The organism is Acidovorax sp. GW821-FHT10E04 (assembly GCF_059415185.1).
The window spans coordinates 277228-390600 of sequence record NZ_JBWKMT010000003.1 but is presented as its reverse complement, the minus strand read 5'-3'; the positions used below and the strand labels follow the sequence as shown (position 1 = coordinate 390600).

Annotated in this window: 101 protein-coding genes and 1 riboswitch (1 of these 102 only partly in view); of the genes, 67 read left to right on the top strand and 34 right to left on the bottom strand. The window is 69.1% G+C overall.

Going from position 1 to position 113373, the window contains the following annotated elements:
• Positions 1-134: 134 nt before the first annotated feature.
• Positions 135-1253: a DNA polymerase III subunit beta gene (dnaN, locus tag AC07OC_RS11145; protein WP_218296337.1), complete on the bottom strand. Its 1119-nt coding sequence runs from the start codon at positions 1251-1253 to the stop codon at positions 135-137.
• A gap of 130 nt (positions 1254-1383) precedes the next feature.
• Positions 1384-2808, bottom strand: coding sequence for a chromosomal replication initiator protein DnaA (dnaA, locus tag AC07OC_RS11140; RefSeq protein ID WP_218339355.1), 1425 nt, complete (start codon positions 2806-2808; stop codon positions 1384-1386).
• A gap of 420 nt (positions 2809-3228) precedes the next feature.
• Between dnaA and rpmH the strand changes: the two genes are divergently transcribed.
• The 7 genes from rpmH to AC07OC_RS11105 all read left to right on the top strand — a co-directional run bounded on the left by rpmH (position 3229) and on the right by AC07OC_RS11105 (position 9123).
• A complete protein-coding gene (gene rpmH / locus AC07OC_RS11135; RefSeq protein ID WP_005798102.1) occupies positions 3229-3363 on the top strand; it encodes a 50S ribosomal protein L34 in 135 nt (44 codons plus the stop codon).
• 73 nt (positions 3364-3436) lie between these two features.
• Positions 3437-3949 carry a ribonuclease P protein component gene (locus AC07OC_RS11130; protein ID WP_218339356.1) on the top strand — a complete coding sequence of 171 codons (513 nt, stop codon included), beginning with the start codon at positions 3437-3439 and terminating at the stop codon, positions 3947-3949.
• Positions 3949-4242, top strand: coding sequence for a membrane protein insertion efficiency factor YidD (gene yidD, locus AC07OC_RS11125; protein WP_218296334.1), 294 nt, complete (start codon positions 3949-3951; stop codon positions 4240-4242). The genes AC07OC_RS11130 and yidD overlap by 1 nt, the downstream gene beginning before the upstream one ends.
• The gene (yidC, locus tag AC07OC_RS11120) at positions 4239-5945 is read left to right on the top strand and encodes a membrane protein insertase YidC (protein WP_218296333.1); all 1707 of its coding nucleotides are present in this window, start codon (positions 4239-4241) and stop codon (positions 5943-5945) included. Before yidD ends, yidC begins: the two co-directional genes overlap by 4 nt.
• A 95-nt stretch (positions 5946-6040) precedes the next feature.
• Positions 6041-7471, top strand: coding sequence for a tRNA uridine-5-carboxymethylaminomethyl(34) synthesis GTPase MnmE (gene mnmE / locus AC07OC_RS11115; RefSeq protein WP_218339357.1), 1431 nt, complete (start codon positions 6041-6043; stop codon positions 7469-7471).
• Positions 7472-7594: 123 nt separating this feature from the next.
• Positions 7595-8086 carry a Crp/Fnr family transcriptional regulator gene (locus AC07OC_RS11110; protein WP_218296331.1) on the top strand — a complete coding sequence of 164 codons (492 nt, stop codon included), beginning with the start codon at positions 7595-7597 and terminating at the stop codon, positions 8084-8086.
• 110 nt (positions 8087-8196) lie between these two features.
• A complete protein-coding gene (locus AC07OC_RS11105) occupies positions 8197-9123 on the top strand; it encodes a hypothetical protein (RefSeq protein ID WP_494601156.1) in 927 nt (308 codons plus the stop codon).
• A 123-nt stretch (positions 9124-9246) separates the two neighbouring features.
• On the opposite strand, the gene AC07OC_RS11100 is transcribed toward AC07OC_RS11105, so the two are convergent.
• Positions 9247-9801: an adenine phosphoribosyltransferase gene (locus AC07OC_RS11100; protein ID WP_218297014.1), complete on the bottom strand. Its 555-nt coding sequence runs from the start codon at positions 9799-9801 to the stop codon at positions 9247-9249.
• Positions 9802-9978: 177 nt separating this feature from the next.
• Between AC07OC_RS11100 and AC07OC_RS11095 the strand changes: the two genes are divergently transcribed.
• Entirely contained in the window at positions 9979-13032 is a 3054-nt protein-coding gene (locus AC07OC_RS11095) for an EAL domain-containing protein (RefSeq protein WP_218339358.1), read from the top strand.
• Between the two features lie 209 nt (positions 13033-13241).
• Here the strand turns inward: AC07OC_RS11095 and AC07OC_RS11090 are convergent, their stop codons facing one another.
• Positions 13242-15227: a monovalent cation:proton antiporter family protein gene (locus AC07OC_RS11090; RefSeq protein ID WP_218297016.1), complete on the bottom strand. Its 1986-nt coding sequence runs from the start codon at positions 15225-15227 to the stop codon at positions 13242-13244.
• Positions 15228-15351: 124 nt separating this feature from the next.
• Between AC07OC_RS11090 and AC07OC_RS11085 the strand changes: the two genes are divergently transcribed.
• The 4 genes from AC07OC_RS11085 (at position 15352) to AC07OC_RS11070 (ending at position 18451) form a co-directional block, all read left to right on the top strand.
• Entirely contained in the window at positions 15352-16353 is a 1002-nt protein-coding gene (locus AC07OC_RS11085) for a KpsF/GutQ family sugar-phosphate isomerase (protein WP_218297017.1), read from the top strand.
• Positions 16353-16940 carry a KdsC family phosphatase gene (locus AC07OC_RS11080; RefSeq protein WP_255590959.1) on the top strand — a complete coding sequence of 196 codons (588 nt, stop codon included), beginning with the start codon at positions 16353-16355 and terminating at the stop codon, positions 16938-16940. Before AC07OC_RS11085 ends, AC07OC_RS11080 begins: the two co-directional genes overlap by 1 nt.
• Positions 16941-17004: 64 nt before the next feature.
• Positions 17005-17631 (top strand): LPS export ABC transporter periplasmic protein LptC, encoded by a 627-nt coding sequence (gene lptC, locus AC07OC_RS11075; protein WP_218297018.1) that lies wholly within the window; start codon positions 17005-17007, stop codon positions 17629-17631.
• A gap of 37 nt (positions 17632-17668) precedes the next feature.
• A complete protein-coding gene (locus AC07OC_RS11070) occupies positions 17669-18451 on the top strand; it encodes an SDR family oxidoreductase (RefSeq protein WP_218339359.1) in 783 nt (260 codons plus the stop codon).
• A gap of 121 nt (positions 18452-18572) precedes the next feature.
• On the opposite strand, the gene rbp (AC07OC_RS11065) is transcribed toward AC07OC_RS11070, so the two are convergent.
• Positions 18573-19109: an RNA-binding regulator gene (gene rbp, locus AC07OC_RS11065; RefSeq protein ID WP_218339360.1), complete on the bottom strand. Its 537-nt coding sequence runs from the start codon at positions 19107-19109 to the stop codon at positions 18573-18575.
• Between the two features lie 271 nt (positions 19110-19380).
• Entirely contained in the window at positions 19381-19773 is a 393-nt protein-coding gene (gene rbp, locus AC07OC_RS11060; protein WP_218297021.1) for an RNA-binding regulator, read from the bottom strand.
• Positions 19774-20069: 296 nt separating this feature from the next.
• A riboswitch (yybP-ykoY riboswitch) is annotated at positions 20070-20243 on the top strand.
• A 23-nt stretch (positions 20244-20266) separates the two neighbouring features.
• Between rbp (AC07OC_RS11060) and AC07OC_RS11055 the strand changes: the two genes are divergently transcribed.
• From AC07OC_RS11055 to AC07OC_RS11040, 4 genes are all read left to right on the top strand, one after another.
• The gene (locus AC07OC_RS11055) at positions 20267-20833 is read left to right on the top strand and encodes a TMEM165/GDT1 family protein (RefSeq protein WP_218297022.1); all 567 of its coding nucleotides are present in this window, start codon (positions 20267-20269) and stop codon (positions 20831-20833) included.
• A 251-nt stretch (positions 20834-21084) separates the two neighbouring features.
• Positions 21085-22215: a homoserine O-succinyltransferase MetX gene (gene metX, locus AC07OC_RS11050; protein ID WP_218297023.1), complete on the top strand. Its 1131-nt coding sequence runs from the start codon at positions 21085-21087 to the stop codon at positions 22213-22215.
• Positions 22212-22796, top strand: coding sequence for a methionine biosynthesis protein MetW (metW, locus tag AC07OC_RS11045; protein ID WP_010464865.1), 585 nt, complete (start codon positions 22212-22214; stop codon positions 22794-22796). Before metX ends, metW begins: the two co-directional genes overlap by 4 nt.
• Before the next feature lie 83 nt (positions 22797-22879).
• Entirely contained in the window at positions 22880-24010 is a 1131-nt protein-coding gene (locus AC07OC_RS11040) for a glycerophosphodiester phosphodiesterase (RefSeq protein WP_218297024.1), read from the top strand.
• A gap of 52 nt (positions 24011-24062) precedes the next feature.
• Here AC07OC_RS11040 and AC07OC_RS11035 read toward each other — a convergent pair whose 3' ends face one another.
• Positions 24063-25397 carry an aminotransferase-like domain-containing protein gene (locus AC07OC_RS11035; RefSeq protein WP_494601152.1) on the bottom strand — a complete coding sequence of 445 codons (1335 nt, stop codon included), beginning with the start codon at positions 25395-25397 and terminating at the stop codon, positions 24063-24065.
• Between the two features lie 117 nt (positions 25398-25514).
• Between AC07OC_RS11035 and AC07OC_RS11030 the strand changes: the two genes are divergently transcribed.
• Positions 25515-26120, top strand: a complete 606-nt coding sequence (locus AC07OC_RS11030; protein WP_218297026.1) for a DJ-1/PfpI family protein — start codon at positions 25515-25517, stop codon at positions 26118-26120.
• A gap of 15 nt (positions 26121-26135) precedes the next feature.
• On the opposite strand, the gene AC07OC_RS11025 is transcribed toward AC07OC_RS11030, so the two are convergent.
• Together AC07OC_RS11025 and AC07OC_RS11020 are read right to left on the bottom strand one after the other, a co-directional pair.
• Positions 26136-26771, bottom strand: coding sequence for an NAD(P)H-dependent oxidoreductase (locus AC07OC_RS11025; protein ID WP_218297027.1), 636 nt, complete (start codon positions 26769-26771; stop codon positions 26136-26138).
• Between the two features lie 76 nt (positions 26772-26847).
• Positions 26848-27312: a MerR family transcriptional regulator gene (locus AC07OC_RS11020; protein WP_218297028.1), complete on the bottom strand. Its 465-nt coding sequence runs from the start codon at positions 27310-27312 to the stop codon at positions 26848-26850.
• Between the two features lie 165 nt (positions 27313-27477).
• Between AC07OC_RS11020 and otnI the strand changes: the two genes are divergently transcribed.
• The 5 genes from otnI to AC07OC_RS10995 all read left to right on the top strand — a co-directional run bounded on the left by otnI (position 27478) and on the right by AC07OC_RS10995 (position 34586).
• Entirely contained in the window at positions 27478-28290 is an 813-nt protein-coding gene (otnI, locus tag AC07OC_RS11015) for a 2-oxo-tetronate isomerase (RefSeq protein ID WP_218297029.1), read from the top strand.
• A gap of 218 nt (positions 28291-28508) precedes the next feature.
• Positions 28509-30509, top strand: coding sequence for a methyl-accepting chemotaxis protein (locus AC07OC_RS11010; protein WP_218339362.1), 2001 nt, complete (start codon positions 28509-28511; stop codon positions 30507-30509).
• Between the two features lie 130 nt (positions 30510-30639).
• Positions 30640-31884, top strand: a complete 1245-nt coding sequence (locus tag AC07OC_RS11005; protein ID WP_218339498.1) for a GGDEF domain-containing protein — start codon at positions 30640-30642, stop codon at positions 31882-31884.
• A 179-nt stretch (positions 31885-32063) separates the two neighbouring features.
• On the top strand, positions 32064-33551 hold the full coding sequence (locus AC07OC_RS11000) for a M20 family metallopeptidase (RefSeq protein WP_218339363.1): 1488 nt from the start codon (positions 32064-32066) through the stop codon (positions 33549-33551).
• A gap of 153 nt (positions 33552-33704) precedes the next feature.
• Complete coding sequence (locus AC07OC_RS10995; RefSeq protein WP_218297032.1) at positions 33705-34586, top strand: alpha/beta hydrolase; 882 nt, start codon at positions 33705-33707, stop codon at positions 34584-34586.
• Positions 34587-34651: 65 nt separating this feature from the next.
• On the opposite strand, the gene AC07OC_RS10990 is transcribed toward AC07OC_RS10995, so the two are convergent.
• Together AC07OC_RS10990 and AC07OC_RS10985 are read right to left on the bottom strand one after the other, a co-directional pair.
• A complete protein-coding gene (locus AC07OC_RS10990) occupies positions 34652-35137 on the bottom strand; it encodes a YidB family protein (protein WP_218297033.1) in 486 nt (161 codons plus the stop codon).
• Positions 35138-35361: 224 nt separating this feature from the next.
• Complete coding sequence (locus AC07OC_RS10985; RefSeq protein WP_218297034.1) at positions 35362-36720, bottom strand: M20/M25/M40 family metallo-hydrolase; 1359 nt, start codon at positions 36718-36720, stop codon at positions 35362-35364.
• Between the two features lie 168 nt (positions 36721-36888).
• Between AC07OC_RS10985 and AC07OC_RS10980 the strand changes: the two genes are divergently transcribed.
• A complete protein-coding gene (locus AC07OC_RS10980) occupies positions 36889-37812 on the top strand; it encodes a LysR family transcriptional regulator (RefSeq protein WP_218297035.1) in 924 nt (307 codons plus the stop codon).
• Here the strand turns inward: AC07OC_RS10980 and AC07OC_RS10975 are convergent.
• Positions 37809-38984 (bottom strand): MFS transporter, encoded by a 1176-nt coding sequence (locus AC07OC_RS10975; protein WP_218297036.1) that lies wholly within the window; start codon positions 38982-38984, stop codon positions 37809-37811. The genes AC07OC_RS10980 and AC07OC_RS10975 overlap by 4 nt on opposite strands.
• A 196-nt stretch (positions 38985-39180) precedes the next feature.
• On the opposite strand from AC07OC_RS10975, the gene ubiU reads away from it, so the two are divergent.
• The 7 genes from ubiU (at position 39181) to ubiD (ending at position 45086) form a co-directional block, all read left to right on the top strand.
• Positions 39181-40215: a ubiquinone anaerobic biosynthesis protein UbiU gene (ubiU, locus tag AC07OC_RS10970; RefSeq protein ID WP_218339364.1), complete on the top strand. Its 1035-nt coding sequence runs from the start codon at positions 39181-39183 to the stop codon at positions 40213-40215.
• Positions 40216-40408: 193 nt separating this feature from the next.
• Positions 40409-41338 (top strand): U32 family peptidase, encoded by a 930-nt coding sequence (locus AC07OC_RS10965; RefSeq protein ID WP_218339365.1) that lies wholly within the window; start codon positions 40409-40411, stop codon positions 41336-41338.
• A gap of 18 nt (positions 41339-41356) precedes the next feature.
• Positions 41357-41977 (top strand): PAQR family membrane homeostasis protein TrhA, encoded by a 621-nt coding sequence (trhA, locus tag AC07OC_RS10960; RefSeq protein ID WP_218339366.1) that lies wholly within the window; start codon positions 41357-41359, stop codon positions 41975-41977.
• An 18-nt stretch (positions 41978-41995) separates the two neighbouring features.
• Positions 41996-42523: a ubiquinone anaerobic biosynthesis accessory factor UbiT gene (gene ubiT / locus AC07OC_RS10955; protein ID WP_369640892.1), complete on the top strand. Its 528-nt coding sequence runs from the start codon at positions 41996-41998 to the stop codon at positions 42521-42523.
• 3 nt (positions 42524-42526) lie between these two features.
• A complete protein-coding gene (locus AC07OC_RS10950) occupies positions 42527-42937 on the top strand; it encodes a putative zinc-binding protein (protein WP_218339368.1) in 411 nt (136 codons plus the stop codon).
• Complete coding sequence (locus AC07OC_RS10945; RefSeq protein WP_218339369.1) at positions 42930-43526, top strand: UbiX family flavin prenyltransferase; 597 nt, start codon at positions 42930-42932, stop codon at positions 43524-43526. Before AC07OC_RS10950 ends, AC07OC_RS10945 begins: the two co-directional genes overlap by 8 nt.
• Before the next feature lie 72 nt (positions 43527-43598).
• Complete coding sequence (gene ubiD, locus AC07OC_RS10940) at positions 43599-45086, top strand: 4-hydroxy-3-polyprenylbenzoate decarboxylase (protein WP_218339370.1); 1488 nt, start codon at positions 43599-43601, stop codon at positions 45084-45086.
• A 33-nt stretch (positions 45087-45119) separates the two neighbouring features.
• On the opposite strand, the gene AC07OC_RS10935 is transcribed toward ubiD, so the two are convergent.
• Together AC07OC_RS10935 and AC07OC_RS10930 are read right to left on the bottom strand one after the other, a co-directional pair.
• Positions 45120-45926: a VOC family protein gene (locus tag AC07OC_RS10935; RefSeq protein ID WP_218339371.1), complete on the bottom strand. Its 807-nt coding sequence runs from the start codon at positions 45924-45926 to the stop codon at positions 45120-45122.
• A 34-nt stretch (positions 45927-45960) separates the two neighbouring features.
• Complete coding sequence (locus AC07OC_RS10930; protein ID WP_218339372.1) at positions 45961-46560, bottom strand: OsmC family protein; 600 nt, start codon at positions 46558-46560, stop codon at positions 45961-45963.
• A gap of 300 nt (positions 46561-46860) precedes the next feature.
• On the opposite strand from AC07OC_RS10930, the gene AC07OC_RS10925 reads away from it, so the two are divergent.
• The 8 genes from AC07OC_RS10925 to AC07OC_RS10890 all read left to right on the top strand — a co-directional run bounded on the left by AC07OC_RS10925 (position 46861) and on the right by AC07OC_RS10890 (position 55815).
• Positions 46861-48570: a TIGR04028 family ABC transporter substrate-binding protein gene (locus AC07OC_RS10925; RefSeq protein ID WP_255590963.1), complete on the top strand. Its 1710-nt coding sequence runs from the start codon at positions 46861-46863 to the stop codon at positions 48568-48570.
• A gap of 156 nt (positions 48571-48726) precedes the next feature.
• Positions 48727-49665: an ABC transporter permease gene (locus AC07OC_RS10920; RefSeq protein WP_218339374.1), complete on the top strand. Its 939-nt coding sequence runs from the start codon at positions 48727-48729 to the stop codon at positions 49663-49665.
• Between the two features lie 11 nt (positions 49666-49676).
• Positions 49677-50657 (top strand): ABC transporter permease, encoded by a 981-nt coding sequence (locus tag AC07OC_RS10915; RefSeq protein WP_218339375.1) that lies wholly within the window; start codon positions 49677-49679, stop codon positions 50655-50657.
• Positions 50654-52363, top strand: a complete 1710-nt coding sequence (locus AC07OC_RS10910) for a dipeptide ABC transporter ATP-binding protein (RefSeq protein WP_218339376.1) — start codon at positions 50654-50656, stop codon at positions 52361-52363. The genes AC07OC_RS10915 and AC07OC_RS10910 overlap by 4 nt, the downstream gene beginning before the upstream one ends.
• On the top strand, positions 52305-53438 hold the full coding sequence (locus tag AC07OC_RS10905) for a putative FMN-dependent luciferase-like monooxygenase (RefSeq protein WP_255590964.1): 1134 nt from the start codon (positions 52305-52307) through the stop codon (positions 53436-53438). Before AC07OC_RS10910 ends, AC07OC_RS10905 begins: the two co-directional genes overlap by 59 nt.
• Positions 53435-54133, top strand: coding sequence for a CMD domain protein (locus AC07OC_RS10900; protein ID WP_218339377.1), 699 nt, complete (start codon positions 53435-53437; stop codon positions 54131-54133). Before AC07OC_RS10905 ends, AC07OC_RS10900 begins: the two co-directional genes overlap by 4 nt.
• Complete coding sequence (locus tag AC07OC_RS10895; protein ID WP_218339378.1) at positions 54130-54741, top strand: alkylhydroperoxidase domain protein; 612 nt, start codon at positions 54130-54132, stop codon at positions 54739-54741. Before AC07OC_RS10900 ends, AC07OC_RS10895 begins: the two co-directional genes overlap by 4 nt.
• A gap of 300 nt (positions 54742-55041) precedes the next feature.
• Complete coding sequence (locus tag AC07OC_RS10890) at positions 55042-55815, top strand: right-handed parallel beta-helix repeat-containing protein (protein WP_218339379.1); 774 nt, start codon at positions 55042-55044, stop codon at positions 55813-55815.
• 203 nt (positions 55816-56018) lie between these two features.
• Here AC07OC_RS10890 and AC07OC_RS10885 read toward each other — a convergent pair whose 3' ends face one another.
• Positions 56019-56759, bottom strand: coding sequence for an SOS response-associated peptidase (locus AC07OC_RS10885; protein WP_218339380.1), 741 nt, complete (start codon positions 56757-56759; stop codon positions 56019-56021).
• A 196-nt stretch (positions 56760-56955) separates the two neighbouring features.
• On the opposite strand from AC07OC_RS10885, the gene AC07OC_RS10880 reads away from it, so the two are divergent.
• Entirely contained in the window at positions 56956-58257 is a 1302-nt protein-coding gene (locus tag AC07OC_RS10880) for an acyl-CoA dehydrogenase family protein (protein WP_218339381.1), read from the top strand.
• Positions 58258-58340: 83 nt separating this feature from the next.
• Here the strand turns inward: AC07OC_RS10880 and AC07OC_RS10875 are convergent, their stop codons facing one another.
• The 3 genes from AC07OC_RS10875 to AC07OC_RS10865 all read right to left on the bottom strand — a co-directional run bounded on the left by AC07OC_RS10875 (position 58341) and on the right by AC07OC_RS10865 (position 61623).
• The gene (locus tag AC07OC_RS10875) at positions 58341-59495 is read right to left on the bottom strand and encodes a diguanylate cyclase (RefSeq protein WP_255590965.1); all 1155 of its coding nucleotides are present in this window, start codon (positions 59493-59495) and stop codon (positions 58341-58343) included.
• Positions 59496-59626: 131 nt separating this feature from the next.
• The gene (locus AC07OC_RS10870) at positions 59627-60388 is read right to left on the bottom strand and encodes a 16S rRNA (uracil(1498)-N(3))-methyltransferase (protein WP_218339382.1); all 762 of its coding nucleotides are present in this window, start codon (positions 60386-60388) and stop codon (positions 59627-59629) included.
• A gap of 92 nt (positions 60389-60480) precedes the next feature.
• A complete protein-coding gene (locus AC07OC_RS10865; protein WP_370627750.1) occupies positions 60481-61623 on the bottom strand; it encodes an aminoglycoside phosphotransferase family protein in 1143 nt (380 codons plus the stop codon).
• 106 nt (positions 61624-61729) lie between these two features.
• Here AC07OC_RS10865 and AC07OC_RS10860 point away from each other — a divergent pair, with 106 nt between their 5' ends.
• The 3 genes from AC07OC_RS10860 (at position 61730) to rsmA (ending at position 66562) form a co-directional block, all read left to right on the top strand.
• The gene (locus AC07OC_RS10860) at positions 61730-64165 is read left to right on the top strand and encodes an LPS-assembly protein LptD (RefSeq protein ID WP_370627751.1); all 2436 of its coding nucleotides are present in this window, start codon (positions 61730-61732) and stop codon (positions 64163-64165) included.
• An 11-nt stretch (positions 64166-64176) separates the two neighbouring features.
• A complete protein-coding gene (locus tag AC07OC_RS10855; protein WP_218339383.1) occupies positions 64177-65595 on the top strand; it encodes a peptidylprolyl isomerase in 1419 nt (472 codons plus the stop codon).
• Between the two features lie 187 nt (positions 65596-65782).
• Entirely contained in the window at positions 65783-66562 is a 780-nt protein-coding gene (gene rsmA, locus AC07OC_RS10850) for a 16S rRNA (adenine(1518)-N(6)/adenine(1519)-N(6))-dimethyltransferase RsmA (RefSeq protein WP_218339384.1), read from the top strand.
• Between the two features lie 377 nt (positions 66563-66939).
• Here rsmA and AC07OC_RS10845 read toward each other — a convergent pair whose 3' ends face one another.
• The 5 genes from AC07OC_RS10845 to aptA all read right to left on the bottom strand — a co-directional run bounded on the left by AC07OC_RS10845 (position 66940) and on the right by aptA (position 73620).
• Positions 66940-67365: a barstar family protein gene (locus AC07OC_RS10845; protein WP_010464776.1), complete on the bottom strand. Its 426-nt coding sequence runs from the start codon at positions 67363-67365 to the stop codon at positions 66940-66942.
• A gap of 140 nt (positions 67366-67505) precedes the next feature.
• Positions 67506-67913, bottom strand: a complete 408-nt coding sequence (locus AC07OC_RS10840) for a guanyl-specific ribonuclease (RefSeq protein WP_218297058.1) — start codon at positions 67911-67913, stop codon at positions 67506-67508.
• Positions 67914-68067: 154 nt separating this feature from the next.
• On the bottom strand, positions 68068-70413 hold the full coding sequence (locus AC07OC_RS10835) for an NADP-dependent malic enzyme (protein WP_218297059.1): 2346 nt from the start codon (positions 70411-70413) through the stop codon (positions 68068-68070).
• Positions 70414-70648: 235 nt separating this feature from the next.
• On the bottom strand, positions 70649-72169 hold the full coding sequence (locus AC07OC_RS10830) for a CoA-acylating methylmalonate-semialdehyde dehydrogenase (RefSeq protein ID WP_218297060.1): 1521 nt from the start codon (positions 72167-72169) through the stop codon (positions 70649-70651).
• An 86-nt stretch (positions 72170-72255) separates the two neighbouring features.
• Positions 72256-73620, bottom strand: a complete 1365-nt coding sequence (aptA, locus tag AC07OC_RS10825; protein ID WP_218297061.1) for an omega-aminotransferase AptA — start codon at positions 73618-73620, stop codon at positions 72256-72258.
• Positions 73621-73829: 209 nt separating this feature from the next.
• On the opposite strand from aptA, the gene AC07OC_RS10820 reads away from it, so the two are divergent.
• On the top strand, positions 73830-74732 hold the full coding sequence (locus AC07OC_RS10820) for a LysR family transcriptional regulator (RefSeq protein ID WP_218297210.1): 903 nt from the start codon (positions 73830-73832) through the stop codon (positions 74730-74732).
• Between the two features lie 78 nt (positions 74733-74810).
• Positions 74811-75116 carry a flagellar basal body protein gene (locus AC07OC_RS10815; RefSeq protein WP_218297062.1) on the top strand — a complete coding sequence of 102 codons (306 nt, stop codon included), beginning with the start codon at positions 74811-74813 and terminating at the stop codon, positions 75114-75116.
• A gap of 201 nt (positions 75117-75317) precedes the next feature.
• Here the strand turns inward: AC07OC_RS10815 and AC07OC_RS10810 are convergent, their stop codons facing one another.
• Positions 75318-75587 carry a DUF2061 domain-containing protein gene (locus AC07OC_RS10810; protein WP_494601141.1) on the bottom strand — a complete coding sequence of 90 codons (270 nt, stop codon included), beginning with the start codon at positions 75585-75587 and terminating at the stop codon, positions 75318-75320.
• Positions 75588-75852: 265 nt separating this feature from the next.
• On the opposite strand from AC07OC_RS10810, the gene AC07OC_RS10805 reads away from it, so the two are divergent.
• The 6 genes from AC07OC_RS10805 (at position 75853) to AC07OC_RS10780 (ending at position 82797) form a co-directional block, all read left to right on the top strand.
• Positions 75853-76908, top strand: a complete 1056-nt coding sequence (locus AC07OC_RS10805; RefSeq protein ID WP_218297064.1) for an SPFH domain-containing protein — start codon at positions 75853-75855, stop codon at positions 76906-76908.
• Positions 76909-77013: 105 nt separating this feature from the next.
• Positions 77014-78525 carry a DUF4178 domain-containing protein gene (locus AC07OC_RS10800; RefSeq protein WP_218339389.1) on the top strand — a complete coding sequence of 504 codons (1512 nt, stop codon included), beginning with the start codon at positions 77014-77016 and terminating at the stop codon, positions 78523-78525.
• A gap of 96 nt (positions 78526-78621) precedes the next feature.
• Positions 78622-78843 carry a DUF350 domain-containing protein gene (locus AC07OC_RS10795; protein WP_370627755.1) on the top strand — a complete coding sequence of 74 codons (222 nt, stop codon included), beginning with the start codon at positions 78622-78624 and terminating at the stop codon, positions 78841-78843.
• Between the two features lie 91 nt (positions 78844-78934).
• Entirely contained in the window at positions 78935-80455 is a 1521-nt protein-coding gene (locus AC07OC_RS10790; protein ID WP_218297212.1) for a polyamine aminopropyltransferase, read from the top strand.
• A 144-nt stretch (positions 80456-80599) separates the two neighbouring features.
• A complete protein-coding gene (locus AC07OC_RS10785; protein WP_218339390.1) occupies positions 80600-82294 on the top strand; it encodes an NAD(P)-binding protein in 1695 nt (564 codons plus the stop codon).
• Positions 82295-82299: 5 nt separating this feature from the next.
• A complete protein-coding gene (locus tag AC07OC_RS10780; RefSeq protein ID WP_218297067.1) occupies positions 82300-82797 on the top strand; it encodes a L,D-transpeptidase in 498 nt (165 codons plus the stop codon).
• Between the two features lie 61 nt (positions 82798-82858).
• Here AC07OC_RS10780 and AC07OC_RS10775 read toward each other — a convergent pair whose 3' ends face one another.
• Together AC07OC_RS10775 and AC07OC_RS10770 are read right to left on the bottom strand one after the other, a co-directional pair.
• Complete coding sequence (locus AC07OC_RS10775) at positions 82859-83410, bottom strand: GNAT family N-acetyltransferase (RefSeq protein WP_218297068.1); 552 nt, start codon at positions 83408-83410, stop codon at positions 82859-82861.
• Positions 83411-83444: 34 nt separating this feature from the next.
• Entirely contained in the window at positions 83445-84044 is a 600-nt protein-coding gene (locus tag AC07OC_RS10770) for a helix-turn-helix domain-containing protein (RefSeq protein ID WP_218339391.1), read from the bottom strand.
• Between the two features lie 187 nt (positions 84045-84231).
• On the opposite strand from AC07OC_RS10770, the gene AC07OC_RS10765 reads away from it, so the two are divergent.
• Positions 84232-85587: an esterase-like activity of phytase family protein gene (locus tag AC07OC_RS10765; protein WP_218339392.1), complete on the top strand. Its 1356-nt coding sequence runs from the start codon at positions 84232-84234 to the stop codon at positions 85585-85587.
• A gap of 226 nt (positions 85588-85813) precedes the next feature.
• Here AC07OC_RS10765 and ggt read toward each other — a convergent pair whose 3' ends face one another.
• On the bottom strand, positions 85814-87445 hold the full coding sequence (ggt, locus tag AC07OC_RS10760) for a gamma-glutamyltransferase (RefSeq protein WP_218339393.1): 1632 nt from the start codon (positions 87443-87445) through the stop codon (positions 85814-85816).
• Between the two features lie 81 nt (positions 87446-87526).
• Entirely contained in the window at positions 87527-88477 is a 951-nt protein-coding gene (locus tag AC07OC_RS10755) for a Bug family tripartite tricarboxylate transporter substrate binding protein (protein WP_218297213.1), read from the bottom strand.
• 139 nt (positions 88478-88616) lie between these two features.
• Between AC07OC_RS10755 and AC07OC_RS10750 the strand changes: the two genes are divergently transcribed.
• The 3 genes from AC07OC_RS10750 (at position 88617) to AC07OC_RS10740 (ending at position 90917) form a co-directional block, all read left to right on the top strand.
• Positions 88617-89573, top strand: coding sequence for a LysR family transcriptional regulator (locus AC07OC_RS10750; protein WP_218297072.1), 957 nt, complete (start codon positions 88617-88619; stop codon positions 89571-89573).
• Between the two features lie 88 nt (positions 89574-89661).
• Positions 89662-90366, top strand: a complete 705-nt coding sequence (locus AC07OC_RS10745; RefSeq protein WP_218297073.1) for a riboflavin synthase subunit alpha — start codon at positions 89662-89664, stop codon at positions 90364-90366.
• A gap of 47 nt (positions 90367-90413) precedes the next feature.
• On the top strand, positions 90414-90917 hold the full coding sequence (locus AC07OC_RS10740) for a GNAT family N-acetyltransferase (protein ID WP_218339394.1): 504 nt from the start codon (positions 90414-90416) through the stop codon (positions 90915-90917).
• Here AC07OC_RS10740 and gcvA read toward each other — a convergent pair.
• Positions 90890-91792: a transcriptional regulator GcvA gene (gene gcvA / locus AC07OC_RS10735; protein ID WP_218339395.1), complete on the bottom strand. Its 903-nt coding sequence runs from the start codon at positions 91790-91792 to the stop codon at positions 90890-90892. The two genes, AC07OC_RS10740 and gcvA, sit on opposite strands and share 28 nt — an antisense overlap.
• 80 nt (positions 91793-91872) lie before the next feature.
• Between gcvA and AC07OC_RS10730 the strand changes: the two genes are divergently transcribed.
• Positions 91873-92772: a DMT family transporter gene (locus AC07OC_RS10730; protein WP_218297075.1), complete on the top strand. Its 900-nt coding sequence runs from the start codon at positions 91873-91875 to the stop codon at positions 92770-92772.
• 74 nt (positions 92773-92846) lie between these two features.
• On the top strand, positions 92847-93344 hold the full coding sequence (locus AC07OC_RS10725; RefSeq protein WP_218339396.1) for an NUDIX hydrolase: 498 nt from the start codon (positions 92847-92849) through the stop codon (positions 93342-93344).
• Positions 93345-93425: 81 nt separating this feature from the next.
• On the opposite strand, the gene AC07OC_RS10720 is transcribed toward AC07OC_RS10725, so the two are convergent.
• The 5 genes from AC07OC_RS10720 to AC07OC_RS10700 form a co-directional block, all read right to left on the bottom strand.
• Positions 93426-94403: a Bug family tripartite tricarboxylate transporter substrate binding protein gene (locus AC07OC_RS10720; protein ID WP_218339397.1), complete on the bottom strand. Its 978-nt coding sequence runs from the start codon at positions 94401-94403 to the stop codon at positions 93426-93428.
• Positions 94404-94441: 38 nt separating this feature from the next.
• Entirely contained in the window at positions 94442-95623 is a 1182-nt protein-coding gene (gene tcuB, locus AC07OC_RS10715) for a tricarballylate utilization 4Fe-4S protein TcuB (RefSeq protein ID WP_494596976.1), read from the bottom strand.
• Positions 95610-97076: an FAD-dependent tricarballylate dehydrogenase TcuA gene (gene tcuA / locus AC07OC_RS10710; RefSeq protein ID WP_218339399.1), complete on the bottom strand. Its 1467-nt coding sequence runs from the start codon at positions 97074-97076 to the stop codon at positions 95610-95612. The genes tcuB and tcuA overlap by 14 nt, the downstream gene beginning before the upstream one ends.
• Before the next feature lie 192 nt (positions 97077-97268).
• Complete coding sequence (locus AC07OC_RS10705; RefSeq protein ID WP_218297080.1) at positions 97269-98252, bottom strand: LysR family transcriptional regulator; 984 nt, start codon at positions 98250-98252, stop codon at positions 97269-97271.
• Between the two features lie 152 nt (positions 98253-98404).
• Complete coding sequence (locus tag AC07OC_RS10700) at positions 98405-99220, bottom strand: IclR family transcriptional regulator (protein WP_218297081.1); 816 nt, start codon at positions 99218-99220, stop codon at positions 98405-98407.
• A gap of 101 nt (positions 99221-99321) precedes the next feature.
• Here AC07OC_RS10700 and AC07OC_RS10695 point away from each other — a divergent pair, with 101 nt between their 5' ends.
• The 11 genes from AC07OC_RS10695 to AC07OC_RS10645 form a co-directional block, all read left to right on the top strand.
• Positions 99322-100344 (top strand): tripartite tricarboxylate transporter substrate binding protein, encoded by a 1023-nt coding sequence (locus AC07OC_RS10695; protein ID WP_218339400.1) that lies wholly within the window; start codon positions 99322-99324, stop codon positions 100342-100344.
• A 34-nt stretch (positions 100345-100378) separates the two neighbouring features.
• Complete coding sequence (locus AC07OC_RS10690; RefSeq protein ID WP_218339401.1) at positions 100379-101866, top strand: class I adenylate-forming enzyme family protein; 1488 nt, start codon at positions 100379-100381, stop codon at positions 101864-101866.
• Between the two features lie 13 nt (positions 101867-101879).
• Complete coding sequence (locus AC07OC_RS10685; RefSeq protein ID WP_218339402.1) at positions 101880-102671, top strand: citryl-CoA lyase; 792 nt, start codon at positions 101880-101882, stop codon at positions 102669-102671.
• On the top strand, positions 102668-103498 hold the full coding sequence (locus tag AC07OC_RS10680) for an SDR family NAD(P)-dependent oxidoreductase (RefSeq protein WP_218339403.1): 831 nt from the start codon (positions 102668-102670) through the stop codon (positions 103496-103498). The genes AC07OC_RS10685 and AC07OC_RS10680 overlap by 4 nt, the downstream gene beginning before the upstream one ends.
• 102 nt (positions 103499-103600) lie before the next feature.
• On the top strand, positions 103601-104722 hold the full coding sequence (gene mnmA, locus AC07OC_RS10675) for a tRNA 2-thiouridine(34) synthase MnmA (RefSeq protein WP_218339404.1): 1122 nt from the start codon (positions 103601-103603) through the stop codon (positions 104720-104722).
• 326 nt (positions 104723-105048) lie between these two features.
• Positions 105049-105525, top strand: a complete 477-nt coding sequence (gene bcsD, locus AC07OC_RS10670) for a cellulose biosynthesis protein BcsD (RefSeq protein ID WP_255590973.1) — start codon at positions 105049-105051, stop codon at positions 105523-105525.
• A gap of 46 nt (positions 105526-105571) precedes the next feature.
• The gene (gene bcsP / locus AC07OC_RS10665; protein ID WP_218339405.1) at positions 105572-106126 is read left to right on the top strand and encodes a cellulose biosynthesis protein BcsP; all 555 of its coding nucleotides are present in this window, start codon (positions 105572-105574) and stop codon (positions 106124-106126) included.
• Positions 106123-106905 carry a cellulose biosynthesis protein BcsQ gene (gene bcsQ / locus AC07OC_RS10660; protein ID WP_218297088.1) on the top strand — a complete coding sequence of 261 codons (783 nt, stop codon included), beginning with the start codon at positions 106123-106125 and terminating at the stop codon, positions 106903-106905. Before bcsP ends, bcsQ begins: the two co-directional genes overlap by 4 nt.
• Entirely contained in the window at positions 106902-109088 is a 2187-nt protein-coding gene (bcsA, locus tag AC07OC_RS10655; RefSeq protein ID WP_218297089.1) for a UDP-forming cellulose synthase catalytic subunit, read from the top strand. The genes bcsQ and bcsA overlap by 4 nt, the downstream gene beginning before the upstream one ends.
• Before the next feature lie 49 nt (positions 109089-109137).
• Positions 109138-111459 (top strand): cellulose biosynthesis cyclic di-GMP-binding regulatory protein BcsB, encoded by a 2322-nt coding sequence (gene bcsB / locus AC07OC_RS10650; RefSeq protein ID WP_218339406.1) that lies wholly within the window; start codon positions 109138-109140, stop codon positions 111457-111459.
• Positions 111460-111549: 90 nt separating this feature from the next.
• Positions 111550-113373 carry the 5' end (the start) of a cellulose biosynthesis protein BcsC gene (locus tag AC07OC_RS10645; RefSeq protein ID WP_255590974.1) on the top strand. The gene runs 2502 nt beyond the window's last position, so 1824 of the gene's 4326 nt are visible here — the first part of the coding sequence; it begins with the start codon at positions 111550-111552; the stop codon falls past the right edge of the window.

Genomic DNA, 113373 nt, shown 5'->3' with positions numbered 1-113373 from the left:
TCAATGGTCAAACTGGGCTCTAGCGCTTATTCAATAAGCGCTGGCAGCTATCAAAAATGTAGCTTTTTCGGTGGGCTGCTTGGGGCGGGGGGCGGGGCATCGCAACCTCACGCCCACCGGTGGCGGGCGCAGGGCTAGATGCGCATCGGCATCACCACATACTTGAAGCTGTCGTTCTCGGGGATGGTCATCAGCGCGGAGCTGTTGCCGTCCGAGAGCTCCACCTTCACCATGTCCTGGCCCATGTTGGCCAGGGCGTCGATGAGGTAGGTCACGTTGAAGCCGATCTCGATGGTGTCGCCACCGTAGTCGATGTCGAGTTCGTCCACGGCCTCTTCCTGTTCGGCGTTGTTCGACGCCACGCGCAGGGTGCCGGGCTCCAGGTTCAGGCGCACGCCCTTGAACTTGTCGCTGGTCATGATGGCGGTGCGCTGCAGGCTGGCCAGCAGCGGCGCGCGGCCCAGGGTGATGCTGTTCTTGTGGTTCTTGGGGATCACGCGGTTGTAGTCGGGGAACTTGCCCTCGACCAGCTTGGTGACGAACTCCATGCCGCCAAAGGTGAACTTGGCCTGGTTGTTGGCGAACTGCATCTCGATGTGGGGCTGGTTCTCGCCACCCGCGTCACTCAGCAGGCGCTGCAGCTCGATCACGGTCTTGCGCGGCAGGATGACTTCCTGCTTGGGCACTTCCACATCCAGCGTCGCGCTGGCGAACGCCAGGCGGTGGCCGTCGGTGGCCACCAGGGACAGCTGCTTGCCCTCGGCCACGAACAGGATGCCGTTGAGGTAGTAGCGGATGTCCTGCACCGCCATGGCAAACGACACCTGGCCCAGCAGGTCTTTCAGCGTCTTTTGCGGCACGGCGAACACGGGGCCGAAGGCGGCGGATTCCTGCACCAGCGGGAAGTCCTCGGCCGGCAGGCTCTGGAGCGTGAAGCGGCTCTTGCCGCCCTTGAGGATGAGCTTGGACTGGGCCGACTCCAGGCTCACCGTCTGGTCGCCGGGCATGGTGCGCAGGATGTCGATGAGCTTGCGCGCGCCCACCGTGGTGGTGAAGTCGCCGGTGTCGCCGCCCAGTTCTGCCGTGGTGCGGATCTGGATTTCGAGGTCGCTGGTCGTCAGCTGCAGGGCGTTGCCCGTCTTGCGGATCAGCACGTTGGCCAGGATGGGCAGGGTGTGCCGGCGCTCGACGATGCCAGCCACGGACTGCAGTACCGCGAGAACCTTGTCTTGTGTTGCCTTCAGGACGATCATGTCATCAACCTCTTGTGGTTTTTGGAACGGAGCTTGGACAGCGGCACGGGTCGTGCCTCCCCCTGCTGCACAACCCGTCATTTTGCCCCTTAACGGAGCCGTTTCTCTGGGGGGCCTCGATCACGCCTTTTTAGCCTTTCAGCGTCTGCTCCAGCACGTGCAATTGCTGGTTCAGTTCCGTGAGCTGCTGGCGCTCTCCGGAAATCTTGCGCACGGCGTGCAAAACCGTGGTGTGGTCGCGCCCGCCAAACAATTCTCCGATCTCGGGAAGACTCTTTTGCGTCAGTTCCTTGGCCAGGTACATCGCGATCTGGCGCGGCCGGGCAATGCTGGCCGGGCGCTTCTTGCTGTACATGTCGGCGACCTTGATCTTGTAGTAGTCGGCCACCGTCTTCTGGATGTTTTCCACACTGATCTGCCGGTTCTGGATCGACAGCAGGTCGCGCAGCGCCTCGCGGGCCAGCTGGATGGAGATTTCCTTCTGGTTGAAGCGCGAGTACGCGAGGATCTTGCGCAGCGCGCCTTCGAGCTCGCGCACGTTGGAGCGCACGTTCTTGGCCACGAAGAAGGCGACTTCCTCGGGCATCTCGGTGCCTTCGACGCGGGCCTTGTTGATCAGGATGGCCACGCGCATCTCGAGCTCGGGCGGCTCGATGGCGACCGTGAGGCCCGAGTCGAAGCGCGAGACCAGCCGCTCGTGGATGTTGGCCAGGCCCTTCGGATACGTGTCCGAGGTCATCACGATGTGCGACTTCTTGGCCAGCAGGGCCTCGAACGCGTTGAAGAATTCTTCCTGCGTTCGGTCCTTGTTGGCGAAGAACTGCACGTCATCGATGAGCAGCAGGTCGAGCGAGTGGTAGCGCTCCTTGAACTCGTCGAACGTGCGCCGCTGGTACGCCTTAACCACATCCGACACGAACTGCTCGGCATGGATGTAGAGAACTTTGGCGTCGGGCTTGTCCTGCAGCAGGCGGTTACCCACAGCGTGCACTAGGTGGGTCTTGCCCAGGCCGACGCCGCCGTAGATGAACAGCGGGTTGTACAGATGGCCCGGCATGCCGGCCACGTGCATGGCCGCTGAGCGCGCCATGCGGTTGGCCGTGCCCTCCACCAGGGTCTCGAACGTCAGGGCGGCATTGAGCCGGTTGCGGAACGCGCCGGCCGAGGCGTCATCGCTGCTGCTGGCCGGTGATTCAGCGGGGGCGGCGGTGTTCGATGGCTCCGATGCCGCAGGGCGCACATAAGTACGGGCAACGGATTCGCGCTGAGCAAGCGCTAACTCCAGGGTGACGGGCTGGCCGTACAGGCCCTCGAGCAGGGCGGCGATGCGGCCCGCATACTGGGCACGGATCCAGTCGAGCTTGAAGCGGTTGCCCACCAGCACGGTCACCTTGGAGAAGTCCTCGGCCACCTGGGCCACCAGGGGCTTGATCCAGGTGTTGAACTGTTGTTCGGGCAGGTCTTGCGCCAGTTGCTCTACGCAGGCTTGCCACAGGCCCTGGCCGGCGTCTGCGCCGGGTGATGGAAGGGGGCTGCGGGAGGGTTCCTCGGTCATTTCAGGGAGATTCTTGTTGTGGATAGGAGGAACGGTACTGGGCGGGGGATTGTAGCTTGTCAAGGAGTTATCCACAATTTGGCGGGCACCGCATCCGGGTGTTTCCTGGGGTTGAATTTCTGCCCGGGCTGTGGTGCGCGCTGGCTGCGGATGGCTGCCGCGCGGCACAGGCGGGCCGCCGCGCGCAGGGCTGTTGCGGGGCCTGCTGGAAAGGCCGCCAGCCAAAAGGCATTGCCAGCAGCGGCCAAGCCTGCGATAATTTTGGGTTTCCCTGAATGTGTTCAGGGTGATTTGACCCGGCGCGCCGTTATTTCTGCCCCCGTGGGTCTGCCTCCAGAGTGCTGTTTCATATGGCGCGGGTTGCAGGCCGCAGGGGGTTCAAGAGCAGCAGTCCGGAACTGAACCTCAAGGAATAGCATCATGAAACGTACTTACCAGCCCTCCAAGACCCGCCGCGCGCGCACCCACGGTTTCCTCGTCCGCATGAAGACCCGCGGCGGCCGTGCCGTTATCAACGCACGCCGCGCCAAGGGCCGCAAGCGCCTGGCCGTCTAAGGCCGCTACGGTCTACGGCCTGCTCCCCGCCTGTTCCCGGCTTGTACCGCCAGGTTCCAAACGGGGCGCTTGCATGCACAGGCTGAAAACCCGTCCGCAGTTCCAGGCCGCGATGGCGGGGGGCACTGTCTCCCGCACGGCGCATTTTGCGCTGCACCGCCTGGTGCTGGACGCCGCTGGCAGCAACCCTGCCAGCGGGGCCGCCAGTGCTGCCGCACCCACAGGGCCCGGTTCCTTGCCGCCAACGCAAGGGCCGCAGGCCCTGTTTGCCGTGCAGGGCGTCTGGCTGGGTGCCATGGTGCCCAAGCGCTGGGCGCGCCGCGCCGTGACGCGCAATACCATCAAGCGACAGATCTACACGGTGGGCGCCACGTTCGAGGTGCGGCTTCCGCAGGCGGCCCATGTGGTGCGTCTGCGCACCGCGTTTGACCGCAAGCAGTTCGTGAGCGCCACGTCCGACCAGCTCAAGCAGGCGGTGCGTGCAGAGTTGCTGCAGCTGTTTGGCCATGCCGCCCGGCGGTCGGGCGGTGCTGCGGCGGCCTCGGCCCCCGCTTCGCCCGTGGTGGCAGAGGTGGTTGCGCCATGATGATGCAGCGCCTGCTGATGGGCGTGGTCAAGGGCTATCGGCTGTTCCTCAGCCCCTGGCTGGGGTCTGCCTGCCGCTTCGAGCCCACCTGTTCGGCCTATTCGCTGCAGGCGCTGGAACGGCACGGCGCCGCGGCAGGCAGCTATCTCACGGTGCGCAGGCTGGTACGCTGCCACCCCTGGTGTGACGGGGGCCATGACCCGGTCCCGCAACAATTGCCGCGCAGCATGCGGCTGTTCTCGCGGCTTTCTGATTCCAACACCCAACCATCCTCACCAAAGAAGTCTTCATGAACGACATTCGCCGCACCATCCTGTGGGTGATTTTTGGCTTTTCCATGGTTCTGCTGTGGGACAAGTGGCAGCTGCACAACGGCAACAAGGCCACCTTTTTCCCCTCCACGCCGACGGTGACGGCGCCTGCCGCCCAGGGCGCCGCGTCCAGCGCCACCGGCGCGGCCAGCGTCCCCGCCTCCAGCGCGCCGGTGGCGGCTGCGGCGCAGGGTGCCTCGGCGGTGCCTGGCCAGCTGGCGCCCGCGGCTGCTCCGGCCGCGCGCGAACGCGTGGAGGTCAAGACCGACCTGTACCGGCTGACGTTTGACAGCGAGGGCGGATCGCTCACGCATGCCGAGCTGCTGCAGCACGCGGACATGGCGGACAAGACCCGCAATTTCCTGTTGCTGGACGAGAGCGCGCAGCGTGTCTACGTGGCGCAGACGGGCCTGATCGGCGGCACCTTCCCCACCCACAAGACCGCGATGACCGTGGTGCCCGGCCCCCGCGAGCTCAAGGACGGCGAAGACGAAATCAGCATCCGCTTCGAATCGCCCGTGCAAGGTGGCGTGAAGCTGGCCAAGACCTGGACCATCAAGCGCGGCGCCTACGACATTGCCGTCAAGCACGAGGTCGTGAACACCGGCAGCGCCGCCGTGTCGCCCCAGCTGTACCTGCAACTGGTGCGCGACGGCAACAAGCCGCCCGGAGAGTCTTCGTTCTACTCCACCTTCACCGGCCCCGCGGTCTTCACCGAGGCCAAGAAGTACCAGAAGATCGAGTTCAAGGACATCGAGAACGGCAAGGTCGACATCCCCAAGGATGCGCCCAACGGCTACGTCGCCATGGTGCAGCATTACTTCGCCACGGCCTGGCTGCTGGCCGACGGCGTGCAGCGCGAGCCCTTCACCCGCAAGGTGGACACCAACCTGTACTCCGTGGGCATGCTCACCTCGCTGGGCGCCATCGAGCCGGGCGCGAGCAAGACCGTGGACGCGCGCCTGTTCGCCGGCCCGCAGGTGGAGACCATGATGGAAAAGCTCTACCCCGGGCTGGAGCTGGTCAAGGACTACGGCTGGCTCACCATCCTGTCCAAGCCGCTGTACTGGCTGCTCGACCAGCTGCACAAGCTCCTGAACAACTGGGGCTGGTCCATCGTGGCCCTGGTGCTGCTGCTCAAGATCGCGTTCTACTGGCTCAACGCCAAGGCCTACGCCAGCATGGCCAAGATGAAGGCCATCAACCCCAAGATCATGGAGATGCGCGAGCGCCTGAAGGACAAGCCGCAGCAGATGCAGCAGGAGATGATGCGCATCTACCGCGAGGAAAAGGTCAACCCCATGGGCGGCTGCTTCCCCATCATGATCCAGATCCCCGTGTTCATCGCGCTGTACTGGGTGCTGCTGTCCAGCGTGGAAATGCGCAACGCGCCCTGGATCGGCTGGATCCGCGACCTGTCCACGCCCGACCCGTTCTTCATCCTGCCCCTGCTGATGACGGCCAGCTCGCTGCTGCAGACGGCCCTGAACCCCGCGCCACCCGACCCGATGCAGGCCAAGATGATGTGGTTCATGCCGCTGATCTTCAGCGTGATGTTCTTCTTCTTCCCGGCCGGCCTGGTGCTGTACTGGCTGACCAACAACATCTTGTCGATTGCGCAGCAGTGGCTCATCAACACCCGCATGGGCGTGCCACCGCAGTTCAACCTTCCCAGTTTCAAGTGATGCCACAGCGGCAACGCTGACATCCATGAACTGACCCCCCGAAAGGCCGCGCAAGCGGCCTTTTTCTTGTCCATCAACCTTGTACAGTCGCCGCCATGCTTGCCCGCCACCATGACCCCATCGTCGCCATCGCCACCGCTCCGGGGCGCGGGGCCGTCGGCATCGTGCGGGTGTCCGGCCGCGCCATCGGCGCGCTGGTGCAGGCGCTGTGCGGCCGGGCGCTGAAAGCCCGCGAGGCCACCTACCTGCCCTTCCGGGATGTGCAGGGGCAGGCCATCGACCAGGGGCTGGCGCTGTATTTCCCTGGCCCGCACAGCTACACCGGCGAAGACGTGCTGGAACTGCAGGCCCACGGCGGCCCCGTGGTGCTGCAGCTGCTGCTGGCGCGCTGCCTGGAGGCGGGGGCGGCCACCGACCCGGCCACGGGCCAGCCCTGCCTGCCCGGCCTGCGCGTGGCGCAGCCGGGCGAGTTCACCGAACGCGCGTTCCTGAACGACAAGATCGACCTCGCCCAGGCCGAGGCGATCGCCGACCTGATCGACGCCAGCACCGAGGCCGCCGCGCGCAGCGCCAGCCGCTCGCTCACGGGCGCGTTCTCGGCCGAGATCCACGCCTTGCGCGATGCGCTCATCCACCTGCGCATGCTGGTGGAGGCCACGCTCGATTTTCCTGAAGAAGAAATCGACTTCCTGCGCAAGGCGGATGCGCACGGGCAGCTATCGAAATTGCAGCAAACGCTGGCCTCCGTGATGCAGCGCGCGCGCCAGGGCGCGCTGCTGCGCGAGGGCATCAAGGTCGTCATCGCGGGCCAGCCCAACGCGGGCAAGAGCTCGCTGCTCAACGCGCTGGCCGGGGCCGAGCTGGCGATCGTCACGCCCATTGCGGGCACCACGCGCGACAAGGTGCAGCAGACCATCCAGATCGAAGGCGTGCCACTGCACATCATCGACACCGCGGGCCTGCGGGACAGCAGCGACGAGGTGGAGCGCATCGGCATCGCGCGCGCCTGGGACGAGATCGCGGGGGCCGACGCGGTGCTGTTCCTGCACGACCTGGAGCGCGCGGATGCTATTGATTACATAGCTGCCGACGCAGGTATAGAAAGCGCACTGGCCCAGAAACTGCCTGGAAGCATCCCCGTCATCGATGTCTGGAACAAGCTGGACCGGGCTCCCCGGGGCGTGCCCGGGGCTCCTGCGGGAGCGGGCGCCCGGCCGGGGGTGCGCCTGTCGGCCCGCACGGGCGAGGGGCTCGACAGCCTGCGGCGCCTGCTGCTGGAGGTGGCGGGGTGGCAGTCCGCACCGGAGGGCATCTACATCGCCCGGGCCCGGCACGTGCAGGCGTTGCAGGCCGTGGGGGCCCATCTGCAGGAGGCGGCCGACCAGCTGCAGGCACAGGGCCCGGCGCTGGACCTGCTGGCCGAGGAGCTGCGCCTGGCCCAGAACGCCCTGAGCGCCATCACGGGCGAATTCAGTTCGGACGACCTGCTGGGCGTCATCTTTTCCAGCTTCTGCATCGGCAAATGAAGGGGCGCGAGGCGGCCGGCGGCATCCGGCCAAGGAGCCCACGCCGCCGCTTGTCGCGAATGTTGTAAACGGACGTTAACAACGCTTGTGTCCCATCTGTAACAAGGGTACTTTCGGCGCACCATGAATGTTCCCACGCCGGTTGTTTCCAAGGTGGACCTGCAAGGTCTGATCGATGCCATTGCACAGGCCAGTGCAGACGACAGCATGACCAACCCGCTGACCCCCGCGCAGTGGGATGTGCTGTCGTCGTACCTCCTGCCCGTGGTCATGCCCGCCGGGCAGGTGCTGTTCACCCAGGGCGCCACGGACCGCACCCTGTACCTGGTGGAAAGCGGCAGCCTGAGCGTGCACTACCAGGACGAGAAGGAACGTTTGCGCCTGGCCATCGTGGGCGCGGGCTCGGTGGTCGGCGAAGGCGCGTTCTTTTCGCACCGCGCCCGCAGCGCCACCGTGCAGGCCAGCGCGCCCTGCAAGCTGTGGAGCCTGCCGGCGATCCGTTTCACCGAATTGTCGATCCGCCAGCCCGCCATCGCGCTGGGCCTGGTGATGGCCGCGGGGGCCGTGCTGGCCAAGCGGCTGGGCAACCGCCGCCGCCGCGTTGCGGCCACCTGACAGCCCCCCCGGACTGTCAGCTCCTGCGGGCTTTCGTGGGGCGCGAATGGGTGTACAGCAAGTTACACTCGATTTGGATTTTTCTGGCGCCGTCCCGTAGAAAGCAAGCCATGTCCCTGTTCAGTTGGTTTAGCCGCAAACCCGCCCCCCCCAAGCCCCGGTCCATGGCCGAACCGTCGGGCTTGCTGAATGCCGATGCCACGGTGCCACTCTCGCCAGGCCGACAGGGCAAGCCCCTGGTGGAGCCGCTGCCGCCCGAACACGCCGCCAACCGCAAGAACGAGCGCATGGAGCGCCGCGAACTGCTCTACACCGTGGTGCGCGATGCGATGGTGCGTGCCGGCGTGCTGTCGGCCAGCTACAAGTTCAAGGTGCTCTCGCTGGACCAGCGCGGCCGCCAGTTCCTGGTGATGATGGACCTGGCCCGCGAATACGGCGGCGAGACCGTGCGCCTGTCCGAGATCGAGGCACTGATCGCACAGACCGCCAAGACCCGCTACGACATCCTGGTGACGGCCGTCTACTGGCGCATCAACGACCATGTGGCGGTGGGGATTCCCCAGAAGGGCGTGGCGCCCCAGGGCGCGTCCCTGCAGGCGGCGCCCCCCCTGGCCCGGCGGCCGTTGCCGGCTGCGGCGGCACCCGCCCCCGTGGGGGCTGCGCCGGTGCGCCCGGCGGCGCCTGTCGTGCCCCCGGCTGGCGCCGCCGCGGCCCCGGCGGCCGCAGCACTGCGCCCTGCGGCGGCGGCTCCGCAGGTGCCGCCACCGGCCGTTGCGGCGGCCGCGGCGCCCCGCCCCGCTCCGCGCTACGAGCCCATCGAGGCGGACGAAGTGGCGGCGTTCAAACGCGCCCTGGCCACGGCGGCCGGGGCTTCCGCCGTGGCCGTGCCCGCCGCGGCCGCCAAGCCCGGCGTGCCGGTGCGCTCGGGGCCGCTGCTGCCCCCTGCCCAGCCCACGGGCTTTGAAGACACGGAAATGCCGGGTGCCGACAGCCCCGCACCCGACCTGAGCAGCACCCAGTACGGCGAGCTGAACTGAACACCCCCGGGGCAGGACCCGAAGGTGCTGCATTCCCCCGGGTCGTCGAAAGGGGGGCCGAAGGTGGTGCCGTGGCGCAGGGCGGCGCTGGCGTTGCCGCGCCGCCGCCTTGCCGCCTCCGCCTCAATGGCCCTCGAAGTCCACCAGCGTGTACAGCGGCAGCCCGGACTCGCGCAGGCGCCGTGAACCGCCCAGTTCCGGCAGGTCCACGATGGCGGCGCCCTCGGTCACCGTGGCGCCCAGCTTCTCCAGCAGTTTCCTGCCCGCCATCATCGTGCCGCCCGTGGCGATGAGGTCATCGATGAGCAGCACGCGGTCCCCGGCCTTCACGGCGTCGGTGTGCAGCTCCACGGTGGCGCTGCCGTATTCGAGCTCGTAGGTTTCCTCGACCGTGGTGAAGGGCAGCTTGCCCTTCTTGCGGATGGGCACGAAGCCCACGTTCAGTTCATAGGCCACCACGGCGCCCAGGATGAATCCGCGCGCATCCAGCCCGGCGACCACATCCGGGCGCAGCGCCTTGTCCATGTAGCGGTGCACGAAGGCATCGATCAGCACCCGGAACACCTTGGGGTCCTGCAGCAGCGGGGTGATGTCCCGGAACTGCACACCGGGCGCCGGCCAGTCGGGCACGGTGCGGATGTGTTGGCGGAGGTATTCGTTGACGCTGAGTGGCTGCATGGCTGCGGGGGGGAAATGAAGGATTGCGCGGGGCGCCCGAAGGCGAAAGGCGTGGCAAGTGTATCCAGCAGGGTTGATCGGGACCGCGCCCTGCGCCGCGAACCCTCATAATGTTTCAGCGCTGTTACATCCGCTGTACCGCCACGCTGGAACCCCCCTTCACACCGCAGATCGGCCATGCCCATCTCCATCCTGCTGATCGAAAGCGATCACCACCATGCACAGGCGGTGGTCGACGCGCTCGCGGACCCGTGGTCCGGCTGGCGGGTGGACGTGGCCGCGTCGCTGGCGGATGCGCGGGAACATCTGGGGCACAGCAGGCCGGACATCGTATTGGCGGCGCAGCGCACGGTCGATGGCTCGGCCTTCGACCTGCTGCGGCTGCTCGACGGCGTGCCGGCCATGATCGTCGTGCGCATGGGGGCGGAAACCCATGCGGCCCAGGCCATGCGCCATGGCTTCGACGACTTCGCGGTGCAGGACCCCGCGCTGGACTATCTGCTGACGCTGCCCGCGCAGATCGACTCGGTGCTCGAGCGCAATTCCAGCGCCCGCGCGCGGCTGGCGGCCGAGGCCATGCTGGCCCGCCAGCACCGCTTGCTGCAGGCCATCTCCCTCGCCCAGGCGATGTTCATCGCCAGTTCGGGACCCCGGGCCGCCTTCGAGGCGCTGCTCAAGGAGCTGATGTCGCTCACGCAGAGCGCCTTCGGCCTCGTGGGCCAGGTGCAGCGCGCCGAGGATGGGCACCCCTACCTGCGCGTGCACGCCATGACCGACATCAGCTGGGACGAGGCCTCCAGGGCCCGCTATGCCCAGCATTCCGAGGAAGGCATGGTGTTCGACAACCTGCACTCCCTGGTCGGGGCGGCGCTGGTGTCCGGCGAGCCGGTGCTCTCCAACGACGCCAGCCACGACACGCGCGGCGTGGGCACGCCCCGGGGCCACCCGCCGCTGCGCACCTACCTGGGGCTTCCCATCCACGCGGCGGGGGAACTGGTGGCCATGGTCGGCCTGGCAAACCGGCCCGAGGGCTATTCGGCGTCGGACGTGCAGTTCCTCCAGCCCCTGCTGAACACGGTGGGCCAGCTGGAGATGGCCCGCCGCGCCGAGCTGGCGCGCAGCGCGGTCGAGGCGGAGCTCGAACGCACCAGCGCCCTCCTGGCCGACAAGACACGAGCCCTGGAAGGCACGCTCGCCAGCGTGTCGCAGGGCATCACCAACGTGGATGCCGAAGGGCGGATCCGCGTCTACAACCGGCGCTATCTGGAGCTGCTGGATCTGCCGGAAGCACTGCTGGCCACGCAGCCCAAGGTCGAGGAAGTGGTGCGTTTCCAGACCGAGCGGGGGGATTTCGGCGCGGAATTCCAGCTCATAGAGCCCGCGGCGCGCAACTACGTGGCGTCCGAGTATTCCTCCCACGGTGGCCGGCTCACCATGCCCGACGCCTACGTGCGGCGCACCCGCGGCGGCCGCTACATCGAGGTGCGCACGCGCGCCCTGGAGCAGGGCGGCCGCGTGCGCACGTTCACGGACGTCACCGACTACCTGAGCACCCTGGAAGCCCTGCGCCTGAGCGAGTCCCGCTGGCGCAGCCTCACGCACCTGTCCTCCGACTGGTACTGGGAGCAGGACGCGCAGTTCCGCTTCGTGCGGCTGGACGGCAACCCTTACCACGAGGCCGGCGTGCCCAACGAGATGCACTACGGCCTCACGCGCTGGGAGCTGCCCAACACCTTCGTGGGCGATGGTCAGTGGCGCGAGCACCGCAGGCAGCTGGAGGCGCACGAGGTCTTTCACGACTTCGAGATGCAGCGCCTGACCGAAGACGGAAAACCCGTCTGGGTATCGATCAGCGGCGAGCCCATCTTCGATGAAGAGGGCCAGTTCACGGGCTACCGCGGCGTGGCCCGCGACATCACCGAGCGCAAGCTGGCCGAGGCGGAGATCCAGCGCCTGGCGTTCTACGACGAGCTCACGGGTCTGCCCAACCGGCGGCTGCTGATGGACCGGCTGGAGCGCGCGGTGAACATGTGCGCCCGCGAGGGCAGCCATGGGGCCTTGCTGTTCCTGGATCTGGACAACTTCAAGGGCGTCAACGACACCATGGGCCACGAGTGGGGCGACCGGCTGCTGGTGCAGGTGGGCGGCCGCGTCAGCGCCAGCGTGCGGGCCACGGACACCGTGGCGCGCCTGGGGGGCGACGAGTTCGTGGTGGTGGTCCAGGGCCTGGATGCCGAGACGCAGGCGGCTGCGGCCGAAGCGGAAGCCGTGGCCCAGAAGGTGCTGGCCGCGCTGAACCAGCCCTATGTGGTGCATGGCAGCGAAGTGCACAGCACGCCCAGCATTGGCATTGCCCTGTTCCGCGATGTGCAGCTGCCCGTGCAGGAGCTGCTCAAGCGCGCCGATCTGGCCATGTACCAGGCCAAGGCGCAGGGCCGCAACACGCTGTGTTTTTTTGATCCGGCCATGCAGGCGGCGGCCTCCGCGCGGTCGGCGCTGGAGGGCGATCTGCGGCAGGGGCTCGCGCGCAACGAGTTCCTGCTGCACTACCAGCCGGTGGTGGACGAGACGGGCCGGGTGCTGGGCGCCGAGGCGCTGGTGCGCTGGAACCATCCGCTGCGCGGCATGGTGCCGCCCGGGGACTTCATCCCCCTGGCGGAGCAGACCGGCCTCATCCTGCCCCTGGGGCGCCAGGTGCTGGCCATGGCGTGCCGCCAGCTGGCGCGGTGGACCGCGGCGTCCGGGACCGCGGGCTGGAGCGTGGCCGTGAATGTGAGCGCGCAGGAGTTCCGGCAGCCCGACTTCGCGGAGGAAGTCCTCAGCGTGCTGCGCGACTGCGGGGCCGACCCCGCGCGCCTCAAGCTGGAGCTCACGGAAAGCCTGCTGCTGCAGGACGTGGAGGAGAGCATCCACAAGATGCAGGCGCTGCGCACCCAGGGCGTGGGGTTCTCGCTGGACGATTTCGGCACGGGCTACTCGTCGCTCTCCTACCTCAAGCGCCTGCCGCTGGACCAGCTCAAGATCGACCAGAGCTTTGTGCGCGACGTGCTCACCGACCCCAACGATGCCACCATCGCCTGCACCATCATCGCGCTGGCCCACAGCCTCGGGCTGGACGTGGTGGCCGAAGGGGTGGAGACCGAGGGGCAGCGCGACTTCCTGCTGCGCAACGGCTGCAAGCGCTTCCAGGGCTACCTGTTCGGGAGGCCCGGGCCCGCCGAGCTTTTGTAGTTTGCTATTAAATATATAGCTATTGGCGCTTGATGGATAAGCGCCAGAGCCATATTTAATTCAAATTTTGGCGTCAGCCTCAGCCACTGGCACGCATCGGGCGAGAGATGCCAGGCAAGGGCCGCCCCGCAGCGAGGGCATCGTCCCCCTTCCCGGAGCGCGTAGAGAAAAGGGGGAAGGCACGCAGTGCCTCAGGGGGATGTACCCTGCTACCCGCGCAGCAGCTTGTCCTCGGCCAGCATCAGCGCCGCCGGGTGACCCGAGAGCACCAGCGTGTCGCCCGCCGCCAGCAGCGCATCGTCCACCGCCGAGCTCATGTGGCCGCTGCCGCGGCGCAGGTTCACCACCCGCACCCCCATGGCCGACAGCGCGAGCTGGCCCAGGCTCTTGCCCAGCGCGGTGGAGCCGGGGGGCAGGTTCACGGTGGACAGGCGTTCCTGGTCGCGCTCATTGACGGTGTCGTCGTCCGCGCCGTGGAAGTAGCCGCGCAGCAGGTTGTAGCGCGCGTCGCGCTGGTCCTGCACCAGGCGCAGCACGCGGCGCATGGGCACGCCCACCAGCGCCAGCGCATGGCTGGCCAGCATCAGCGAGCCCTCGATGGCCTCGGGCACCACCTCGGTGGCGCCGGCGGCCTGCAGCTTGTCCAGGTAGAGATCGTCCTGCGTGCGCACCACCACCGGCACCTGCGGCGCGTGGGAGCGCGCGTTGGCCAGCACCTTCAGCGCGGCGGGCACGTCGATGTAGGTGATGGCCACGGCACTCGCGCGCACCAGGCCCGCGGCCATCAGCGCCTGCAGGCGGGTGGCGTCGCCGTACACCACCGAATCACCGGCGGCGGCGGCTTGCCGCACGCGGTCCGGGTCCAGGTCGAGCGCCATGTAGGGGATGCCCTCATGCTCCAGCATGCGCGCCAGGTTCTGTCCGCAGCGGCCGTAGCCGCAGATGATCACGTGCTTGCTGCTGTTGATGGACTTGCGCGCGATGGACGTCATCTGCAGCGACTGCTGCAGCCAGTCGCTGGCCACCAGCTTCATCACGATGCGGTTGCTGTACATGATGAGGAACGGCGTGGCCAGCATCGACAGCACCATGGCCGCCAGGATGGGGTTCATCAGCGCCGGCTGCACCAGCCCGTTGGCCTGCGTGAGCGACAGCAGCACGAAGCCGAATTCGCCCGCCTGGGCCAGGTACAGCCCGGTGCGCAGGGCCACGCCGGTCGTGGCGCCCATGCCCCGCGCGAGCACCAGGATGATCACCAGCTTGAGGAGCAGGGGCACCGTGAGCAGCGCCAGCACCAGGGCCCAGCGGTCCACCAGGATGTGCCAGTCCAGCATCATGCCGATGGTGATGAAGAACAGGCCGAGCAGCACGTCGTGGAAAGGCCGGATGTCCGTGCCCACCTGGTGGCGGTACTCGGTTTCCGACACCAGCACGCCCGCGATGAAGGCCCCGAGGGCCAGGCTCAGCCCCGCCAGCTCCGTGAGCCAGGCCAGGCCCAGGGTGATCAGCAGCAGGTTGAGCATGAACAGCTCGTCGCTCTTGCGCCGCGCCACCAGGGTCAGCCACCAGCGCATCAGCCGCTGCCCGCCCGTGAGCAGGATGCCCACCAGCACCGTGGCCTTGACCAGGGCCCACGCCAGCGCGGTCAGGAGCTGGTCCGGGGACGAGCTCAGCGCGGGAATCAGCACCAGCAGCGGCACCACGGCCAGGTCCTGGAAGAGCAGGATGCCCATCACCCTGCGGCCGTGCTCGCTTTCCAGCTCCGCCCGTTCGGCCATGAGCTTGACCACGATGGCCGTGCTGCTCATGGCCATCACGCCCGAGAGCGCCAGCGCGGTCTGCCAGCCCATCTCCCAGACGCCGCCCGCCACGCGCGCGAGCAGCAGCGCCGCGCCCGACACCACGGCCATCGTCAGCACCACCTGCATCAGGCCCAGGCCGAACACCTGGCGGCGCATGGCGCGCAGCTTGGGCAGGCTGAACTCCAGCCCGATGGCGAACATCAGGAACACCACGCCGAATTCGCCCAGGTGGCGCACCCCTTCCGAGTTCTGCGCCAGCGCCAGCGCATGCGGCCCGATCAGCACGCCCGCCGCCAGGTAGCCCAGCATGGGGGGCAGCTTGAGGCTGCGGCAGGCCACCACGCCCAGCACCGCGGCCAGCAGGTAGAGCAAGGTGAGGGCGAGAGAGGACATGGTTCGATGCTATCCGAGGCCAGCAGCCTGTTCACGATCTTCTTGTCCGAAGCACGGGGCGTGCCAGAGGGGGACAATAAATCCAGGGCCCGCCCAGGGCCTGCCCGGTCGATAGAATCCCGGGATGACTCCCGCACCTGCCGCACTGCCCCCCTTTGATGCTGATCAGGCCCTGCGTCTGGCACGTGAGACTTTTGACATCGAGGCTGCGGCCGTCCTGGGGCTGAAGACCCGTGTTGGCGCGTCGTTCACGCAGGCCGTGCAGGCGATCCTCACTGTGCGCGGGCGGGTGGTGGTGATGGGCATCGGCAAGAGTGGGCATGTCGGGCGCAAGATTGCCGCCACGCTCGCCTCCACCGGGACACCCGCCATGTTCGTGCACCCGGCCGAAGCCAGTCACGGCGACCTTGGCATGATCAAGTCCATCGACATCGTGCTGGCGCTCTCCAATAGCGGGGAGGTGGATGAAGTCACCACCCTGCTGCCCGTGATCAAACGCCTGGGAGCCATGTTGATTGCGATGACAGGGCGGCCACAATCCACCCTGGCCAAACATGCGGACATCGTGCTCGACAGCGGCGTGGAACGAGAAGCCTGCCCGTTGCAGCTCGCCCCCACCGCCAGCACCACCGCCCAGCTGGCCATGGGCGACGCCCTGGCCGTGGCGCTGCTCGATGCCCGGGGCTTCCGCCCCGAAGACTTTGCCCGTTCGCACCCTGGCGGTGCGCTGGGGCGCAAGCTGCTCACCCATGTGAGCGACGTCATGCGGACAGGGGCGGAAATCCCGAAAGTGGCGCCCGGCGCCGCCTTCAGCGACCTCATGCGCGAGATGAGCGCCAAGGGGCTGGGCGCCTCGGCCATCGTGGACGCGGCCGGGCAGGTGCTGGGCATCTTCACCGACGGCGACCTGCGCCGCCGCATCGAGGCGGGGGCCGATCTGCGCACCGCCACGGCCGAGCAGGTGATGCACCCCAGCCCGCGCCGCATCGCGCCGGATGCGCTGGCGGTGGATGCCGCGGAAATGATGGAGGCCCATGCCATCACCAGCGTGCTGGTGGTGGATGCCGCGGGCGTGCTCACCGGGGTCGTGCACATCGGCGACCTCATGCGCGCCAAGGTGATCTGATGGTGGCGGGCCCCTCTTCCTCCTCCTCCTTCCTGCCCGATGCCGCGCCCGCGCTGCAGATCGATCCCGAGCTGCTGCTGCGGGCCCAGGGCGTGCGCGTCGCCTTCTTCGATGTCGACGGCGTGCTGACCGACGGCGGCCTGTACATCAGCGAATCGGGCGAGACCCTCAAGCGCTTCAACACCCTGGATGGGCACGGGCTCAAGCTGCTGCAAAAGGCGGGCATCACCCCCGTGGTGATCACGGGGCGCGACTCCCTGCCCCTGCGCGTGCGCCTGAAGGCCCTGGGCGTGGAGCACGCCGTCTTCGGCACCGAGGACAAACGCCCGGCCGCCGAGCAGATCCTGGCCACCCTGGGGCTGGGCTGGTCCGACGCCGCCGCGATGGGGGACGACTGGCCAGACCTGCCCGTCATGCGCCGCAGCGCCTTTGCGTGCGCGCCGGCCAATGCCCAGGCCGAAGTGCGCCAGGCGGCCCATTTCGTGACCCAGGCCCGGGGAGGCGACGGCGCCGCGCGGGAGCTGTGCGACCTGCTGCTGGTGGCCACGGGCCGCTACGCCGCACTGCTGGCGGAATACACCGCATGACCCGGCCCGCCCCGCACCCATGGACCACGGGCCAGGCTGGCGCCCCCGGCCCGGAGGCGGCCCCATGACGCGCAACGTGATCCGCCAGGGCTGGGACCAGTTCTCGCTGTACCTGCCCGTCGTGCTCATGGGCCTGCTGGCGCTGGGCACCTGGTGGCTGGTGCGCAACGCGCCCATGCCCCTGCTGCCCGCCGCCGAACGCCAGCAGGGGCACCAGCCAGACTACTTCATGAAATCCTTCTCGGTGAAGAGCTTTGACGCCGCGGGGCGGCTGCAGAGCGAGGTGCAGGGCGCGGAGGCGCGGCACTACCCCGACACCGACACGCTGGAGATCGACAAGGCGCGCATGCGCTCGGTCACGCCCGCCGGGCGCCTCACCGTGGCCACGGCGGACCGCGCCCTGACCAACGCCGATGGTTCGGAGGTCCAGCTGTTCGGCAACGCCATCGTCACGCGCGAGCCCCTGGCCGCCAGGCCGGGGACGCCGGCGCAGCCGCGGCTCGAGTTCCGCAGCGAATTCCTGCACGCCTATACCAGCACGGAGCGTGTGCGTTCGGACAAGCCCGTCACCCTCACGCGCGGCAACGATCGCTTCACCGCCGACGGCATGGACTACGACAACCTCGACCAGGTGCTGCAACTGCGCGGGCGCGTGCGCGGCGTGCTCCAGCCCGGCACGGCCAAGCCCTAGCCGCCGAGCCCACCCCTGTCCCTGCCCGGAGCCCCCCATGACCACTCCCCTTGTCTTCATCACCGGAGCGTCCAGCGGCATCGGGCAGGCGCTGGCCCTGCGTTTCCATCGCTCGGGCTACCGCCTGGCGCTGGCGGCGCGCCGGACATCCGAGGTGAAAACATGGGCTGACGCACAAGGGATAAGCGCGGATAGCTACGAAATTTATAGCGCAGACGTGGCGGTCACCGACAGCATCGTTGCGGCGGGCCGCGACTGTGTCGCGCGCCAGGGAGTACCGGACGTGGTCATCGCCAATGCCGGCATCAGCGTGGGCATGGACACGGCCGTGCGTGATGACCTCGAAGTGATGGCGCGCACCTTTGCCACCAACAATATCGGCGTGGCGGCCACGTTCCACCCCTTTGTCGATGCCATGGCGCAGCGGGGCAGCGGCACGCTGGTGGGCATCGGCAGCGTGGCGGGCATCCGGGGCCTGCCCGGCCACGGCGCCTACTGCGCCAGCAAGGCCGCCGTCATCAGCTATTGCGAAAGCCTGCGCGGGGAAATGCGCCCGCACGGCGTGCGCGTGGTCACCATTTCGCCGGGCTACATCGACACGCCGCTCACGCGCCAGAACCGCTACAGCATGCCGTTTCTGATGCAGGCCGGTGATTTCGCGGACCATGCCTACCGGGCCATCACCCAGGGCGTGAGTTACCGGGTCATCCCGTGGCAGATGGGGGTGGTCGCCAAGGTGCTGCGGCTCCTGCCGAACGCGCTTTTCGACAAGCTGCTGTCAGGCCGCCCCCGCAAGCGGCGCCAGGACGAGCAGACATAGCGCGCCGGCCCCGCGCCGGGGCGCTGCCGCCGCCCGCCCGCCGGCTGGGGCGGCCGCCCATGAAAAAAGCCCCCGAAGGGGCTTTGGCCTTGCCAGGAAAACTCCCCGGCAGGGTGCTTCTTCAGTAGCTGCTGCCGCCGCCACCGCCATAGCCGCCACCGCCGCCGTTGCGGCCACCACCGCCACCGCCGCCGTTGCGGGAACCGGAGCCGTAGGGGCTGCGGAATCCACCTTCGCTGCGGCCGCCACCGCCGTAACCACCGCCGCCGCCACCCTCGCGGCCGCCGCCATAGCCACCACCGCCGCCTTCACGGCCACCGCCGTAGCCGCCACCACCACCGCTGCGGCCACCACCGCCGCCGTAGCCGCCGCCACCGCCGCCAAATCCACCGCTGCGGGGTGGGCGGGGCTCCATGGGGCGTGCTTCATTCACGACGATGCTGCGGCCGCCCAGGGGCTGGCCATTCATGCCGTTGATCGCGGCCTGGGCTTCTGCGTCGCTGCCCATTTCCACGAAGCCAAAGCCCTTGGATCGACCCGTGTCGCGCTCCATCATGACCTTGGCGCTGGTCACTGCGCCGAATTGGCCGAAGGCCTGTTCCAGATCGCTGTCGCGCACCGAGTACGGCAGGTTGCCGACGTACAGTTTGTTGCCCATCGAGGGACTCCTCAAAAACACATGGATAAAGCGATGGAGTCCCGAAAACGCAGCCAGCTAATCTCAATGACGCTCTCAGCGCGAAACTGACGGATCACCGCAAACTTGGAAACGGGTTGCACCCGCCAACCCATTATGCGCCACACTTTTGCCGAAAAAGCAAGCGGTGATGCCGACTGTGGTGGCGATACCGCGCGGCCATGAAAAAAGGAGCCCTGAGGCTCCTTTGTCTTGCCTTCGGCAGGCCGCGAGGTCTGCCGATGAGGTCTTTTTAGTAGCTGCTACGGCCACCGCCGTAACCACCACCACCGCCGCCGCCGCTACGGCCACCGCCGTAACCGCCGCCGCCACCACCGCCGTAGCCGCCGCCACCACCGTTGCCGCCGCCGAAGCCGCCGCTACGGGGAGCACGGGGCTCCATGGGGCGGGCTTCATTGACCACGAGGTCACGGCCGCCGAAGTTTTGGCCATGCACGCCTTGGATGGCGGCTTGGGCTTCTGCATCGCTGCCCATTTCGACAAAGCCGAAACCCTTGGAGCGGCCAGTGTCGCGCTCCATCATGACCTTGGCGCTGCCAACCGAGCCGTACTGGCTGAAGGTCTGCTGCAGATCTTCGTCGCGGAAAGAGTAGGGCAGGTTGCCCACGTAAAGTTTGTTGCCCATGAAGGACTCCTGAAAAAACATGAAAACGCGATGGAGCCCGACGCAATCAACAAACCTGTGACGACTTCAAAGACGCGAAACTGACCATTCACCGCTAAGCTAACTGCTCTCCTGCAAGCAGAAAAGCGAACCCATTATTAATCACTTTATGTGGCGCGTGGGGTTTTATTTCTGGGGAAAGCCGCCCGTCGTGCACAAATCAGGGGTTTTCACGCGTGCGTGGAAGGGTTTTCCCGAGGAAAAAAGACAGGCGGTCATGGCCGGGGCACCCCCGCCAGGCTGGCGCAGGGTAAAATACGCGGGTCTTTGGGGAGTAGCCCGCCCGGTGCGCAATGCGCCGGGGGCATGCGTCAACAAACTTGGGTCCGGTGGACCTATGGCGTATGCGGTTTTCTAGCTGGGCGAGACCATTGACTGCATGCCGATCCAAATGGCCGGAGTCGGGGTGCAGTCAATGCGTTTCGAACAACATCCGGCCGGACAGGACCCCCACATGGAACCGTTTTTCATCTCCACCGCCATCGTCGCGCTCGCCGAAATGGGCGACAAGACGCAGCTTCTGGCGCTCGTGCTCGCCGCACGCTTTCGCAAACCCTGGCCCATCGTCCTCGGTATCCTGGTGGCCACGCTGGTCAACCATGGCCTGGCCGGCGCAGTGGGCTCGTGGGTGACGACGTTCGTGGGGCCGCAGATCCTGCGCTGGATCCTGGGGGCATCGTTCATCGCGATGGCCATCTGGATGCTGATCCCCGACAAGCTTGACGAAGGCGAGGCCGACGGCTCGCCGCGCTGGGGGGTGTTCGGCACCACGCTGATCGCGTTCTTCCTGGCCGAGATGGGCGACAAGACGCAGATCGCCACCGTCATGCTGGCCGCGCAGTACAACGCCTACCTGTGGGTGGTGGCAGGCACCACGCTGGGCATGATGATCGCCAACGCGCCCGTGGTGTGGCTGGGCGAGCGCATCACCCGCCGGGTGCCGATCCGCGCGGTGCACATCGTGTCTGCCGTGATCTTCCTGGTGCTGGGGCTGCTGGCCATCTTCACGCCGGTCGGCTGAGGGAGGCTGCGAAAAGCAGGAGCCATCCGCAGGCGCTTTTGGTATATTTGCCAGACGCGCCGATTTGCCACAGCTTGCGGGCGCTTTATAAATCCTGCTAAAGACCCGTCCGACCTATGTACCCGGCCTCGTTTTTAGCGACGCCGGGTTTTTTTTGTCCTGGGGCGGCGCTCCAGGCCAGGGCGGCTTCCTTGTTTGTGGAGCAGCGGCGCGCGCAAGCGGTGGAACATGAGGGCTCACCAGTTCCAACTATGTCGTTCATCGCAACACCTCAGACCATGCACTTTGCGGAGGTGCTGCCGCTGCAAAGCGGTGCGTCCATCCGCGACTACCACCTGGCCTATGAGACCTACGGCACGCTCAACGCCGACCGCTCCAATGCCGTGCTCGTGTGCCACGCGCTCAACGCCTCGCACCACGTGGCCGGCGTCTACGCGGGGCAGGACAAGAGCGAAGGCTGGTGGGACAACATGATCGGCCCGGGCAAGCCCGTGGACACCGACCGCTTCTTCGTCATCGGCGTGAACAACCTGGGCTCGTGCTTCGGCTCCACCGGCCCCATGCACAACCACCCCGACACGGGCGAGGTCTACGGCGCGGATTTCCCGGTGGTCACGGTGGAGGACTGGGTCAACGCCCAGGCCCGCCTGCTCGACCGCCTGGGCATCCAGCAGCTCGCCGCCGTGCTGGGCGGCAGCCTGGGCGGCATGCAGGCGCTCTCCTGGACACTGCAGTACCCCGAGCGCATGCGCCACGCGGTGGTGGTGGCCAGCGCGCCCAACCTCACGGCCGAGAACATCGCCTTCAACGAGGTGGCCCGCCGCGCCATCGTGACCGACCCGGACTTTCACGGCGGCCACTTCTACCGGCACGGCGTGATTCCGAAACGCGGCCTGCGCATCGCCCGCATGATCGGCCACATCACGTACCTGAGCGACGACGTGATGAACGAGAAGTTCGGGCGGCAGCTGCGCGAGGGCCTGGAACTCAAGTACAGCACGCAGGACATCGAATTCCAGATCGAGAGCTACCTGCGCTACCAGGGCGACAAGTTCAGCGACTACTTCGATGCCAACACCTACCTGCTGATCACGCGCGCGCTGGACTACTTCGACCCCGCGCGCACCCAGGGCGGCAACCTCACGCGGGCGCTGGCGCGGGCCACGGCGCGCTTCCTGCTGGTGAGCTTCACCACCGACTGGCGCTTTTCACCCAAGCGCAGCCGCGAGATCGTCAAGGCGCTGCTCGACAACCGCCGCAGCGTGAGCTACGCCGAGATCGACGCGCCCCACGGGCATGATGCCTTTTTGCTCGATGACGCCCGCTACATGGGCGTGATGCGCTCTTACTTCGATAGCATTGCAAAGGAGCTGCAGCCATGACCGAAAAAGCGGCGATGCAAGCCCTGGCACGCCTGGTGCCCCCCGGCTCGCGCGTGCTCGACCTGGGCTGCGGCAACGGTGCCATGCTCGACTACCTGCAGCGCGAGCGCGGCTGCAGCGGCTACGGCGTGGAGATCGACGATGCCAACGTGCTCGCCTGCGTGCAGCGCGGCGTCGATGTGATCCAGCTCAACCTCGACGAGGGCCTGGCCATGTTCGGCGACAACTCGTTCGACGTGGTGCTGCAGCTCGATACGCTGCAGCACCTGCGCAATGCCGAAACCATGCTGCGCGAGACGGCGCGCGTGGGCCGCACGGGCGTGGTGGCCTTCCCCAACTTTGCGCACTGGCCCAACCGCCTGTCCATCCTGCGCGGTCGCATGCCCGTCACGCGGCGCCTGCCCTACCAGTGGTACGACACGCCCAACATCCGCGTGGGCACCTACAAGGACTTCGAGGTGCTGGCCACCAAGAACAGCCTGCGCATCCTGGATGCCTTCGGCCTGCAGGATGGGCAGGAGGTGCGCTGGCTGCCGAATGCGCGCGCGGGCACGGCGGTCTTCCACTTCGAACACGCGTAGCGCTTGTGGGTGTGTGCGCCCCGGCGACACGCCGCTGTCAAGCGCATCGGCTAAGGTGCGGGCTCTGTTTGTAGGAGACCCGCATGAAACGCATTGCACTGCGCGCCACGACTGCTGCCGCGTTGCTCGCCACCTGGGCGCTGGGCGCCATGGCCCAGGCCTGGCCGCCCACTCCCACCGTGATCGCCCACCGGGGCGCTTCGGCGCTGCGGCCCGAGCACACGCTGGCGGCGTACCAGCAGGCCATTGACGATGGCGCGGACATCATCGAGCCCGACCTGGTCATCACCAAGGACGGCGTGCTGGTGGCCCGGCACGAGAACGCCATTGCCATCCTGGGCGCCGATGGCTCGGTGAAGGAAGCCACCACCGACGTGGTGGACCGCCCCGAGTTCGCGGGCCGCAAGGCCACCAAGACCATCGACGGCCAGTCCATCACCGGCTGGTTCACCGAGGACTTCACGCTGGCCGAGCTGAAAACCCTGCGCGCCCGCGAGCGCATCCCCGCGCAACGCCCCGCCAACGTGGCCTACAACGGCCAGTTCGAGGTGCCCACGCTGCAGGAGGTGATCGACCTGGCCAAGGCGGCGAGCGCCAAAACCGGCCGCGTGGTCGGCATCTACCCCGAGACCAAGCACCCCACCTATTTCCAGTCCATTGGCCAGCCGCTGGAGGCGCCGCTGCTCGCCGTGCTGGAGAAGAACGGCTGGAACCACAAGGACGCCCCCGTGTTCGTGCAGTCGTTCGAGGTGGCCAACCTGCAGGCGATCCGCAGGCTCAGCAGCGTGCGCCTGGTGCAGCTGGTGGCTCCCTCGGGCCGGCCGTATGACTTTGTGGCCCAGGGCGCGGCCAATGCGCGCGGTTATGCCGACCTGATCACGCCCGAAGGCCTGAAGCAGGTGGCCACGTATGCCAATGCCATCGGCCCTTTCAAGACCCTGGTCGTGCCGGTGAAGGACGGCCTGCCCGGCGAACCCACGCCGCTGGTCGCGCGTGCCCGCGCCGAAGGCCTGGCCGTGCACATCTGGACGCTGCGGCCCGAGAACGCCTTCCTGCCCGCCGGCCTGAAGAAGGCTCCGGCGGCGGATGGCACGGCGCGCGGCGACAGCGCGGCCGAGATCACGGCGTATCTGCGCGCGGGCATCGACGGCTTCTTTACCGATGACCCCGCCGTGGGCCGCGCCGCGGTGCGGGCGTTCGCCGGCAAGCAGTGAAGCCGGGCGGCTGCCCCGGAAGGCGCGGCGTGTCGCGGCGCGGCCATGCCGCTCAGGAAGAGTCGCTTTCCACGACCGCCTTCACGGCGGCCAGGGCCCGTGGCAGGTCCTCGCAGGGGATGGAGCCCAGCGCCAGGCGCAGCGCATGCGGCACGTGTGCCGTGGTGGCAAACCCTTCGGCGGTGGACACCGCAACGCCGCGCTGCGCGAGCGCCCCGGCCACGCGGTCCGCACGCTGGTCGTCGCCCAGCGGCAGCCAGGCAAAGTACGAATGCGGGTGCCGCACCAGCGGCAGCCCGGCCAGGGCCTCGCTGGCGATGGCCTGGCGGCGGGCCGCGTCGGTGCGCTTTTCGGCCTCCAGGCGCGCCACGGTGCCGTCCTCGATCCAGCCGCAGGCGATGGCAGTGATCACGCCCGCCGTGTTCCAGGAGGTGGCACGCACGGCGCGCTCGATGGGGGCGATCAGCGCCGGCGCGGCCGCGACAAAACCAAAGCGCAGGCCCGTGGCCACGTTCTTCGACAGGCTCGACAGGTAGACCGTGCGCTCGGGCGCCAGCGCGGCCACGGGCGGCGGCGCGTCGGCCGCCAGGTAGGCGTAGGGGGCGTCCTCCAGCACCAGCAGGTCGTGGGCGCGCGCCAACGCCACCAGGCGCTTGCGGGCCCCCGCATCCATCACGCAGCCCAGCGGGTTGTGCAGCGTGGGCATGGTGTAGATGGCGCGCACGGGCCGGGCCTGGCACAGGCGCTGCAGGGCGTCCAGGTCCGTGCCGCCCGGCCCGACGGGCACGGGCGCCAGGTCCAGCCGCATGCGCTCGGTCAGCACGCGAAAACCGGGGTAGGTGAGGGCATCCACCGCCACCACGTCGCCGGGGCTGAGCAGCCCCAGCGCCGCCACCGCCATGCCGTGCTGCGCGCCGTTGACGATGAGCACCTGCTCGCCGGTCACCCACAGCTGGCGGGTGGCCAGGTGCCGGGCGACGATGGCGCGCTCGTGCGGCCGCCCGCCGTAGGGGTGGTAGTGCAGCAGGGATTCCAGGTCGCCCGATGCCGCCAGCCTGCGCAGCGCGTCGCGCAGCAGGTCCGCCTGCCCCGGCACGCCGGGGCTGTTGAACGACAAGTCCGCCGAGCCGGGTGCGGGTGTGGCCAGGTCGGCGCCCAGGCCGCGCGGGCAGGAGCCATCGCGCACGAAGGTGCCGCGCCCGGTTTCGCCCACCACCAGGCCAATGGCCTCCAGCTCGGCGTACACGCGGCTGGCGGTGGCCAGCGCCAGGCCGTGGCGCTGCGCCAGGGCGCGGTGCGTGGGCAGGCGGGTGCCGGGCCGCAGCCGGCCCGCGCGGATGTCGGTGGCCAGCGCATCCACCACCTGCTTGTACCGGACCTGGCCCATGGCGCCTCCGCAGTGTATTCATGACAATTTTTTGATTGTATTGAACACCGCCGATACCATGGGTTCCACTGTTCATCCACCGCCGGCGGGGGCCGTTTTCCCGCCAGGAGAAGCGCCATGCGCATTGCCATACTGACGTTCGAAGGTTTTAACGAGCTGGACTCGCTCATCGCCCTGGGTGTTCTCAACCGGGTGAAGAAGCCGGGCTGGCAGGTGTGCCTGGCCTGCCCCGCGCCCCGGGTGCGGTCCATGAACGGCGTGGTGGTGGAGGCGCAGGCGCCGCTGTCCTGGGCCCGCACGGCCGATGCCGTGCTGGTGGGCAGCGGCATGCAGACGCGCGAGGTGGTGAACGACGCATCCCTGATGGCGCAGATGGACTTCGACCCCGCCCGCCAGTTGCTGGGCGCCCAGTGTTCGGGCACGCTGGTGCTGGCCCGCCTGGGCCTGCTCGGCGGCGTGCCCGCCTGCACCGACCTGACCACGAGGCCCTGGGTGCAAGAGGCCGGGGTCACGGTGCTGAACCAGCCCCTGGTCGCGCACGGCAACATCGCCACGGCCGGTGGCTGCCTGGCCGCGCCGTACCTGGCCGCGTGGGTGATCGCCCGGCTGGAAGGCGTGGAGGCCGCGGAAAGCGCGCTTCACTACGTGGCCCCGGTTGGCGAGAAGGAGGCGTACGTGGCCCGCGCCATGGGCCACCTTGAAAAGTACCTGGCCCTGGCCTGAACGGGCGCCGCGGCGTCAGGGCGATGCGGGGGCCTGCGGCGCGGGGCTGGCGCTCGCGGTGCCGGGTTTCGCGCCCCTGCGCCGCCCCAGGTCCCGCGCGTGCGCCACCCAGCCCGCCAACCGCTCCTTGCTGGCGGTGCGCACCGGCCCGAAGCTGTGCACCCGCACGGGCCGGATGCCGCAATACTCCAGGATGGCCTTCTTCATCTGGTGATGCCCCGGCATGCGCGTGACCCAGCGGAAGTACCAGGGCGGTGAATCCATGGTCACCAGCAGTTCGCCCGAGCGCCCTGCCAGCAGCCTGTCCCACAGCGGCGAGCCGGCGCGGTACTTGAACGCGTAGCCGGGCAGGAAGGTGCGGTCGATGAAACCCTTGAGCAGCGCGGGCATCGCGCCCCACCAGATGGGGTAGACCCACACGAGGTGTCCGGCCCAGCGGATGTCGGCCTGTGCGGCGGCCAGATCGGGCTCCAGGGGCTGCGCGGCGCCGTAGCCCAGGAACAGCGGATCGAACGCCAGCTGCCCCACGTCCAGGAACCGCACCTCGGCGCCCGCGTCCAGCGCCCCTTCGGCATAGGCGCGGGCCATGCCCGCGCACAGGCTGGCGGGCGCCGGGTGGCCCAGGATGACCAGAATGCGTTGTTGTGCCACAGAACCTCCATCACACACGTTGTTGTCGATGGCGCCATGGTCACCTTGCCCCACGGGGCAGAGTCAAGCAGCTGGATCAAGCCGGCGCGCGATGCGGCGCGCCCCGCGCCACCGGGGCGGTGAATTGCCGGGCGTCGCGGGCCGCGGGCGGAACCGGCGCGGCCACGGCGCAGGCCTGCGCCGTGGCGGGCACGGCCATGCCGTCGCAGGCATGCAGTTGCGCCTGCAGCTGCGCCAGTTCGGCATCGAGCGCCTGCAGCCGCAGCAGCTCCTGCGCCACCGCCACCCGCCGGGCCGCCACCCGCTGCGCCATGCGGTCCCCGCCCTCGGCGGTGTGCATCTGGTCCAGGCCGTCGAGTTCCGACAGCCGAAAACCCAGGGCCTGGGCCTGGCGGATCAGCCGCACCTGGGCCACATCGGCCTCGCCGTACTGGCGGTAGCTGCCGTTGCGCGCCACGGTGCCCAGCAGGCCTCGCCCCTCGTACAGGCGGATGGCCTTGGGGGTGGTGCCGGTGCGTCGGGCGAGTTCTCCAATGCGCATGCGTGTGTCCTTGGTGTACCGTCAGGCTGCTATTGAATATATAGCTGTTCGCGCTTGTCCATGTAGCGCCAGGGGCTGTTTTGAGCCTATTGCTTCGCAGCGGTGCGCCCAGGCCCCCATGCCGCGCGATAAGCTGCCGGGTCCCGACGCCCTCCACCGCCTGCCATGCCACAGTTTGCCGCCAACCTGAGCCTGATGTACACCGAGCTGCCGTTCCTGCAGCGCTTCGAGGCCGCCGCGCGCGACCGGTTCACCGCCGTGGAGTTCCAGTTTCCGTACGCGTTCGCGCCCGCCGAGGTGGCCGCGCGGCTGCAGGACAGCGGCCTGCAGCTAGTGCTGTTCAACGCCCCGGCGGGCGGTACCGACCGCGCCGGCATGGCCGCCGCCTGGGAACACGGCGCACGCGGCACGGCCGCGCTGCCGGGGCGCGAGGCAGAGTTCCGCGCGGGAGTCGAGGAAGCCCTGCGTCATGCCGAGGTGCTGGGCTGCCCGCGCATCCATGTGCTCTCGGGCACCGTGCCGCCGGGCGTCGAGCGCGAATCGCTCAAGGACCTGTGCGCGGGCAACCTGCGCTGGGCGGCAGCGCAGGCCGCGCGGGCCGGGCGCGAGATCCTCATCGAGCCCATCAACCTGCGCGACATGCCGCGCTACTTCCTGAACCGGCAGGACCATGCCCACGAGCTGCTGGATGCGGTGCAGGCCGACAACCTCAAGGTGCAGATGGACCTGTACCACTGCCAGATCGTGGAAGGGGACCTGGCCGCCAAGCTGCGGCGCTACCTGCCCACGGGCCGCGTCTCGCACATCCAGATCGCCGGCGTGCCCGGCCGCCACGAGCCCGACACCGGCGAGCTGAATTACCCCTACCTCTTCGACACCATCGATGCCCTGGGCTACCGCGGCTGGGTCGGCTGCGAATACCGGCCGGCGGCCGGCACCTCGCAAGGCCTGGGCTGGATGAAGGGGAAGACCCCCTGATCCGCGTTGGGCCATCCCCCCGGGGGGCGCCCCGTTTCGCACGCTATGGTCCATGCACGGGCCGCGTCGAGGTACGCAGCTTTGCGTAAGGGAATGCGTGAATAAATGTAACAAGCCTCCGGACTTAGAGTGAAGCAGCGTGTTCTCAGGCGTTTGAGAACCCTTTCTGAGACCGGCCCAGCCGGCTTTGGGCTTTCAATCTCCAGGAGACATACCGCATGGCCGCTTCCCTTGCCAACAACCGTTCCGTCGCCCGGCAGGTCACGCTGGCGGCCATTGCGCTGGTGGCCCTGGTGCTCGTGTTCGTGGGGCTGGCCATCGCCGTGCTGACCGAGCGCAGCACGCGCGCCCAGGTGGTGGCCAGCGTGGGCGACACGGCGCAGAGCGTGGCCCAGTCGCTGGACGCGGCCGACAACACCAACCGCGAACTGGTGCAGCTCACCATGCGGGGCTTTCAGCGCTACTTCGAGGGCGTGATGCACCTGGACGAGGCCACGGGCGAGCTGCGCAGCTACGGCGCGCTGGTCAACGAGGACTACGGCTCGGTCGACAAGTTCGCCAGCGAGACGGGCGGCATCGCCACGGTGTTCGCGCGCAAGGGCGAGGACTTCATGCGCGTGACCACGTCGGTCAAGAACGACAAGGGCGAGCGCCAGCAGGGCACGCCCCTGTCCCGCGACGACCCGGCCTACGCCACGGTGGCCAGGGGCGAGCCCTACACCGGCGTCACCGTGGTGGGGGGCAAACCCTACATGGGCCACTACCTGCCGTCCAAGGACGCCTCGGGCAAGGTGATCGCGCTGCTCTTTATCGGCAACGACATCAGCGTGTTCCACGCCATGCTGCAAAAGCAGGTGGCGCAGACAAAATTCTTCGAGCACGGCGGCACCTATGTGGTCAACCCCGGCGCCTCGCTCGACAAGGCCGTGTTCGTGTACCACCCCACGGCGCGCGGCAAGCGCGTGCTGGAGGCCTACCCCGAGGCGCGCCCCTTCTTCGAGGCGCTGGCCGCCTCCGGCGACGGCTTCGTGCGCGAGGCCGCGCCCGTGCTGGGCGCGGGCGCCACCGACCCCTGGGCGCTGGTGCGCAAGACGGGCGGGGGCTGGTGGGTGGTGGCCGAGGTGGCCGACGGCGAAGCCATGGCCAGCCAGCGCCGCGTCACGCTGGCGGTGTGGGGCCTGATGGCCCTGGCCGTGGTGCTGCTGGCCATCGGCCTGTTCCTCATGCTGCGCCGGGGCGTGAGCCGCCCGCTGCAGGACCTCACGCAGGCCATCACGCTGGTGGCGCAGGGCGACCTCACCGAGGAATTCCGCACCACGCGGCGCGACGAGATCGGCGCGCTGGTGCAGGAGGTCGAAGGCATGCGCCAGCGCTACACGCAGATGCTGCAGCAGGTGCGCACGGCGGTGGACAGCATCACCACGGCCAGCGCCGAGATCGCCAGCGGCAACCAGGACCTGTCGGCCCGCACCGAGGCCACGGCCAGCAGCCTGGCCCAGACGGCGCAGAGCATGGAGCAGCTCACGTCCACGGTGCGCCAGTCGGCCGATGCCGCGCGCCAGGCCAACCAGCTGGCCAGCACCGCCGCCGCCGTGGCCGCGCGCGGCGGCCAGGTGGTGGGCGAGGTCGTCACCACCATGGGCGACATCAACCAGAGCTCGCGCAAGATCGCCGACATCATCAGCGTGATCGACTCCATCGCCTTCCAGACCAACATCCTCGCGCTCAACGCGGCGGTGGAGGCGGCGCGCGCGGGCGAACAGGGCCGGGGCTTCGCGGTGGTGGCCAGCGAGGTGCGGTCGCTGGCGGGGCGCAGCGCCGAGGCGGCGCGCGAGATCAAGGCGCTCATCGGCGCCTCGGTGGAGCGCGTGGAGTCGGGCGCGCGCCTGGTGCAGAACGCGGGCAGCACCATGGACGAGATCGTGGGCTCTGTCCAACGCGTGGGCGACATCATTGGCGAGATCACGGCGGCCTCGGGCGAGCAGTCCGACGGCATCGGCCAGGTGAACACGGCGGTGAACCAGCTCGACCAGATGACCCAGCAGAACGCCGCGCTGGTGGAGCAGTCCGCCGCCGCCGCCCAGAGCCTGCGCGACCAGGCGCAGCGGCTGGCCGGGGCGGTGCAGGTCTTCAAGCTCTCGCGCGGCCCCGGCGGCGAGCCTGCGCCCGCGGACCGGCCGGCCTTGGCAGCGTCCCCCGCCCCCGCCCGGCTGCGCTGACGGGCCCGGGCCTGCGGGGGCCGGCGGCGGGCCCGGCGCGGGCGGCTTGGCAATTGATCGGTTCTCGCGCCCGATTCCATGGTTTATGCTGGGCTGAACTTCCTTGTCCGCACAACCCCACCTGCCCGCCATGGCCGCCCATGTTCCCACCATGCTGGCAATGATCATTGTCAGCTCGCTGATGATGGCGGCCTCCATGGCCGTGGTGGGCTGGGGGCGCCGGCGCGACGGCCTGGGGCGGTGGGCCGCCGCCCTGCTGGTCAATGCCATGGGGCACCTGCTGATCATGCTGCGCGGGCAGGTGCCGGACGCGCTGTCCGTGGTGATGGGCAACCTGCTGCTGTCCTGCGTCTTCGTGGGGATGATCGCGGCGATCTACCAGTTCCAGGGCCGTCCGGTGCGGTGGCTGCTCTTGCTCACGCCGTCCGCGCTGGTCACGGGGTTCGTCATCGCATTCATCGACAACTTTCCGGCGCGCGTGAGCTTCGTGGGCCTGGCCATCGGCCTGCAGGCCGTATGGGCCCTGGCCGCGGCGCTGGAGCGCCGCCATGCCACCGTGGGGCGCGGCCAATGGCTGCTGGTGGCGGGGCTCGGGCTGGAGGCGCTGGTCCTGGGCGGCCGCGCGCTGCTGGCCCTCAGCGCCAGCGAGGCGGCCACCGGCATCCTGCAGGGCAGCGCCCTGCAGACCCTGACCTTCATGGGCACCGTGTCGGTGGTGCTCATCAGCTCCATGGGCTTCGTGTTCATGTCGCGCGACCGCGCGGACGAAAACAACCGCATCATGGCGGCGCTCGATCCGCTCACGGGCGTGGCCAACCGCCGCGCGCTGATCGCCGCGCTGGACCGCGACGTGGCGCGCGCCGTGCGCACGCGCGAGTCCATCGCGCTGATGATGGTGGACATCGACCATTTCAAGCGCGTGAATGACCGCCACGGCCACCCCGCGGGCGACCAGGTGCTGTGCAGCGTGGTCAGCGTGCTGAAGGAGCGCGTGCGGGCGCAGGACCTCGTGGGCCGCTACGGCGGCGAGGAATTCATGGTGGTGCTGCCCGACACCACCCTGCTGGGGGCCGAGCAGCTGGCGCGCGAGCTGTGCAAGGCGGTGGAGGAATCGCGCTGCCGCGTTCGCCCCGCCGGCGCCGCCGATGCCGATGCGGGCGTGGGCATCGCCGTCACCGCGAGCATCGGCGTCTTCGGCGGCCGGCTGGAACCCGGCGACAGCTGGGACATGCTGATCGCCGCCGCCGACCGCGCGCTCTACCAGGCCAAGGAGAACGGGCGCAACCGCGTCGAGGTGGCCACGGCCCTGCGGCGCCCCGCCTCCCAGATGGCGGCGCGGGACAACCCCGAGACCCACCCGGCTTCCAGGTATTGAAATGCCTCCCCGCGCCGCCCTCCCTCAGGGGGCGGCGCCCGCTGCGCGGGGGCTGGGGCGCGTGCGGCGTCCGCGCCCGCCGTGAAGGTCTCTGCGCGCCCACCGTGGCGTCCGCGCGGGGGTTGTGTTGGAATGCTGTTTTTGGTCCCCCAGAGACTTTTTTTTTCAGGAGAGCCCCCATGAATGCCCGTGTCCCCCACCAGATCCTGCAACCTGCACTCGCGCTCGAGCGGGTGAGCCAGGCGTGGGACGACGATATCGTGCGCCAGCTCACAGACTACATCGCCATCCCCGCCAAGTCGCCCATGTTCTCGCCCGACTGGGCCGAGCAGGGCCTGCTCGACACCGTGGTGCGCAACGCCGCCGCGTGGGTCGAATCGCAGAAAGTCGAAGGCCTCACGCTCGACGTCGTGCGCCTGGAAGGCCGCACCCCCGTGCTGTTCTTCGAGATCGCATCCACGCAGCCCGGCGCGACGGACACCGTGCTCATGTACGGCCACCTCGACAAGCAGCCCGAGTTCTCGGGCTGGCGCGGCGACCTGGGCCCCTGGACGCCCAAGTACGAGGACGGCAAGCTCTATGGCCGGGGCGGCGCCGACGACGGCTACGCGGTCTATGCCAGCATCGCGGCCGTGCAGGAATTGAAGCGCCAGAACGTGCCCCACCCGCGCATCGTGGGCCTGATCGAGACCTGCGAGGAAAGCGGCTCGCGCGACCTGCTGCCCTACATCGATGCCCTGAAGCCCCGCATGGGCAACGTGGCGCTGGTGGTGTGCCTGGATTCGGGCGCGGGCAACTACGACCAGCTGTGGCTCACCACCAGCCTGCGCGGCATGGCCACCGGCACGCTCAAGGTCGAGATCCTGACCGAAGGCATCCACTCGGGCGACGCTTCGGGCCTGGTGCCCTCGTCGTTCCGCATCATGCGCCAGGTGCTCGACCGGCTGGAAGACAGTGCCACCGGCCGCCTGCTGCCCCAGAGCTTCCACTGCGAGGTGCCCGCCGACCGCCTGGCCCAGGCCCGCGCCACGGCCGCCATCCTGGGCGAAGAGGTGTACAAGCGCTTCCCCTGGGCCCACTACGACTGCGGCGGCGCCACCACCTTCGCCCTGCCCACCACCACCGACCCGGTGCAGGCCCTGCTCAAGCGCACCTGGGAGCCCACGCTCAGCGTCACCGGCGCCGAGGGCTTCCCGGCGCTGCAGGACGCCGGCAACGTGCTGCGCCCCTACACCGCGTTCAAGCTCAGCCTGCGCCTGCCGCCCCTGGTGGATGCCGGCCAGGCCGTGCAGGAGCTCAAGGCCCTGCTCGAAGACAACGCGCCCTACCAGGCCAAGGTCACCTTCCAGGGCACGAGCGGCGCCACGGGCTGGAACGCGCCCAGCGCCACGCCCTGGTTCGAGCAGGCGCTCAACGAGGCCTCGCAGGCCCACTTCGGCGCGCCGTGCGGCCATATCGGACAGGGCGGCACCATCCCGCTCATGAACATGCTCAGCGAAGGCTTTCCCACCGCGCAGATGATGGTCTGCGGCGTGCTGGGCCCCAAGAGCAACGCGCACGGCCCCAACGAGTTCCTGCACGTGCCCTACGCCAAGAAGCTCACCGCCGCCGTGGCGCAGGTGATCGCGGCCATGGCGGCGCAGCAGGCCACCGCCGTGGCGGCCTGAACCCCACCGCGCGCATCGCCGCCCCCGCGCATGTGCCCTGGCGCTGCCTCCTCCCCCGGTGTGTGGATGCAGCCGCCGCCCTTCCCCCGCACCGCAACGCGCGCCGCCAGGGCGCTGGCCCGGCCGGCCGCGTTGCCTTGAGCCCGTTCCACCATGTCCTCTGACTCCATTGCGTCCACCCTGAGCACCTTGACCACCTTCACCGCGGGGGATGGGGAAAACCTGGCGGTGCAGGACTGGCCCCTGGTGGGGCGCGGCGTGCCGGCACGGGGCACCGTGCTGCTGGTGCACGGCCTGGGCGAACACGTGGGCCGCTACGACGCCCTGGCGCGGCGCCTGAATGCCTGGGGATTCGCCGCGCGCGGCTACGACCAGTACGGCCACGGCGAGTCGAGCGGCCCGCGCGGCGGCCTCACCTCGGACATGCGGCTGCTGGACGACCTGGCCGACATGGTGGACGCCACCCGTGCCCGCATGCCGGCCGGCCAGCCCCTGGTGCTGCTGGGCCACAGCATGGGCGGGCTGGTCGCCTCGCGTTTTGTGTCCCTGAACCTGCGGCCGGTGGATGCGCTGGTGCTGTCATCCCCCGCGCTCGACGCGGGCCTGGGCGCCGTGCAAAAACTGCTGCTGGCCACGCTGCCGCGCATCGCACCGAACCTGCGCGTGGGCAACGGGCTGGATGCGCAGTACCTCTCCCACGACCCGGCCGTGCCCGCGGCCTACCTGGCCGACCCGCTGTGCCACGACCGCATCAGCGCGCGCCTGGCGCGCTTCATCGCCACGGGCGGCCCCGCCACGGTGGCCCGCGCCGCGCACTGGAGCGTGCCCACGCTGCTCCTGTGGGCGGGCAGCGACAAGCTGGTCAATCCCGCCGGCAGCCGTGCCTTCGCGGCCGCCGCGCCCCGGGCGCTGGTGCAGTCGCACGGCTTCGAGCCCTTGTTCCACGAGTTGTTCAATGAAAGCCCCGAACTGGCCGCGCCGGTGTTCGACATGCTGCGGCAGTGGCTGGAGCGGCGCTGCCCGGCGGCGGGGTGAGCGCCGCCGCAGCGGTTTCGGGCCAGAATGGCCGGTAGCGCTTGTCCATCAAGCGCTGAAAGCTACTATTTTTGTAGCAAACCGCCCAGCATTCCAAACAGGTCGCTGGACGTTCCAAACCCGCCCTGCGGCGCCTCGCCGCGCGGGCTGAGCTGGTCGATCAGGCCCGGCAGCACCTGGGCCAGCTGGCCTGCCGCCGCGCCGGAGCCCACGCCCAGCTGCGCGGCGATCTGCGACAGCGGGCCGCTGCCCAGCACGTCCGAAAGCTGCTCGCCCGAGATGGCCTGGTTGGGCCCCGCGCTGAGCCAGGAGGCGATCACGTTGCCCAGCCCGGCCTGCTGGAACCGGGCCATCAGGCCCGGCAGCCCGCCCACCGGGCCGTCGTTGCTGATGAGGGACATCACGGCCTGCACCAGCTGGGGGTTCTGCGCGGCCAGGCTCAGCAGGCCACCCAGCCCGCCTGCGGCACCGCCGCCGCCGGCGGAGCCCTGGGGGCCGCCCTGTGATGCGCTATTGATGACGGCACCCAATACGGAATCGAGCAAACCCATGGTGATCTCCTGCAGAAGGGGGTAAAAAACGGCCGAGCGCCGGCCCGGGGCCGCTCACGGCCCTGGGCCCGGTACCAGCGATGGTACGCATCCGCGCCCTGGCCCCAGTGTCAACAATCGTGAATTCCCCTACCGCCCGTGCGTGGGCGACGGGCTGGGCCGGCAAGGCTGGCAGGTGCCGGGCCGCCGGCCAGGGCGTGGCGGGAGGGCCCGCCGCCCGCCGTTCACTGGCTGCGCGCCGGGCGTTTCTCCAGCAGGGGTTCGCTCACGCCCTGCACCCCCACCAGGCCCAGCACCGTGACCAGCGAGGTCTGCGCCCCCTGCCAGGCATCGGTCAGGTCGATCCACTCCGACAGCGCATGGAAACCACCGGTCTTGCCCCCGCCCCCGATCACGATGGCCGGGATGCCCAGCGACATGGGCACGTTGGCATCGGTGCTCGCGCCACCCAGCACCGTCTTGCGGCCGAACGCGGTGTTGGCGCGCACGGCGGCTTCCACGATCAGCGAGTCCGCCGCCGTGCGGCCGCCGGGGCGGTCGCCGATGAGCCTGGTGGAGGCGGAGAGCGTGTTCACATTCCAGCGTGCGTTCTCCTCGGCCACGGCGGTATCGATGGCCGAGAGCACCTGCTTTTCGGTGGCCAGCAGCGGGGCCATCTCGTCGGAGCGGATGTCCACCGCCATGCGCGCATCGGGCGCGATGGTGTTCACCGAGGTGCCGCCGCCCACCGTGCCCACGGTGAAGGTGGTCTTGGGGGTGGCGGGCGTGCGGATCTCGGCGATCCTGGCGATCGCGCGGCCCATGCCGTGGATCGCGCTGGGCACCTGGCCGAAGGCCGCGTAGCTGTGGCCGCCCGGGCCCTTGAAGGTCACCTCGTGGCGGTGGCTGCCCGTGCCCAGCACCAGCACCGTGCCGTCGGGCGCGGGCTCCAGCGCCACCAGGCCGTCAATGTCCAGGTGCTCCTTGAACAGGTGCTTCATGCCGCGCAGGTTGCCCAGCTCTTCCTCGCCCACATTGCCCACGAACACCAGGTCGCCCACCGTGGCGATCTGCTGGTCGTTGAGCACCTTGAGCCACGACAGCAGCACGGCCAGGCCGCGCGTGTTGTCCGAGATGCCGGGCGCGTAGAGCTTGCCGTCGCGCTCCTTCACCTTCACGTCGGTGCCGGCGGGGAAGACGGTGTCCAGGTGGGCCGAGATCACGAGCTTGGGCCCGCTGCCCGTGCCCTTGCGGATGCCGACCACGTTGCCTTCGGCGTCGATGGCGGCGCTGGCCAGGCCCAGGGCCTTCAGGCGTGCGAGGAAGGCCTCGGCGCGCCTTTGCTCCTTGAACGGTGGCGCCTCGATCTCGGTGAGCATGCGGAGGTCTTGCGCCGCGCGGTCGTGGTCGGCCTTCACCGCGTCGAGCAGCTTCAGGATCTGGGGCGCCGCCATGAGCTGCGTGTAGGCCTGGTCCACGGCCGGGCGCAGCGTGGTGGGCGTGGCGGCGACGGCGCCTTGCGCGTGGGCGGCAGGGCCCAGCAGCGCGGCGGCCAGCGCCACGGCGCCGGGAGTGAAGCGGAAGATGGAGGCAGGGTTCTTCATGGTCGGGATGATGGAGAGGGCGGAGTTGCGAAGGAAGGGGGGCCCGGCCAGACGCGGGCCGCGGCATCCGGTGCGCGCGGCGCCTGGCACGCAAGCGCCCTGCAATTGTTGGACCGATTGGCGGGGCGCGGTTCTGCTTTAATCTGCCGGGCCGACAGTTTTTCTTACATGCGCCAGCACATTCCCAGCACCCGCGCCCTGCTCGTTTTCGATGCCGTGGCGCGCCACCACGGCGTGAGCAAGGCCGCCGAAGAGCTGTGCCTCACGCACAGCGCCGTGAGCCAGCAGCTGCGCCTGCTCGAAGGCCAGCTGGGCCTGCAGCTCGTGCAGCGCGGCGCGCGCGGCTCCACGCTCACCGAGGCGGGCCGCCGCTACCACGCGCAGGTGGTGGGCGACCTGCTGCGCCTGCAGAACCACACGCTCGAAGCCATGGCCCAGCGGCCCGACGGCGCGCGGCTGCTGGTGGGCTGCGTGCCCGTGTTCGCCGAGCGCTGGCTGCTGCCGCGCCTGCCCGCCTTCCTGGCCACGCACAAGGGCTGCAGCCTGCACCTGCAGGTGTACCCCACGCACACCTACATGCAGGAGATCCCTTTCGACGTGGCCGTGCAGTACAACGACGCCGCCTGGCCCGGGGTGCAGCCCGTGCCGCTGATGAGCGAGGTGTGCGTGGCCGTGTGCGCTCCCGGCTCGCGCCACCGGCGTGCGATGGAGCGCGGCGACTTCCGCGCGGTGCCGCTGCTGCAGCTGAGCTCGCGGCTGGGCGCGTGGGATGCGTGGTTCACCCGCGCGGGCATCACGCGCGTGCCGGCGCACAGCCTGGGCGGCCACCGGTTCGACCTGTTTTCCATGCTGGTCGAGGCGGTGCGCGCGGACCTGGGCATCGGCCTGGTGCCGCACTACTTCGTGGAGCGCGAGCTGCTGTCCGGCGAACTGGCGCTGGCGCATCCCCACCATGACAGCGGCCTGCGTGGCTACAGTCTCTTCGTGGCGCAGGGGCGGCAGGAAGACCCCGCCGTGGCCGCGTTTGCCCGGTGGCTCGCCCACGCGGTCGCGGTGCCGGGCGGTGCCGGCACCGGAGCCACGCGGGCCTAGACGGCGCGCCGCCGCCGGGCCGCGAGCCAGGCGAGCGCCAGGCCCGTGACCACGATGGGCACCAGGGACCCGGCATTGAGCAGCGTCCAGCCCTGCGTGGTGACCAGCACGCCGGACGAGAACGAGCTGAGCGCCAGCGTGGCGAACACGCAGAAGTTGATGGCGGCCTGGGCGCGGTCCTTTTCCTCGGGGCGGTAGGCGGTCATGGACAGCGTGGTGGCCCCCGTGAACAGGAAGTTCCAGCCCACGCCGAGCATGAACAGCGCGATGCCGAAGTGGTGCAGCTCCACGCCCATGAGCGCCACGGCCACGCAGGCCAGGTTCAGCAGCACGCCGGCGCCCATGATGGACAGCACGCCAAAGCGCTTGATGAGGTGGCCGGTGACGAAGCCGGGCGCGAACATGCCGATCACGTGCCACTCCAGCACCAGCGCGGCCGCATCGAAGTTGAAGCCGCACACCTGCATCGCCAGCGGCGTGGCGGCCATCAGCAGGTTCATCACGCCATAGCCCAGCGCGGCGCCCAGGATGGCCACCACGAACGCGGGCTGGCGCATCAGCTCGGACAGGGGGCGGCCCGCGACGGGCTGCCCCGCGGCGTCGCGCCGCGCGGGCTGCGCCTCGAAGCGGATCGCCGCCATGCACAGCATGGACAGCAGGGCCACGCCCATGAGCACCACGTAGGCGCCCGCGAAAGGCACCGGAAACAGCGTGCGCGTGGCGCTGGCCAGGTTCGGCCCGGCCACGGCGCCCAGCAGGCCGCCCGCCAGCACCAGCGACACGGCCTTTTCGCGGTAGGCCGCGGGGGCCAGCTCGGCGGCGGCAAAGCGGTAGAGCTGGCCATTGGCGCTGTAGTAGCCCGCCACCACGGTGGCGGCGCACAGCAGCCAGAAACTGGCGCTGAAGGCCGCCCACGCGCACAGGCCGCACGACGCGATCGCCACGGCCAGCCCGATCTGGAACGACACCTTGCGGCCCCACCGGGCCTGGCTGCGGGCCACGAGCGCGGTGGACAGGGCCCCGCCCACCACATAGCCCATCACGGGCAGCGTGGCCATCCAGCCAAAGGGGGCGAGCTGCAGGCCTACCAGGCCGTTGATGGCGATGAAAACCACGTTGTTGGTCAGGAAAAGGCCCTGGCACAGGGCCAGCAGCCACAGGTTCTTGTTCACGGCGAAGGGTGTTGTTGGAATGGGGAAGGAAAGGGTCGAGGCGGGCATGGGCGGCCGGGCCGCGTCAAAGTCCGACTGCATTGCTCTGGCATTGTGCACTCCGGTTGATGAAGATCAGCCGGCGCGCGCAGCGGCCTCGGTATGGTGCCACCCAGTGCTTGGGCTCCCACCGGGGGCCTGCGTTTGAACCAGAGCCATGGAACCCCACAACCCTGCAGAGGCCGCGCCCGCCCTCGAACTCGTCTGCCCCGCCGGCAGCCTGCCCGCGCTCAAGGCGGCGGTGGACCATGGCGCCAGCTGCGTCTACCTGGGCCTGCGCGACGCGACCAACGCGCGCAACTTCGCGGGCCTGAACTTTGACGAGGCGGCCATCGCCAGCGGCATCGCCCATGCGCATGCGCGTGGCTGCAAGGTCTTCATGGCGCTCAACACCTACCCGCAGGCCGCCAACCCGGGGCCGTGGCGCAGCGCCCTGGACAAGGCGGTGGACCTGGGCGTGGACGCGGTCATCCTGGCCGACCCGGGCCTCATGCAATACGCGGTGCAGCGCCACCCCCGGCTGCGGCTGCACCTGTCGGTGCAGGGCTCGGCCACCAACTACGAGGCCATCAACTTCTACCGCGAGCAGTTCGGCATCGTGCGCGCCGTGCTGCCGCGCGTGCTGTCGATGGAGCAGGTGCGCCAGGTCATCGACCGCACGCCCGTGGAGATCGAGGTGTTCGGCTTTGGCAGCCTGTGCGTGATGGTCGAGGGGCGCTGCGCGCTGTCGTCGTATGCGACGGGCGAATCGCCCAACACGCACGGCGTGTGCTCGCCCCCGAAGGCCGTGCGCTGGGTGGAAACGCCGCAGGGCCGCGAGTCGCGCCTGAACGGCGTGCTGATCGACCGCTATGCGCCCGGCGAGAGCGCCGGCTACCCCACGCTGTGCAAGGGCCGCTTCGACGTGGGCGGCGACGAGAACTACTACGCCATCGAGGAGCCCACCAGCCTCAACACCCTGGAGCTGTTGCCCCAGCTCGTGAAGATGGGCGTGCGCGCCATCAAGATCGAAGGGCGCCAGCGCAGCCCGGCCTACGTGGCCCAGGTCACGCAGGTCTGGCGCGAGGCCATCGACCAGTGCCTGGCCCACCCCCACCGCTACGCGCCCAAGACGCGCTGGATGGCCAGCCTGGACCAGGTGGCCGAAGGGCAGCAGCACACGCTGGGCGCCTACCACCGCCCCTGGAAATGAAGAACAACCCCCTGATGCGCTTCGCGCCTTCCCCCTTCTCTCGCCTCGCTTGCGCGATGCGGGAAGGGGGACACCGCCAGCGCGGCGGGGCGGCCCTTGCGCGGCGGTCGCTGGCTTGGGCCGCGCCAGATTCGAACTCCATGCGCCGCTCCCAGCATCTGGATCCCACGATCAAACCCCTGAAGCCCGCCCCATGAAACTCTCTCTCGGCCCCCTGCTGTACTACTGGCCGCGCGACACCGTGTTCGCGTTTTACGAAGCCATGGCCGCCACGCCCGTCGACGTGGTGTACCTGGGCGAGACAGTGTGCTCGCGCCGCCATGAGCTGCGCCTGGCCGACTGGCTGGCGCTGGCGCGCATGCTGCGGGACGCGGGCAAGGAGGCCGTGCTGTCCACCCAGGTGCTCATCGAATCCAGTGCGGACGTGGGCCTGCTGCACAAGATCACGGCCAACGGCGAGTTCACCGTGGAGGCCAACGACATGGGCGCCGTGCACTGCCTCTCGCGGCCACCCACCGGGCCGCGGGCCTTCGTGGCCGGGCCGCACCTGAACCTGTACAACGCGCACTCGCTGCAGTGGATGGCGCAGTTCGGCGCCACCCGCTGGGTGATGCCGGTGGAGATGTCGCGGGACGCGCTGTCGGCCGTGCTGGCGCAGCGCCCGCAGGGCCTGGAGACCGAGGTCTTCGCCTACGGGCGCATGCCGCTGGCGTACTCGGCGCGCTGCTTCACCGCGCGCCACCGCAACCTGCCCAAGGACGACTGCCAGTTCAGCTGCCTGCAGCATGCCGACGGGCTGCCGCTGCGCACGCGCGAGAACGAGGGCTTTCTCGTGCTCAACGGCACGCAGACGCAATCGGCCCGCGTCTACAACCTGGCCAACGAACTGGCGGGCCTGCGCGCCTGCGGCGTGGACGTGCTGCGCCTGAGCCCGCAGGCGCAGCACATGCCGCAGGTGGTGGCCGCGTTTGACGAAGCCCGCCACGCGCGCGCCCCCGAGGCGGCCTGCGACCTGGTGGAGCGCATGCAGCCGCTGATGCCCGACCTCCCCTGCGACGGCTACTGGTTCGGCCGCCCGGGCCTGGAGCAGGGGCGCGTGCGGAGCGCCGTGGCGCAGTCCTGACCCGCGGGCCCCCATCGCATGTACGCCGGAGAACGCTTCAACAGCATCAGCCACCTGGCCGGGGCCGTGCTCGCCACGGCGGGCGCGGCCGTGCTCATCACGCTCGCGGCGCGCCTGGACGACCCGTGGAAGGTGGTCGCCTTCAGCATCTACGGCGCCATGCTGGTGGCGCTGTACGCCGCGTCCACCGCGTACCACAGCGTGCGCCGGCGCGCCATCAAGGCCGTGCTGCAAAAGCTCGACCACTGCAGCATCTACCTGCTGATCGCCGGCAGCTACACCCCGTTCGCGCTCGTGTCGCTGCGCGGCCCCTGGGGCTGGTCGCTGCTGGGCGTGGTGTGGGGCCTGGCGCTGCTGGGCATCGCGCAGGAGATCTGGTGGGCGCGCGGCGCGCGGGCGCTGTCGCTGGTCATCTACGTGCTCATGGGCTGGCTGGCGCTGGTGGCCGTGGTGCCGCTGTGGCGGGCGCTCACACCCGGGGGCTTTGGCTGGCTGCTGGCGGGCGGGGCCTGCTACACGCTGGGCATCGTCTTTTACGCGCTGGACCACCGCGTGCGCCATGGCCACGGGCTGTGGCACCTGTTCGTGCTGGGCGGCAGTGCCTGCCATTTCTTCACCGTGTTCTTCTACGTGGCCTGAGCGCCCGATTCCTACCCTATGGCTGCTTTCTCCTCTTCGCCTTCGAACCCGCGGGTGGTTCCCCCTCCCGTGGGGGCCGTGCTGTCGCGCCTGCCCGCCTACCCGGGCTCGGTGCTGCTGGTGACGGCGCTCAACCTCGCGCTGGCCCGGCACCTGCCCCCCGACGTGGGACGCCTGCTGTTCGACAAGAAGATGCGGGTGCAGGTGCGCGATGCGCGCCTGGCGTTCGACTTTGCCTGGACCGGTCAGCGTTTCGCGCCCCATGCCCCGCTCGCGGCACCCGCCGTGGCGGACCTGACGCTCAGCGCCACGGCCCACGACTTCCTGCTGCTCGCCCAGCGCCAGCAGGACCCCGACACGCTGTTCTTCAGCCGCCGCCTGTCGATGGAGGGCGACACCGAACTGGGCCTGGTGGTGAAGAACGCGCTCGACGCCATCGAGCTGCCGGTGCTGGACCCGCGCCAGTGGGCGCAGAGGCTGGCACCGCGCCAGGTGCTGGACCACCTGCGGCGCCGCCGGGGCCCTGCGCCACGCCACGGAGGGTGAGCGATGACCCCCCACCAGGCCCTGAATCATCCCCTCGTCTACTCCTGCTCGGGCTGCTCCAGCGCCGCGCAGCTGGCCAACCATGTGGCGCTGCGTCTGGACCGGCACGGCGTCGCCGAGATGTCGTGCATCGCCGGCGTGGGCGGCGATGTGCCGCACCTGCTGAAAACCGTGCGCTCGGGCCGGCCCATCATCGCGCTCGACGGCTGCCCGCTGGTCTGCGTGAAAAGCACGCTCGCGCGCCACGGCATCACCGCCGACCGGCACTACCAGCTGCAGCACTACGGCGTGAAGAAGCGCGCGCACGAAGACTTCGACCCCGTGCAGGCGGCGCTCGTGCTGGAGCAGGTCGAGGCCGACCAGCAGGCGCAACCCCTGCGCGCCCGGGCGGCCGAGGGCGCGCCCCATGGCTGAGCCCGTGCCCACCCGCCGCATCATCGTCGCCATCTCGGGCGCCAGCGGCGCCGTGTACGGCGCGCGCCTCCTGCAGGTGCTGCAGGGCCAGGGCGGCATCGAGACGCACCTGGTCGTCTCCGACGCGGGCTGGCGCAACCTGCAGCACGAGCTGGACCTGGACCGCCCCGCCGTCGAGGCCCTGGCGCACCGCGTGCATGACGTGCACAACGTGGGCGCGGCCATTGCGAGTGGCTCGTTCCAGTGCCATGCGATGGTGGTCGCACCCTGCTCCATGCGCACGCTGGCCGCCATCGCGCATGGGCTGGCCGACAACCTGCTCACGCGCGCGGCCGACGTGGCGCTCAAGGAACGCCGCCGCTTGGTGCTGATGGTGCGCGAATCGCCGCTGCACCTCACGCACCTGCGCAACATGGTCGCCGTGACCGAGATGGGCGGCATCGTCTGCCCGCCGCTGCCGGCCTTCTACCTGCGCCCGCAGACCGTGGGCGAGGTGGTGGACTACAGCGTGGCGCGCGCGCTCGACCTCATCGACGTGCCCCACGACCTGGCGCCGCGCTGGTCGGGGCAGGAACTGGATGCTCATTAATTGATAGCTACTGGCGCACCATTTATAAGCGCGACAGGCTGATTTCATTCAAAATCAAAATCTGGTACTGATATGGCCTACCGCGATCTGCGCGACTTCATGGCCCAGCTCGAAGCCACGGGCGACCTGCGCCGCGTGCGCGAGCCCGTGTCGCCGCGCCTGGAGATGACGGCGCTGAGCGACCGCGTGCTGCGCGCGGGAGGCCCCGCGCTGCTGTTCACGCAGCCCACGGGCCACGCGCTGCCCGTGCTCACCAACCTGTTCGGCACGCCCGGCCGCGTGGCCCGCGCCATGGGCGTGGCCGACCTGCACGGCGTGCGCGCCCTGGGCGAACTGCTGGCCACCCTCAAGGAGCCCGAGGCACCCCGCAGCGTCAAGGACATGCTGGCCATGGGCCCCTTCCTCAAGACGCTGTGGCACATGGCGCCGCACACCGTGGCCCGGGGCGCGCCCTGCCAGCAGGTGGTGTGGGAAGGGCCGGACGTGGACCTGGCCCGCCTGCCCGTGCAGCACTGCTGGCCGGGCGACGTGGCCCCGCTCATCACCTGGGGCCTGACCATCACGCGCGGGCCGCGCAAGGCGCGGCAGAACCTGGGCATCTACCGCCAGCAGGTGCTCTCGCGCAACCAGGTCATCGTGCGCTGGCTCGCCCACCGGGGCGGCGCGCTCGACTTCGCCGACCACTGCGCCGCGTACCCCGGCCAGCCCTACCCCGTGGCCGTGGCGCTGGGCGCGGACCCGGCCACGCTGCTCGGCGCGGTCACGCCCGTGCCCGACTCCTTGAGCGAATACCAGTTCGCCGGCCTGCTGCGCGGCGCACGCACCGAGGTCACGCCCGCGCTGGGCGTGCCGCTCTCGGTGCCCGCCACCGCCGAGATCGTGCTCGAAGGCCACATAGCGCCGGACGCGAGCCACGCGAGCGGCTGGCAGCATGCGCTGGAGGGGCCCTACGGCGACCACACCGGCTACTACAACGAATGCGCCGAGTTCCCCGTGCTCACCGTGGACCGCATCACGATGCGCAAGGACGCGATCTACCACAGCACCTACACCGGCAAGCCGCCCGACGAGCCCGCCGTGCTGGGCCTGGCGATGAACGAGCTGTTCATCCCGCTCCTGCAAAAGCAGTTCCCCGAGATCGTGGACTTCTACCTGCCGCCCGAGGGCTGCAGCTACCGCATGGCGGTGGTGAGCATCCGCAAGGCCTACGCGGGCCACGCGCGGCGCGTGATGATGGGCGTGTGGAGCCACCTGCGCCAGTTCATGTACACCAAGTTCATCGTGGTGGTGGACGACGATGTGGACGTGCGCGAATGGAAGGATGTCGTCTGGGCCATCACCACCCGCATGGACCCGGCGCGCGACACGCTGCTGGTGGAGCACACGCCCATCGACTACCTGGACTTCGCCTCCCCCGTGAGCGGCCTGGGCAGCAAGATGGGGATGGACGCCACGAACAAATGGCCCGGCGAAACCCAGCGCGAGTGGGGTCGGCCCATGCGCATGGCCGACGCGGCCACGGCCCGTGCGGAGCAGTTGTTCGCGGCGCTGGGGCTCTAGGACCGCCAGCCGCGCAGCCACTCGGGAGGACTCTTACGCCGCCGCGAATTCGATGGCCGCGCCATGGGTGCGGTCTGCCGTGGGAGGCGCCGGCGTGGCACCGTCGGTGGCCAGTACCAGTGCGTATGGGCCCTCGCCCCGCGTGCCCAGCTGTGTGCTGGCCGCATGGCCTGCCGTGCCCGGCAGCGGCCCTGCCTGCGTCAGCACCAGGGTGCTGCGTCCGAGGGTGACCGTGCCCACCCGCGCGCCCGTGCCGGGCTGCAGGAAAGGCGCGCTCACGTTGGCGGCCTGGGCCTCGCCCAGCAGGGCGCGGTAGTGGGCCAGGCTCGCATCCAGGTCCTTCACGGCCAGGGCCAGGCTGGCCACGCCGCGGGCGCCGTTGGGGTGCACGCGGGCGTTGCCTTCGGGCACGCGCAGCGCGCGCGGGGTCTGGTCGCCGCACAAGAAGGGCAGGTCGTGCGACGGGGGGCGCGCCGTCTGCCACCGCAGGCGCTCGCCATCGGGCCGCACGCGGCCGCCGTCGTGCGGGCCGCTGTAGGCCAGGCCCCGGTCCTTGGCGACGGCCACCGTGGTGGCGGTTTCGGGCGGCAGCAGCGCGAAGTCCACGATGCCGTCGCCGTGCGCGTTCAAGAGCTCCCACCAGCGCTCGCCGGGCGATGGCGAGCGCCAGGCGATCAGCTCGAAGTAAGCGCCGTCCGCGAAGACGACCAGCGCGTTGTAGGTGGGCCGGCCGGGGTGGTCGCCGCCTTGCAGCACGTTGAATCCGAGGGCGCGGTAGTCGGCGATGGTCTGGTCCAGATCCTTCACCGCGATCACGATGTGGTCGAGTGTCAATGCCATGGTGGCTGGGCTCCTTGCGTGGTCAATCGGCGGGTCAGGCGGGCACGGCTTCGGCGGCTGCGGAGGGCTGTGCGGCAGGCAGCGGCGCGGCGGCGCTGGAGTTGGTCAGCGCCACACTGGCGCGCACCTGCTGCGGGTTGCGCAGCAGGTTCAGGATGGGGCAGGTGCGTTCCACCGCCTCGAACAGTGCGTCGATGTCGGCCCGGCTCGCGGGCGAGTCGATGTGCACCGTGTAGGCGATGTCGTGCGGCCAGATGGGCGTCTGTTCGTGCCCGGGCTTGCCGCCGCGCGGGTCGATCACGCCGCTCACTTCCACCTCCAGGCTGGTCAGCGGCACCTGGCGCGAGGCGGCCTGGATCAGGAAGATGTGCGTCACGCAGCTGCCCAGCACACCCAGCTGCAGCTCCGGCGAGCTGGGGCCCAGGTTGTAGCCCGCGAAGTCGGGCGGGCTGTCGCTGATCACCTGGTGGTCGCGGATGCGGATGCGGCGCACGCCGCTGCGGCCTTCGGCGCTCACGCGGGCTTTCAGGGCCGCGGGCTGCGCCGTGCCGCGCTCGATGGCCGCGTCGCGCGCGAGCACGGCGGCGCGCTTCTCGGCCAGGTAGTCGTTGAGGGGGGCGGGGGAGTGGGACATGTGGCGGTGTTCTTTCCAACCGCTTGCGGCCTCGGACATCGGGCACGGAACAAGCAGCGTCGTGGGGAGATTGTTGGAAGCCGCACCCGTGAAGCCAACAAAGAAAACCGTGCTCGCATATGCAGGTTCCAGATAAGCGCGGAGGGCGGTTTGCTGCATCGTTTTCCGCATATCGATGCTACTTAATACATGCATGCCCGGGCCTGCGCACCGATAGCATGAATACACATGAACTGGCTCCGCCGCAGTGTGCACACCGTGCCGATGCCTGCGACGAAGGGGGCCGGATGTGTCATTTCAATGCCTGTGCGGCGACGAGGTCAAAACGTGTTTCTTGCAAAGAAAAAATCGGTGGGATGGTGGGCAGTGGGCGTATCGGCCGTGGCCCTGGGCGTGCTGGTGGCGGGCTGCTCCAGACAGGCCAGCGAGCCAGCCGCCTCCACCAGCGTGGTTGCCGACCAGCCCGTGCAGGGCGGCACGCTGGTGTACCTGGAGCAGCAGGCGCACACCAACCTGTACCCGCCGGCGGGGGGCTTCTACCCGAACGGCGGCATCCTCAACCAGATCACCGACAAGCTCACCTACCAGGACCCGAAGACGCTGCAGATCCAGCCCTGGATCGCCGAGTCCTGGACCGTGAACGACACGGCCACCGAGTACACCTTCAAGCTGAAAAAAGGCGTGACCTTCTCGGACGGCACACCGCTCGATGCCGCCGCCGTGGCCAGGAACTACGACACCTACGGCCTGGGTAACAAAGAGCTCAAGCTGCCGGTGTCCGAGGTCATCAACAACTACGACAAGAGCGAGGTCGTGGACCCGCTCACCGTCAAGTTCTACTTCAAGAAGCCCTCGCCGGGCTTTCTGCAGGGCACGTCCGTCATCGGCTCGGGCCTGGTGTCGCTGGCCACGCTGGCGCGGCCTTTCGAAGAGCTGGGCGACGCGACCAAGATCATCGGCTCGGGCCCCTTCGTGGTGACGGCCGAGACGCTGGGCAAGGAGCTCACGCTCACCGCCCGCAAGGACTACGCCTGGGGCCCGGCCCAGCACGCCCACCAGGGCCGGGCGCGGCTCGACGAGATCAAGCTCATCGTCACGCCCGAAGACAGCGTGCGCATCGGCGCGCTGCTGTCGGGCCAGGCGGGCTTCATCCGCCAGGTGCAGGCCTATGACGAAAAGCGCGTGTTGGACCAGAAGTTCGCCATCTACGCTCCCTCCACGCGCGGCGTGAACAACAGCGTGGTCTTTCGCCCCGACAACACGCTGGTGGCCGATGTGAAGGTGCGCCAGGCGCTCCTGCACGCCACCAACACCAAGGAGATCGTGCAGACCCTGTTCTCGGCCAACTACCCGCAGGCCACCTCGGTCATCGCGTCCACGGCCTTGGGCTACGTGAACCTGTCGGCCAAGCTGGGCTACGACGAGGCCAAGGCCAAACAATTGCTCGACGACGCCGGCTGGAAGATCAATGCCAACGGCCTGCGCGAGAAGGACGGCAAGGAGCTGGTGCTGGCCGCGTACGAGTCGCTGCCGCAGCCGCAAAACAAGGAAACCCTGCAGCTCGTGGCGCAGCAGTGGGCCAAGGTGGGCGTCAAGCTCAACGTGCTGGCGGGCGACTCCGGCAGCCGCACGGTGGACAGCCTCGACCCCGAGAAGACCCCCGTGGCACCCGGCATGGTGGGCCGCGCCGACCCCGACGTGATCAAGAGCAACTACTACCCGACCAACCGCAACGTGCTGCTGCAAAAGGGCGGAGTGAGCAGCAAGGTCAAGGCGTTCGAGGACACCCAGCTCAACGGCCTGCTCGACGCCATAGCTGCCGAGACCGACGCGGCCAAGCGCCTGGCGCTCACGGCCGATGTGCAGAACTACCTGATTGACCAGGCGTATGTGATCCCGGTGTTCGAAGAGCCGCAGGCGTTTGCAGGATCGCCGTCGGTGAAGGGCGTGGGCTTCGAGGCCGTCGGCCGACCCAGCTTTTACGGCACGTGGATCGCCGCAAGACATTGACTCCCCCTGAGTCGCTGCGCGCCTTCCCCCTGGGGGGGACGCCACCGGTGGACCGGCGAAGCCGGCTCCACGGTGGCACTGGCTTGGGACGCGCCAGTTTCTAACGCTGTGCGGCTACTGGCTGCTGCTGTTGCTTTTGCTGAAGGAGTGACTTCCATGTTCAAGTACCTTGCCCATCGCACGGGCCAGGCCCTGCTGGTGCTGTGGGCGGCGTTCACCGCGTCGTTCCTGCTGCTGCAGCTGCTGCCGGGCGATGCGATTTTGATCAAGTTCCTGAACCCTGAGTTCGGCCTGGGCCCGCAGGAGATCGCGGACATCCGTGCGGCCTACGGCGCCGACACGTCGGTGTGGCAGCAGTACCAACACACGCTGCTGGGCTTTCTCAGTGGCAACTTCGGGTATTCGGTGCAGGCGGGGGTGCCGGTGAGCCAGGGCTTGGCCACCAACCTGCCGCCCACGCTGCGCCTGGCGGGGCTGGGTTTTGCGGCGGCGCTGCTGCTGGCGGTGGTGCTGGCCTTTGCCTCGCAGCTCACGCGCTGGGGCTGGCTGCGCTCGGCGCTGCAGTCGCTGCCATCGCTGTTCATCTCGGTGCCGGTGTTCTGGCTGGGGATCATGCTGATCCAGGTGGTGTCGTTCCGCCTGGGGTGGATTCCGGTGATCAACCCCGGCAAGTGGCAGGGCTTGGTGCTGCCCACGCTCACGCTCGCCATTCCCATTGCCGCGCCGCTGGCGCAGATCTTGATCCGCAACATCGACGAGGTGCTCACGCAGCCCTTCGTGGCCGTGGCGCGGGCCAAGGGCGCGACGCGCCAGTGGGTGCTGTGGAAGCACGTTGCGCGCAACGCCGTGCTGCCCACGCTGACCATCGCGGGCGTGCTGTTCGGCGAACTGCTGGCGGGCGCCGTGGTGACCGAGGCGGTGTTCGGCCTCAACGGTCTGGGCAGCCTCACGCAGCAGGCGGTGGGAAATCAGGACACCGCCGTGCTGCAGGCGGTGGTGGTGGTCTCGGCCACGGCCTTCGTGTTCATCAACCTGGTGGTGGACCTGCTCTACCCCGTGTTCGATCCCCGTCTGCGTTCGCGCCTGGGCACCTGAGGAGATCCCGCATGACCACCACGTCTTCGACCGCCGACCTGGGCGCTTTCACGGGTGCCGCACACCCGGCCCCGCACCGCTTCGAGCGCGCCGTGGCGGCGCCCGCCGCCGTCGTGGTGCCCACGGCGCCCATCCTGGCCGCCCCGCCATCGCGCGCGCAGGGCGGCACCTGGGGCCGCCGCATCCTGCAGCGCGCGCGCAGCGCACCCCTCAGCCTGTGGCTGGCCTGGGGCGTGATCGCGCTGGTGGCGCTCTGGGCGGTCGCGCCCGGTGTCTTCACCAGCTACAGCGCCACCGTGGGCGTGGCCGGCCAGCAGCTGCAGACGCCGTCGGCCGCGCACTGGCTGGGCACCGATGCGCTGGGCCGCGACGGCTATGCGCGGCTGGTGTTCGGTGCGGTGCATTCGCTGTCAGGCGCGTTCCTGGCGGTGGCGGTGGGGCTGGTGCTGGGCACGCTGCTGGGCGTGCTGGCCGGCTCCATCGGCGGCTGGGTGGAGGACGTGATCATGCGCACCGTCGACGTACTGCTGTCGGTGCCCTCGCTGCTGCTATCGCTGTCGATCATCATCATCCTGGGTTTTGGCACGCTGAATGCGGCGGTGGCCGTGGGCGTGGCGTCGGTGGCCAGCTTTGCGCGGCTTACCCGGTCCGAGGTGGTGCGCGTGCGCCGCTCCGACTACGTGGAGGCGGCCTTTGGCAGCGGCGGGCGCTTTGGTGCCGTGCTGTGGCGCCATGTGCTGCCCAACTCGTTGACCTCGGTGATCGCCATGGCGGCGCTGCAGTTCGGCTCGGCCATTCTGTCGATCTCGACGCTGGGCTTCCTGGGCTACGGCGCGCCGCCGCCCACGCCTGAATGGGGCCTGCTCATCGCCGAGGGGCGCAACTACATCTCGACGGCCTGGTGGCTCACCACCGTGCCGGGGCTGGTGGTGGTGGCCGTGGTGCTGGCGGCCAACCGCATCAGCGCGGCGCTGACAAAGGGGCGCGCATGACCACCATCGACCAGGCCGTGGCGCCGCCGCCGGTGCTGGAGGTGGAGAACCTCTCCATCGCCTACCGCGACAAGGACCATGAACAGCGTGTGGTGCACGGCGTGTCGTTCGCCATCGCGCCCGGCGAGGTCGTGGCGCTGGTGGGCGAGTCCGGCTCGGGCAAGACCACCACCGCGCAAGCTCTCATCGGCTTGCTGGCCGACAACGGCCGGGTGGAGCAAGGCGCGATCCGGCTCAACGGCACCGACATCGCCGGCTGGTCACCCGACCGCTTCGACACGGTGCGCGGCCGCGTGGTGAGCCTCATCCCGCAAGACCCGACCAGCTCGCTCAACCCCGTGCGCACGGTGGGCGAGCAGGTGGGCGAAATCCTGAAAATCCACCGCTTTGGCGACCGCCAGGCCATCGCGCAACGCGTGGTCGAGCTGCTGGCCAAGGTGGGCCTGTCGCAGCCCGAGCTGCGTGCGCGGCAGTACCCGCACGAGCTGTCGGGCGGCATGAAGCAGCGCGTGCTGATCGCCATTGCCATTGCGCTGCAGCCCGCGCTCATCATTGCCGACGAGCCCACCAGCGCGCTCGACGTGACGGTGCAGCGGCGCATCCTCGACCTCATCGACGAGCTGCGCAGCGAGTTCGGCACCGCCGTGCTGCTGGTCACGCACGACCTGGGCGTGGCGGCCGACCGCGCCAACCGGCTGGTGGTGCTGCAGGGCGGGCGCATCCAGGAGCAGGGCGACACGGCCAGCGTGCTGCGCAACCCGCACAGCGCCTACACGCGCAAGCTGCTGGCCGACGCGCCGTCGCTTGCGCAGGGGGCGTTTCGCCCGGCCCGTGCCGCCGCCGCCAACGACACGCCCGAGCGGCCCGAGGACTTCGCCATCGTGGTGGAGGGCCTGGTGCACGACTTCGACGTGGCCGGGCGCAAGCAGCCTTTCCGCGCGGTGGACGGCGTGTCGTTCCGCGTGCGGCGCGGCACCACGCACGCCATCGTGGGCGAGTCGGGCTCGGGCAAGACCACCACCATCCGCGACGTGGTGGGCTTTCGCCAGCCCACGGCGGGCCGCATCGTCATCGAGGGCACGGACCTCACCACCCTGCGCGGCGAGGCGCTGCGGCAGTTCCGCCGCACGGTGCAGCTGGTCTACCAGAACCCGTTCAGCTCGCTGGACCCGCGCCAGACTATCTTCCAGATCATCGAGGAGCCCCTGCTCAACTTCGACCTGCTGCCCGCCGCCGAGCGCGCGCGCCGCGTGCACGACATCCTGGCGCGCGTGGGCCTGCCGCCGGCCGTGCTGGAGCGCCGCCCGCGCGCCCTGTCGGGCGGCCAGCGCCAGCGCGTGGCCATTGCGCGCGCCCTGGTGCTGCAGCCCCGCGTGCTGGTGCTCGACGAGGCGGTGTCGGCCCTGGACGTGACGGTGCAGGCGCAGATCCTGGCGCTGCTGGAGACGCTGCAGCGCGACCTGGGCCTGACCTACCTCTTCATCTCGCACGACCTGGCCGTGGTGCGCCAGATCGCGGACACCGTCTCGGTGCTGCAGGGCGGCCGGCAGGTGGATGCGGGCCGCGTGGAAGACGTGTTCCTGCGCCCCGGCAGCGACTACACGCGTGAACTCATCGAAGCCATTCCCGGAAAGAAAAACCAGCACCATGACCCTCTCCCTGACCTCCCCAACGAAACGCCTCGGGTTCTTCAGCAGGCTGCTTGACGATGCCCCGGCCGGCGAACGCTACCGGCTGGTGACCGAGCAGATCGCCCATGCCGAGGCCTTCGGCTTCGACTCCGCCTGGGTGGCGCAGCACCACTTTCACGAACACGAAGGCGGCCTGCCCTCGCCTTTCGTCTTCCTGGCCCAAGTGGCGGCGCGCACGCGGCGCATCCGCCTGGGCACCGGCATCGTGACCCTGCCCATGGAAAACGCGGTGCGCGTGGCCGAGGACGCCATCGTGCTCGACCTGCTCTCGGGCGGGCGGCTGGAGCTGGGCGTGGGCACGGGCGGCACGCCCGAATCGTTCGCGGCCTTCGGCATCACCAGCGATGACCGCAGCGCGGTCTATGCACGCCACCTGGCCCTGGTGCGCGAGGCCTGGGCTGGCAGGCCCCTGCCCGGTGGCGACCGGCTGTACCCGGCCGCCGAGCAGCTGCTGGGTCGCATCTGGCAGGCCACGTTCTCGGTGGCGGGCGGCGAACGCGCGGGGCAGGCGGGCGACGGGCTGATGCTGTCGCGCACCCAGCCGCGCACGGCCGAGGCACCAGGCGCCGCGCTGCACGACCTGCAGCACCCCATCATCGACGCCTACCTTGCCGCACTGCCCGGCGGCGCCACGCCGCGCATCGTCGGCTCGCGCAGCCTGTTCGTGGCCGACGACCGCAAGGAGGCACTGCGCCTGGCCGATGCGGGCCTGCGCCGCGCCGCCGCCCGCTTTGTCGCAGCCGCGCTGCAGCCTGGCCAGGCATCGCGCCCGGGGCCCGATGCACCGCTGGAGACATTGATTGCCGCGTACGACGTGCACGTGGGCACGCCCGACGACGTGATCGCCTCCCTGCAGTCCGACACGGCGCTGGCACGCGCCACCGACATCGTGTTCCAGGTGCATTCGGTGGACCCGCCGCATGCGCACATCCTGCGCTCCATCGAACTCACAGCCACGCGCGTAGCACCAGCGCTGGGCTGGGTGCGCAAGCACACCGGTGCTGCCAACACCACTCCCACCACTGCAGCCGCAACCACCACGGCACCCACACCAACAGCTTCCTCCACCCGCACCGAGGCCATCGCATGAGCACCCCTGCCCCCATTCCCTCCCCCGGAGCAACGCCGCACGCTGCAGCACTGCCCGACGTGATCGACCTGCTCACCGGCATCGAACCCGGCGACCACTTGGACACCATCCGCCGCCACCGGCTCGAGGCGCGCACCTATGCGCAGGAGAGCTACCGCGCGTTGTTCGCACCCACCGCTCCGGCGCCGGGCACCGTCACGTTGGCCGAGCGCCTGGCGGTTGCGGCGTTCGTCGCAGGCCTGCACCAGCAGCCGGACGCCGCGGCGTTCTATGCCGCCGCTCTGGTGGCGCAGGACGCGGGTGCGGGGCTGGCCTCCGCCATCGCCGCCGAGGTCAGCCGTGGCGCGGCGCAGGGCCCGTACGGCCACTACCCCGCCGGCCCGCTGAGCCGCGAAAACACCGACGGCCCCGCTTACGCCGTGGGCGAGTCGCAGCGCACCGTGCTGGGCGCGCGGCTGTCGGCGGGCCTGGCGCATGCGCACCTGCTCACCTTCCACCCGCGCGATGCCAGCCCGGCGGCGCTGCAGGCGCTGCTGGATGCCGGCTGGCCGGCCACCGACATCGTGATCCTGTCGCAGCTGGTGGCGTTCCTGTCGTTCCAGATCCGCGTGGTGGTGGGCCTGCGCCTGCTCGCAGCGCATCCGGCACCTGCCGCGTCGTCGTCCACCCCCCACACCGCAGAGGTCCAGCCATGAGCGATACCGCCGTCATCACCCACCCCGGCAACCATGAGCCCACGGCCTTCACGCAGGCGCAGCTCGAATGGCTGCCCTGGCTGCCCCCGCTGGCCGAGGACGAGTTGACCGAGCGCCACTACGCCGGCCTGGTGGACGCCGCACGCGCCAAGTCGCCGTACTTTCGCCTGCTGGCGCGCGACCCCGACACGCTGGGCGCGCGCACCCGCACCGACAAGGACATCTTCTACAACCCGGATGCCGGCTTGCCCCGGGCGGAGCGCGAGCTGTCGGCCACGGCCACCTCGCGCGCCAACGGCTGCATCTACTGTGCGTCGGTGCATGCGCGTTTTGCCGCGCACTTCTCGCACCGCCAGGCCGATGTGCAGCGGCTGCTGGACGAGGGTGTTGGGGCCGATCTCGACCCGCGCTGGAACGCCATCGTCGCGGCCTCGGTGGCCCTCACCGCCACGCCGACGGCGCTGGACGGCACCCACATCGAGGGCCTGCGCGCTGCAGGGCTTGATGACTTCGCGATCTCCGACGCGCTGCACGGCGCGGCGTTCTTCAACTGGGCGAACCGGCTGATGCTGTCGCTGGGGGAGCCTCAGCTTCCGTTGGGCGGATAGGGATTCATCGCGCGAACGTTTGTGCTGGGAGACTCGGTTGAGGGCCCGGCAGCTGAGGTGCCGGTTCGCTCCAGAAAGCACTTGGCCATCTTGTCGACTCTTTTCCTGTACCGACGCTGCATGAATTGCATGCTCAGCATGCGTCTGCGAGGCTGTTGGTATTTCGTTGTATGAAGTGATACAAATCAATACACTTGTTTGTGTGCGGGTTTGCCAACCTCCCGCGCGGGAACGTGGTGCCAGTAGTCAACACGATCTACCAGCGGTTGGCTCATGGTCAGACTAACGAAAGAGATCAACATGAAAAAGTCTTTCTCAAAATGGGGCGTATTGTTCTGGGCCACGCTCATGCTGGGACTCAGTTCCTCGGTGTACGCGCAAGCGACACGAACCTGGGTATCAGGAGTCGGAGATGACGTAAACCCCTGCAGCCGGACAGCCCCCTGCAAGACATTTGCTGGGGCGATCAGCAAAACAGCAGCTGGCGGCGAGATCAATGCATTGGATGATGGAGGTTTCGGGGGCGTCACCATTACAAAATCCATTACCATTAATGGAAAGGGACATATTGCAGGGATTTTGACGGCGGGTTCTGGGGTGAATGGTGTTGTGATTAATGCGGCGCCGACCGACGTCGTGGTATTGCGTGGGCTTACATTTACTGGCGTGTCTGGGGCGGCGAGTGCTGTAAGGTACCTTGCGGCCAGGTATGTTGTCGTGGAAGACAGTACCATCGAAGGCTATGCCTACGGCATCAATATGGCCGTCAGCGTTGTCAATGGGCGCATGGATATTCGCAACGTCCAAATGACGAATGCGACGACCGCTACCAGCACCTACGGCATCCACATTGGTGCAGCCAATTCCATATCAACCATCAGCAATGTATCCGTCCGAGGTTACACATACGGCATCACCACCCGTGGCGGCACGACTTACCTTCGAGGATCCACGATTGTGGCCAACGACACAGGTTATAATAACCTAGGTGGCAGCCTTTTGTCTTTTGGTGACAATATGGTAAATGGCAACATATTTGACGGCGGGCCCTCCGGAAGCATTCCGCATTTCTGAAAGGGGATTAATATAATATTTTCAGAATATTAATTATATTCAATATTCCCCTGTTTGAATTCTCTTCTCCGATACATCGAGTTCCATTCGGCCAGCACGAAAGTGCATAACGAGGTCAGCAGCCCTTCGTTGTGCAGCTTTGCTCACAGGTAAGTGAGTCAGCGGAGCCGGCGGCCTTGCAATGGCCGCGGGCAAGATGGCCGTCAGTCCAGCCAGTCCCTGGACACCTTGTCGGCTTTCTTCTCCACCGGGTTGGCCGTGAGCGCGGTGGCCGCGTACTGGCGCATGAATTCCTTGGCCTTGTCGGGGCGGGCCGTGAGCCAGGCGTCGTAGGCGCCTTCGTTCAGGATGGCGGGCATGCTCTTTTCGCTGCCCGGTTGCTGGTAGCGGTGCAGCAGCGCGTGGTTGTTGGCGTTCACGGTGAGCAGGCAGTAGCTCACGATCACCTCGCCATCGGCTCCCTGCCAGCGGGCCCACAGCCCGGCCACGCCCATGGGCTTGCCGTCCACGCGGGAGATGCGCGTGGGCACGGCCTTGCCGGAGCGGAAGTCGTCTTCATAGAACGCCATCATCGGCACGATGCAGCGCTGGCCGTTCAGCCAGGCATCGCGGAATGCCGTGCCGGTGGAGGCCAGGTCGGACTTGGCGTTGACCAGCTTGGGGGCGCGCAGCTTCGCGTCGGACGCCGACTTGACCCAGTGCGGCACCAGCCCCCACTGCGCGGGCACCAGCACGCGGGCGGCGGCTGCCTTGTCGTCCACAGCCGGTGCTGGGGCCTGTTCGCCCCGCGGGGTGGCCATGGCCGCCGCGGCGGCTGCATGCACGATGAAGCCGCCCGGCTTGCGCGGCCACAGGTGGCGCTCGTCGGGTGCCGGCGGAGGTTCCACCGCGAATGCCTCGCGGTAGACGTCGGCGGGGTGCAGGGTTTCGTAGTGCGTGCTCATCGTGCGATGGTACCGGCCTGCCGCGCGACCCATGGAAAAAATGCCCGCTGTCGCCGGATTGGCAAGCGCTGGCAGCTATGAAATGAGGAGCGTTTCAGAGCAGGCAGCGGGCCGGGGCCGCGGTGTGCGTGACCTGCGTCAAGCCCGGTGTCGCCTGCGTTGTGACGCGTGCCCGTGCGGTTTTCACAATGGCCGCATGGACTTCGCACCTTCGCCCCTGGCCCGTGAACTGCATGACCGCCTCGTGGCGTTCATGGACCGCTATCTGCTGCCCTACAACGCCGCCTGGCATGCGGCCGCGCTGGCGGGCGACTACCCGCCGCCCTTCGTGGAAGACCTCAAGGCCCTGGCCCGCGAGGAGGGGTTGTGGAACCTGTTCCTGCCCACGCTGGGGCCCGACGAGCCCGGCACCCGCCTGTCCAACCTCGACTACGCGCCGCTGGCCGAGGCGATGGGCCGCCTGCCCTGGGCCGCCGAGGTGTTCAACTGCCAGGCGCCGGACACCGGCAACATCGAGCTGCTGCACCGCTTTGCCACGCCCGCGCAGCGTGCATGCTGGCTGCAGCCGCTGCTGCGTGGCCAGATGCGCTCGGCCTTCGCCATGAGCGAGCCGGATGTGGCCTCGTCCGACCCCACCAACCTGCAGACCACGGTACGGCGCGAAGGGGATGTGCTGGTGCTCAGCGGCCGCAAGTGGTTCATCACGGGGGCGGCGCATCCTCGGTGCCGGCTGTTCATCGTGCTGTGCCGCAATGCCGGCGCAGACGGTGGCGGCGGCGAGGCCCCGAGCCACGCGCGCCACAGCATGGTGCTGGTGCCCGCCGCCACGCCGGGCCTGCGGGTGGTGCGCAACATCAGCGTGCTGCACCACCACGCCCCCGAGGGGCATTGCGAGGTCCTGCTGCAGGATGTCCGGGTGCCGGCCGACCACCTCCTGGGCGACTGGGGGGCGGGGTTTGCGATGGCACAGGCGCGCCTGGGGCCGGGGCGTGTGCACCATTGCATGCGCACCATCGGGCAGTGCGAGCTGGCGCTGCGCCTGGCCACCGAGCGCGCGCTCGAACGCACGGCCTTCGGCAAGGCGCTGGCCGAGCAGGCCAACGTGCAGGAGTGGATTGCCGAGTCGCGCATCGAGATCGACCAGGCGCGGCTGCTGGTGCTGCATGCGGCCTGGTTGCTGGACCAGGGCGATGCCGCCGATGTCCGCCAGGTGCGTGCCCAGGTCGCGGCCATCAAGGTGGTGGCCGCGCGCCTGCAGCAGCGCGTGGTGGACCGCGCCATGCAGATCTTTGGCGCCATGGGCCTGTCGCCCGACACGCCGCTGGCCGCGTTCTGGACCTGGGGCCGCGCGCTGCGCCTGATGGACGGGCCCGACGAGGTGCACCTGCGCAGCGTGGCGCGCCACGAGCTGGCCCAGGTGCGCGGCCAGCTGGGCGCGTCGACCGCCTACTTCACCACGCCGGAGCAGATGCGCGCCCCGCCCCGCCTGCGGGCCTGAAAGCGCCCGCCGGGTGGCGGCTTTGCCCGCGTCCTTCGCGGCGCAGGTCGCGGTCGTGGGCACGCGCGGCATGCCGCCCCATGTCAAGCCCGGGCGCCGAGCGAGACCGCGCCCCGTGGGCCGGACGGCGCCACCACGACGCGGTTGCGGCCCAGCGACTTGGCGGTGTAGAGCGCCTGGTCCGCGCGCTCCAGCGTGAGCTCCACCGTGTCGCCCGGCAGGTGCAGCGCCAGGCCGGCCGACACGGACAGGCGCAGCACGCCGGTGGAGTGCGGGATCTCCATCGCGGCCACGGCCAGGCGCACGCGCTCGAGCAGGTCGCGCGCATCGTCCAGATGGGTGTCCGACAGCATCAGCACGAACTCTTCGCCGCCCCAGCGGGCCAGCACGTCGGTGTCGCGCACGCTCGCGCGCACCACGCCGGCAAAGGCCTGCAGCGCGCGGTCGCCGGTGGCATGGCCGTGGCTGTCGTTGACACGCTTGAAGTGATCGATGTCAAGTTCCGCCAGCAGCATGGGGCGGCCGCTGCGCAGGCTGCGCCGATGCTCCAGGTCCATCAGGTCGAGCATCGCGCGGCGGTTGGGCAGGCCCGTGAGCTCGTCGCGCGTGGCCAGCTCGCGGTTGACGGCGAGGGCGTGGGCCAAGGCCTCGCGCTGCTCGCGCAGCCGCGCGCGGATGCGCTGGATGCGCAGGTTCAGCGCGATGCTGCCGCCCAGCACGATGAGCACCATGAGCGCATAGGCGGTGTCCAGGTAGCCGAATGGGCTGGCGCTGAAACGGGTGGTGGCGGCCACGGCGCAGGCAAAGGCCAGCAGCGCATATACGCCGATGCCGATGACCTCGGCCACGGTCAGCCCGAAGGTGCCGAAGAACAGGATCATGGCCAGCACGCTGGGCACCACGCCGCGCGCATCGCCCGCCAGCACGTAGGCCACGGCGCCGCTGGTGATGGTCCAGACCATCTGGGGCACGGTGAGCGAGGGGTCGTTGAGCCGGGCGGTCTCGCCCGAGCGGATGAACGCCGTCATCACCACGAGCCCGCCCACTGAAATGGCGGCCCACCACTGCACGGCGGCGGCGTTCACCGCGCTGCTCGCCATCGACACCAGCAGCATCACCCCCGCGCTGCTGGACATGAGCGCCAGCGCGAGCAGCGCCATGCTCACCAGCGTGCGCCGCCGGGGATCGGTCGACAGAACCACATCCCTGAGGCGGCGCCGGCGGGAAGATGTGCGCAAGATGGAAACTCCTGCCAGTGTGGTGGGATCGCGCGGAACGCGGGGCCAGCGGCGCGCGGGCGGGCGGCTGCCGGTGCTCTGCGGTTCATTCTAGGGCGGGGGCCGCCCTGCGTACAGCCTGGGTGAACCCCTCACGGGCCCGCGAGAAGCGTGAGCGCCGCCAGGGCCGCGAGCGGCGCCGTCTCGGCGCGCAGCACGCGCGGCCCCAGCGTGACCGGGGCGAAGCCGTGGAGCAGCGCCAGATCTTCCTCGGCGCCGGAGAGGCCGCCTTCCGGGCCGGAAAGAAACACCACGGGCCCGGCGGGGGCCGCCGCCGCATGCAGTGGCGCGGTGCCCGCGCGCAGCGACAGCAGCAGGCGCTGCGCCGCCGCTTCGGCCCCGGCGCCACCCGCCTGCCGCGCACGCACCCAGCTGGCCAGGTCCACGGCGCCGTGCACCACGGGCACGCGGTTGCGGCCGCACTGCTCGCAGGCGGCCACGGCCACGGCCTGCCAGTGGGCAATTTTTTTCTCGGCCCGCTCGCCCTTGAGCTTGAGCACGCTGCGCTCGGCCACCAGGGGCGTGATGCTGGCCACGCCCAGTTCGGTGGCTTTCTCGACGAGCCAGTCCATGCGCTCGTTGGCGGTGATGCCCGCCAGCAGGTGCACCGTGCGCGCGGCTTCGCGTTCGGTGGCATGGTGCGCGCCCACCAGCACGCGCACGTCGCTGCGGCCCATGCGCAGCACGGTGGCGTCAAACTCGCCGCCCGGGTCGCCCCCGTCCTGGCCGCCATGGAACAGCGTGATGGAGTCACCCGGCTGCAGGCGCAGCACCTGCACATGGCGCGCGGCGCCCGGGGGCAGGTCCAGCTCGGCGCCGGTGGACAGAAGGGCCGGGCAGTGGAAACGGGGCATTTGCTACCTAATTTATAGCTGTTTGCGCTTGAAGGACAAGCGCTACAGCCTGATTGGACTCGATTTTTCCTGGCATGCGCCCGGTGGCGCCCCTACATCCGGCCGTAGGCAAATCCCGTGACCGGCTCGGTGCCCTCGATCTGGTCGAGCATCTTGAGCAGGGGCCCCAGCTGGCGGTAGCGGTTGGCCGTGGCGCGGATGTAGGCCATGAAACGCGGCGCGTCGGCCAGGTACCTGGGCTTGCCGTCGCGCAGGGTCAGGCGCGCGAAGATGCCCGCGACCTTGAGGTGGCGCTGCAGGCCCATCCATTCCACCGCGCGGTAGAACTCGCCGAAGTCATCGCCCCAGCCGCTGGCGCTGCGGGCGCCCAGCAGCCCGGCCTTGCGCGCCTTTTCCCAGTAACGCACGGTAATGTCGATGACAAACTCCTCTTCCCAGCTGATGAACGCGTCGCGCAGCAGGCTGGCGATGTCATAGGTGATGGGACCGTAGACGGCGTCCTGGAAGTCCAGCACGCCCAGGGGCGCGCCTTCTTCGACGGGGGCCATCAGGTTGCGCGTCATGAAGTCGCGGTGCACGTAGACCTGGGGCGCAGCGAGGTTGTGCGCCACGATGGCATCGAAGGCGCTGCCCAGGGTGGCCTGCTGCTGGTCGTCCAGCGTGACGCCGCGGTGTCGGCCCAGGTACCAGTCGGGGTACAGCGCCAGCTCGCGGCGCAGCAGCGCCTCGTCGTAGGCCGGCAGCACGCCGGGCTGGGAGGCCTTCTGCCAGTCCAGCAGCACATCGGTGGCCTGCTGGTACCAGGCGTAGGCGGCCTGGGGCTGCCCGGGGTCCAGCAGCTCGATCACCGTCCGATGCCCCAGGTCGGACAGCAGCATGAACCCGCCGGGCTCGTCCCAGGCCAGGATCTGCGGCACGTTCAGGCCCGCGGACGCCATCAGGCCCTGCACCTGCACGAAGGGGCGGCAGTTCTCCTGGTGGGGCGGGGCATCCATCACGATGCGGCTGCTGCCCGTGGCGCTGTCGATGCGCAGGTAGCGGCGGAAGCTCGCATCGGCCGACGCCGGGCGCAGCGTGGCGGGCAGCAGCTGGTGCGGGCCCACCAGGGGGGCGAGCCAGGCTTCGAAGGCTGTCTGGCGGGCCGCGTCGGGCCAGGCCACGGTACAAGTTGCGGGGGTTGCCACGGCCATGCCCGGGGGCGGGCAGGCGGGAGAAGGGGAGGATGGGTGGCTCATGGATAATCCGATTTTACAAACCCGCTCCCCGCCTCCGTGGTGAGCGGGTCCTTCTTTCATCCGCCCCTGCCCATCGCCCCACGTGCCACGCCGCAAGCCCCCTACCGTGCAGACCCCTTCCCCCCGGACCCGGCCCGCCACGGCGAAGGCCGTGCGGCTGCGCGCGCCCGTGCCCCGGGCCCTGGCCTATGGCGTGGCGCTGGCCTGGTGCGGGCTGCCGCTCTCCGCGCTGGCGCAGGCGGCGGAGGCCCCCCCGCCCAGCGCCTGGGATGCACCGCCCGCGCTGCGCACCTCGCCGCTGCTGCAGGAAAAGATTCCGGACGCCGTGCGCCCCCAGCTGCCGGTGTTCGTGAAGGGTGACCACATCAGCGGCCAGACCGACCTGAACGCCGTCATCGAAGGCAATGCCGAATTGCGCCGGGGCGACACCGTGATCCGCGCCGACCGCCTGGACTACAACGTGCCCGAAGACCTGGCCAAGGCCAGCGGGCAGGTGCGCATCAACCGCGCGGGCAATGTGTACGAAGGCACGGCGCTGGAGCTGCGGGTGGATGCGTTCGAGGGCTTCTTCAGCGACGCGCGGTACAAGTTTCTGGCCACCCAGGCGCACGGCGATGCCACGCGCGTGGATTTCATCGACCGCGACCGGGCCGTGGTGCACAACGCCACATACACCACGTGCGAGCGCGGCAATGAAGAAAGCTGGCGGCCCGACTGGGTGCTGCGCGCCGCCACCATCCGCATCGACAACGAGGAAGAGGTGGGTACGGCGGAAGACGCGGTGCTGGAGTTCAAGGGCGTGTCGCTGCTGCCGATTCCGTACATCACCTTCCCGCTGTCGGACAAGCGCAAGTCCGGCCTGCTGCCCCCGACCATCGGCCTGGACAGCCGCGACGGGGTGGCCTACATGCAGCCGTACTACTGGAACATCGCGCCCAACCGCGATGCCACGCTGCGCGCCGCCCTCATGACCAAGCGCGGCGCCAACCTGGGGGGCGAGTTCCGCTACCTGGAGCCGAGCTATTCCGGCCAGGTCAGCGCCGACGTCATGCCCACCGACCGCCTGCGCGACCGCATGCGGTGGAGCTTTTCGGGACAGCACCAAGGTGCTTTCAACACCGGCATTGGCGGGGTGGGGCTCAACCTCAACCTCAATCGCGTCAGCGATGACAACTACTGGCGCGACTTCGGCCGCGCCTCCGAGCTTCTGCGCCAGCGCCTGCTGCCCGGCGATGCCACGCTGTCCTGGGCGCGCAATGACATGTCCGCGAGCGTGCGCACCCTCAAGTGGCAGACGCTGCAGGACGTGACTTCTCCCATCGTGCCGCCTTACGACCGCATGCCCCAGCTGCAATGGCGCTATGCCCCCTCGCAGCTCGGTGGCGGGGTGGATGCCAGCGTGGAGCTGGACACCACGCGCTTCCAGGCGGCCCGCGAGCTGACGGGCCAGCCCAATGCCCACCGCAGCTATGCGATGGCGCAGATCAGCCGGCCGTTCCTGTCGCCCGGGGGCTTCGTCACGCCGCGCCTGCAGCTGCACGCCACGCAGTACCAGTTCGATACCCCGCTGTCCAATGGCGAGCGTTCGGCCAGCCGCGCGCTGCCCACCTTCAGCCTGGACAGCGGCCTGGTCTTCGAGCGCGACGCCGCATACTTCGGCCGCGCCTTCCTGCAGACGCTGGAACCGCGTGCTTTCTACACGTACACGCCGTACCGTGACCAGAGCCGCCTGCCCGTGTACGACACGGCGGCCAACGACTTCAATTTCGCCACCATCTACACCGAGAACGCCTTCGGGGGCAACGACCGGCTGGCCGACAACAACCTGCTCACCCTGGGCCTCAGCACACGGCTGCTGGACCCGAACACGGGCGCCGAGGCCGCGCGCTTCGGCGTTGCGCAACGCGTTCGTTTCTCCGACCAGCAGGTGACGCTGCCGGGCGGCGCGCCCGTGAGCGAGCGCCTGTCGGACCTGCTGCTGGGCGCGGGCATCACCTGGACGCCGCAGTGGGGCTTTGACTCCACCGTGCAGTACAACCCCAAGACCGGCCGTTCCATCCGCTCGACCATCGGTGCGCGCTACAGCCCGGGCAACTACCGCACCGTGAGCGCCGCCTACCGCCTGCAGCGCGGCACCAGCGAGCAGATCGACATTGGCTGGCAATGGCCGCTGGACGCGCTGTGGGGCAGCAGCGAGACCCACAACAACAAGCCATCCGGCGCCGCCGGCCGTGGCCAGGGCGGCGGGCGCTGGTACAGCGTCGGGCGACTGAACTACAGCCTGCAGGACCGCAAACTCGTGGACACCGTGGTGGGCTTTGAGTACGACAGCTGCTGCTGGATCGGCCGCGTGGTCCTCGAGCGCCTGCAAAGCAGTGTCACCACGTCCAACACCCGCCTGCTGTTCCAGATCGAATTCGTGGGCTTCTCCCGCCTGAGCCTGGGCTCCAGCCCCCTGGATACCTTCAAGCAAAATGTGCCGCGCTACCAGAACCTGCGCGAGCAGGTGACAACGCCCAGCCGTTTCAGCAACTATGACTAACGCTTAACGCCATGAATCACCGTGTCATCGCACTGGCCATTGCCACCCTGGCTTCCCTGATGTCCCAGGGCACCCTGGCCCAGGGCCTGCGCCCTTCCGGCGCGCCTGCAGGCAAGGGGCTGACGGCGCGCCCGGCGGCCGCACCTTCGATCACGCTGCCCGCGGAGACGGCGGCGGGCAGCGGCGGCAGTTCGGCGCCCCGTCAGGCGGATTTCATCGTGGCCGTGGTCAATTCCGAACCCGTGACCAACAACGAGGTGCGCTCGCGGCTCGCGCGCGCCGAGGCACAGCTGGCGCAGCAGGGGGGCGCCATGCCGCCGCGGGACCTGCTCGCCCGTGAAGTGCTCGAACGGATCATCCTGGAGCGCGTGCAGCTGCAGCAGGCGAAGGAGTCCGGCGTCAAGGTGGATGACTTCGCCGTGTCGCAGGCCGAGCAGGGCGTGGCCCGGCAGAACAACATGACGGTGGACGACCTCTACCGCCGCCTCGCGCGGGACGGCATGGGCAAGGAGCGCTTCCGTGAAGAGCTGCGCAACCAGCTGCTGCAGCAGCGCCTGCGCGAACGTGAAGTGGAGGCGCGCGTGAAGGTGTCCGACCTGGACATCGACCAGTACCTGCGCGAGCAGCAACGGGGCGCCGACGTGGCCTCGATGGAGATCAACCTGGGGCACGTGCTCGTCCTCGTCCCCGAGAATGCCAGCCCCGTGCAGGTGGCCGAGCGCCAGGCACGCGCCCAGCGCGCGGCCGACAAGGTGCGCGCGGGTGAGGACTTCGCGGCCGTCGCGCGCGAGTTCTCCGACGCGCCCGAAGGGCAGCGCGCCGCAGGCCTGCTGGGCCTGCGGCCGGCGGACCGGTATCCCGAACTGTTCGTGAACTCCACGCTGGGCCTGCCGGTGGGCAGCATCGTCGGGCCCGTGCGGTCGCCGGCGGGCTTTCACGTGCTCAAGGTGGTGGAGCGCGTCACGGCGGGGGTGCCCACCACGGTGGTGCAGAACCATGCCCGCCACATCCTGCTGCGCACCGGGCCGCAGCTGACGGAGTCCGCCGCCGCGGCGCGCCTGGCGGACTACCGGCGCCGCGTGCTGGCGGGCCAGGCCGACTTCGCGGCGCTGGCGCGCGAGCATTCCCAGGACGGCAGCTCCAAGGAGGGCGGCGACCTGGGCTGGGCCAATCCGGGCCGCTACGTGCCCGAATTCGAGCAGGCCTTGAACAGCCTCAAGCCCGGCGATGTCAGCGAGCCGCTGGTGTCGCGCTTCGGTGTGCACCTGATCCAGCTGCTCGAGCGCCGCGAGGCCAAGCTCACGCAGCGCGAGCAGCGCGACATGGCGCGCGATACCGTGCGCGAGAAGAAGCTGGACGAGGCCTACGCCACCTGGGCGCAGGAACTGCGCGGGCGCGCGTATGTGGAATACCGCGACCCGCCGCAATGAAGATGGAGTACGTCCCCCCGAGGCGCTACGCACCTTTCTCCTCCTTCTTCCGTATCGCTGCGCGATGCGGGAAGGGAGGGGCCCCCGCCAGCGCCCCCCGGCGAAGCGCCGCCTGCGCGGCTTGGCCGCCCTTGCACAGCTCGCATGCCGTCTCCCGGCATATCGACAGCACCAGCGGGCCAATGGCATGAAGCACATCCCCCGCAAGCGCTTCGGGCAGCATTTCCTGTCCGACAAGGGCATCATCGAAGACATCGTGCAGGCCATTGCGCCCCAGCCGGGCCAGCCCATGGTCGAGATCGGACCGGGCCTTGCGGCGCTCACGCAGCCCCTGGTGGAGCGTCTGGGGCGCCTCACGGTCATCGAGCTGGACCGCGACCTGGCCTTGCGCCTGCGGCTGCATGGCCAGCTGGAGGTGATCGAGTCCGACGTGCTCAAGGTGGATTTCACCGCGCTGGCGCTCGCGATGCGCGAAAAAGCCGCGCAGCCCGACCTGCGGCTGCGCGTGGTGGGCAACCTGCCCTACAACATCTCCACGCCCATCCTGTTCCATCTGCTGGACCATGTGCAGGTCATCGAAGACCAGCACTTCATGCTGCAAAAGGAAGTGATCGACCGCATGGTGGCCCAGCCTGCCACCAGCGACTACGGGCGCCTGTCGGTGATGCTGCAATGGCGCTACGCGATGGAAAACGTGCTGTTCGTTCCCCCGGAGAGCTTCGACCCGCCCCCGCGCGTGGACAGCGCCGTGGTGCGCATGGTGCCGCACGCAGAGCCCGCGCCCTTGTCGATGCCCCTTCTGGAAGAGCTGGTGCAGGTCGCCTTCAGCCAGCGCCGCAAGCTGCTGCGCCACACGCTGGGCCGCTGGCTCGAAGCGCGCCAGTTCGCCGGCACCTTCGACACCCAGCGCCGCGCCGAGGAGGTTCCGGTGAGCGAGTTTGTGGCCTTGGCACAGCAGTGCTCTTGAATCAATAGCTGCTGGCGCTTGATGGACAAGCGCTAGGGTTTGATTTGACTAAAACGCCAGCCACTGGCGCGGCCCGAGCGGAGGATGCCAGGCAAGGGGCGCCCCATAGTGAGGGCATCCCCCCTTTCCGGCGACGCCGGGAGAAGGGGGAAGCGGCGCGCAGCCGCTCAGGGGGATGAGCCGCCAGACTCAGGCAGCCGAAAGCCAGTAGCCGGCGTTGAAAGGGCTGCTCATGCGCAGCGCCATCGGGGACACGTCGACGAGCTTGTCGGTCGGCATTTTCTCGGCGGGCTCCGCGGCGATCTCAATGCCCTCGACACCCTGGGTGCCGGTAGCCTCGTTCGCCCGTTCTGCTTGGCTGGTGGATGCAGAACGGGCTACAGAAAAGAATAGAAACAGCGGAAGGGGATTTTTCGGTCGCCCCAATAGTCGGCGGCGTCGCGGAAGATATCGAGCAGCTGTTCACGCGCTTCCTTGTCGAACTTGCCGGTGGCGGGGATCTGCTCCAGCACCACGATGAAACCAGGCTGCGGGCCCGATTTGTGCAAGGGATCCGTCATGCAGTCGTACAGCGCATCAAAATTCTTGCCGAAGTGCGACGGGAAGGTGAATTGCCCGGCAATCAGGTCCAGCACATCCTGCTTGGACTGCGCGTGGGCCAGGTTGGCGTACAAGAAATGGTGACCCATGGAGGTGGCGGCATCCTGCAGGTCCTGCACGCGGAAGGCGCGAATGGACTGCACGATGTTGGTGCGCACGCCACGCAGTGGCGTTTCCAGGTCTTTACGAAGTGGCGTCTGCATCTCCGCTACTCTTTCTTTATAAAGTCCACAAACTTCTGGCTTCTCGCAAGGCTGCGGAATGCGGCCTGCGCGTGGGGGATTCAAGGTGGCGCGGTGTGCGCTGCCAGGGTTCTTCTGGTCTGCGTGCACCGCATCGGGGGTCATTCGACGATCTCGCGAAAACTGGCGTAGTGGTCGCCGGTGTAGTAGCAGGCGTCCGGAACCCGGGGCTTGCCGCCGCACACGATGCGCCGGGCTCCCCGGTCGCGCGATCCTGGCGTTCTGACGGTGTACTCACGGTAATAGCCCCGCTTGTGGGCGGGCAACAGCCGCTCGCGATTACCAAAAACCGATCCGTCCTTGTCATACGGAAAGGGGCCCCCCTCACGGATCAGCGCATACGTCGCACGCCCTTGGGGCGGCAACTCGGCCAGTGCGATGGGGGTGAGGGAACCGTCGGTGGACGGGGATTTCCGGGCATGCCCCGCCACCGGGGACAACACGAACGCAACACCCAAAACACACAAAAACCCTGCTTTGCGCGCCCGGGTGGCTACAGCCTTCAGCATCAACGAACCTTTCAGAAACTACGGGTTAACCCGAAATTTCGAGCCGCTAGTGTCGCTCAACGGCCCCCAAAAAGCAAGCGTCTGCACAAAGATTGGGCAGACGCTGAAGGGGGTAAGCAGCTTTTTAAGTTAGTGCTTGCTATCTATTTTGGGCTTATCTCGACACGTTGGCATCCGCCACGGTCAGGGCTGTCATGTTCACGATGCGGCGCACGGTGGCGCTGGGCGTCAGGATGTGGACCGGTTTGGCCGCTCCCAGCAGCACCGGGCCGATCGCGATGCCGCCGCCCGCGGCGGTCTTGAGCAGGTTGTAGGCGATGTTGGCCGCGTCGATGTTGGGGAACACCAGCAGGTTGGCGTCGCCCGTCAGTTCGCTGCTGGGCATGAGGGCCGCACGGGCCTTGCCGTCCAAGGCCACGTCGCCGTGCATCTCGCCGTCCACTTCCAGCCAGGGCGCCTGCTGGCGCAGCAGTTCCAGCGTCTGGCGCATCTTCACGGCGCTGGGGTGGTTGCTGGTGCCGAAATTGGAGTGCGACAGGAGCGCGGCCTTGGGCTTGATGCCAAAGCGCATCATTTCCTCCGCGGCCAGCGCGGTGATTTCGGCCAGCTCCTGGGGCGTGGGGTCGTAGTTGACGTGCGTGTCCACCAGGAAGACCTGGCGCCCTGGCAGCATGAGGCCGTTCATGCAGGCATACACGGGCACGTCCTGCGCCGTGCTGTCGGCGCCGCCCGCGTGCTTGCCGATCACCTGGTCGATGTAGAGCAGGTGGTTGGCCGTGGTGCCCCAGGTGCCGCAGATCAGGCCGTCCACCTCGCCCTTGTGCAGCATCATGCAGCCGATGAGCGTGAGGCGCCGGCGCATCTCGATCTTGGCGACCTGCTGGGTGATGCCCTTGCGCTCGGTCATGCGGTGGTAGGTCTGCCAGAAGTCGCGGTAGCGGTGGTCGAAATCGGTGTTGACCACGTCGTAGTCCACGCCTTCCTTCAGGCGCAGGCCGAATTTCTCGATGCGCTGGGCGATGATGGCCGGGCGGCCGATCAGCGTGGGGCGGGCCACCTTCTCGTCCACCACGATCTGCGCGGCGCGCAGCACGCGTTCCTCTTCGCCCTCGGCGTAGGCCACGCGCTTGCGGGCCGCGGTGCGCGCGGCGTCGAAGATGGGCTTCATCGTCGTGCCCGAGGCGTAGACGAAGGTCTGCAGCCGGTCGCGGTAGGCGTCCATGTCGGCGATGGGGCGCTGCGCCACGCCGCTGTCCGCGGCGGCCTGGGCCACGGCCGGCGCGATCTTCATCATCAGGCGCGGGTCGAACGGCTTGGGGATCAGGTATTCGGGGCCGAACGTCAGCTTCTCGCCCACGTAGGCCGCGGCCACCACCTCGCTTTGCTCGGCCTGGGCCAGGTCGGCGATGGCGTGGACGGCGGCGATCTCCATCTCATCGGTGATGGTGGTCGCGCCGCAGTCCAGCGCGCCCCGGAAGATGTAGGGGAAGCACAGGACGTTGTTCACCTGGTTGGGGTAGTCCGAGCGCCCCGTGGCCATGATGATGTCGCCGCGCACGCTGTGCGCCAGCTCGGGCGTGATCTCCGGATTGGGGTTGGCCAGCGCGAAGATCACCGGCCGCTCGGCCATCGTGGCCACCATCTCGGGCTTGAGCACGTTGCCCGCCGACAGGCCCAGGAACACGTCCGCGCCCACCATCACCTCTGCCAGCTTGCGGGCCTCGGTCTTCTGCATGAACTGGCGCTTGTCGTCGTCCATCAGCTCTTCGCGGCCTTCATAGACCACGCCGGCCAGGTCGGTGACGAACACGTTCTTGCGCTGCACGCCCACCTTGAGCAGCAGGTTCAGGCAGGCCAGCGCCGCCGCGCCCGCGCCGCTGGTGACCAGTTTCACGTCCTCGATCTTCTTGCCCGCCACCTTGAGCGCATTCACGATGGCCGCCGCCACGGTGATGGCCGTGCCGTGCTGGTCGTCGTGGAAGACGGGGATCTTCATGCGCTTGCGCAGTTCGCGCTCCACGTAGAAGCAGTCGGGTGCCTTGATGTCCTCGAGGTTGATCGCGCCGAACGTCGGCTCCAGCGCGGCGATCACCTCCACCAGCCTGGCCGGGTCCTTCTCGTCGATCTCGATGTCGAACACGTCCACGCCGGCGAATTTCTTGAACAGCACGCCCTTGCCTTCCATCACCGGCTTGGAGGCCAGCGCGCCGATGTCGCCCAGGCCCAGCACGGCGGTGCCGTTGCTGATGACGGCCACCAGGTTGCCACGCGCGGTGTAGCGGAAGGCGTTGGCGGGGTCCTTCACGATCTCCTCGCAGGGCGCGGCCACGCCGGGCGAGTAGGCCAGGGCCAGGTCGTGCTGGTTCACCATCTGCTTGGTGGCGGCGATGGCGATCTTGCCGGGCTTGGGAAATTCGTGGTACTCGAGAGCGGCACGGCGCAGCTGGGCGCGCTTGTCGGAATCGTTGTTGTTGTTCTGGGCCGTGGTGTTCTCGGGCATTCAGTGTCTCCAACTCAGGGGGTGGGTGCAAAAACCGGGCTGCAGAGGCGCTGCAGTGGCTGTCAGCTTTGTAAGGGTCTGCGATTGTAGGGCGGTGGTCGTGAAAACCCTAGTAAGCGAATCTGCTTATATGGGTGGATCAGCCATGACCCCATCGGCTGCAATCCCCCACAAGGCAAGACGCCCCGCAGCCGGGGCGGCTGCGGGGCGTCTTGGCCTGGGCGCGGGGGCTCGGTCAGCGGCTGCTGGGGAAGCTGAACACAGCGCCTTCGCGCACGCCGGCCGAGGGCCAGCGCTGCGTGATGGTCTTGCGCTTGGTGTAAAAGCGCACGGCATCGGGCCCGTAGGCGTGCAGGTCGCCGAACAGGCTGCGCTTCCAGCCGCCGAACGAGTGGTAGGCCACGGGCACGGGCAGGGGCACGTTCACGCCCACCATGCCGACCTGGATGTGGTCGGTGAAGTAGCGCGCGGCTTCGCCGTCGCGCGTGAAGATGCAGGTGCCGTTGCCGTATTCGTGGGCGTCGATCAGGTTCATCGCCTCTTGCAGCGTCTTCACGCGCACCACGCCCAGCACGGGGCCGAAAATCTCTTCCTGGTAGATCTTCATGCCGGGCCGGACGTTGTCGAACAGGCACGCGCCCAGGAAGTAGCCGTTCTCATGGCCTGCGGCCACCTGCACGCCCCGGCCATCCACCACCAGGGTCGCGCCTTCGGCCACGCCGCTGTCCACATAGGACTTCACTTTCTCGAAGTGCTGCCGGGTGACCAGCGGGCCCATGTCGTTGCCGTTGTCCGTGCCGGGGCCGACCTTCATCCTGGCGATCTCGGCCTTCAGCCCGGCGACCACGGCGTCTCCCACCTCGTCACCCACGGCGACGAGCAGGGGGATGGCCATGCAGCGCTCGCCGCAGGAGCCATAGGCCGCGCCCATCAGCGCGCTCACGGCGTTGCCCACGTCGGCATCGGGCATCAGCACCGCGTGGTTCTTGGCGCCGCCCAGGGCCTGCACGCGCTTGCCGTGCTTGCAGCCTTCGGCGTAGATGTACTCGGCGATGGGCGTGGAGCCCACGAAGCTCACGGCCTTCACGCGCGGGTCGGCCAGCAGCGTGTCCACCGCTTCCTTGTCGCCATTGACCACGTTGAGCACGCCGGGCGGCAGGCCGGCTTCGAGCGCGAGCTGGGCCACGAACAGCGTCGAGGACGGGTCGCGCTCCGACGGCTTGAGCACGAAGGTGTTGCCGCAGGCCACGGCCATGGGCCACATCCACAGCGGCACCATGGCCGGGAAGTTGAACGGGGTGATGCCGGCGCACACGCCCAGCGCCTGGAATTCGCTCCAGGAGTCGATGGACGGGCCCACGTTGCGGCTGTGCTCGCCCTTGAGCAGCTCGGGCGCGTAGCTGGCGAACTCCACGTTCTCGATGCCGCGCTGCAGCTCGCCATGCGCATCGGCCAGCACCTTGCCGTGCTCGGCGGTGATCAGGGCGGCGATCTTGTCGGCGTTGTCCTCGAGCAGGACTTTCAGCTTGCCCATCACGCGCGCGCGCTTGAGCGGCGGGGTGTTGCGCCAGGCCGGGAAGGCGGCCTGGGCCGAGGCGATGGCCTGTTCCACCGTGGCCTTGCTTGCCAGGGCCACGCTCGTGTGGGACTCGCCGGTGGCGGGGTCGAACACCGGCTGGGTGCGCGCCGTGTCGGCAACGGGCTGGCCGTCGATCAGGTGGCCGATGGTGGTGGTGACGTTCTTGTCGTGGTTCATGTCTGGATATGATTAAAAAATGCTTCCAGCGCCCATGTGACAAGCGCTGAAAGCTATCAATTCAGGAGCAAAAGGCGTGCCGCGTGTCAGGCGGTTTCCGCCAGGGCGTCGCCCAGGGCGTTCACCATGCGGTCGATTTCAGCCTCGGTGCTGATGAAGGGCGGGGCCAGCTGGATGGTGTCGCCGCCGTAGCGCACGTAAAAGCCCTTGTCCCAGCACTTCATGGCGATCTCGTAGGGCCGGCGGGCGGGCTCGCCCGGCAGCGCGGCGATGGTGATGCCCGCGGCCAGGCCGTAGTTGCGGATGTCCGCCACGTGCTTGGTGCCCTTGAGGCCATGCACGGCCTGCTCGAAATACGGTGCCAGCGCCTGGACGCGGCCGGGCATGTCTTCCTTTTGCAGGATGTCCAGCACCGCGTTGCCCGCCGCGCAGGCCACGGGGTGGGCCGAGTAGGTATAGCCGTGCGGGAACTCCAGCATGTACTCGGGGCCGCCCTGGCTGATGAAGGTGTCGTAGATCTCCTTGGTGGCGATCACGCCGCCCAGCGGCTGCGCGCCGTTGGTCACCTGCTTGGCGAAGTTCAGGATGTCGGGCGTCACGCCGAAGGCCTCGGCCCCCGTCCAGGCGCCGCAGCGGCCAAAACCGGTGATCACTTCATCAAAAATCAGCAGGATGTTGTTCTGCGTGCAGATCTCGCGGATGCGTTCCAGGTAGCCCTTGGGCGGGATCACCACGCCGGCCGAGCCCGAGAACGGCTCCACGATCACTGCGGCGATGTTCGATGCGTCGTGCAGCGCGATCACGTCCAGCAGCTTGTCGGCCAGCGCGCGGCCGCCGTCCTCGGCCATGCCTTTCTGGAAGGTGCCGGCCGGTGGCTGGGTGTGGGGAATGTGGTCGGCCTCGATGCCCTGGCCGAAGGTCTTGCGGTTGCCCACGATGCCGCCCACGGAGATGCCGCCGTAGTTCACGCCGTGGTAGCCCTTCTCGCGGCCGATCAGGCGCGTCTTGCTGGCCTGCCCCTTGGCGCGCCAGTAGGCGCGGGCCATCTTGAGCGAGGTGTCGGCCGACTCGGAGCCCGAGCCGGTGAAGAACACATAGTCGAGCCCGGCGGGGGTCAGCGCCTTGAGGCGGTTGGCCAGCTCGAAGGAAGCCGGGTGGCCGAACTGGAAGGCCGGGGAGTAGTCCAGCGTCGCGGCGGCCTTGCCGATGGCTTCGGCCACTTCCTTGCGGCCATGGCCCAGGCCCGAGCACCACAGGCCCGACAGGCCGTCGAAGATCTTGCGGCCCTCGGCGTCGGTGTAGTAGGCGCCCTGGCCGCTCACGATCATGCGCGGCTTGGCCTTGAAGTTGCGGTTGCCGGTGAAGGGCATCCAGTGCGCCTCCAGCCATTCGGCGTCCATGCGGGGGCCTTCGGCGCCAGCGGCGGTTTTTTCGATGTTGACGAAGCTCATGGGATTCTCCAGTGCAAGACGGCGGCAAAAGCAGGGGCAGGCCCGTCCATGCAGGGCGGGTGCGTGGCATTGTTGCGCCGGCGGTTAATCTCTAAAATAGTCCAATATCAATGTTTACTTGACGGTTTATGCAAGTAATGCCCGCCACCCCGCACGCCACCGCCACCCCAGCAGCTGCCCCGCCCGCCAGCGCGGCCCGGCACCGCGCCGTGCTGGGGCAGCTCAGCGACATGGACCTGCGCCTGCTGCAGGTGTTCAAGAGCGTGGCGGAGTGCGGGGGCATGTCGGCCGCCGAGCTGGAACTGAACATCGGCACCAGCACCGTGAGCCGCCACATGAAGGACCTGGAGACCCGCCTGGGCCTCACCCTGTGCCGGCGCGGGCGGGCCGGTTTCGCGCTCACGGCCGAGGGGCAGCGCGTATACGACGAAACCCTGCGGCTGCTGTCCGCGGTGGACGCGTTTCGCAGCAGCATCGATGACATCCACCGCCGCATGGGCGGCAGGCTGGAGGTGGCGGTGTTCGACAAGACCGCCAGCAACCCGGCCGCCCACATTGGCGATGCGATCGCACTGTTCGCCAGCCAGGCGCCCGAAGTGAGCCTGCAGATGCACGTGGCCTCGATCCCGGCCATCGAGCGCGGGCTGATCGACGGCAGCTTCCACGTGGGCATCATCCCGGCGCACCGCACATCGCAAAGCCTGGTCTATGCCGACCTGTTCGCCGAAACCATGCTGCTGTACTGCGGCGCGCGCCACCCCCTGCATGGCACCGACCATGCCGCGCTGACCTGGGAATCGCTGCGCGCCTACCAGTTCGCGGGGCTGGGCTACCACTCGCCCAACATGGAGCTGAGCCACAGCACGCGCCTGCCGCGCAAGGCCACGGGCTTCGACCAGGAGTCGATCGCCACGCTCATCCTCTCGGGCCGCTACCTGGGCTTCCTGCCGGACCACTATGCCGAGGGCTTCGAGCGCCAGGGGCTCATGCAGGCGGTATTGCCCGGGCGGTTCCACTACCGCTGTCAGTTCGTGAGCGTGCTGCGCAAGTCGCCGCAGCCCCCGCGCGCGGCCCAGGCCTTCGCGCAATGCCTGCTGCAGGCGCATGGTTGATGGCGCCTTCCTTGCCTGCGCAGCGGCGCGGGCGGACAATCCCCGTTCCTTGACTGGGCGCTGTGCGCGGGGTACGTGATGGCAAGCATTTCTTCGATCGGCAGCTCCGGCCTGCAGGCCGCCCAGTTGCGGCTGGACGCGTCGGCCAACAACGTGGCCAACATGAACACCCCGGGCTACCGCCGCGAGGTGGTGGCGCAGGAAGAGGCCGCCGACAGCGCGGGGGTGCGTGCCACGGTGCAGCGCGAGCAGGAGGCGCAAGGGGTGGCGCTGGAGAAGGAGGCCGTCGAGCAGATGTCGGCCACCTATGCGTTCAAGGCCAACCTGCAGACCCTCAAGACACAGGATGAGATGATGGGCTCGCTGCTGGACGTGAAGGCCTGACGGCCATCGCGGTCCACGCCCCCGACAAAGCCCCGCCAGCCGGGGCTTTTTTCTTTTCCTGTTTCCTTCCGGTGCCTAGCCGGGGCCGGCGGGGGCCAGCCCGGCCAGGCGCTGGACCAGCCAGCGCTGAAAAGCCAGGCCCGTGGCGGTGCGGCTGCGCAGGGGGATTGTGTACATGGTGGCTCCTTGGGATGACGGGGGTCAGCCGGCCTGCAGCGCCGTGCTGGGCGTGTGGGCCAGGGCGGCATCGCGCGCGCGGCGCCGGGCGGCGCGGTCCCAGGCCTTCTCATGGAAGAAGAAGGCCACCGCCTGCACCGTGGGCTCGAGCAGGCTCAGGGTGAGCGAGGCCCACAGGTTGCCGGTCACGGCGTAGGCCACCAGGGCGGCCACGCCAATGTGGATCAGGTAGTAGCTGCCCGTCTTCAGCAGCATGGTCTTGTTCTGGCGGGCGGCGCGGCGGATGTGGGACATGGAGGACTCCGGGTATCTGCAGGCCCCGCCGTGGCGGCAGGGATGAAGGAATGGTAGTCATTCTCAATAGCAAAAGCCAATTGGTACTGGCTAATACAAACATAGGCGCTATCAAACGCCCGTGCCGGACGGGTGGCGCGGCGGGGCCGCGCCCGGGTGGGAAGCCCTTCACGCCGGCGGGCTGAAAAAAGCGCCGGCCGGCACCGGTGCCGTTGCTATGATGGCCGCTCTTTTCAACCCCCTCTTACAACCGCCGGGAGCACACATGGCCCTCATGGACTTCATCAAGAAACAGTTCATTGACATCATCCAGTGGACTGAAGAGGGGGACGGCACCCTGGCCTGGCGTTTCCCGATGGCGGGCATGGAAATCCAGAACGGCGGCACGCTGGTGGTGCGCGAGTCGCAGATGGCGGTGTTCGTGAACGAGGGCCAGGTGGCCGACGTGTTCGCGCCCGGCACCTACAAGCTCACCACGCAGACGCTGCCGGTGCTCACCTACCTCAAGAACTGGGACAAGCTCTTCGAGTCCCCCTTCAAGAGCGACGTCTACTTCTTCAGCACGCGCCAGCAGATCGACCAGAAGTGGGGCACGCCCCAGCCCATCACGATCCGCGACAAGGACTTCGGCGCCGTGCGCCTGCGCGCGTTCGGCAACTACGCGTTCCGCATCGCCGACCCCAAGCTGTTCCACACCGAGATCTCCGGCACGCGCGAGTCCTACCCCGTGGCCGACCTCGAAGGCCAGCTGCGCGGCCTGGTGCTGCAGAACATCAGCAACGCCATCGCGGGCAGCGGCCTGCCGTTCCTGGACCTGGCGGCCAACCAGGTCATGTTCGCCGATGCGCTGACCAAGGAACTCGCGCCCGTCTTCGCCAAGCTGGGCCTCCTGATCGAGAACCTCACGGTGCAGAACGTCTCGCTGCCCGAGGAGCTGCAAAAGATCCTCGACCAGAAGATCGGCATGGGCATGGTCGGCAACGACATGGGCAAGTTCATGCAGTACCAGACGGCGCAGGCCATCCCCAAGTTCGCCGAAGGCGCGGGCAATGGCGGTGGCGGCATCGCGGGCGACGCCATGGGCCTGGGCGCGGGCGTGGCGCTGGGCCAGGTGCTGGCGCAGAACCTGCAGCAGGGCCTGCAAGGCGGCGGTGCGGCCGCGCAGGCAGCGCCTGCGGCGGCTGCTGCGGCCGCAGTGGGCGTCAAGCCCGAGGACGTGATGGCCACGCTGGAGAAGCTGGGCGAGCTCAAGTCCAAGGGCATCCTGACCCAGGAAGAGTTCGACGCCAAGAAGGCCGAACTGCTCAAGAAGCTGGTCTGATTCCGGTTGCTATCATAAATATAGCTGCTTGCGCTGGAGGGATCAGCGCCAGAGGCCAAAAAGGCCCCAAAGCCGCGTAGCGCGGCGCAGGCAGCAGCCCCCCCGATGGCCACCGACCCCACACAGCGTTACTACCGCGCGCCCTGCCCGGGCTGCGGCGCGCCGGTTGAATTCCGCAGCGCGCAGTCCACGCACGCCGTCTGCGGCTACTGCCAGAGCACCGTGGTGCGCAACGGCGACGTGCTGCAGCGCCTGGGCAAGATGGCCGAGCTGTTCGACGACCACAGCCCGCTGCAGCTCATGGCCAGCGGGCGCATCCAGCTCGATGGCAAGGATGTGCCCTTCACCCTCATCGGCCGCCTGCAGTACAAGGGCGACGCGGGCACCTGGACCGAATGGGCCGCCTTTTTGCAGGACGGCACCCTGGCCACGCTGGGCGAGGACAACGGCGCCTACGTCTTCACCCGCCCCATCGACCCGGGCCGCGAGATGCCCGAGGCCGCGCGCTTTCGCATCGGCAGCACCACCGCCATCAACGGCAAGCCCTACAGCGTGGCCTACACGGGCCAGGCATCGCTCATCTCGGCCCAGGGCGAGCTGCCCAAGCTGCCGCCGCTGGGCCATCCGTTCGGCATGGTCGAACTGCGCAGCGCCGACGGCGAAGTGGTCAGCATCGACTACGGCCACACGCCGCCCAACGTCGAGCGCGGCAAGGCCGTGCTGCTGGACGACCTGCAGCTCACCGGCCTCAAGGACGAATCGGCCAAGGACGAAAAAGGCCGCCAGTTCAACTGCCCGCACTGCGGCGCGCCCGTGCAGGTGCAGCTGTCCACCTCCAAGAGCGTCACCTGCGGCTCGTGCGCCAGCATCATCAGCCTGGACAGCGGTGTGGGCGGCGAGCTGCGCTCGGCCGAGCAGGACGAGCCCGTGCAGCCCCTCATTCCGCTGGGCAGCAAGGGCCAGCTGCAGGGCGTGCACTGGCAGGTGGTGGGCTTTCAGCACCGCATGGGCGTGGAGCCCGGCGACGACGAGCATTTCGGCTGGAGCGAATACCTGCTCTACAACCAGAAGCGCGGTTTTGCCTTCCTGGTCGATTCCGAAGAAGGCTGGAGCATGGTGCGCCCCACCACGGGCGCGCCGCAGATGGCGGCCACGGGGCGCTCGGCCACCTACATGGGCACCAAGTACGACCTCAAGTACACCTACGAGGCCGAAACCACCTATGTGCTGGGCGAGTTCTACTGGCAGGTCACGCGCGGGCAGAAAACCACCAACCGCGACTTCGCCAGTGCCAAAGGCCTGCTCTCGATGGAGCAAAGCCCCAATGAGATCACCTGGTCGGCCGGCGACAAGCTCGCCAGCGACACGGTGGCCAAGGCCTTCAAGCTCGACGACAAGAAAGACGTGCTGCAGCGCGACGACCCGGGGCCCTTCGTGGCCAAGTCCGGGCTGGGCTGCGGCACCGTCATCCTCATCGCCATTGTCATCCTCATCCTGCTGTTGCTGCTCAGCCGCTGCAGCCGCTGCGACCCGCGGGTGGAGAACTGCTCGTCGTCCAGCTACCGCAGCTCGGGCGGCTCGTATGGCGGGTATTCGTCCGGCGGCAGCCACAAGTAGCCCCGGGTTGCCGCAAGCCCGGGGGGCGCCGGCAGTTTTGCAACCTTTCCCGCCAGCCTGTCTGGCGGCAACCTTTTCGTTCAAGGAGATCACATCATGATGGGAATCGAATGGCTCAGGCCCGCGGCGTTCCTCGGGTCCATCCTGTATGCGCTGATTGGCGTGGTCATCTTCTGGCTGTGCTTCGTCATCGTCGACAAGATCACGCCGTATGACCTGTGGCGCGAAATCGTCGAGAAGCAGAACCAGGCGCTGGGCCTGGTGGTGGCGGCGATGTGCCTGGGCATCAGCATCATCGTGGCGGCGGCGATCCACTGACGCACCTTGCCTGAAGCGGCGCCCCCCCGGGGCCGCGCCGGTGACCGCCTTGCAATCCGACCTGAATTCCCCCGCCTCCCCGCCCGAGGCCATGGGTGCCCGCTCCGGCCCCCGTCCCATCGAGATCGCCCTGCTCACCAGCGTCTTCGTCGTGGCCGCCTGCGGCCTGCTGTACGAGCTGGCCGCGGGCGCGCTCGCGTCCTATGTGCTGGGCGACTCGGTGCTGCAGTTCTCCACCATCATCGGCACCTACCTGTTCGCCATGGGCGTGGGTTCGTGGCTGTCGCGCTACTTCGAGCGGCAGCTGCCCGCGCACTTCCTGCGCATCGAGCTGCTGGTGGCGCTGGTTGGCGGCGCGCTGCCGGCCACCCTGTTCCTGGCCAACGCCTACACGCCGGGCGCGTTCCGCTTCCTGCTGTACGGCATGGTGCTCATGGTGGGCACGCTGGTGGGGCTGGAGATCCCGCTGGTCATGCGCATCCTCAAGCGCAACGTGGCGCTCAAGGACCTGGTCTCGCAGGTGCTCACGTTCGACTACCTGGGCGCGCTGGCGGTCTCGCTGGCGTTCCCGCTGCTGCTGGTGCCGCACCTGGGGCTCATCCGCACGGGGCTGCTCTTCGGCCTGATGAACGCGGCCGTGGCGCTGTGGGCGGTGTGGCTGTTTAGGCACGAGCTGCGGCGCCTGAAGGCGCACCTGGCGGCCTGCGTGATGGTGCTGGGCATCCTGCTGGCCGCCCTGGCGGGGGCCGAATACATCACCAGCGTGGCCGAGGACAAGTTCTACCAGGACCGCATCGTGTTCAGCACCGCATCGCCCTACCAGCGCATCGTGGTCACGCACGGGCGTGTGGGGCACCGGCTGTACCTCAACGGCAACCTGCAGTTCGCGCAGTCCGACGAGTACCGCTACCACGAGGCCCTGGTGCACCCCGCCATGTCGGCACACGGTGCGCCCAAACGCGTGGCGGTGCTGGGCGGTGGCGACGGCATGGCGGTGCGCGAGATCCTCAAGTACCCGTCGGTCGAGTCCGTGACGCTGGTCGAACTGGACCCGGCCATGACAAAAATCTTCAGCGAGAACCCCACGCTCGCGCGCCTGAACGGCAACGCCTTGCAGAACCCCAAGGTGAAGATCGTCAACACCGATGCCTTTGGCTGGCTGCAGGAGGGGTCGGACACGTTTGATGTCATCGTGGTGGACTTTCCCGACCCCACCAATTTTTCCATCGGCAAGCTCTACACCAACAGCTTCTATGCGCTGCTGGACAAGCGCCTGGCGGCCAGCGGCTACGCGGTGGTGCAGACCACGTCGCCGCTGGTGGCGCGCCAGAGCTTCTGGACCGTGGTGCAGACCATCGAGTCCGTGGGCCTGCAGGCCGCGCCGTACCACGCCCATGTGCCCAGTTTTGGCGAATGGGGCTTCATCATCGCCAGCCGCAGGCCCTGGCGCCTGCCCGGGGCCTTGCCCGATGGCCTGCGGTTTCTGGGCACCGACTCGCTGCCCCTGCTGTTTGATTTTCCGCGCGACATGGCGCGGGTGCCCGCCGAAGTGAACCGGCTGTCGAACCAGGCGCTGGTGCATACCTATGAGCGCGAATGGGGAAAACACTGATGGCCCCCCTGAGCGGCTGCGCCGCTTGCCCCAGAGGGGGACGCACCCCGTGGCCTGGCAAAGCCAGTTCCTCGGGTGCGCTGGCGTGGGCCGCGCCAGCGTCGCCAGGCGGTGGCACTATGGTGCCTCCGGGTGCTTGACGCCATGCAACGCCGCCACTTCCTAGCCACCGCTGCCGTCTCGGCGGCCACGGGCGTGCTGCTGCCGGGTTGCGACCGGGCGCCGCGCACGCTGGAAGGCGGCTTCACCGGCATCGACATGGCGCGGGGCCACCAGCTGCGCGATCGGCTCAAGGCCGGCACCTGGCCCGCACCGGCCGTGGTGCGGCGCGCGCAGGTCATCATCGCGGGCGGGGGCGTGGCGGGGCTGGCGGCGGCGCGGTCGCTGCGGCTGGCCGGGGTGGAGGACTTCGCGCTGCTGGAGCTGGAAGACAGTGCGGGCGGCAACAGCCGGGGCGGGGCCGTGCAGGGCATTGCCTGCCCGCTGGGCGCGCACTACCTGCCGGTGCCCGGCGACGATGCGCGCGAAGTGCAGGATCTGCTGGAAGAGCTGGGCTTGCGGCAGCGCGTGGCGGGCCGTTGGCGTTATGACGAACGCCACCTGTGCCACAGCCCGCAGGAGCGGCTTTTCTTTGAGGGCGAGTGGCAGGAAGGCCTGCTACCCGCGCACGGGGTGCCGGACACCACGCTGGCCCAGTACCGCCGCTTTGCGCAGGCGGTGGACGACGCTGCCAAGGCTGCGCGTTTCACCATGCCCGTGCTGCGGTCGCTGGGCCCGGGCAAGCCGCTGGCCAAGCCCCACCAGGCGCTGGACGCACTGACGTTTGCCGCCTGGCTCGCACAAGAGGGCTTTGACGACGAGCACCTGCTCTGGTACCTGAACTACTGCTGCCGCGACGACTACGGCGCGGGCGCGGCGCGGGTTTCGGCCTGGGCGGGCATCCACTACTTTGCCAGCCGCCACGGTTTTCACGCCCCCGGCGAGGCGGCGGACGAGGCCCGTGAAAGCGTGCTGACCTGGCCCGAAGGCAATGGCTGGATCACCCAGCGCCTGGCCGAGCCCCTGCGCGCCGGAGGCCAGCTGCGCACCGCCACCAGCGTGCTGCGCATTACCGAAACCCGCCACGGCGTGGAGGTGGATGCCTTCAACCACGCCACCGACAGCGTGGAGCGGTGGCAGGCGCCGCGCTGCATCGTGGCGCTGCCGGTGTTCCTGGCGGCGCGTGTGGTGCAAAGCCCGCCCGCCTTCCTGACCGGCGCGGCGCAGCGCCTGCAGTCGGCCCCCTGGCTGGTGGCCAACATCCACATCGACAGCCCGCTCACCGACCGCCCCGGCGCCGCGCCCGCGTGGGACAACGTGCTCTACGCCGACCCCACCGCCGGCGGCCTGGGGTATGTGAACGCCGGGCACCAGCGGCTGGACACCCGCGCCGCACTGGCCGGGCCCACGGTGCTCACCTACTACCAGGCGCTGGGCGATGCTCCCGACGGCCGCCAGCAACTCGCCACCCAGCCCTGGCAGCACTGGGCCGATCCGATCCTGGCCGCACTGGCGGTGCCCCACCCCGACCTGCGCCAGCGTGCCACGCGCGTGGACATCACGCGCTACGGCCACGCCATGGCCATCCCCACGCCCGGGATGCTCGGATTTTTAAGTCAGATTGGCCTCCAGCGCTTGTCAGGAAAGCGCAGGCAGCTATCAGATGGCGAGCAAACGCCCTGGATTCCCACCCCCGCCACGGCGCGGCTGGCGTTCGCGCACAGCGACTGGTCGGGCTACTCGGTGTTCGAAGAGGCCTTCACGCGCGGGCACGGCGCGGGGCTGGTGGCGGCGGGCTGACCCCGATGGCCGGGCCTGAACTGCACATCCACGTGGCGCAGCAGCGATTGCACCTGGTGGTGGCCGGGGCCATCGAGCGCAGCTACCCGGTATCGACCGCCCTGAACGGCGTGGGCGAACGCAAGGGCAGCGGCTGCACCCCGCGCGGCCAGCACCGCGTGCGCGCCAAGGTGGGCGCGGGCTGCGCGCCGGGCACGGTGTTCGTCGGGCGGCGGGCCACCGGCGAGATCTATTCGCCCGCGCTGGCGGCACGGCACCCGGGGCGCGACTGGATCCTGTGCCGCATCCTCTGGCTGGCCGGCTGCGAACCCGGCGTGAACCGGGGCGGCGCGGTGGACACGCTGCGCCGCTTCATCTACATCCATGGCTGCCCGGAGGGCTCGCCCCTCGGGGTGCCCGCCTCGCACGGCTGCGTGCGCATGGCCAATGCCGACGTGATGGACCTGTTCGACCGGGTCGCCGTCGGCACGCTGGTGCGCATCGAGGAGGGCGCCGCCTCCTGACAGGGGACGGGCGCCATGACACCAGGCCCCACCCTTGCCAGGGGCGGTGCCCTCCGCGGTGTCAGCCGTCGATGGGGGTGCGGGGGGTGTCCAGCGTGAGCTGGTAGAACGCCGCATCCAGCCACCGCCCAAACTTGAAACCCACCTGGGGCATCGTGCCCGTGTGCACGAACCCCAGCTGCTGGTGCAGCCGGATGCTGCCTGCGTTCGCCGCGTCGATGCACCCCACGATGGCGTGGATGTCGGCGGCCTTCGCCCGCTCGATCAAGGCCCGCATCAGCCAGGCGCCCAGCCCGCGGCCCCGGCAGTCCTTGTGGACATAGACACTGTGCTCGACCGTGTACTTGTAGGCCGGAAACGCGCGGAACGTGCCCCACGAGGCAAAGCCCAGCAGCCTGCCCTGGGCATCGGCGGCCCCCAGCACCGGGAATCCGCCGGCCCGCTTGGCGGCGAACCAGCTGGCCATGGCCGACGGCGGACGGGGCACATAGTCATACAGCGCCGTCGAGGTCACGATGGCATCGTTGAGGATGTCCAGAATGGCGCTGGCATGCGCTGGCTCGGTGCAGTCGATGAGATGGACGTCGGGAGAGGGTGTGGTGGTGGAGTTCATGGTGGCGGAGATGGACAAAGTGGCGGGAGTCCGGTCAGCGGTGGCCGTGGGCGGCCACATCGCAGAGGGCGACCAGGTAGTGGGCCTCCTGGTCGGCGGGATTGGAAAAGACCAGGGGCTCCGTGAGCCGCACGGCCAGGCAGTCGCCCTTGCGCAGCACATGGAGCGTGTCTCCCTGCGAGATCTCCATGCGGCCTTTGAGCACCCACACCTGCTGGTGCAGCGAGCCGTCCAGCCGGCCGCCCTCGTAGGCCACGCGCGCGCCGGCGGGAAACCGCACCTCCGCCAGCTGCAGCGGCGAGGGCCACGCGGGGGGCGACACCTGCTTTCTCACATAGCCGGACTGCGGGTCCACCCACTCCACCTGGTCGCCATGCCGCACCAGCGGAGCGGCCCGCGCCGGGGTGGGCGGCGCCTCGCCGAACAGTTCGCCCAGCGACACGCCCAGCGCCGATGCCAGGCGGTCGAGCACCACCGCCGTCGGGTTGGTCTGGCCCCGTTCGATCACGGAGATCATCGAGCGGCTCACGCCGGAACGGGCGGCCAGGCTGTCGAGGCTGTCGTTGCGCGACGCACGCAGCCCATGGATGCGGCGGCCAATCCTGGCGCTGATGTCCTCGGCGGAGAGGGGCATTGGATTTCCATCAAATGGGATTTTGTCCATCATATTGGATTTTTGGCCGCGTCGGGCCACCCGCCCGCACGGCAAGGGGGGTGTCCAGGTTTTCCGGTGCGTAGAAAAGAACGCGCGTGTGCCCTCCGTCACTTCCCTGTCACACCGCCCTGGCATCGTCCGCCTTTTGTTTCTTCAAAGTCGACGCATGTTTCACCTCTCACGCATTGCTGCTGGCGCCACCTTGGCCTGCGCTGCCCTGGTTCCTTCCCACGCCCAGCAGGCCTACCCCGCCACGCTGGCGGGCCACGCCGTGCTGCCGGCCTTCACGCTGATCGCCGCGCCCAAGGACGCCCCGCAGGACCTGCAGGCCAGCGGCAAGTTCACTACCCCGCGCCGCGTGGAGGCCGTGGGCACCGTGATGGGCCAGTCGGGCGGGCGCGACACCGGCGTGTCCGTGCCCTTCAGGGGCCAGCCCATCCAGGGCCATTCGGGCATCAAGCGCATGGCCGACGGCTCGTTCTGGATCCTCACCGACAACGGCGCGGGCGCCAAGGCCAATTCGCCGGATTTCATGCTCTACCTCAACCACTACGCCGTGGACTTCAAGAGCGGCCAGTTCAACCGGATCAAGACCGTGTTCCTGCACGACCCGGACAAGAAGGTGCCGTTTCGCATCACGCACGAAGGCACGGAACAGCGCTACCTGACCGGTGCCGACTTCGACCCCGAGAGCTTCCAGTTCGCGGGCGGCGCGCTGTGGATCGGCGACGAGTTCGGTCCCTCCCTCATCAAGGCCGACCTGAACGGCAAGGTGCTGGGTGTGTTCGAGACCAAGGTGGACGGCAAGGTGGTGCGCTCGCCCGACGCCCCCGGCGTGCTGATGCCCGGCGCGCCGGACGCCAAGCCCACGCCGTTCGAGGTCAAGCGTTCCAAGGGCTACGAAGGCATGGCCGCGTCCAGGGACGGCAGCAAGCTCTATGCGCTGCTGGAAGGCGCGCTGTGGAACGAGGAGGCCAAGGCGTATGAGAACGTGGGCGGCAGGCAGTACCTGCGCGTGCTGGAGTTCGATGTGAAGAGCGAGCAGTGGACGGGCCGCCACTGGAAGTACGTGCTGGAGGCCAACCACCACGCGATCGGCGACTTCAACATGATCGACAGCACCACGGGTTTGATCATCGAACGCGACAACGGCGAAGGCACAGCCGACAAGGCCTGCCCGGAAGGCCACAAGCGCACCGACTGCTTCCACGACCTGGCCAAGTTCAAGCGCGTCTACAAGGTTGAGATGAGCGACGCCAACGTGGGCGGCGAGATCCGCAAGGTGGGCTACATCGACCTGATGAACATCCAGGACCCGCAGCGCCTGGCCCGGAAGCCGCTGAACAACGGCGTGCTCACCTTCCCGTTCTTCACCATCGAGAACGTGGACGTGGTGGACGGCACGCACATCGTCGTGGGCAACGACAACAACCTGCCCTTCAGCAGCAGCCGCGAGCCGAACAAGGCCGATGACAACGAGCTGGTGCTGCTGGAAGTGGGCGAACTGCTGCGGGCCAGGTAGGGGCAAGCCGGTCGGCGCATGCCGGGAGCGGGCCGATGATGCCTTGGCGCCCCGGCCCGCGCACCCCGCCCTGCGCTGCGTTACGTTGCGCGGCCGATCAGGGGCCGGGCGCGCGGACAGGGGGCCGGAGAGGCGGGTGGCGCTGATCGATGAATCGCCACCAGCTATCCAAAGAGGAGCGAGTGACGCGGCTTCGCCGCGGGCCCGCCTGCCCGCCCGCTGGCGCTCAGTGCGCCGCGTCCATGCGCAGCTTGTACGCCACGCCATCGCGCCCGGGGTCGGCGCCGCCGTGCAGGCCGTCGGGCTGCACCTGCACGCCGTGCACCCAGCCAATGGTGTAGTTGTAGGGGTTGCGGCCGACCGCGTAGCCCTGGGCTTCGAGCGCGCGCGTGGTGTGACGCGGGATGCGGTTGCACACGTCGATGGCGTTGCTGGTGGACGAAAACCGCGGCGCCGACACGGCGGCCTGCATCTCCATGCCGTGGTCGATCACGTTGAGCAGCACCTGCAGCACGCCCATGGCGATCTGCGTTCCACCCGGTGCGCCCAGCACGATGTCCAGCCCGCCGTCCTTGAATGTCATGGTGGGGCAGGACGACGTGAAGCGGCTCTTGCCCGGCTGGATGCTGCCCGCACGGCCCGGGCGCGGGTCGAACACGCCCATGCAGCCGTTGTACAGGAAGCCCATGCCCGGCGTGATGATGCCCGAGGGCATGGCCAGCGAGTGCGTCATCGACACGGCGTTGCCGTCCGCATCGACCACGCTCAGGTGCGTGGTGTCGCGTGGCACGGGCGCGCCGGGGTTCACGCGCTCCACGCTGAAGCGCTGGCCCGCGCGGATCTGTTCGGCCGCCTCGCGGGCCATGTCCTTGGACAGGAGCTTGTCGAGCGGCACGTCGAAGAATTTCGGATCGCCGATGCAGCGGTCCTTGTCGGCCGTCGCCTTCTTCATCGCCTCGCACACCAGCCGGAGGTATTCGGGGCTGTTGTGCTCCATGCCGCGCAGCTCGAAGTGCTCCAGGATGTTGAGCATCTCCAGCAGCATGGCGCCGCCGCCCGGAGGCTGGTTGGTGGTGACGGTGCGGTCGCGGTAGCTGCCCACCAGCGGCGGGTTGCGCGTGACCTCGTACCGGGCCAGGTCCTCGAGCGTGATCAACGCGCCCAGCGACTGCAGGTGCGCGATCATCTTCTGGGCCAGATCGCCCCGGTAGAACGGCTGCGAGCCCTCTTCGGCGATCTGGCGCAGCACGCTGGCCATGCCAACGTTCCGCAGCGGCGTGCCGATGGGCTTGGGGCGGCCATCGGGGCGGCAGTAGAGTTGGCGGCTGTCCTCGCAGTACTGCAGCCGCTCCAGGTTGCCGACGCGGCCCATGGCGGGCTCGTCGATCCAGAAGGCGTGCATGCCGGGGCGCACAAAGAAACCGTCCGAGGCCCAGCGGATCGCGGGCTCCACCACCTGCTTCCACGGCAGGCGGCCGTGCGCCTGGTGCATGGCTTCCAGGCCCTTGAGCGTGGCGGGTGTGCCAATCGACTGGGGGCCGATGTCGTTGACGCGGCCTGTCAAGATGAAGCCGAAGCCGTCCTTGGTCTCGCCTTCGAGCAGGTGCTCCCACATGTTCTCCCGGGCTGCCAGCGGCGCGGGCGAGTGGAAGTCGAAATACTCATGCACCCGGGCGCCGGGCAGGTACACGGCGGCCGTGCCAAAGCCCGCAATGCCGCACATCAGCGGATCGACCACCGTCTGGGCCAGGGCGCAGGCGACCGCCGCATCCACGGCATTGCCGCCGGCGCGCAGGATGTCGATACCGGATTCGGCGGCCTCGGGCTGCGGGCAGACCACCATGGCTTCTTTTTTCATAGCATTCAAGGGCGAACCCCGTGCGGCATCAGTGACACGGCACGGGGTGGATTGAGAGAGAGGGGCTTGCGGGGCGCGGGCTTACTTGGCGCTGAGGTTCAGCTTTTCGAGCGTGGGGCCCCAGGCCTTGGCGTCGCGCACCGTGGTTTCCATGACCAGCGACGCAGGCCCGGACACGGCGATCACGCCCATGGTCTTGAGCTTGGCCTGCACTTCGGGGCTCTTGTGGAAGCTTTCCGTGGCCTTGTTGAGCTTGTCCACGATGTCGGCCGGCGTGCCGGCGCGCGCCACCACGGCGCTCCATCCCAGGGAGTCAAAACCCTTCACGCCCAGCTCGCCCAGGGTGGGCACATCGGGCAGCTCGGGTGCGCGCTGGGGGGACAGCACGGCCAGCGCATTGAGTTTCTTGGCCTTGATGTGCGGCAACGCTGTGCCATACACCACGCCCATCAGTTCGGTCTGCCCGCCCATGGTGGCCATGACGCCGTCGGCTTCGCCCTTGTAGGGGATGTGGGTCATCGAAATGCCCAGCGCTTCATTCACCAGTTCCACGGCGAGGTGGGTGGAATTGCCCAGTCCGGCGGACGCGAAATTGAGCTTGCCGGGGGCCGCCTTGGCCTTCTCCGTCAGGTCTTTCAGCGTCTTGATGCCCGTGGCGGGATTGGCCGACAGCACGATCGGCACGGTGGTCAGCATGGCCACGCCCGTGAAATCCTTCTCGGGGTTGTAGGGCAGGGGTTTGTAGGTGAACTGGTTGAGCACCATGAGCGACACGCTGCCGTACAGCAGGGTGTAGCCGTCGGCGGGGGCGCTCAGCGCGTTCTGTGCGGCAATGAGCCCCCCTGCGCCGGGCTTGTTTTCCACCACGATGGTGCCGCCCAGGGCCTTGCCGGCATGTTCTGCCCACAGGCGCGCGATCGTGTCGGAGCTGCCGCCCGCCGCCTGCGAGACCACCAGGCGCACGGGACGGTTTGGGTAGGCGCCTTGCGCATGCGCGGCGGTGGCCGTGGCGGCTGCGGCAGCGACGCCCATCAGTAGCCTGGAGACGTTGTTGATTGTGTTGAACACGGTGACCTCGACGGGGAAGTTACAGAAAAGATGAGCACATTGTCATGACGAATACTGCTGATTGCCTAGTGAAAAGGCAGAATGGGGCCATGAGGATTTGTTCATGATTGATCGTTCGGAAGGCACGTCCTGGGCGCGGCGCATCAAGGTCCGGCACCTGGAGTCGTTCCTGGTGCTGGACGAGGCGGGCACGCTCACGCTGGCGGCGGCGCGGCTGCACATGACGCAGTCGGCCATGTCGCACTGGCTGGCCGAGATGGAGGGCGTGGTGGGCTCGGCGCTCGTGGTGCGTGGGCGCAAGGTGCAGCTCACGCCCGCCGGGCACCTGCTCAAGCGGCTGGCCATCAACGTGCTGGGCGACATTGCCCGCACGGGCCGGGAGATGCACGCCATGGCCGAGGGACGCGTGCCGCGCCTGAACGTGGGCAGTGTCTGGGCGGGTATCGCCGGCGGCCTGCCCGAGGCCGTGAGCGCCTTTCAGCAGGACCATGCCGATGTGGCCGTGTCGATCCACGACGGGCCGTTCGACCATCTGCTCAAGGGGCTGGAGACGGGCGCGCTCGATGCCGTGATCGGCGTGCTCGATGCGCGGGCCCACCGGCCGGGGCTGGACCACCAGGTCCTGTTTGACGACCAGGTGGCCGTCGTCATCGGGCACGGCAGCAAGTACTGGTCGCGCAGCGCGGGGCTGGGCTTCGCGGACGTGCTGCACGAAAACTGGGTCATGCCGCCCAGCGGCACGCTGACGCGCATCCAGATGGATGCCTACCTGATCGCGCAGGAGGCCTCATGGCTGGTGCCGAAGGCCGAGACGGCGTCGCTGGCCATGATGCAGGCGCTGTTGCACAAGGGCGACTATGTGGGCGTGTGTTCGGAATCCATGGCCGACTACATGGCGTCGCTGGGGCTGTTCAGGAAGATCGCCATCGACTCCAGCATCCGCTTCGGGCCCATCACCGTGGTCTGGCACCGCGAGCGTGTCTCGGCCACGCTCATGGACTTTGTCGGCTGCCTGGTGGGCCACGCGCGGCGTGCGCCCCCGCTGGCGCACAGCCCGTAGGCGCGGCGGGACCGCGCCGCCCCGGCGCGCGGGGCCGGGTGGCAAAATTGAAGGCCCTCCCCTCTGCCACCTACCCGGAAACCGCGCCATGTTCACAGGCATCGTCCAAGCCACGGCAGGCATTGCCGCCATCCACGATCGCGCAGGCCTGCGCACCTTCACGCTCGACTTCCCGGAAGGCTTCTGCCAGGACCTCGCCATCGGCGCCAGCGTGTCCACCGACGGCGTGTGCCTCACGGTGACGGAAATCCTCTCGCCCACGCAGGCCAGCTTCGACGTGATGCTGCAGAGCCTGAACATCACCACGCTGGGCGGCTACCAGCAGGGCGACCGCGTGAACGTGGAACGCGCGGCCAAGGACGGCGCCGAGATCGGCGGCCACCCGCTGTCGGGCCATGTGGACTTCACCGGCACGCTCATCGAGCGCCGCGAGTTCGACAACAACCTGGTGTGGCGCGTGGCCGTGCCCGAGGCGTTTCGCCGCTACATCTTTGCCAAGGGCTACATCGCCATCCACGGCGCGAGCCTCACGGTGGCCGAGGTGAACCGGCAGGAGGGCTGGTTCGAGATCTGGATGATTCCCGAAACGCGCCGTGCGACGGTGTTTGAACACAAGAAGGTGGGCGACCCGCTCAACATCGAGATCGAGCGCAGCACCCAGGTAGTGGTGGACACTGTGCGCGAGGCCGTGCAGGAAAGCCTGGGCCGGCTGCAGCCGGTGCTGGAAGCCCTGCTCAGGGAAAAGGGCCTGTCGCTCGACGACTTCGTGCAGCCGCCGGTGTTGCCGCATTGAATGGAACACATCCGGGCCCTGGCGTGGTGGCCCCTTCCGATGATCCGATGACGAGGGTGCGCCCCCTGGCCGTCGCCGACCTGCCCGGCCTGCTCGCGGTGCAGCTGGCCTGCTATGGCGCGGGCTTCGTGGAGAGCGGCGAGGTCTTCGCGGCCCGCCTGGCCAGCCCGGCCAACTGCTCGCTGGTGCTGGAGCGCGCGGGCGTGGTGTGCGCCTATCTGGCGGCCTACCGGTCGGTGATGGGCAAGGTGACGCCACTGCATGGCGGCTTCGAGGCCGTGCCGCAGCCCGATACGCTCTACCTGCACGACATGGCCGTGCTGCCCGGCTGCGCGGGCCAGGGCCTGGCCCGCGCGCTGCTGCAGCCGATGTGGGAAGGGGCGCGGGGCCAGGGCCTGCGGCACACAGCGCTGGTGTCGGTGCAGGGCTCGCAGGCGTACTGGGAGCGGCAAGGCTATGCCGTGCAACCCCTGGCCGATGCGGCGCAGCGCGAACGGCTGGCGAGCTATGGAGACGGCGCGGTCTACATGGTGCGTGCACTCGCTCCCTGACCGGCGCTCCCCTGCGCCATGACCCAGTCGCGAAAGCGGCGCAGCGCGGGGTCGATCAGGGCTTCGGGCCGGTACACCAGGTGGTAGGCCAGCGGCGCCGGAAGGGGCTTGCAGTGCACGCAGACCAGCGCGCGCGCGGCCAGCTCCTGCTGCACGAGCGCACGCCTTGCCAGCGCAAAACCCCGCCCGGCCACGGCGGCCTCGATGGCGGCGTTGGAATGCGCGAACACCACGCCGCCGTCGCAATCCACGCCCGCCACGCCATGCGCCTCGCACCACAGGCGCCAGTCGCCACGGTGCTCGTCGTGCAGCAGCCGGGCGCTGTTGATGTCGGCCACGCGCGCCGACCGGCGCGGCGCGAGCAGGCGCGGGCTGCACACGGGCACCAGGTCGTCGGCCACCAGCACCTCGGACCGCAGGCCGGTGTATGCACCCTGCCCATGGCGCACGGCAAAGTGCACGCCTTCGGCCGCGAGGTCCACCGCGCGGTTGGTCGTGCCCACGTGCACGTCCATGTCCGGATGCTGCTGCAGGAAGCCATGCAGGCGCGGCACCAGCCACTGCACGGCGAAGCCCGGCGTGCAGCTCACCAGCACCACGTGCCGCCGGTTCGTCGACGCGATGCGCGAGGTGGCATGCCCGATCAGGGCCAGGCCCTCGGCACAGGCCACCTGGTAGTCGCGCCCGGCCGCCGTGAGCGCCAGGCCGCGCGGCTGGCGCTCGAACAGCGCGCAGCCGAGGAACTCCTCGAGCTTGCGCACCTGCTGCGAGACGGCGCCGGGCGTGACATGCAGCTCCTCGGCCGCGCGCCGCACGCTGGCGTGGCGGGCCGTGGCCTCGAAGAAGCGGATGGCGATCAGGGGCGGCAGGCGCATGGTGCTTGTATAGCGTGGCTAAACGGGTGTGCAGGATAAATGGTTTGCCGCCACGGCACCATGCCCCGAAGATGCCGGGCATGAACCTCCCCAGCCTGCTCCGTCTTTTCGCCCTGGCCGCCCTGTGGGGCGGCAGCTTTCTCTTCATGCGCATCGCCGCGCCGGTGTGGGGGGCGGTGCCCACCGCGTTCGGCCGCGTGGTGCTGGGCGCGGCGGGGCTGCTCGCGCTGCTGGCGGTGGTGCGGCTGCGGCCCGCGTTCGGGGGCAAGCTGGGCGCCGCGCTGGTGCTGGGCGCCATCAATTCGGGCATACCGTTCCTGATGTTCGCGCTGGCCGCGCGCGTGCTGCCAGCGGGCTACAGCGCCATCCTCAATGCCACCACGCCGCTCATGGGCGTGGTGATCGGTGCGCTGGCATTCGGCGAGCGCCTCACGCCCGCCCGCGTGGGCGGCGTGCTGCTGGGCATGGCGGGCGTGGCGGTGCTCGCGCAGGCGGGGCCGGTGGCGCTCAGCGCGCCGGTGCTGGGCGGCATCGCCGCCTGCCTGGTGGCCACGGCCTGCTACGGCCTGGCGGGCTTTCTCACGCGGCGCTGGATCACGCAGCGCGGCGGGCTCGACAGCCGCCTGGTGGCGCTGGGCAGCCAGTGGGGGGCCGTGCTCGCGCTGGCGCCGTTCGCCCTGTGGGAGGCGGCGCACCAGCCGGTGGCCACCTGGCTCGCGGCCGGCCCCGCCGTCTGGGGCGCGATGCTGGCGCTGGGCCTGCTGTGCACCTCGGCCGCCTACGTGCTGTATTTCCGGCTCATCGCCGACGTGGGGCCCGTCAAGGCGCTCACCGTGACCTTCTTGATCCCGCTGTTCGGCGTGGCCTGGGGCTGGCTGGTGCTGGGCGAGGTGGCCACGCTGGCGCACGCCGCCGGCGGCGTGCTGATCGCGCTGGCGCTGTGGCTGGTGCTGCGGCCCGCACCGGCCCCGCAGCGCTGAGCGCGGGACGGCGCTGCGAAGGGCGATGCCGGCCGCGGCAGCGCGCGTCATGGCCCGTGGTCATAATGCGCGCCATGCCCCACCGCTGGAAACCCAACGTCACCGTGGCCGCCCTCATCGAGCGCGATGGCCGTTTTTTGCTGGTCGAGGAAGAGACGACCGACGGTCTCAAGCTCAATAACCCCGCCGGCCACCTGGACCCGGGCGAATCGCCCATCCAGGCCTGCGCGCGCGAGGTGCTGGAAGAGACGGCCCATGATTTCGTGCCCACGGCGCTCGTGGGGGTGTACATGAACCGGTTCACCAAGACGCGCACGGGCGACGACATCACCTACATGCGCTTTGCGTTCGCCGGCACCCTGGGCACGCACCATGCGTGGCGCCCGCTGGACGCGGGCATCGTGCGTTCGGTCTGGATGACGCTGGACGAGATCAGGTCCTGCGCCGACCGCCACCGCACGCCACTGGTGCTGCAGTGCATCCAGGACTACCTGGCCGGGCAGCGCTTTCCGCTGGACTTGATCCATACCGACCCCAGCGTGCTGCAGATGCCGGACACGGCGCGGCCCTGAGGCCCGGGACTGCCGCATCCTCTTCACCGGCGTGCCCACGGGACGCCGTACAGTGCCTCAAGGGAGTGATTCTTCCCCCCTCTACTCCGCCGTGAGCTTGCGCTCCTTGATGATGGTGGCCCACTGGGTCGATTCCTTCTTCATGAAGGCCGTGAGCTCGGCGCGCGTGGTGGGCTGGGGCGTGAGGCCATGCTTGTTGAGCGCCTCTTTCACGCCCGCGTCGTTCAGCACCTTCACGATCTCCTGGTTCCAGCGTTCCAGCAGCGGCACCGGCGTTTTGCCCGGCGCCACGAAGGCGTACCAGTTGAGCGCCTCGAAGCCGGGAAAGCCCGATTCCGCCACGGTGGGGATATTGGGCAGATAGGCCGGCCGCGTGAGGCCCGTGGTGGCCAGCGGGATCAGCTTGCCCGTTTCGACATGCGGCAGCGCGGTGGGGGGCGCGGCAAAGTACGAGGTGACGCGTTCGCCCAGCAAATCCTGCAAGGCGGGTGCCCCGCCCTTGTAGGGCACATGGGTCATGTCGATGCCCGCGCGCTGGTTGAACAATTCGCCCGCCAGGTGGGATGCCGAGCCCGCGCCCGTGGAGGCGAAGTCCACGCTGCCGGGCTTCTTCCTGGACAGCTGCACGAATTCTGCGAGCGTCTTCGCGCCCGCAGCCTTGTGCACCACCAGCACGTTCGGAAAGTTCACACCCCCCGACACCGCCGCCAGGTCCTTGAACGGGTCATAGGTGAGCTTCATCAGGTGCGGCGCGATGGTGAGCGGTCCCACCGAGCCCAGCAGCAGCACCGTGCCGTCCGGCGCCGCATTGGCCACGAACTGGTGCGCGATGTTGCCGCCCGCCCCGCCCTTGTTGTCCACCACCACCGACTGGCCGATGTTCTCGGAGAGCTTCTTGGCGATCAGGCGGGCGGCCGCATCGGCCGCGCCGCCCGCGGCAAAGCCCACGACCAGGGTGACGGGCTTCTTGGGCGGAAAGTCTTGCGCGGCGGCGCCGAAGGCCAGGGGCAGGATTGCCAGCGCCAGGGCGCATTGCAGCAGGGTTCGTTTGGGGGTCATGGGGTCTCCTTCATCGTGGGTTGTGTGGTGTCAGTGAATCAATCAGCGCCCAGCCCGATGGGGTTGGGCTGGCGCTTTTCCACCGCATGGCGCAGCAGCGATGCGGTGCGGAAAATGCCGTGCGCGAACTTGCCGTAGGGCAGGGTGGCGAACAGCGCCATCACCGCGCCCAGGTGCAGGCACAGCAGCAGCGGCAGGGCGGGCGTGCCGCGCGCGGCCCAGAGCAGCAGGCCGCTGGTGGCGGTGAGGAACAGCAGCGCGATGAAGGCGCGGTCCATGGGCTTTTGCGCGGCGTCGCCATGCTGTGGGTGACGGCGCAGGTTCAAGCGCCACAGGCCCGCCGTGCCGATGGCCAGGCTGATGCCGCCCACGCCGCCCAGCAGCTTGGGCAGGCTGGGCAGGTCGTACGGTGCGGGCGCGCCCAGCAGGTAGTGGTACAGCGTGGCGACGCTGGTGGCGGCAAAGCACAGCATGAAGCCGTAGAACGTGAGGTGGTGAAACCGCCGGCGCGACAGGGTGTAGGCATCGTCCTCGTTGTGGCAGCCGTCGCCATGGCCGCCGTCCAGGTATTTGAGGCGGAGCACCGCGTCGGCGGCCTCGACCGTGGCGGGCGCGCTCAGCGGCGCGCCGCTGGTGGCGGGCGTCACGTCGCGCCAGAAGCGGCGCACGCCCAGGCCCAGCGCCAGCGTGGCGAACAGGAACACCGGCGCGAACAGGCCCACCAGCAGGTTGTGCGGAAAGATGCCGTAGAAGCCGCCCACGGGCGACTGCCACAGCGCACCCAGGCCCTGGCCATGCAGCGCTACGGCCAGCACCATGAACAGCGTGAGGCCTGCCACCAGGGCCAGTGCCAGGGTCAGCCCGTTGCGCTGGTAGAGCGCACCGAGCGCCAGGGGCCAGGCGTAGTCGGTGTAGGTCTGCCCCCGCACCTGGGCCATGGCCTGCGGTACGTTCACCGCAAATTCATGCGGCGGCGCGTATTGGCAGGCGTGCAGGCAGGCACCGCAGTTGTGGCACAGGTTGGCAATGAAGTGGATGTCGGCCTTGCCAAACTCCAGCCGCCGCGTCATGGCGGGGAAGACGGCGCAAAAGCCCTCGCAGTAGCGGCAGGCGTTGCAGATCTGCAGCTGACGGGCCACTTCGGTTTCGGGGGCCGACAGCACGATGTTGCCGTTCGCCAGCGCCCGGGCGTCGCGCGTCAGGGCTTCAAGCGTTTGCATCACTAACTCCTGTTTTCATAGCTGCTGGCGCTTTGTGGATAAGCGCTGGAGCCTGTTTGGATGCCAAAGCGGCCTGTGCGCCCGCGATGCGGCCGAAGGCCGTGCCGATGCTCATGCCCACCCCGGCCGTGTAGCCCTTGCCCAGCACGTTGCCGGCCATCATTTCGCCGGCCACGAACAGGTTGGGGCTCGGCACGTCGCCAAAGCGCACGGCGGCGGTGTCGTCGGTGCGCAGGCCCAGGTAGGTGAAGGTCACGCCGGGCCTGAGCGCGTAGCCGTAGAACGGGCCGGTGGCGATGGGCCGCGCCCAGTGGGTCTTGGCGGGCGCGATGCCCTCGGTGTGGCAGTCGTCCAGCGTGGTGTGGTCGAAGGTGCCCACGCGGCAGGCGGCGTTGTAGCTGTCCAGCGTGCGCATGAAGCGGTCCACGGGCAGGCCGAGTTGTTGCGCCAGCTCGGGCAGGGTGTCGGCCTTCACGCCCGGGAACACGGGCGGCATGAAGCGGCCGATGGCCTGGCTGTCGATGACCGAGTAGCCGATCTGCCCCGGCTGCTGCGCCACCAGGCGGCCCCAGATCGCGTATCGCTTGGGCCAGAAGTCCTCGCCCTCGTCGTAGAAACGCTCGCCATCGCGGTTGACCACCACGCCCAGCGACACGCAGTCGATGCGCGTGCAGATGCCGCCGTCGTACAGCGGCGCGCGCGCGTCGATGGCCACCATGTGCGCCTGCGTGGGGTCGCCGATGCGGTCGGCGCCGTGGTCGTCGAGCAGGTGGCGCAGCAGCACGCCCCGGTTGTAGGCCGTGCCGCGGATGAGGAAGTTGTCCGACGGCCACTCGCCGCGTTCGTTCTGGCCCCAGGCCTCGCGCAGCCATTCGCGATTGGACTCGAACCCGCCCGCCGCGAGCACGCAGCTCTTGGCCGTGATGCGCTCGCCGCCGGCCAGGTGCGCCGCGACGAAGCGGCCGTTGTCGATGTCCAGGCGCTCCACCGGGGCTTCGTAGCGCACCCGCACGCCCAGCGCCTCGGCGCTGCGGTAGTAGGCATTGACCAGCGCCTTGCCCCCGCCCATGAAGAACGCGTTGGTGCGCGCCACGTGCAGCGTGCCGGCCAACGCGGGCTGAAAGTGCACGCCGTGGCGGCGCATCCAGGGCCGGCAGGTGCTCGACTCGCGGATCACCAGGCGCGCCAGGTGTTCGTTGGTGAGGCCGCCCGTCACCTTGAGCAGGTCTTGCCAGAACTCTTCTTCGGGGTAGGCGCCGACCAGCACGTCCTGCGGCGCGTCGTGCATGCAGCGCAGGTTGCGGGTGTGGGCAGAGTTGCCACCGCGCCAGGCGCGTGGGGCCGATTCGAGCAACAGCACGCTGGCGCCGGCCTCGCGCGCCATCAGGGCGGCGCACAGGGCGGCGTTGCCGCCGCCGATGACGAGCACATCAACCACAGCGTCGCCGCTCATGGCCGGTGGCTCCAGGCCATGCGCTGTGCGTGGGGGAATGAAGAAGGGGTTTTGGGGCCCATGGGGTGTCTCCTGGCGAGGTCGCCGTGTCGTTCATCGTGGTGACGGCGACTGTAGGGAGACGTGGGCCCTCCGTGCAGCAGGCTCAGGTCATGGGGGTATCACGGATCGAGATGGCAGCGCGTGGCAGGTTCAGGCGGGCGCGCCCTCGCCACCGATCCATGTCGTTCCGAACCACTGGCCGGTGGCCACGAGTTGGCGCACGCAGTCGGCCACCACCACGCGCGTGGCCAGCGCGGCGGGCGAGAGCTCTTCATCGGGCAGGCTGCACAGCAGGTTGACGCGGCGCGCGGGCGCGTCGGTCAGGCGCGCGCACTGGAAGCGCAGGGCGGCATCCGGGTAGCGGCCCATGGCGGCCCAGGGCTGCACGGTGGAGCCCAGGCCCGCGTCCACGGCGGCCATCACCATGGCGAGCGAGTCCACCTCCAGCACCACGTGCGGCGCCACGCGGTCGCGCGCGAAGGCGGTGTCCAGCGTGCTGCGCAGGCCGTGCGGGCCGGTGGGCAGGATCAGGGGTTCATGGACCAGTTCGGCCACCGTCAGGGTCTCGGGCAGCTGCCGGCCGCCGGGGTTGCCGGGGCCGCTGCGCGCGCAGATGAGGAACAGGTCTTCCTCGAGCAAAGGCGCCATCTCCCAGCGGCGCGCGCCGCTGGCCTGGCGCGCCTGGTGCAGGCGGGTGTCGAACAGCACGGCCAGGTCCAGCTCGCGCGCGTTGAGCATGGCCGTGAGGTGGCCCGACATGCTCTCGACCATGTGCAGCCGCACGTCGGGGTAGCGCGCGCGCATGGCCTGCATCAGCGGCAGGCCCAGCACGCTCGACGTGGTGGGCGCCAGGCCCACGGTGACGGTGCCCGACAGCCGCGCCTGCTGCGCGGCGCGCACGGCCTGGTCGGCATGGCGCAGGGTGAGCTGCGCCTCGCGGAAGAAGGCCAGCCCCGCCTCGGTGGGCGCCACGCCGCGCGGCGTGCGGTGCAGCAGGCGCGTGGCCAGCTCGCCCTCCAGCCGGGTGATCTGCTGGCTCAGCGCGGACTGCACCACGTCCAGGTCCAGCGCGGCGCGGCTCATGGAGCCGCGCTCCACCACGCGCACGAAGTAGCGCAGTTGTCTCAGTTCCATCGGGGTCCTCGGGGCCGCGGCCATCACGGCGCGTGATGGGGCGGATGTTCGCACATTCCGCCGCGACCGGGGTTTTGGTCGAAATAGGCTTGTAGCGCTTTATCCATAAGCGCTGACAGCTACTGTTTTGATAGTATCTGGCGCCCGGCCGCTCACACCCCGCCCGGCAGCAGCGCCGCCAGCGCCTCGCGCATCCAGCGCGCGATGAGCTGCTGGCGCTCGCGCGGCATGCGGTCCACGGTGGATGCCACGCTGATCGCGGCCACGGGCTCGCCGGCCGCGTTGCGCACGGCCATGCCGGCGGCCAGCACGCCCTGGGTGGCGTGGTTGCCCACCACCGACCAGCCGCGCTCGCGCGTGGCGCGCACCAGGATGGCCAGGCGCTCGGGCGTCATGCCGCCGTAGCGCGGCAGCGCCTGCGCGTTGGCGGCGATGGCGGCCTGCATCTCGGCATCGGGCAATGCGGCCAGCAGCGCCAGGCCCGCCGCGCCCACGCCCAGCGGCTGGCGCGTGCCCACCTGGATCACGAGGATCTGCACCGGGTGCGTGCCCACGTGGCGGGCGATGCAGTGCGAAGTGGGCCCCTCGCGCACGATGGCGAAGGCCGCATCGCCGCAGGCGCGGCTCACGCGCTCCAGCACGGGCGCCAGGCGCATGGCCATGTTGGGCTGGCCCGCGGGCTCGGCCATGGCCGCAAGGCGCGGGCCCGCCACGTAGCGAAAGCGCCCGCGCTGCGCCACATAGCCGCTCTCCAGCAGCGTGGCCAGCAGGCGGTAGACGGTGGCGCGCTCCAGCCCCGCCGCGCGGCACAGGTCGACCACGCGCGCGCCGTCGCGACCCTGGGCCAGCACGGCGTCCAGCACCTGCAGGCCCCGGCGCAGCGTGCGGCTGCCGGGGTCGTCGGGGGCTTCGGGCGGGGGTGGAACGTCCGGCAGACGGACGTTTCGATTCGCAGGTCGGGAGGGCATGGGAAAGAATTTGTCCGTCGATGCAACCAGCGCGCAGTGTGCCGCAGAGCCACGCCGCCGGGGCGCCCAGACGGATTTTCAGACACACCAGGAGACAAGACATGACCTCGCATACCACTCCCTCTGCCACGCCCTACACGGCTCCGCGCCGGCGCCTGCTGGCCCTGGCCGCCGCCATCGCCTGCACCGCCGCCCTGCCCCTGCAGGCCCAGACCGCCAGCGCCACGGGCTGGCCCGCCAAGCCCGTGAAGCTCGTCGTGGGCTATGCGGCTGGCGGCGCCACCGATGTGATCGCGCGCCTGGTGGGCGCCAGGCTCGGCGACCAGCTGGGCCAGCCCGTGTTGGTGGACAACCGCGCGGGCGCCAACAGCAACGTGGGCGCCGAGGCCGTGGCGCGCTCGCCGGCCGACGGCTACACGCTGTACGTCTACACCATCGCCAACACCATCAACGCCACGCTGTACCCCAAGCTCGGCTACGACCCGGTCAAGGACTTCGAGCCCATCGGCATGATCGCCAGGATTCCGAACATCCTGGTGGTCAACCCCAGGCTGCCCATCAAGAACCTGGCCGACTACGTGCGCTACGCCAAGGAGTCCAAGGACGGCATCACCTTCGCGTCCTCGGGCAGCGGCTCGTCCATCCATCTCTCGGGCGAGATGTTCAAGATGCAGTCCAAGCTCAAGATGCTGCACGTGCCTTACCGGGGCAGCGCGCCTGCCGTCACCGACTTGCTGGGCGGCCAGGTGGATTCGATGTTCGACAACACGCCCTCGGCGCTGCCGCATGTGCAGGCGGGCAAGCTGCGCGCCATTGCCATCACCAGCGCCCAGCGCTCGCCCTTGCTGCCGGATGTGCCCACGCTGGCCGAGTCGGGCTATGCGGGCTTCGACGTGCAGTCGTGGTTTGGTCTGGCCGCACCGGCGGGCACGCCGCGCGCCGTGGTCGAGCAGGTCAATGCGGCCCTCAACAAGGTGCTGGCCCAGCCCGAGGTGCGCAACCGCCTGCAGGAGCTGGCCGCCACGCCCGATGGGGGCACGCCCGACAAGATGCGCGGCTTTGCCGCCGCCGAGATCAAGCGCTGGCGCGAGGTCGTCAAGGAATCGGGCGCATCGGCCGAGTAATACGCAACCTCCCGCAACCTCCCCTGCCGCCCCTATGTTCCCCATCGACTTCTTCTGGCGCGCCGCCCAGCGCTGGCCCGACCGCATCGCCATCGACGCGCCCGAGGGCGCCATCCGCTACGACGCGCTGGCCGCCCGCGTGGCAGCGCTGGCGGCGGGCTTCACCGCCATCGACCCCACACCCCAAAGCCGCGTGGGCATCTGCGCGGGCAACAGCGCCGACCACATCGCTGCGCTGCTGGCGGTGCTGGCCTGCGGCAAGGTCTGGGTGCCGCTCAACCCCAAGAGCACCCGACCCGAAATCCGCCGCATCATCGACGCGACCGAGCCCTCCATCCTGGTGCTCGACACGGCCTGTGCCGATCTGGTCGAAGGGGCACCCGGTGCCCGCGTGCCGACCGCAGGGCTTGCCGACCTGGCCGCCGTGCATGCGGGCGCGCAGCGCCCGGTGATCGACTTGCCGGACGACGCCACCCAGGCCATCAAGTTCACGGGCGGCACTACGGGCGCGCCCAAGGGCGTGATGCAGCCCTACCGCGCGTGGATGGCCAACATCACTAACCAGATCCACGCCTGGGGCTTCGACGAGCACGAGCGCTACATCGTGGCCGCGCCCATCACGCACGGTACCTCCACCTACCTGCTGCCCATCCTGGCGCAGGGCGGCTGCCACGTGGTGCTGGGCGGCGCGGGCGCCGAGGCGGTGCGCACGGCCTTCCGCGAGCGCGGCGGCACGGTGTGCTTCATGCCGCCCACACTGGTCTATATGCTGATGGCGCTGCCGGGCGTGTCGCGCGCGGACTTTCCGCGCCTGCGCCGGCTGATCTACGGCGGTGCGCCCATGCCGCCCGAGAAGATCCGCCAGGTGCGCGATTTCTTCGGCCCCGTGCTGGGCACCACCTACGGCCAGACCGAGGCGCCGCAGATCCTCACCGTGATGCAGCCCGGGGACTTCGAGGACCCGGCCAACTGGGCGGCCGTGGGCCGCACCACCTGGTTCAGCGACGTGGCCATCATGGCGCCCGACGGCCGCCTGCTGCCCACGGGCGAGGTGGGCGAGGTGGTGGCGCGTGGCGACCTGCTGATGACCGGCTACTGGCGCCTGCCCGAGAAGACCGCCGAGACCCTGGTGGACGGCTGGCTGCACACCGGCGACCGCGGGCTCATCGACGAACGCGGTTATCTCTACCTCAAGGACCGGCTCAAGGACATGGTGATCACCGGCGGCTTCAACGTCTACCCCGTGGATGTGGAGAACGCGCTGGGCCAGCACCCCGCGGTGCACGAATGCGCCGTGTTCGGGCTGCCCGACGACAAGTGGGGCGAGACCGTGCAGGCCGCCGTGCAATTGCGCCCCGGCGCGCAGGCGACGGAAGCCGAGCTGATCGCCTTCGTGCGCGAACGCCTGGGGCCGGTGCAGACGCCCAAGCACATCCATTTCCACGAGAGCCTGCCCCGTTCGCCCGTGGGCAAGGTGCTCAAGTCCGCCGTGCGCGATGCGGCATTGGCCGCCACGGCCTGAAGGAACCATTCACATGACCTCCACCACTTCCAAGACCCCCGTCACCCGCCTGTGCACCCACACCCTCACCAGCCTGCATTACCGCGATGCAAACCTGGTCGAGGACTTGATGGGGAAGAAGACCTTCACCGAGGTGATGCTCATGCAGATCCTGGGCCGCGCGCCGCGCGGCGTGGACCTGCGCATCACCGACGTGGTGCTCATCGTGCTCATGGAGCACGGCCTCACGCCCAGTGCGATCGCCACGCGGCTGATCTACATGAGCGCGCCCGAGAACCTGCAGGGCGCCGTGAGCGCGGGCCTGCTGGCCGTGGGCAGCTCCTTCGTGGGCACCATGGAGAACTGCTCCAGTCTGCTCGACCGCATCGCGGCGGCTGAGGACCCCGAAGCCGAAGCGCTGGCCATTGCACGCCACTACAAGGGCCTGAAATCCCCAGTGCCCGGCTTTGGCCACCACCTGCACAAGCCCGTGGACCCACGCGCCTACAAGCTGCTGGAGATGGGCCGCGCCGAGGCCGAACTGCAGGGCGACAAGATCCGCGCGCTGGAGATGCTGTCCAGCGCCGTCGATGAGGTCGCAGGCCGCGCCATCACCATCAACGCCACGGGCGCGGTGGCGGCGCTGCTGGGCGAGATCGGCGTGCCCACGGCGGTGATGCGCGGCTTTGCCGTGATCTCGCGCGCGGCCGGCTTGGTGGCGCACATCGTGGAGGAGCAAGACAGCCCGTCGGGCCGCTTCATCTGGGACACGGTGGAGCATGCGATCCCCTTCGTCGGCGGCGCGGGCCAGGGCGGCCCGGCGTGAGCGCCGTACCGCATCCACCCGCCCTGCCGCTGGACCTCTCGGGCCGTGTGGTCTTCGTGGCCGGGGGCGGGTCTGCCGGACCGGGCTGGAGCATTGGCCGCGCTGCCTGCGTGACCTACGCCCGCCTGGGCGCCAGCGTCTGCGTGGCCGACCGCGATGCGGCCTCCGCTGAAGAGACCACGGCGTTGATCCATGCCGAGGGCGGCACCGCCGCCACCTTCGTGGGCGATGTGGCCGAGGCGGCGGAGGTGAAGCGCCTGTTCGCCGAGGCGCGCGAACGCTTCGGCGGCGCCATCGACGTGCTGCACCACAACGTGGGCATCGGCAAGACCGGCGGTCCGCTGGAGACCAGCGCCGAGGACTTCGACCGCATCCACGGCGTGAACGTGAACAGCCTGCTGCTGGCCTGCCAGCAGGTGCTGCCCGGCATGGTGGAGCGGGGCCGGGGCTCGATCATCACGATCTCGTCCATCGCGGGCATGCGCTACCTGGGCTACCCGCACCTGGCGTATGGCGTCACCAAGGCGGCGGTCACCCACTTCACGCGTCTGGTGGCGCAGCAGTACGCGGGCCAGGGCGTGCGCGCCAACACCGTGGTGCCGGGGCTCATCGACACGCCGCGCATCGCGACCACGGTGGCCAAGATGTTCTCGGACGCCAGCCTCGACGAGGCCCGCGCCGCGCGCGCCCGCCAGGTGCCCATGGGCCGCATGGGCACCGCCTGGGACGTGGCGCACGCCTGCGCCTTCCTGGCCAGCGATGCGGCGGCCTATGTGACCGGCACCGAACTGGTGGTGGACGGCGGCATCACGGGCAAGTTCGTGTAGTTCCGCCCAGCCCTGTCCCCGGCCGCCGGATGGCCTGCCGGGGGACAGGGCGTTCCTGGCGCCCGCGCGTGCCCTGCCGCTACAAAAAATACAATCGGTGCGATGACAGCATCCCCCAAGCAGCGCGTCGTCGTCGGCCTCTCCGGCGGCGTGGACTCCGCCGTGACCGCCCACCTGCTCAAACAGCAGGGCCATGAGGTGGTCGGCATCTTCATGAAGAACTGGGAAGACGACGACGACAGCGAGTTCTGCTCGTCCAACATCGACTTCGTGGACGCGGCCGCCGTGGCCGACGTGATCGGCATCGAGATCGAGCACGTCAACTTCGCGGCCGACTACAAGGACCGCGTGTTCGCCGAGTTCCTGCGCGAGTACCAGGCCGGCCGCACGCCCAACCCCGACGTGCTGTGCAACGCCGAAATCAAGTTCAAGGCCTTCCTGGACCACGCCATGCGCCTGGGCGCCGAGAAGATCGCCACGGGACATTACGCGCGGGTGCGCCGGAACCCGGCCTCGGGCCTGTTCGAGCTGCTCAAGGGGCTCGACCCGTCCAAGGACCAGAGCTACTTCCTGCACCGCCTGAACCAGGCCCAGCTGTCCAAGACCCTGTTCCCGGTGGGCGAGCTGCACAAGACCGAGGTGCGCCGCATCGCCGAGGAGATCGGGCTGCCCAACGCCAGGAAGAAGGACTCCACCGGCATCTGCTTCATCGGCGAGCGGCCGTTCCGCGAGTTCCTGAACCGCTACATCAGCCACGCACCGGGCCCCATCCAGGACGACCGGGGGCGCACCATCGGCAAGCATGTGGGCTTGAGCTTCTACACGCTGGGCCAGCGCCAGGGGCTGGGCATTGGCGGCATCAAGGAAAAAGGCGTGCAGCGCGGCGGCGGCGATCACGCGCCCTGGTTTGTCGCCCGCAAGGATCTCGCCACGAACACGCTGCGCGTGGTGCAAGGGCATGACCATCCCTGGCTCCTGTCCCACGCCCTGCAGGCCCAGGATGCCAGCTGGACGTCGGGCCACCCACCGGTTCCCGGCCACTACGGCGCCAAGACCCGCTATCGGCAGCAGGACGCCGCCTGCTCGGTCGTCAGCGCGGCGGGCACGGATTTCCAGCTGCGGTTTTCCCAGGCGCAATGGGCGGTCACGCCCGGCCAGAGCGCGGTCCTGTACGACGGGGAGGTGTGCCTGGGTGGCGGGGTCATCGGGTCGGCTACAGACTGAAACACTCGGGATTTTTCCAGCGCAGCCCAGGTGGCGGCGGGTCGCAAATGCGGGCTTTTCAATTGTCACTGACTATCGAATTAACGATTCAATAGCAATTGATGCGAGATATGTGGTGTGGCACCCACAACCCTCTACGTAGATACCGCCAGTTGAACTAAGTTGACCTTCTGTTCGCTGCGGCAAGTGCCATTTCGGCGGGCAGGGCTCCTAAAATTCCTGCAAACGCTGTTTGAAACCACATGTATCAACCGATGCATATGGTAAACCCTTAGTCCACCCCGCCGAGGGCCATCACCGGCCCGATGCTTGCTCGCGTGCGCGCCATGTCCTCCATCGTTTCCATGCCCTCCAGTCCCGAGATCGCCGAACACCTGGCCCAGCAGCAGTGCACGGTCCAGTGGAGGGGGTTCTTTCAGGCCCTGGCGTCGGAGTTTGCCGCCGCACTCGCGCCGGAAGACCTGCGCGCGCTGATGTTCCGGGTGGGGGCACGGTTCGCGGCGGAGCATCCCCTGCCGGCGTGCGCCACCCTGCAGGAGCTGGAGCAGGCCATGTCGGCCGTGTGGACCCGCATCGACTGGGGCTGGGTCCGCCTGGTGCAGGACGTGGCGCAACTGGACATCCACCACAGCCTGTCGCCCGTGTCCGCTGCGTTCGGGCCCGACCACGCACCATGGTCGGGTGGTTTCCTGGAGGGCGTCTATCAGGGCTGGTTCGAACTGGCCGGCGCTGGCCAGCTCAAGGTGGTGCAGCGCGCGCCCGCGGATGCCTGGGGGTGCGTGCACCTCCAGCTGGCACGCTGAGCCCTGCGGATTTCGGATTTCTACGTTTCGGCATTGACGGTGACCCATGAAGCATTCAGACGACATCGTGAACCTCTTTCAGCAGTTCGGCGCCAAGGCGGACCCTTACCATGAGCTGGCCCGCCAGCAGGAGCACAAGCTCTCCAGGGAGCGCTGGCCCCTGGTGTCGGCCGTCCGGGACGCCGTCGCCGATGACATTCCCTCCGTAGACCGCCGCGCCGGCGCCCCCGGCGCCCCGACGCCCCAGGCGGCCTTCGCGCCCGCGCCGGCTTCGGCACGGCCCGTCCCCGCGGGCTGGGCGCAACCCGCCGCGCGGCCTGCGGCCGAGGTTCCTCCGCCCGTGGTGGCGCCCACGCCCATGCCTGCGCCTATGACCCCGGCGGACCGCGTGCCACCCTCGGCCGCGCTGGCCGCCCGTTCGCCCCTGGCCGGCCTGGCCGGCCTGCGCACCGCGGCGGCCCCTTCCCCTTCCGATGCGGCGGCGGGGCAACCCGGTTCGCTGCCCGCCGATCTGCCGTCGGTGTTTGCGCGCCTGGCGGGCGCGGGCGACACCCCGCCCCGGCCCGCAGCGGCCTGGCAGCCTCGCAAGGGCCACCCATGAAAGTGATTGCCATCGTTTCTGCCAAGGGCGGCGTGGGCAAGACGACACTGACCGCGAACCTGGCCACCGCGCTGGAGCGCCAGGGCGTGGCGACCTTGCTGGTGGTGGACATGGACCCCCAGAATGCGCTGGGCCTGCACTTCGGAGCCGATCCCCGCTCCCTCGCGGGCGTGTCCCGGGCCAGCCTGGCGGGCGAAGGCTGGGCCTCCGTCTGCGTGGAAAGCCCCTCGGGGGTGCATGTGCTGCCCTATGGGGTGGTGAACGAGGCCGACCGCGTGGCCTTCGAGCGGCATCTGGATGCGCATCCGCACTGGCTGGCACAGCAGCTGGAGAGCCTGGAACTGCCGCAGGACGCGGTCGTGCTGATCGACACGCCGCCCGGCCCCTCCGTCTACATGCAGCAGGCGCTGGCGGCAGCCCAGGTGGTCGTCGTGGTCAGCCTGCCCGACGCGGCATCGTATGCCTCGCTCGCCCTGATGCAGCGCCTGGTGCACACGTACTGCACGCCGCGCCCCGACTTTTCCGAAACGCTCTATGTGCTCAACCAGGCCGACGGCGCGCGCCAGCTGTCCAAGGACATCACGCGCGTCATGCAGGACAACCTGGGCGAGCGGCTGGTGGGCGTGATCCACGAGGACCAGGCCGTGCGCGAAGCGCTGGCCTACGACCAGAGCGTGCTGGAGTACGACGCACAGGGCCAGGCGGCCGATGACCTGCGCGCCTGCGCGCGCGTCCTGGCGCAGCGCCTGCGCCTGCCGCTGGCGGGGGCCGCGCGATGAGCGTCGACCAGCGTCCCCGGGCCGACGAAGTCGCCGACGCCGACTCCCACAGCCCCCAGGCCCGCTGGCGCACCGTGGTGCATGCCATCACCGGGTGGAACCTGTGGCAGCACCCCGTGGTGCGTGTCGCGGCCGTGGTGTTCAGTGCCCTCCTGATGGGGCTGGTCATCAGCGTGCCGCTCGACCTCCAGGGCCAGATCCTCTTTTCCGTGGGCTCGTTCGGTGCCGCCTTGCTGCTGAGCAAGACGCCCGGCCGCCTGTCCACGCTGGCCATGATCGTGCTGTCGATCTCGGCGTCGTCGCGCTACATCTACTGGCGCTTCACGGACACCATCGGGTTCACCAACCTGCTGGATGCGGCTTTCGGGTACGGCCTGGTGCTGGCGGAGCTGTATGCGTTCGCGGTGCTGCTCATCGGCTACTTCCAGACGGCGTGGCCGCTGCAACGTCGCCCGGTTCCCATGCCCCAGGACATCAGCACCTGGCCCAGCGTGGACGTGTTCATCCCTTCGTACAACGAGCCGCTCGAAGTGGTGCGCCAGACCGTGTTCTCGGCCATGAGCCTGGACTGGCCGGCCGACCGGCTCCACGTGTACGTGCTCGACGACGGCCGCCGCCCCGAGTTCCGCGAATTCTGCGAAGAGCTGGGCGTGGGCTACCTGATCCGCGACAACAACCACCATGCCAAGGCCGGCAACATCAACGCGGCGCTGAAAGTCACGCACTCCGAATACATCGCCATCTTCGACTGCGACCACATTCCCACGCGCTCGTTCCTGCAGATCTGCATGGGCTGGTTCTTCAAGGACACCAATCTGGTGATGCTGCAGACACCGCACGTGTTCTTCTCGCCGGACCCGTTCGAGCGCAACCTGGACACGTTCCACCGCATGCCCAACGAGGGCGAACTGTTCTACGGCATCGTGCAGGACGGCAATGACCTGTGGAATGCCTCGTTCTTCTGCGGTTCCTGCGCCATCATCCGCCGCAAGGAGCTGCTGGAAGTGGGCGGCATCGCGGTGGAAACCGTGACCGAGGACGCGCACACCGCGCTCAAGCTCAGCCGCCTGGGCTACAACACGGCCTACCTCGAGGTGCCCCAGGCCGCGGGCCTGGCCACCGAGAGCCTGTCCGGCCACGTGGGCCAGCGCATCCGCTGGGCACGCGGCATGGCGCAGATCGCGCGCACCGACAATCCGCTGTTCGGCAAGGGCCTCAAGTTCGGGCAGCGCCTGTGCTACCTGAACGCGATGCTGCACTTCTTCTACGGCCTGCCGCGCCTGGTTTTCCTGACGGCGCCGCTGGCCTACCTGTTCTTTGGCGCGCATGTGTTCCAGGCCACTGCGCTGATGATCACCGCCTACGCGCTGCCCCACCTGGCCCACGCCAGCGTGACCAACTCCCGCATCCAGGGGCGCTTTCGCCATTCGTTCTGGAACGAGGTGTACGAATCGGTGCTGGCCTGGTACATCATGCGCCCGGTGCTGGTGGCGTTCATCAACCCCAAGCTGGGCAAGTTCAACGTGACGGCCAAGGGCGGGGTGATCGAGAAGGCCTATTTCGACTGGACCATCGCACGGCCCTACGTGGTGCTGCTCCTCATCAATCTCGTCGGGTTCGCGGTGGGAATCTGGAAGCTGTTCTCGTCGGCGGGCGATGAAACCACGACGCTGGTCATCAACATGGTCTGGACCACCTACAACGTCATCCTGCTGGGCGCCAGCGTCGCGGTGGCCAGCGAGACCCGCCAGATCCGGGGCACGCCGCGCGTGGCCGCCTCCCTGCCCGCCGTGATCCGCTTCGACAACGGGCGCACGCTGGTGTGCAAGACCGAAGACTTTTCCCAGCACGGGCTGGGCCTGTCCGTGCCCCCGGACAGCGACATTCCCATGGGCAGCCGCCTTTCGGTGTCGCTGTTCCGGTCGGACGAAGAAGGTGTCTTTCCCGCGGTCGTCACGTTCAGCGGCAAGGGCCGCCTGGGCGTGAAGTTCGACAACCTCAGCCTGCACCAGCAGGCCGAGCTGGCGTCGCTGACCTTCGCGCGGGCCGATGCGTGGATCACCAGCTGGGGCACCGGCCAGCGCGACAAGCCACTGCGCTCGCTCCGAAGCGTGATCGTGATCGGGCTGCGCGGCATGGGGCAGCTGACCGTCTCGGCCGTCAAGTCCCTGAAACCCCGCTGAGAACACCGACACGTTCCAAGCCTTTCCCTGTTTCCAAAGACTCCACACCATGATTTCCAAAAGACATCCGACAGCGCGGCTGCCGCGCAAGCGCATGCTGCCTGCCATGCTGGCCTTGGTACTGGCAGGGACGGCCGTGCCGGTTTCGCAGCTCTCCGCCGCCCCCGCGCCCGTGGCGGCCGGCGTGGACGCGGCGGCGGCGGCACCGCAGTCCGACGGCGGCGTGCGCGTGCACCGCACCAGCTTCAAGGACCTGGGCGCCCTTTTCCCCCTGCAACTGCGGGGCGTGGACGGCACCAGCGGCGTGGCCTTCAGCGTGCGCGGCGACGAGGTGGTCACCGGCGCCCGGCTGAAGCTGAACTATTCGTACTCGCCCGCCCTGCTCACCAACCTGTCCCACATCAAGGTGCTGGTGAACGAACAGGTGGCCGCGACGATTCCGGTGACCACGCAGCAGGCGGGCGAGAACCTGCAGCGCGAGATCACCATCCCGCCGCGCCTCATCACCGAGTTCAACCGGCTGAACCTGCAGCTCATCGGCCACTACACCATGGAGTGCGAGGACCCGCTGCACTCCAGCCTGTGGGCCAACATCGGCAACGACAGCGTGCTGGAGCTCACCGTCGCGCCGGTGGCGCAGACGAACGATCTGGCGCTGCTGCCCCAGCCGTTCTTCGACCGCCGGGACGTGCGGCCGCTGGACCTGCCCATCGTGTTCAACGCGGCGCCCAACGCGGGCATGCTGCAGGCCGCGGGAACCATGTCTTCCTGGTTCGGCGCGCTGGCGGGTTTCCGGGGCGCGAAGTTCCCCTCCTTCATTGGCGAACTGCCACCGCGCGGCAATGCCGTCGTGATGGTGGCCGGCCGGGGCCAGGCCCCGGCGGGCCTGGCGCTGCCCGAAATCCAGGGCCCCACGGTGGCGGTGGTCAGCCACCCGGCCGACCGCAACGGCAAGCTGCTGCTGGTCATGGGGCGTGACGAGGCTGAGCTGGCCGTGGCCGCCAAGGCGCTGGCCATCGGCTCCTCGGCCCTGTCCGGCCCGCTGGCGCGGATCACCGAGGTCACGGAACTCAAGCCCCGCAAGCCCTACGACGCGCCCAACTGGCTGGCCAACGACCGTCCGGTGAAGTTTGGCGAGCTGGTCGAAGCCCAGGCGCTCAACGTGTCCGGTTATTCGCCCGACCTGATCCGCGTGAACTTCTTCCTGCCGCCCGACCTGTTCGCGTGGCGCCAGAAGGGCATCCCGGTGGACCTGCGCTACCGCTATACGCCGCGCCCCAACGCGGACAAGTCCACGCTCAATATCAACGTGAACCAGCAGTTCCTGCGGTCCCTGCCGCTGCATGCTGTGAACCATGAGGAGCCGGGCGCGCTCGACCGCCTGTTGACGACGGTGATGCCCAAGGGCGAGATGGCGCCGGAGCGCGAGAGCTTCCACATCCCGCTGTTCAAGCTGCCAGCCCAGTCGCAGCTGCAGATGCACTACTACTACGACGTGGTCAAGCAGGGCGCGTGCAAGGACGTGCCGCTGGACAACGTGCGCGGCTCGGTGGAGGCCGATTCGACCATCGACATCTCCGGCTTCCCGCATTTCATCGCGATGCCCGACCTGGCCGCCTTCGGCAATGCCGGGTTCCCGTTCACCCGCATGGCCGATCTCTCGGAGTCCGCCGTGGTCATGCCGGACAAGCCGGGGGTGCAGGAGTACACGGCCTACCTGGGGCTGATGGGCGTCATGGGGCGCGTGACGGGGTACCCCGCCCTGGGCGTGACCGTGGCGCAGGCCCAGCAGGTGGACAGGCTCGCCGACAAGGACCTGCTGGTCATTGCCTCCGGCGGCAACCAGCCCTTGCTCAAGCAGTGGGCCAGCGCCATCCCCGCGGCCTTGCAGGGCGATGCGAAGAGCTTCCAGATGTCGGACTTCGCCAACCGCCTGCTGCGCTGGTGGGGTTTTGGCCAGGAGTCCAGCGTGCACGCGCGGCGCAACCAGGTCGCGTTCTCCAGCAACAGCACCGATGCGCTGGTGGCTGGTTTTGAATCGCCCCTGCGCAGCGGCCGCAGCGTGGTGCTCGTGGCCAGCAACCAGCCCGCGGGGCTGGGGCAGGTGATGGATGCCCTGCTGGACGCCGAATTGCTCAAGCACGTGCAGGGCAGCACCACGGTGATCCGCGGCAAGCAGGTGGACAGCCTGGTCGCCGAGAAAAACTACCATGTGGGCCAGCTGGGCCCCCTGCTGTACGCGCAGTGGTTTCTTTCGCGCAACCCGCTGCTGCTGATCCTGCTGGGCGTGTCGGCGGCGGTGCTGATTGCGATCATCATGTACCTGTCGCTCAGGGCGCGCGCACGGGCGCGGCTCAAGCAAAAAGGTTGAGGCAAGGCGAAGCACGCCCGGTATTTTCTGAATCACGCAACACAGTCCCGGCACCTCGGTGGCCGGGAACCTCGCAGGGAGAAGGAAGGCATGTCCTCCAAACGTCGTCGTCACCACACACTGGCCATGGGGCTGCTGGCCTCGCTGATGGCGCCCGCCGCGGCCTGGGCGCAGACCGGGGCGGAGCAGACCCTGCTGGACCAGGGACAGTACTGGCAGGAGCGCGGTGACACCGAGCGGGCGGGCGAGGCATGGCAGAAGCTGCTGCGCATCAACCCGCAGAATGCCCAGGCGCTGTACGGGATGGCGCTGGTGGAGCTCAATGCCCAGCGCCCCGAGGGCGCGCAGCGCTACCTGAACCAGCTGCAGGCGGCGCACCCGCGCAGCCCCCTGGTGAGCCGGCTGCAGGAGTCCATCCGCACGGGGCGCAGCGCGCCGCAGATCGAAACCGCGCGCCAGCAGGCCCGCAGCGGCCAGGCCAGCCAGGCGCTGAGCACCTACCAGGCGGCGCTGGGAGACCGCGCCCCCACCGGGCCGCTGGCCCTGGAGTACTACCAGACCCTGGGCGCCACGGCGGGCGGCTGGGACGAAGCCCGCCGCGGCCTGAGCCGCCTGGCGCAGGAGTCGCCCGAGGATCCGCAGATCGCGCTGGCCCTGGCGCAGCACCTGACCTACCGCGAGTCCACGCGCCGCGACGGCATCGCCCAGCTGGCGCGGCTGGCGGGGCGTCCCGACGTGGGCAAGGCTGCCACGGAAAGCTGGCGCAAGGCGCTGGCCTGGACGGGCAATCGCTCGGCCGACATCCCGCTGTACCAGGAGTTCCTGCGCGCCAATCCTGGCGACACGGCGGTGCAGACACGCCTGGTGCAGGCGCAGAACCTGCAAAAGCAGTCCCAGGCCGCTCCCGGCCGCACGGCCGATCCGCTGCGCCAGCGCACCACGGCAGGATTCCAGGCCCTGGACGACGGCGAACTGGACGCGGCGGAGGCCGCCTTCCTGAACGTGCTCGAATCGCGCCCCAGCGATGGCGACGCCCTGGGCGGCCTGGGCATCCTGCGGCTGCGCCAGGAGCGGTTTGCCGAGGCGCGGGGGCTGCTGGAGCGCGCCTCGCGCGCCGGATCGGCCAGCCGCTGGAAGCAGGCCCTGGACAGCGCCACCTACTGGAGCCTGGTGGAGCAGGCCACCACGGAACGCGAACGCGGCGACACGGCGGCGGCCCGGCGTTCGCTGGAACAGGCCGTGCGGCTCAATCCCGCCGAGGTGACGGCGGAGAGCGATCTGGCGGACCTGCTGGTCGAAGACGGCCAATACGACGCGGCGGAGGCGGCCTACCGGCGCGTGCTGGCGCGCCAGGCCGACAACCCCGACGCGGTGCGCGGCCTGGTGGGCGTGCTGGCGCAGAACAACAAGGCCGCCGAAGCGCTGGCGCTCGTCGAGAAACTGTCCCCCTCGCAGCAGGAAAAAGTGGGCGCCCTGGGGCGCCTGCGCGCCGCGCAGGCCCTGGGCCAGGCGCGCGCCGCCACGGAGCGCGGCGATGTCGCGGCTGCCCGCGCCGCGCTGGAAGACGCGCTGCTGAACGACCCGGCCAGCCCCTGGGTGCGGCTGGACCTCGCGCGCCTGTACCTGCGCATGGGCGCGGTGGCCGAGGCCCGCGGCGTGATGGACGGGCTGCTGCTGTCCAACCCCAACATGCCCGAGGCGCTGTACGCGGGCGCCCTGCTGGCCTCCGAGGCCGGTGACTGGCCGGGTGCGCTGGCCCTCCTGGACCGCATTCCCGAAAAGCACCGCACCCGGGACATCGCCGCGCTGCAAAAGCGCGTGTGGGTGCATGTGCAGGCCTCGGCGGCGTCGGCGCTGGCGGCGCAAGGCCGGCAGTCCGAGGCGCTGGCCGCCCTGGCGCAGGCGGAGTCCTTT

Coding starts and splice junctions, on each gene's coding strand:
- dnaN (WP_218296337.1), bottom strand. CDS start 1,253: ATGATCGTCCTGAAGGCAACACAAGACAAGGTTCTCGCGGTACTGCAG.
- dnaA (WP_218339355.1), bottom strand. CDS start 2,808: ATGACCGAGGAACCCTCCCGCAGCCCCCTTCCATCACCCGGCGCAGAC.
- rpmH (WP_005798102.1), top strand. CDS start 3,229: ATGAAACGTACTTACCAGCCCTCCAAGACCCGCCGCGCGCGCACCCAC.
- AC07OC_RS11130 (WP_218339356.1), top strand. CDS start 3,437: ATGCACAGGCTGAAAACCCGTCCGCAGTTCCAGGCCGCGATGGCGGGG.
- yidD (WP_218296334.1), top strand. CDS start 3,949: ATGATGCAGCGCCTGCTGATGGGCGTGGTCAAGGGCTATCGGCTGTTC.
- yidC (WP_218296333.1), top strand. CDS start 4,239: ATGAACGACATTCGCCGCACCATCCTGTGGGTGATTTTTGGCTTTTCC.
- mnmE (WP_218339357.1), top strand. CDS start 6,041: ATGCTTGCCCGCCACCATGACCCCATCGTCGCCATCGCCACCGCTCCG.
- AC07OC_RS11110 (WP_218296331.1), top strand. CDS start 7,595: ATGAATGTTCCCACGCCGGTTGTTTCCAAGGTGGACCTGCAAGGTCTG.
- AC07OC_RS11105 (WP_494601156.1), top strand. CDS start 8,197: ATGTCCCTGTTCAGTTGGTTTAGCCGCAAACCCGCCCCCCCCAAGCCC.
- AC07OC_RS11100 (WP_218297014.1), bottom strand. CDS start 9,801: ATGCAGCCACTCAGCGTCAACGAATACCTCCGCCAACACATCCGCACC.
- AC07OC_RS11095 (WP_218339358.1), top strand. CDS start 9,979: ATGCCCATCTCCATCCTGCTGATCGAAAGCGATCACCACCATGCACAG.
- AC07OC_RS11090 (WP_218297016.1), bottom strand. CDS start 15,227: ATGTCCTCTCTCGCCCTCACCTTGCTCTACCTGCTGGCCGCGGTGCTG.
- AC07OC_RS11085 (WP_218297017.1), top strand. CDS start 15,352: ATGACTCCCGCACCTGCCGCACTGCCCCCCTTTGATGCTGATCAGGCC.
- AC07OC_RS11080 (WP_255590959.1), top strand. CDS start 16,353: ATGGTGGCGGGCCCCTCTTCCTCCTCCTCCTTCCTGCCCGATGCCGCG.
- lptC (WP_218297018.1), top strand. CDS start 17,005: ATGACGCGCAACGTGATCCGCCAGGGCTGGGACCAGTTCTCGCTGTAC.
- AC07OC_RS11070 (WP_218339359.1), top strand. CDS start 17,669: ATGACCACTCCCCTTGTCTTCATCACCGGAGCGTCCAGCGGCATCGGG.
- rbp (WP_218339360.1), bottom strand. CDS start 19,109: ATGGGCAACAAACTGTACGTCGGCAACCTGCCGTACTCGGTGCGCGAC.
- rbp (WP_218297021.1), bottom strand. CDS start 19,773: ATGGGCAACAAACTTTACGTGGGCAACCTGCCCTACTCTTTCCGCGAC.
- AC07OC_RS11055 (WP_218297022.1), top strand. CDS start 20,267: ATGGAACCGTTTTTCATCTCCACCGCCATCGTCGCGCTCGCCGAAATG.
- metX (WP_218297023.1), top strand. CDS start 21,085: ATGTCGTTCATCGCAACACCTCAGACCATGCACTTTGCGGAGGTGCTG.
- metW (WP_010464865.1), top strand. CDS start 22,212: ATGACCGAAAAAGCGGCGATGCAAGCCCTGGCACGCCTGGTGCCCCCC.
- AC07OC_RS11040 (WP_218297024.1), top strand. CDS start 22,880: ATGAAACGCATTGCACTGCGCGCCACGACTGCTGCCGCGTTGCTCGCC.
- AC07OC_RS11035 (WP_494601152.1), bottom strand. CDS start 25,397: ATGGGCCAGGTCCGGTACAAGCAGGTGGTGGATGCGCTGGCCACCGAC.
- AC07OC_RS11030 (WP_218297026.1), top strand. CDS start 25,515: ATGCGCATTGCCATACTGACGTTCGAAGGTTTTAACGAGCTGGACTCG.
- AC07OC_RS11020 (WP_218297028.1), bottom strand. CDS start 27,312: ATGCGCATTGGAGAACTCGCCCGACGCACCGGCACCACCCCCAAGGCC.
- otnI (WP_218297029.1), top strand. CDS start 27,478: ATGCCACAGTTTGCCGCCAACCTGAGCCTGATGTACACCGAGCTGCCG.
- AC07OC_RS11010 (WP_218339362.1), top strand. CDS start 28,509: ATGGCCGCTTCCCTTGCCAACAACCGTTCCGTCGCCCGGCAGGTCACG.
- AC07OC_RS11005 (WP_218339498.1), top strand. CDS start 30,640: ATGGCCGCCCATGTTCCCACCATGCTGGCAATGATCATTGTCAGCTCG.
- AC07OC_RS11000 (WP_218339363.1), top strand. CDS start 32,064: ATGAATGCCCGTGTCCCCCACCAGATCCTGCAACCTGCACTCGCGCTC.
- AC07OC_RS10995 (WP_218297032.1), top strand. CDS start 33,705: ATGTCCTCTGACTCCATTGCGTCCACCCTGAGCACCTTGACCACCTTC.
- AC07OC_RS10990 (WP_218297033.1), bottom strand. CDS start 35,137: ATGGGTTTGCTCGATTCCGTATTGGGTGCCGTCATCAATAGCGCATCA.
- AC07OC_RS10985 (WP_218297034.1), bottom strand. CDS start 36,720: ATGAAGAACCCTGCCTCCATCTTCCGCTTCACTCCCGGCGCCGTGGCG.
- AC07OC_RS10980 (WP_218297035.1), top strand. CDS start 36,889: ATGCGCCAGCACATTCCCAGCACCCGCGCCCTGCTCGTTTTCGATGCC.
- ubiU (WP_218339364.1), top strand. CDS start 39,181: ATGGAACCCCACAACCCTGCAGAGGCCGCGCCCGCCCTCGAACTCGTC.
- AC07OC_RS10965 (WP_218339365.1), top strand. CDS start 40,409: ATGAAACTCTCTCTCGGCCCCCTGCTGTACTACTGGCCGCGCGACACC.
- trhA (WP_218339366.1), top strand. CDS start 41,357: ATGTACGCCGGAGAACGCTTCAACAGCATCAGCCACCTGGCCGGGGCC.
- ubiT (WP_369640892.1), top strand. CDS start 41,996: ATGGCTGCTTTCTCCTCTTCGCCTTCGAACCCGCGGGTGGTTCCCCCT.
- AC07OC_RS10950 (WP_218339368.1), top strand. CDS start 42,527: ATGACCCCCCACCAGGCCCTGAATCATCCCCTCGTCTACTCCTGCTCG.
- AC07OC_RS10945 (WP_218339369.1), top strand. CDS start 42,930: ATGGCTGAGCCCGTGCCCACCCGCCGCATCATCGTCGCCATCTCGGGC.
- ubiD (WP_218339370.1), top strand. CDS start 43,599: ATGGCCTACCGCGATCTGCGCGACTTCATGGCCCAGCTCGAAGCCACG.
- AC07OC_RS10935 (WP_218339371.1), bottom strand. CDS start 45,926: ATGGCATTGACACTCGACCACATCGTGATCGCGGTGAAGGATCTGGAC.
- AC07OC_RS10930 (WP_218339372.1), bottom strand. CDS start 46,560: ATGTCCCACTCCCCCGCCCCCCTCAACGACTACCTGGCCGAGAAGCGC.
- AC07OC_RS10925 (WP_255590963.1), top strand. CDS start 46,861: ATGCCTGTGCGGCGACGAGGTCAAAACGTGTTTCTTGCAAAGAAAAAA.
- AC07OC_RS10920 (WP_218339374.1), top strand. CDS start 48,727: ATGTTCAAGTACCTTGCCCATCGCACGGGCCAGGCCCTGCTGGTGCTG.
- AC07OC_RS10915 (WP_218339375.1), top strand. CDS start 49,677: ATGACCACCACGTCTTCGACCGCCGACCTGGGCGCTTTCACGGGTGCC.
- AC07OC_RS10910 (WP_218339376.1), top strand. CDS start 50,654: ATGACCACCATCGACCAGGCCGTGGCGCCGCCGCCGGTGCTGGAGGTG.
- AC07OC_RS10905 (WP_255590964.1), top strand. CDS start 52,305: ATGACCCTCTCCCTGACCTCCCCAACGAAACGCCTCGGGTTCTTCAGC.
- AC07OC_RS10900 (WP_218339377.1), top strand. CDS start 53,435: ATGAGCACCCCTGCCCCCATTCCCTCCCCCGGAGCAACGCCGCACGCT.
- AC07OC_RS10895 (WP_218339378.1), top strand. CDS start 54,130: ATGAGCGATACCGCCGTCATCACCCACCCCGGCAACCATGAGCCCACG.
- AC07OC_RS10890 (WP_218339379.1), top strand. CDS start 55,042: ATGAAAAAGTCTTTCTCAAAATGGGGCGTATTGTTCTGGGCCACGCTC.
- AC07OC_RS10885 (WP_218339380.1), bottom strand. CDS start 56,759: ATGAGCACGCACTACGAAACCCTGCACCCCGCCGACGTCTACCGCGAG.
- AC07OC_RS10880 (WP_218339381.1), top strand. CDS start 56,956: ATGGACTTCGCACCTTCGCCCCTGGCCCGTGAACTGCATGACCGCCTC.
- AC07OC_RS10870 (WP_218339382.1), bottom strand. CDS start 60,388: ATGCCCCGTTTCCACTGCCCGGCCCTTCTGTCCACCGGCGCCGAGCTG.
- AC07OC_RS10865 (WP_370627750.1), bottom strand. CDS start 61,623: ATGAGCCACCCATCCTCCCCTTCTCCCGCCTGCCCGCCCCCGGGCATG.
- AC07OC_RS10855 (WP_218339383.1), top strand. CDS start 64,177: ATGAATCACCGTGTCATCGCACTGGCCATTGCCACCCTGGCTTCCCTG.
- rsmA (WP_218339384.1), top strand. CDS start 65,783: ATGAAGCACATCCCCCGCAAGCGCTTCGGGCAGCATTTCCTGTCCGAC.
- AC07OC_RS10845 (WP_010464776.1), bottom strand. CDS start 67,365: ATGCAGACGCCACTTCGTAAAGACCTGGAAACGCCACTGCGTGGCGTG.
- AC07OC_RS10840 (WP_218297058.1), bottom strand. CDS start 67,913: ATGCTGAAGGCTGTAGCCACCCGGGCGCGCAAAGCAGGGTTTTTGTGT.
- AC07OC_RS10835 (WP_218297059.1), bottom strand. CDS start 70,413: ATGCCCGAGAACACCACGGCCCAGAACAACAACAACGATTCCGACAAG.
- AC07OC_RS10830 (WP_218297060.1), bottom strand. CDS start 72,169: ATGAACCACGACAAGAACGTCACCACCACCATCGGCCACCTGATCGAC.
- aptA (WP_218297061.1), bottom strand. CDS start 73,620: ATGAGCTTCGTCAACATCGAAAAAACCGCCGCTGGCGCCGAAGGCCCC.
- AC07OC_RS10815 (WP_218297062.1), top strand. CDS start 74,811: ATGGCAAGCATTTCTTCGATCGGCAGCTCCGGCCTGCAGGCCGCCCAG.
- AC07OC_RS10810 (WP_494601141.1), bottom strand. CDS start 75,587: ATGTCCCACATCCGCCGCGCCGCCCGCCAGAACAAGACCATGCTGCTG.
- AC07OC_RS10805 (WP_218297064.1), top strand. CDS start 75,853: ATGGCCCTCATGGACTTCATCAAGAAACAGTTCATTGACATCATCCAG.
- AC07OC_RS10800 (WP_218339389.1), top strand. CDS start 77,014: ATGGCCACCGACCCCACACAGCGTTACTACCGCGCGCCCTGCCCGGGC.
- AC07OC_RS10795 (WP_370627755.1), top strand. CDS start 78,622: ATGATGGGAATCGAATGGCTCAGGCCCGCGGCGTTCCTCGGGTCCATC.
- AC07OC_RS10790 (WP_218297212.1), top strand. CDS start 78,935: ATGGGTGCCCGCTCCGGCCCCCGTCCCATCGAGATCGCCCTGCTCACC.
- AC07OC_RS10785 (WP_218339390.1), top strand. CDS start 80,600: ATGCAACGCCGCCACTTCCTAGCCACCGCTGCCGTCTCGGCGGCCACG.
- AC07OC_RS10780 (WP_218297067.1), top strand. CDS start 82,300: ATGGCCGGGCCTGAACTGCACATCCACGTGGCGCAGCAGCGATTGCAC.
- AC07OC_RS10775 (WP_218297068.1), bottom strand. CDS start 83,410: ATGAACTCCACCACCACACCCTCTCCCGACGTCCATCTCATCGACTGC.
- AC07OC_RS10770 (WP_218339391.1), bottom strand. CDS start 84,044: ATGCCCCTCTCCGCCGAGGACATCAGCGCCAGGATTGGCCGCCGCATC.
- AC07OC_RS10765 (WP_218339392.1), top strand. CDS start 84,232: ATGTTTCACCTCTCACGCATTGCTGCTGGCGCCACCTTGGCCTGCGCT.
- ggt (WP_218339393.1), bottom strand. CDS start 87,445: ATGAAAAAAGAAGCCATGGTGGTCTGCCCGCAGCCCGAGGCCGCCGAA.
- AC07OC_RS10755 (WP_218297213.1), bottom strand. CDS start 88,477: ATGGGCGTCGCTGCCGCAGCCGCCACGGCCACCGCCGCGCATGCGCAA.
- AC07OC_RS10750 (WP_218297072.1), top strand. CDS start 88,617: ATGATTGATCGTTCGGAAGGCACGTCCTGGGCGCGGCGCATCAAGGTC.
- AC07OC_RS10745 (WP_218297073.1), top strand. CDS start 89,662: ATGTTCACAGGCATCGTCCAAGCCACGGCAGGCATTGCCGCCATCCAC.
- AC07OC_RS10740 (WP_218339394.1), top strand. CDS start 90,414: ATGACGAGGGTGCGCCCCCTGGCCGTCGCCGACCTGCCCGGCCTGCTC.
- gcvA (WP_218339395.1), bottom strand. CDS start 91,792: ATGCGCCTGCCGCCCCTGATCGCCATCCGCTTCTTCGAGGCCACGGCC.
- AC07OC_RS10730 (WP_218297075.1), top strand. CDS start 91,873: ATGAACCTCCCCAGCCTGCTCCGTCTTTTCGCCCTGGCCGCCCTGTGG.
- AC07OC_RS10725 (WP_218339396.1), top strand. CDS start 92,847: ATGCCCCACCGCTGGAAACCCAACGTCACCGTGGCCGCCCTCATCGAG.
- AC07OC_RS10720 (WP_218339397.1), bottom strand. CDS start 94,403: ATGACCCCCAAACGAACCCTGCTGCAATGCGCCCTGGCGCTGGCAATC.
- tcuB (WP_494596976.1), bottom strand. CDS start 95,623: ATGCAAACGCTTGAAGCCCTGACGCGCGACGCCCGGGCGCTGGCGAAC.
- tcuA (WP_218339399.1), bottom strand. CDS start 97,076: ATGAGCGGCGACGCTGTGGTTGATGTGCTCGTCATCGGCGGCGGCAAC.
- AC07OC_RS10705 (WP_218297080.1), bottom strand. CDS start 98,252: ATGGAACTGAGACAACTGCGCTACTTCGTGCGCGTGGTGGAGCGCGGC.
- AC07OC_RS10700 (WP_218297081.1), bottom strand. CDS start 99,220: ATGCCCTCCCGACCTGCGAATCGAAACGTCCGTCTGCCGGACGTTCCA.
- AC07OC_RS10695 (WP_218339400.1), top strand. CDS start 99,322: ATGACCTCGCATACCACTCCCTCTGCCACGCCCTACACGGCTCCGCGC.
- AC07OC_RS10690 (WP_218339401.1), top strand. CDS start 100,379: ATGTTCCCCATCGACTTCTTCTGGCGCGCCGCCCAGCGCTGGCCCGAC.
- AC07OC_RS10685 (WP_218339402.1), top strand. CDS start 101,880: ATGACCTCCACCACTTCCAAGACCCCCGTCACCCGCCTGTGCACCCAC.
- mnmA (WP_218339404.1), top strand. CDS start 103,601: ATGACAGCATCCCCCAAGCAGCGCGTCGTCGTCGGCCTCTCCGGCGGC.
- bcsD (WP_255590973.1), top strand. CDS start 105,049: ATGTCCTCCATCGTTTCCATGCCCTCCAGTCCCGAGATCGCCGAACAC.
- bcsP (WP_218339405.1), top strand. CDS start 105,572: ATGAAGCATTCAGACGACATCGTGAACCTCTTTCAGCAGTTCGGCGCC.
- bcsQ (WP_218297088.1), top strand. CDS start 106,123: ATGAAAGTGATTGCCATCGTTTCTGCCAAGGGCGGCGTGGGCAAGACG.
- bcsA (WP_218297089.1), top strand. CDS start 106,902: ATGAGCGTCGACCAGCGTCCCCGGGCCGACGAAGTCGCCGACGCCGAC.
- bcsB (WP_218339406.1), top strand. CDS start 109,138: ATGATTTCCAAAAGACATCCGACAGCGCGGCTGCCGCGCAAGCGCATG.